This window comes from Roseinatronobacter domitianus, from assembly GCF_023336755.1.
GTDB lineage: Bacteria > Pseudomonadota > Alphaproteobacteria > Rhodobacterales > Rhodobacteraceae > Roseinatronobacter > Roseinatronobacter domitianus.
On record NZ_JALZWP010000004.1, the window covers coordinates 111,191 to 215,052 of the forward strand.

Below are 103,862 nucleotides of genomic sequence, written 5' to 3' on the forward strand. Positions count from 1 at the left end.
CAAGAAATCGCAATGCTTTAGGACGTTTTTGTTTATTATGTCTTGAGGTCGCCCGCCTAAATCAGGTGCAGAATGTGTCTCCCACCCAACTGGTAGAAAAACAGATTTTGCAGCTTTTGCATTAATATCGTTCCATTCATGGATTGTTTCTCTAATTAGCATTCTTTCCTTGGCAACATCGCTAGGGGATGCGATCATTACTGAAAAAACACTTGCATTATAGGGCATCTTTTATCCAATCAATTTTAGACTTTTCAAACCCTGATTATACGAAACAGAAAATCTTAGGTCTAGCGCGGAATCAAGGGCGTAGCCCGCCGCGCCAGCGTCGTCGCGGCCCAGCGCGGCGGCGCTTTGGTTGGCCTTGGCGCACCGATCCTCTGGGGAGGGGTTTGGCTGCCATAAAGTGCCCACCCCCACCGTCAGCAGCGCCACCGCCCGCGACGGCACTGGCGCTCTGTTATGCAATAAATCACACCCCCGGCACCAGCTTGAACCCGATCCCTTCGCGCTTCAGGCGGTTAAACGCCGGCGACAGGAAGTGGCCGCCGGTGAACAGCGCGCGATCTGCGTAGATCTCTTCCAGCAGGTGCCGGCGGGTGTCGCGCGCGGTGTTCATGTCGATATCAAAGGAAATCGCCACATCCGGGTCCGCCAGTTGCAGCGCCGGGGCGTGGATGATGTCGCCCGCGTGGATCAGCGTCTCGCCGCGCGACTCCAACCGCCAGCCCGCATGCCCCGGCGTGTGGCCCGGCAGGTCCATGAAACTCAGGCCCGGCGCGACTTCGGACCCGTCCCGCGCCATCACAAGCCGGTCGTCATACGCCGCCAGCACCGCCTGCGCCAGTTTCGCCCAATCGGCAATCCCCGACAGCGCGCGCTGGAAATGCGCGTCATCGGACCAGAAGGCGCGGTCGGCATCGGTGACATGAAGCGTCGCATTGGGAAAGACCGCAGCCCCGTCGGCCGTAATCATCCCCGCCACATGGTCGGGGTGCAGGTGCGTGGCGACCAGCGTGTCCACGTCTTCGGGTGCCACGCCCAGTTCCGCCAGCCCTTCGGCCAAATGCCCGCAGGTCGGCCCGAACAGGTCGCGCGGCCCGGCATCGGCCAGAATGGTGCGCCCGTTCATGCGGATGAGGACGGCGTTGAAGTTGGTTTCAATCTGCTCGACCCCCGCTTCGGCCAGAAGCGCGCCGATCTGCGCCGCGTCAGTTTCTGGGAACAGATCGGGTGTGAAGGTCGTGGCGCCATCGGTGATGATGCTGACCTGCGCGTCGCCAATGGTCTGGGTGATGGTGCGGCTCATCGGGTCCTCCGGAATTTATGACTGGCAATGGTAGAATGGCACGCGCCCCGCTGCAATGCTGCCGTTGCGCGGATGGTTTATGGTCCAACAGTGAGTATTTAAGGCAAGATGAAAATATCAGGGCAGCGCGATCCGGTGCGAGAGCGCGCCGGTTGCCCGATCGAAAAGCAGGATTTCATCCTGGGCCAACACCAGCACCCAATCGGGGGCCAGGGTCACGGCGTTTGGGGTGATGCCCGCAGGCAGGTCGATGCTGTCGGGCATGGTCAAAGCTGGGGGCGCTTGGGTAATGCGCAGCACCAAAAGCCCCACGATCAGCACCAGACCCGCGATCATAACCGTCGTCAGAATGACCACCAAGCGCTTGACGAAGCGGACATCGGGAGGCATGGCAGCGTCTTGATCTTCTGGGAGACCCTCTGGGGGCATGGACATGGCGCAGGCACCTTTCACCGAATTGCGGGTTGTGATCGCGGCGGACCCGCCTGCACGGCTTGATAAAGCCTTGGCGCGCGATGTTCCAGAGGAAGCGACGCTGTCACGCTCGCGCCTGATGCGGATGATCGCCGAGGGCTGCGTGTGGCGCGACGGCGCGGTGCTGACGGATCCGCGCGCCAAGGTGGCCGAGGGGGATGTTCTGGTGTTGCGTGTAGAAGCCGCGGCAGAGGTCGAGACCGTCGCGCAGGACATTGCTCTGGATGTCGTGTATGAGGATGACGCGCTGATCGTGGTTAACAAACCGGCGGGCATGGTGGTGCATCCTGCCCCCGGATCGCCGGACCGAACGTTGGTAAACGCACTGCTACATCATTGCGCCGAGAGCCTGTCGGGTATTGGCGGGGAAAAGCGGCCCGGCATTGTGCACCGGATAGACAAGGACACATCCGGCCTGCTGGTGGTGGCAAAGTCGGACCATGCGCATCATCATCTGGCTGCGCAATTCGAGCGCCACAGTGTGATGCGGCGGTACATGGCGCTGGTGCACGGCCTGCCCGATGCGGGCGATCCGCGGTTGCGCGGCGTGCGCGGGGCCAGTTTCGAGGCCGGGAACATCCTGAAGATCACCTCGCAACTGGCGCGGCACCGGACCGACCGACAGCGGCAGGCGGTCGTCTGGTCGAACGGGCGGCACGCGGTAACACGCGCGCGGGTGCTGGAGGCCTATGGCACGCCACCCGCGCTGTCTTTGCTGGAATGCTGGCTGGAAACCGGGCGCACGCATCAGATCAGGGTGCATCTGGCGCATGCGGGGCATGGGCTGGTCGGCGACCCGGTCTATGGCGGACGGCGCAAACTGTCAGAGGCCGCGCTGAGCCCCGCTGCCGTGGCGGCTGTCGGCGGGTTTTCGCGGCAGGCGCTTCATGCCGAAACCTTGGGTTTCGAACACCCCGATACGGGCGACATGCTGGAATTTCACGCGCCTTTGCCAGCAGATATGCAAGACCTGATCGCGACCCTGCCCGACGCCTGAGGTCTTAACGCTTTCGTTACGGTTTGTTGCAATACTTGAAGCTGTAGGCGCCTGCGGTTATCTGCATGCCTGACAGGAGGGTCCGCATGGCCAGTTACGCAAACCTACCGGCACCAAGCCCCGAACAGGGTTTAAACCGTTATTTACAGGAAATCCGGCGCTTCCCGATGCTGGAACCCGAACAGGAATACATGCTGGCGAAACGTTGGGTGGACCATCAGGATACGGATGCGGCTCACCAACTTGTCACCAGCCACCTGCGACTGGCCGCGAAGATCGCCATGGGCTATCGGGGTTATGGCCTGCCCCAGGCAGAGGTGATTTCCGAAGCGAATGTCGGGCTGATGCAGGCGGTCAAACGGTTTGACCCGGAAAAAGGGTTTCGGCTGGCCACCTATGCCATGTGGTGGATTCGCGCCAGTATTCAGGAATATATCCTGCGGTCTTGGTCCTTGGTCAAACTGGGCACGACCAGCGCGCAAAAGAAGCTGTTTTTCAACCTGCGCAAGGCGAAGAACAAGATCGGCGCGTTGGAAGATGGCGATATGCGGCCCGAAAATGTGGCGCGCATCGCAAATGACCTGAACGTGACGGAAGCCGAAGTCATCTCGATGAACCGGCGCCTGTCGGGCGGGGATTCGTCGCTGAACGCGACCGTCGGGTCCGAGGAGGGCACCGCAAGCTGGCAAGACTGGCTGGAAGACGAAAGCGCCAACCAAGCCGAAGATTATGCCGAGCGCGACGAATTGGACCTGCGCCGCGAATTGCTGACGGAAGCGATGGACGCGCTGAACGAACGCGAGCGCGACGTGCTGACCCAACGGCGCCTGAGCGAAGACCCTGTCACACTGGAAGACCTGTCGCAACGCTACGACGTGTCACGCGAGCGTATTCGGCAGATTGAAGTCCGCGCATTTGAAAAGCTGCAAGCGCGGATGCGAACGCTGGCACGCGACAAGGGAATCGTGGTGCCGGTTTCCTGACGTTGGAAGGGCATTTAGGCTGGCTTCACGAAACCGCGCTGCGGAGACCAATGACCGCTTGGACTACAGCGAGCCTATGACGGGAAGAGTGGCGCCGCGGCATCGCCGTTGACTGGCGCAAGCAGACCACCCGCCTGCGTAAGAGGGCTGCAAACCTGAAACGCCGCATGCAAGGGTGCGGTGACGTCGTGGATATGGCGCGAAGCGGTGCTGGGGCTGTCGGCCAAGGTTCGGACATACGCCGCATCTGGGCAGCGGGCAGATTGCACCGCAAACCACCCCGCTACATCGCAATATCCAACACGATCAGCCCATCGCGCCCCGCAATGGCGCTACCCACAAGACGCGCCCCCAAAGCCCGGTGGGCCGGGTCTTTGGCATAGGCTTCAAGCGCCGCCCAATCATCGAAATCAATCGTGAACCCATGATGATAGCCCTGCTCCATCTGTTCCGGGCTGGCCGAGCGCCCCGATATGAAGCCGCGCGCGCCGGGGTGCTTTGCGATTACGGCCGACAGTTCGGCATAAAGAGCGGTGATCTCTGCCTCTGACACGTCTGGTTTGAACCGGGTCAGGACGATGTGCCGGATCATATCATTCCCCCAGCATCCATCGCCCCTCCGGGTGGAACGCATGAAAGGCAAATGCAAAGGGAATGTCATGCACCGCTGGGCGGCCTTGCGTATCGGTTACGCGGACATTGCCAACCTCGCGCCCCGCGCCAATTTCGCGGCTGTCCAGCGCCGAGGCTTGGCCAGCGCGCCAGGTCAGCACCACGCCCCCTTCGCGCAACGCGCCGGCTTCGCGCAAGCGGTCCAGTGGCCACGCGCGGTCGCCGACGCGGACCACGCGTGCAAGCGGATGAATACCATGCGGCGGGTCTTCGCCGCGATAGAGAAAGGGACGGTCCGACGTGTCATAGGCCGCATACGGGTTCGAGCCATAGCGACGTGGCGCGTCGGGCTCATCCATCACCAGACCGTCCGGGTGTTCGGCGCGAAAACGCTCCCAGCTTTCCATCCATGCCGGAAGCTGGGTCAGTTGCATGCCCATCATCTGCCCCACAATTGCAGTTGCCGTCGCCTGTTGCCACCAGCTTTCGGTCGCGCGGTCATACATAATCATATCGGAATGGCGCAGCTTGCCCGACACGCCAAAGCTGTGGGCCACCCCGTTAATGGTCGCGTCAAACACCATGCCAGTGTTGCACAAGGGGCAGAAGGTCACGGCAATGGGGCGCCCCGCGACAACATCATTCACGATTTCGTGCCACATCAGGTATCGGACGGGATAGGCACGGGCCGGGGCACCTTCGGGCGCATAGGTCAGCACGGGTTCCCGCGCAGACAGACGGGTTTCGTCTGCGGCGGGCAGAAATTCGGGCGCGTCAATGGCTGGTATGCCGTCCTTGGGCGGACCACCTGACAGGATCTCGGCAAACTCCACGCTGGAGCGATTGAAATCGGTGCGTGACCATTCTGCCTGCCAGCGCGACGGGTCAGCTTGGGCGCTACCACCCAAAGCAAGAACAGTGGCACATGTCACAATCAGGCGGTGCAAGGGCGTCATGTCGGCGGCTCCGGTTGCTGTCTGTTGCCTTGGTATACGCCAAACCACCCGCAAATGTTACACCGCGCTTAGAAATCTATTGCGATGCCCTTCTTTTCCCAGTCGCCATAGCGCACAGGTTCGGGGCCTTTGCGCCCGCCCAATTCGCGCGGCATCTCAACCGCCGTTTCCGCGGCGCGGCGCGCGTCGGCTTCCGCCAAGGCGCGGCGGGCGGCTTCGGGTAGCCGGGCGCGGCGGGTGGCTTCGTCTTCGGGGGTTTCTGGTTGGTCAGTCATGGTCGCTCTGCTTGTCATGGCGTCTTGCCTGATATACCGCAGCCGCACAAAAGGACAAGAAAACATGAGCGATACCCTGCCCTCGCATGCCCCCCGCGCCGCTGCCCATGCGCTTGTCATGGCGGTTGTGACCGAAGCGCGCAGCTTGGCAGAGGTGCAGCCGCGCCCTTTCACCGCCCTGCCACCAGAGGGCCAAGCCCGCGCGGCACGGTTGGCCATGGCCTGTTTTCGCCACCATGGCCGCGCCGATCACCTGTTGCGCGCGCCCTTGCGCAAAACCCCGCCCGACATTGTGCTTTGGGCCTTGCGCTTGGCGGTGGTCGAGATGGGAGCAATGGACGCGCCAGCGCATGGGGTCATAAATGACACGGTCGGGCTGCTGAACCGGGTCGCGCCAAAATTTGCAGGCCTTGGCAATGCGGTGTTGCGCCGCGTGGCTGACGGGCTGCCCGACACTTGGGCCAACGCCCCCGCGCCCCGCCTGCCCGGTTGGTTGCGCGGCGCTTTGCAGAACGCTTACGGCAATGGCGTGACCGTCGCGATAGAGGCCGCGCATGAGATTACGCCGCCCTTGGATATCAGCCTGCATGGCCCCTGCCCAGACGGATTGGACGGCCAAACCTTGCCCACCGGCACGCGACGTCTGCCCGCCGGGCAACAGGTCAGTGCGCTACCGGGTTACGCGGAGGGCGCGTTCTGGGTGCAGGATGCCGCCAGCGCCCTGCCCGCGCGGTGGCTGTCGGGGCATCACCGCGTGCTGGACCTGTGCGCCGCCCCCGGCGGCAAGACCATGCAACTGGCGGCGATGGGCGCGGATGTGACCGCGCTGGACCTGTCGGGGCCAAGGCTGTCGCGCCTGCGCGCGAATCTTGCCCGCACGCGGCTGGACGCAGAGATCATCTGCGCCGATGCGCTGACATGGACGCCTGACACCCCCTTTGATGCGGTGCTTCTGGATGCGCCATGTTCGGCCACCGGCACCATCCGCCGGCACCCCGAATTGCCGCTGTTGAAAACCCGTGACGGGCTGCGCGCGTTGCGCGACCAGCAAGCGCGATTGCTCGACCGGGTTCTGGACCCGGCAAGCGGCATGGTCAAACCCGGCGGAGAGGTGGTCTATTGCACCTGCTCGCTGCTCCCGTCCGAAGGCGAGGACCAGATCGCGGCCGCACTTCAACGCCATCCCGGCGTGCGACTTGTCGCCCGGCCCATGGATGGCGTGCCGACCGACTGGCAAAGCCCCGACGGCCCAATCCGCACCCGGCCCGATTACTGGCCAGAGCAAGGCGGGATCGACGGGTTCTACATGGCGCTGCTGGCGACGCCAACATGAGCGGACGTGCGCCAATACCGGTGACAGCGCCCGCCGCAGCCTGTATGTTACCGGCAAGGGCCGTCGAAAACGCCCGATCACGACAAAGGGCATGGCACAGGTGAGCAGGCCAGCGTCATCAGGAACAGAGCGCGTCAGCGCCATGGACGGTCTGACTGCGCGCTGGCTGGCGCGGGTGCGCGCGCCTGTGGCGATCACCTCGCAGCCAGAACCGCGCAGCTTGGGCCTTTATGCTCGCGGCCAACAAATGCTGGCGGGGAATTTTCTTGTCGCCGGTGAACTGCTGACCGGCCAAGGGACCGTTCCTTTCGACGCAAACACACCCGAAGCCGTGGACGATCTGCAAGGCTTCGAATGGCTGGACCATCTGGCGGCTGTCGGCGACCGGCCCGCGCGCGCATTAGCGCAAGCGGGCCTGCGCGACTGGTCGCGCCGGTTCGGGCGCGGCCGTGGACCGGGCTGGGCACCGGGGATCGCAGGGCGCCGCCTGATCCGCTTGCTAAGCCATGCCGTGCTTTTGATGCAGGGCATGGATGGAAGCGAACAGGCGGGGTTTTTGCGCCTGCTGGCGCATCACGCCGCTTTCTTGCGCAAACGCGCCGGCCATGCTGCCCCCGGTCTGCCCCGGATAGAAGCGCGCACCGGGCTGCTGTATGCCGCGCTTGCGCTCGAAGGCTGGCAGGATCGCGCGCCGGGCATCGTGACCGCGCTGACCCGCGATTGCGCCGCACAGATCGGGCCAGATGGCGCAATAGCCACGCGCAACCCCGAGGAATTGCTGAATGTCTTCGAATGCCTTGGCTGGGCGGGGCAATTGCTGGCCGAAAACGAGCAACCCATCCCCGATGCATTGGGGGATGTGATGGCATGCATGGCTGGGGCGTTGCGCGCGCTGCGCCATGCCGATGGTGGGTTGGCGCGCTTTCATGGTGGCGGGCGCGGGCGTGACGGCGTGTTGGCCGCAGCCCTCGCCGCGCATGACGCGCTGTCAAACCTGCCTCCGACCCCGCCCCCTGACAAAGTGATGGGCTATATCCGGCTGGCCGCCGGGCGTAGCAGCGTCATCGTCGATGCCGCACCACCGCCGTTGCAAAGCGCACCCGGCCGCGCCCATGCCGCGACCCTGGCCTTCGAGCTGACCTCGAACCGTCGCCCGCTGATCGTGTCTTGCGGGGATGGGCGCAGTTTTGGCCCTGAATGGCACCGTGCCAGCCGCGCAACCGCCAGCCATTCCACGCTGGCGCTGGACGGGTATTCCTCGTCGCGGTTCAGCACGCCGGGCGGACACCGACTGGACCTGACGGACGGGCCGCGCCATGTCGGGCTGGAATTTCGCCACACGCCCTATGCACGCGCCGCCGCGCTGTCGCATGATGGATACGGCGAAAGCCACGGTCTGGAACATCTGCGCTATCTGGACCTGTCGAAAGACGGGCGCGTGTTGTCGGGCGAGGATATGCTGATCGCCACGGGCCGCGCCGCCCAGAAACGCTTTGACGAGGTGCGCGGGCGTCTGGGTGGAACAATCCCCTACGCGCTGCGCTTTCATCTGCACCCAGAGGTCGACGCCTCGCTGGACATGAACGGGACTGCCGTCTCTTTGACCCTGCGCTCTGGCGAGATATGGGTCTTGCGCGCCGAGGGCGCCGCGCTGTCTTTGGCCCCGTCGGTTTATCTGGAAAAAGGCCGCATCAAGCCGCGTGCGGCGCAACAGATCGTGTTGTCCTTGGCCGCAACAAGCTATACCAGCCAGACCAACTGGACATTGGCCAAGGCGCATGACACGCCGACCGCCTTGCGCGACCATGCGCAGGACGACATCTTGGCCGTGCCGGACCTGTGATGTTGTATAAGGACTGCCCCGATGACCGACCTTGTTCCGCTGAAACGCGCGCTGATTTCCGTCTCTGACAAGACCGGGCTGATCGACCTTGCCAAGGCGCTTGCTGCGCGCAAGGTGGAACTTGTCTCCACCGGTGGCACGGCGCGGGCATTGCGCGAAGCGGGTCTGGCGGTGCAGGACGTGTCGGACCTGACCGGCTTTCCCGAAATGATGGATGGTCGCGTGAAAACCCTGCACCCGATGGTGCATGGCGGGCTTCTGGCGCTGCGTGACAACGAAGAACATCTGGGGTCGATGACCGCGCATGGCATCAAGGCGATCGACCTGTTGGTGGTGAACCTTTACCCGTTTGAAGACACCGTTGCGCGCGGTGCGGATTATGCCGAAGCGGTCGAGAATATCGACATCGGCGGCCCTGCGATGATTCGCGCCGCGGCCAAGAACCACGGGTTTGTCAGCGTTGTGACCGACCCCGAAGACTATATTCCGCTGCTGTCGGAACTGGACGCGCAAGAAGGCCGCACACGCCTGAGCTTCCGCCAGACGCTGGCGCAGCGTGCCTATGCCCGCACCGCAGCCTATGATGCGGCAGTGTCCACATGGATGGCGGGCGCAATCAATGACCCCGCCCCGCGCCGCCGCGCCTTTGCTGGCACTTTGGCCCAAACCCTGCGTTATGGGGAAAACCCCCACCAGTCGGCGGCGTTTTACCGCGATGGCAGCGACCGTCCCGGCGTTGCCACGGCAACCCAGCATCAAGGCAAGGACCTGAGCTACAACAACATCAACGACACCGATGCCGCGTTCGAACTGGTCTCGGAATTCCTGCCCGCCGATGGCCCGGCCTGCGCGATCATCAAGCACGCCAACCCCTGCGGCGTGGCCCGTGGGGCCACGTTGGCCGAAGCGTATAACCGCGCCTATGATTGCGACCGCATATCGGCCTTTGGCGGGATCATCGCGCTGAATACGCGGCTGGATCTGGACACCGCCAAGGCCATCACCGGCATTTTCACCGAGGTCGTCATTGCGCCCGGCGCCGATGACGATGCGATTGCCCATTTCGCCACCAAGAAAAACCTGCGCCTGCTGACCACCAAGGGGCTGGCCAACACCGCGGCGGCTGGTCTGACCTTCAAGCAGGTGTCGGGCGGGTTTCTGGTGCAGGACCGCGACAATGGCATGATCGAGCCGGACGATCTGCGCGTCGTCACCAAACGCGCGCCGTCGGCTGCCGAACTCGCCGATATGCTGTTCGCATGGCGCATCGCCAAGCATGTCAAATCGAACGCGATCATTTACGTCAAGGACCAAGCCACCGTGGGCGTGGGTGCGGGCCAGATGAGCCGGGTCGATTCGACCCGCATCGCCGCGCGCAAATCGCAGGACATGGCCGAAGTGCTGGGGCTGGACGCGCCCCTGACCCAAGGTTCTGTCGTGGCGTCCGACGCGTTCTTTCCCTTCGCCGATGGGCTGCTGACCGCCGCAGAGGCCGGCGCGACCGCACTCATACAACCCGGCGGGTCCATGCGCGATGACGAAGTGATCGCCGCCGCTGATGCTGCCGGGCTGGCCATGGTCTTTACCGGCCAGCGCCATTTCCGGCACTAGGGGGGCGCTATGAAACCCATGATCGGCACCGGCACGCTCATTCTGGCCGCAGATCAGGCGAGCAAATGGTATGTGCTGGGACCGCTGGCGCTGGACCAGCGCCTTTTCGTGCCGGTTCTGGACCCGTATGTCAGCTTTGTGATGGCATGGAATACCGGCATTAATTTTGGCCTCTTCGGCTCTGACGCGCGCTGGATGCCCTGGGTTCTGGTTGCCGTGGCGCTTGGCATCTGTGCCTTTGTCGTTATCTGGCTGATCCGCGAAGGCGCGCCACGCGGCATGCAAATCGCTGCCGGCCTTTTGGTCGGCGGGGCCATCGGCAATGTGATCGACCGCATCCGCTTTGGCGCAGTCGCGGATTTCCTGAACGTCACTTGTTGCGGGTTCAGAAATCCGTATGCTTTCAATGTTGCGGATATCTCGATTTTTCTGGGCGCGGCGCTGTTGATCCTGCTGTCAGGACCGCAGAAGGACGCCGCAGACAAATAGCGAAACGCAGGGGCGTGACGTCAGCGCAACGATGCGCTAAACATGTTGAAGATAGGGCGTTTGGGGAAATGACGATGGCACTCCGGCAAGGGATATTCGCGATTGCGGGCTGCGCGATTCTGGCGCTTGGGGCCTGCTCCGACACGGATCAACCCATGCTGATGCATGCCGCAGCGCAAGACAATGAGCCCGACGAATTCGGCATTCTGCCCACCAAGCCGTTGGAAATGCCCGACAGCCTGAGCGAATTGCCTGCCCCGAACCCCAACGGCACGAACCGGGTAGATCCGCAGCCACGCGCAGACATTGCCCGCGCTTTGGGTGGCAACCCCGCGCGCGCCGTGTCCGGCGGCGGTGTCGATGGCGGCATCGTGAATTACGCGGGCCGCTTTGGGCGCAATGACGGGATTCGCGCCCAACTTGCTGCCGAAGACCTGCAATTCCGCCGTGACAATAACGGGCGATTCTTGGAACGGCTCTTCTCGGTGAATGTCTACCACAACGCCTATGAACGCATGTGGCTGGATAAATACACCGAACTGCAACGCTGGCGCCGTGCTGGCGTGCAGACCCCCAGTGCTCCGCCCGAGGGGCAGCAGGCCGAATAAACCCGCTCTCACGTTCGCGTATCCGGGCTTGAATGCGGATAAATCCGCAGTAGCTTTGACGCAGACACAAGAGGAGCGGAAATGCGCAGTTTCATTGCAGCGATTGGTGTTGTTCTGACGGCTTTCGCCGCGCAGGCCAGCACTGTCACACAAGGCACGCTTGAAAACGGCATGGATGTTGTCGTGATAGAGGATCGCCGCGCCCCGGTTGTGGTGCATATGGTCTGGTATCGCGTCGGTGCGGCGGATGAACCCGCCCTGAAATCCGGCATCGCGCATTTTCTGGAACACCTGATGTTCAAGGGTACGGATGATCTGGCACCGGGCGAGTTTTCGGCCGTCGTAGAAGCCAATGGTGGGCGTGATAACGCTTTTACATCATGGGATTATACCGGATACTTCCAGCGTGTCGCCTCTGATCGGCTGGGTCTGATGATGCAGATGGAAGCAGACCGCATGACAGACCTTCTGCTATCAGAAGAGGAATGGCGGCCCGAGCGCGATGTCATCCTGAACGAACGCGGGCAGGTGGTCGAAAGTCAGCCGGGTCGTGTGTTCAACGAAGCGATGCTCGCCGCGCTTTACAAAGCCCACCCCTACGGCACCCCGATCATTGGGTGGCGGCACGAGATGGAAACGCTGAATGGCGATGATGCCAAAGCGTTCTATCGTCAGCATTACGCGCCGAATAACGCAATTCTGGTTGTCGCGGGGGATGTCGATTTCGCAGAGGCAATGGAGCTTGCCCGCACCCATTACGGTCCGATCCCGGAAAACCCCGATGTGACAACCCGCGCCCGCCCGATGGAGCCGCCGCATGTCGCCGAACGCCGTTTAACCATGAAAGATGCCCGCGTCGGCACGCCCTATGTCAGCCGGATGTATCTGGCACCCACCCGCCACGAGAGCGAACAGGCCGCCGCGCTGCAGATGCTTGCGGCCCTGCTGGGTGGTAGCGCGACCACCTCGGTTCTGGAACGAAAGTTGAATTTTGAACAGGGCGTGGCGCTGTCGGCTTGGGCCAATTATAGCGGGATGGCCCGCGATTATGGCATGTTCAGCCTTGGTATTGCTCCTGTAGAGGGTGTATCTCTGGAAGATGCAGAAGCCGCCCTCGATGCCGCGATTGTTGAATTTGTGCAAGAGGGTGTGGATCCCGAGCAGTTCGACCGCGTGCGTCGTCAGATCCGGGCCTCGGAAATCTACGCGCTCGACAACGTGCAGGGCCGCGCGCGCCAATACGGCGTTGGCCTGTCAATCGGCTTGGCTATCGAAGATATCGACGGTTGGATTGACGCTCTCGACGCAGTGACACCCGAGCAAGTCATGGAAGCGGCCAACATTTTATTGGACCGCAGCAGCGCCGTGACAGGCTACCTGACCCAACCGGACACAGAGGCGGTGAACTGATGCGGCTTATCCTTGCTTTCCTGCTGCTGTTCGCAACGCCCTTGCGCGCAGAAATAGACATTACACCCGTCACCAGCCCCGGCGGTCTAGAGGCCTGGCTGGTCGAGGAACGGTCGATTCCCTTCGTTGCGATTGACTTGATCTTCGAAGGCGGTGCGACGCTGGATGCGGATGAGAGCCTTGGCGCAGTCGCATTCATGACCGCGCTGCTGAATGAGGGCGCGGGCGCGTTGGATGCGCAGGGCTTTGCCATCCGCGCCGAGGAATTGGCCGCGCGTATCAGCTTCGACTCCGGGCGCGACACGGTCAGCGTCTCGGTCCAGTTCTTGACCGAAACGGCCGAGGAAACCATCGCGCTGTTGAACAGCGCCTTGACCCAGCCGCGCTTCGACGAGGATGCAGTGGAACGGGTGCGCGCCCAACTGATCGCCAGTTTGCGCCGCGACGCGCTGGACCCGAACACGATCGCCAGTCGCGCCTTTGCCGAGGCCGCGTATCCTGGTCATCCCTATGCCCGCCCGTCAGAGGGCACGCCCGAAAGCATCGCCGCGATAACCCGCGACGACCTGCGGAGCGCGCACCGGGCCGCCATTGCCCGCGACCGCGTGCATATAGGGGTGGCGGGCGACATTGACGCCGCAACGCTTGGACCTTTGCTGGACGCCCTGTTTGAAGACGTCCCGGAAAACACCGCAACCCTGCCCGAACGCGCCAGCTTTGCCGCCGAATCGGGCGTCACTCAGGTGCCATTTGACGGCCCGCAATCGGTCATTGCATTCGGTCATCGCGGCATACCGCGCGACGACCCCGACTTCCTGACCGCCTTCGTGGTCAATGAAATCGTCGGGGGGGGACGGTTTGGAACGCGGTTAATGCGTGAATTGCGCGAGAAGCGCGGGCTGACCTATGGGGTTGGCGCGTTCCTTGCCTCCGGGCTTCTTGGCGAAAGCTATCAGGGGCGGCTATCTGCCAGCAATGCCGATGCGGCCGAGGTAATCGCGTTGATCCGCGCCGAGTGGGAAAAGCTGGTTGCCGGGGGCGTGACCACAGACGAACTGAACCGCATCCAGACTTACTTGACCGGTGCCTACCCGCTGCGCTTTGACGGAAATGGCGCGATTGCGGGCATCATGGCGTCGATGCAGTTTCAGGGGTTTGGCATTGATTATGTCAATATTCGCAACGACAAAATTGAGGCCGTAACGCTGGAAGAGGCCAATGAAATTGCCCGGCGCCTCTACCGCCCCGATAGCCTGCGTTTCATTATCGTCGGGCAACCCGAGGGCATAAACTAGGCTTGGCAGCGCTTCCGATGGCGTGCTATATGCTGTGGGATGAACCGTCCTGACCGCAATATACGGCCTGAAATCCGCCAGTTGGATGAAGCCTCCGTGAATCGTATCGCGGCGGGCGAGGTGGTCGAGCGCCCGGCCTCTGCCGTAAAAGAGCTGGTAGAAAACGCGCTGGATGCCGGGGCAACGCGGGTTGATGTGGCCTATGCCGAGGGCGGCAAGACCTTGATCCGAGTGCGCGACGATGGCTGCGGCATGGCAGGCGATGACCTGCCACTTGCACTTTCACGACATGCGACCAGTAAAATAGACGGGTCTGACCTTCTGAACATACACTCTTTCGGCTTTCGGGGCGAAGCTCTGCCCTCTTTGGGGGCCGTGGGCCGCTTGCGGATTGTCAGCCGCATGGCCGGGGCCGAGGGGATGGCAATCATGGTCGACGGGGGGCGCATGACCGCGCCCCGGCCCGAAGCCGCACAATTCGGGACATTGGTGGAACTGCGTGACCTGTTCCATGCCACCCCTGCCCGGCTGAAATTCATGCGCTCTGACAGGGCCGAAGCGCAAGCCATTGCCGACACGGTCAAACGGTTGGCCATGGCCGAGCCTTATGTCAGCTTTACCCTGTCGGATATCTCGCAAGGCGATACGCGAGAGATCTTGCGTCTGGATGCAGCCCAAGGTGCGCTGTTCGATGCGTTGGAAGAGCGTCTTGCCGCCATTCTGGGCCGGGACTTTACCGAGAACGCCCTGCGCGTAGAGGCCGAGCGCGAAGGGCTGCGCCTGACGGGGTTTGCCGCCCTGCCAACCTATTCGCGCGGTGCCGCCGTGGCGCAATACATGTTCGTCAATGGCCGCCCGGTGCGCGACAAGATGCTGTTGGGCGCATTGCGCGCAGCATATATGGATGTGCTGTCACGCGACCGCCACCCGGTGGCGGCGCTCTTCATCGGCTGCACCCCCGAACTGGTGGATGTCAATGTCCACCCGGCGAAATCCGAAGTGCGGTTCCGCGATCCGGGCCTGGCGCGGGGGCTGGTCGTCAGTGGGTTGCGTCATGCACTGGCCGGCGCGGGGCATAGGGCCAGCAGCACCAATACCGGGGCGATGTTGGGCGCGTTTCAGCCCACGCCCCCGGCCCGGTCCTACCAGATGGACCGCCCCTCCGGCGCGGCACGCGTCGCCGCATACCAGTTGCAAGCGCCACAGGGCATGTCCGAAAGCGCCGGGTTCTGGGATGCAGGCGCGACCATGGCCGCGCGCAGCGACACCGCACCGGAAGCGCCGGTCGATGCACCGCTTGGTGCAGCCCGCGCGCAACTGCATGAAAACTACATCGTGGCTCAGACCGAACGCGGCATTGTCATTGTCGATCAGCATGCGGCGCATGAACGGCTTGTCTATGAAAAGCTGAAACGCCTGAGGGCGGAAAACGGCGTGCCATCACAGGCGCTTCTGATCCCCGAAATTGTGGAATTATCTGCCGGAGAGGCCGCCGCGGTGCTGGACATCGCGCCGCAACTGGCAGCCCTTGGGCTGGTGCTGGAACCCTTTGGCGGCGGCGCAATCGTGCTGCGCGAAACGCCTGCCCTGCTGGGCAATGTCGATGCCCGTGCCCTGATCCGCGACATTCTGGATGAATTGGCCGATCAAGGCGCGTCTGCCGGGTTGGAGGCACGCATCGACGCGGTGCTGTCGCGCATGGCTTGCCACGGATCGGTGCGGTCCGGTCGCCAGATGCGCCCCGAGGAGATGAACGCGCTGCTGCGTGAGATGGAAGCGACGCCGCTTTCGGGCCAGTGCAACCACGGTCGGCCCACCTATGTGGAGCTGTCATTGGCCGATATCGAAAAGCTGTTCGGGCGGCGATGAGCTTTGACCCACAGACTTGGCCGGTCGACCCGTGGCTGGCGGCGCTTGCGCTGCTGGGCGTTCTCGTGCTGTGGCGTGTGGCCCGCGTGATGGGCGATCTGACCGCGCGCCTTTCGGCGCTGGATACGCGGCTGACACATTTGGCGGATACGCAAAATCAGCTTTCCGGCGGGCTAAGCCAAGTTGCACAGGGGCAAGCGCAGACTGTCGGTCTGGTCGAATCGCGGCTGGCCGACCTTGGGCGCTATATGGGGCAATCGCTGGCCGGGTCCGCCGAGAGCACGGCTGCCAGCGTGGGCGCGCTGCGCGAACGGTTGCAGGTGATCGACGCAGCACAGGCCAAGATAGAGGCGCTGTCGTCAAACGTGCTGGGCTTGCAGGATATCCTGTCGAACAAGCAAGCGCGCGGCGCATTCGGCGAGGTTCAGCTTGAAGCGCTGTTGTCGGACGCATTGCCGCCAGATGCGTTCAGCCTGCAAGCGACTTTGTCGAACGGACGGCGGGTCGATGCACTGATCCGGATGCCGCAGCCCATCGGGGTGGATGCGAAATTCCCGCTCGAAGCCTATCGCATGCTGATCGCGGCACCGGATGACTCGGCGCGCACGGCCGCGCGGCGCGCGCTGGCGCAGGCTTTGCGAGCGCATATTCGCGCGATTTCCGAACGCTACATCCTGCCCGGCGAAACCGCCGAAGGGGCGCTGATGTTCCTGCCTTCGGAAGCGGTCTATGCCGAGATGCACGCCTCTTTGCCCGAAGTGGTCCGCGAGGCTTTCGCTGCCCGTGTCTGGATCGTGTCGCCCACCACGCTTATGGCCACACTCATCACCCTGCGCGCCACGCTGAAAGACACCCGGTTGCGCGCCGAAGCGCAGGCCGTGCGCCGCGAAATTGCGCTGATGGCCACCGATGCAGAACGGTTGGGCGCGCGCGTGGCCAAGCTGGAACAGCATATCCAGCAGGTGCAGGGCGACCTGGGCGATATTCGCATTTCCGCCGATAAAATCACCCGGCGCGGGGCGCGGCTGGACAGTTTCGATTTCGCGCAAGGCGGTTAGCGCGCCCCCTCGAATTGCGCCAGTGTCACGCCCGCCTCTTGCAGGGAGTCGCGCAGTTTACGCGCGGCGATCACGGCTGATGGGCCATCGCCATGCAGGCAGATCGTGTCAATGCGCGCAGGCAGATGGATGCCCTGTGCGGTGATGATCGCTTCCGCCTGCAACATGGCCAGGATGCGCGCCGCCATCTCATCGGCGTCATGCAAAAGCGCGCCGGGCAAGCGGCGGTCCATCAGCAGCCCGTCCTCGGTATAGGCGCGGTCGGCAAAGATTTCGCGGGCGATGCGCGCATCAAGCTCGCGCGCCGCGCGCTCTTGCGCCGTACCGACAAGGACCACGATGATGATGTCTGGGTCAACCATCAGCGCGCCTTGGTAGCAGGCCCGCGCCAGTGCTTCATCCTCGGCCGCCATATTGGCCAACGCGCCATGCAGTTTCAGGTGCCGGACATGTCCGCCTGCCGCACGCGCCATGGCTTGGGCCGCCCCAAACTGGTAAATGGTCAGGTTGCGCGCGGCATCCTGCGATATCTCCATGCGCCGCCGCCCGAAGCCTTGCAGGTCCGAGAAGCCCGGATGCGCCCCGATACCCACGCCGTTCTTGACCGCCAGCGCCATTGCGCCCGCCATTACATCCGGGTCCCCCGCGTGAAGGCCACAGGCAATATTGGCAGAGGTAATGATGTCCAGAAGCGCGCTATCTGCACCCATTGGCCATGGTCCAAAGCTCTCGCCCATATCGGCATTCAAATCGACACGCATCATGCGCTCTCCCTTTCCAGTTCGTCGCCTGCGGTGACACCGCTGACAAGTTGATAGCTTAGCAGATCTGGCATGTCTCGCGGGTCGCGCAGCAGCGCTTGCAGATTGCGCGACAGCCCGGCACGGCGCGCGACCTCTGCGCGTTCCAGCGCGGCCCCGTCTTCGAGCGTGACAAACCGCAGTTGAAACAGGCTGCCCGGCCCCGCGCGCAGCAGCTTGGGCAGATCACAGGGCAGAACCGTCCCGATCCGTGGATAACCGCCCGTGGTCTGACACTCGGAGAGCAGCACATAGGGCATACCATCGCCAGTGATCTGAATATCGCCCGGCACGATGGTTTCCGACAAGATGCTCAGGCCCTCGGCGGTGGCGAAACCTTCGCCATCGGGGACCAGCCGTTGCCCCATGCGGTTGCCGCGCGCGTCCTTGGTGAAGCGCGTTGCTTCCAGCCGGTCAAGCGCGTCCTGCCCAAACAGCGCGGTTTGCAGGCTTGGGACAAGACGCAGGGTCGTATCCATGACCGCGTTTGGCAGGCACATGCCGGTGCGGTGGCCACGGTCGCCGCCAACCGCGATCGTGTCACCCGCCTGCACCGCGCGGCCAATGCCGGCGGCCAGATGGGCACTGGCCGCGCCCAGGCGTTCGGCCGGTTCCAAGCCGCCGCCGAGGTGCAGGTAGCCAAAGCCCCCGCGCAAGGGGCTTATCTCCAGCCGGGCACCTTGGGGCAGCGCATGGCTTGCGCCCCAAACCAGCGGCGTGCCGTCCAGCGTAGCGCGCATATCTGCACCGGTCAGAGCCACGCGCATATCCTGCGATGCACTCAGCGCGACCGCGCCACCCGCCAGTTCCAGCACCGCGCAAGTGTCGGGCTGGCCCAGCAGCGCGGCACCTTCGGCGAGGGCCAACAAATCCACCGCCCCCCCCCGCGATAAGCCCTGTGCCAAGAACCCCGTGCGGCCCTTGTCTTGCACCGTTACGCCGGGTGATGCGGTGTGGATGTTCAAGGCGCGGGTCATGTCAGCGCCTCTGCGAAAGCACCGCCATCAGGGGCCGCGCGAAGGCGGTCCAGATCTTCGGCGGGATGGAACAAGACTTCGTCGCCGGGTCGCAGCAAGAACGGGTCCGCCGCATCTGGTCGAAACAGGCGCAAACCGGTTTGCCCGATATGCCGCCAGCCGGTCGGTGTGCCCACCGAAAACACGATAAGCTGCCGGATCGCAACCACCAGCGCGCCTTGCGGCACCAAGGGCGTAAGCCCGGTTTGCCGGGGAATATTCCAGTTTTCGGGCAGTTGGCCCAGATACGGCTGGCCGGGTGCAAAGCCAATGGTCTGCACCCGCACCGGGGATGCGCAAAGCGTGGCGATCGCGTCGCGCTTGGATTGTCCGGCCAGCTTTGCCGCCTCTGCCAGTTGCGGGCCGTTATCGCCGCCGAACACAACAGGCACGCGCCACAGCCGCCGTCCGTCCGGCAAGGGTGCGTCATACCAGTCGCGGCTGGCCAGCAGGGTCGTCAGCCGCGCACGCAAGCTGTCATGGTCGCAAGCCGCCAGATCAAACCGCAAAAACGCCGAGACAAGCGAGGTGGCGCATTCGGCAACGCCGGGCCAGCTTTCACGCTCCAATGCCGCGCGAAAGGCCAGAGCCGCCCGATTCGCCCGCTCGTCGAGCCCGTCTGCAAAGCTGACCAGAAACCCATCCACACCCACGGTGCGGATGGCTGGGAAGCTTGCCTTTGCAGGGCTGTCAGTCTGGGTCATGGCCGTCATGGCATCGTCCTTATGCCTGATTTCTTGGCAATTTCGAAGCAATTGCTCATCTCATATCAAAAACGTTGACAAAATGTCGATGTATTGTCAACGTTATATCACGCAGTCATCCAGAACTGTCACCATCCATAACAGGGGGTCCATTATGACCATTCGTTTCACCACCGCCGCCGCGTTTTTCGCATTGGCCACCGCACCCGCACTTGCCCAATCCGCGTGGGACATGCCGACACCTTATGGCGATAGCGTCTTCCACACGCAAAATATCATGACCTTTGCCGATGATGTGCGCGAGAGCACGGGCGGCAGCGTCGATATTACCGTTCATTCCGCAGGCTCGCTATTTGCGCATGGCCAGATCAAGGATTCTGTGCGCCGCGGGCTGGCGCCGATTGGCGAAATCCTGATGTCGCAGCTTGTGAATGAAAACCCGGTTTTCGGGGCCGACAGTATTCCGTTTCTGGCCGCCAGCTATGATGATGCAAGCGCGCTTTGGGATGCCTCACGCGAGGATGTCGCAGAGGCTTTGGCCGACCAAGGTCTGACGCTTCTGTTTGCTGTGCCCTGGCCCGGCCAGTCGCTTTACCTGCGCGAGGCTGTGACCGACCCCGCGCAACTGCAAGGCGTCAGCTTCCGCGCCTATAACAACGCTACCGAACGCATGGCGCAACTGCTGGACATGGTGCCGACGCAGGTCGAAGCGGGCGACATTCCGACCGCCTTCAGCACCGGGCGGATTGCGGGCATGATTACTTCGCCCTCGACCGGGGTGTCGTCGCAGGCATGGGATTATACGACCCATTACATCGACACGCAGGCTTGGTTGCCCAAGAACATGGTCTTCGTGAACAGCAGCGCCCTTGAAGCCCTGTCCGACGAAGAGCAGGCCGCCATCCTTGCCGCCGCCGAGGCAGCAGAGGCGCGCGGCTGGGACATGTCCGCCGCAGAGACCGCAGACAAGATCGCCGCACTGGAAGCGGGCGGCATGACGGTGATGCAGCCGTCCGATGCGCTGTCGGAAAAACTGGCCGAAGTTGGCGAGGTGATGGTGTCGGAATGGCTGGAAACGGCAGGCGATGCCGGGGCTGCGATCCTGACACGCTACCAAGGCGAATAAGCCAATACGGGCAGGGCCACACGCCCTGCCCTTTTTCATGGGGGCTGCGATGTTGCGCCGAGTGCTTGACCATATCTACAACGCGGCCCTTGGGGCTGCGTGTCTGGCCATGATCGCCATCGCGGTGCTGGTCTTTGTGCAAATCATCGGTCGCATCATCGACCGCGCGCTGATCCTGTCGGGCGTGGACCCGCTGGGGCTGGCCATCCCATCATTGTCAGACTTCGGCGGATTCCTGTTCGTGGCTGCGGCTACGCTTGCTTTGCCCGCGACCTTGCGCGCGGCAGGGCATGTGCGGGTCACATTGGCGCTGGCCCTATTCGGCCCGCGCGCCGGTCGGGTGCTGACCCTTGCGGTCCTGGTCATTGCCTTGGGGCTGGCCGGATTCGCCGCATGGCATTCGGGCGTGCAGATGTGGGATTCGCTCAGCTTTAACACCGTCTCTTTCGGGATGGTGAAGGTGCCTTTGTGGATACCACAAGCGGTGATGACGACCGGCTTTGCCCTGCTGGCATTGGCGGTGCTGGACGAATTGATGATCGCACTGCAAGGCCAGTCCCCCGCCTTCCGACTGGCGGAAACCAAGCGCAGCGAAGGGGGGCACTGACATGGACATCCTGACGCTGTCGATCATCCTTGTGGTCGTGCTGTTCGGATTGCTTCTGTCGGGCCTGTGGGTTGGGTTCTCGCTTATGGCCGTGGCGCTTGTGGCGATGGAACTGACCCGCCCCGGCCTTGCAGGCGCGGTATTCGCCACCAAAGTCTGGGGGTCACTGAACATCTGGGATCTGACAGCACTTCCGATGTTCATCTGGATGGGCGAAATCCTCTTCCGCTCGCGCCTGTCTTCGGACTTGTTTCGCGGCTTGGCACCCTTCACGCGCCGCCTGCCCGGCGGGTTGCTGCACGCCAATATCCTGGGCTGCGCGCTGTTTGCCGCCGTTTCCGGGTCATCCGCCGCGACCACCGCCACGGTGGGCCGCATGTCGCTGCCGGAACTGAAAGCGCGCGGCTATGATGCGAATATCGCCATTGGCACGCTGGCGGGTGCGGGGACGTTCGGCTTTTTGATCCCGCCATCGATTATCCTGATCGTCTATGGCGCGGCAACGGAACAATCCATTGCGCGGCTGTTTCTGGCGGGTGTGCTGCCGGGGCTGATGCTGGCCGCGCTATTCGCGGGTTATGTCATGATCTGGGCGCTGATGAACCGTGACCGGATGCCCGCCCCCGACCCCGCGCCCACATGGGCCGAACGCTGGGACGCGATCCGCGCTTTAGGACCGACTGTGGCGCTGATCGTCGCCGTGATCGGGTCGATCTATGCGGGGCTAGCCAGCCCCACAGAGGCGGCGGTGATCGGAGTTGTCGGCGCGCTGCTGATTTCCGGCCTGTCGGGCGGCTTGGACATGGCCAGCGCGAAAGCCAGCATAACCGGGGCCGCGATTACCACCTGCATGATCGCCTTCATCCTTGCGGGCGCGTCGTTCCTGACAGTGGCCATGGGCTACACGGGCATTCCGCGCCAATTGGCGGCATGGATCGGCGAACAAGGCTATTCCCAATTCGCGCTGCTGGCGGCGCTTTTGGTGTTCTTCATCGTGCTGGGGTTCTTCCTTGACGGCATTTCCATTGTCGTGCTGACCACATCCGTGATCCTGCCCATGGTCATGGCCGCTGGGATTGACCCGATCTGGTTCGGCGTATTCCTTGTGCTGGTGGTGGAAATGAGCCAGATCACCCCGCCCGTGGGCTTCAACCTGTTCGTGTTGCAATCCATCACCGGGCGCGGCATCTTTCAGATCGCCCGCATGGCACTGCCATTTTTCCTGATACTGGTGCTTGCGACTGCCATTTTGTCCATATTTCCGGAGATTGCCCTGTGGCTGCCGAACACGATGCTAAACCGATAAACCGCGTTGAGATTCCAGATATTGGCCCGGTGGTCAGTTCCGCGCATCTGGCTAATTCGTCGCTGCCGGCGCTGTCAGAGGTGGAATTTGCCCTGACAATGGCGAATAACGCCTATCACCGCTGGATGATGCGTTGCATGACCGCTGCGGGGTTGCCGGGGCTGTCACCGCTGGAAATATTGATCGTGCATCTGGTCAACCACCGCGACCGCGCGAAAACGCTGGCCGATATCTGCCTTGTGCTGAATGTGGAAGATACGCATCTGGCCAATTACGCCATCAAGAAACTGGACGGGCACGGGCTGGTGCAGGTGGGGCGCAACGGCAAGGAAAAGACCATTGCCATCACCGAAAAAGGTGCTGCACTGTGCACACGCTACGGCGAAATCCGCGAGGCACTGGTGGTGCGCGCGGCACGCCAGTTGGGCCATGACCCGGCCGATATAAGCCGCGTCGCAGCGCTGTTGCGCACGCTGTCGGGGGCCTATGACCAAGCGGCGCGGGCAGCAGCCGCGTTATAGCGCATAATGGCTTGAACCTGCGCGCGGGCTTCCCATTTATGAAGGGTCATTCATGAAAAGGGCTTGCCGATGTTCGATGCAAAACGACTTCTTGATCAAGTGATGGGGGCAGCCCAAAGCGGCAATCTCGGCCAACTTGGCGCGCAGCTTGGGGGCGGTCAGCCGCAAACCGGAACACAGACCGGCGCACAGGGCCAGGGCGGCATGAATGCCGGTCAACTAGCCACGGGTGCTTTGGCAGGCGGTGTTCTGGGGCTTCTGGTCGGCAACAAGAAAACCCGCAAGATGCTGGGCAAAGGTGCTGGCACCGCGCTGAAAGTGGGCGGCTTGGCGGCTATCGCCGCTGTCGCTTACACCGCCTATCAGCGCCGCAATCCGGCAGCACACGCCCCGGCGGCACCACAGCAACCTATGCAACTTGCACCAGAGCAAAGCAGTTTTGCCCCCGCGCAGGTCGCAGGCGGGGAAGGCAACCTGGCAGAGGGTGTTTTGGTCGCGATGATACAGGGTGCCAAGGCCGATGGGCACATTGACGGTCATGAGCACCAGCGCATTTTCGCGCAGCTTGGCCAAATGGGTCTGGACCCGGACGGCAAAGCCTTCGTCATCGACGAATTGGCGCATCCCGTCGACATGGCGCGGGTGACACGTTACGCGACCAGCCCCGAGGTTGCCGCCGAGCTTTATGCGGCCTCGTTGATGGCAATGGACCCCGATTTGCCCTCCGAGCGGGAGTATCTGGACAATCTGGCCCGCGCATTGGGGATAGATGCCGGATTGGCAAGGGAACTGGAAAACGCGGTCGCTGAAGCGCGGTAAACCAAGTTAAGCGTGGCCCGGCCATGCCTATGCCAACCCATTAGAGGATGTCGGGTAAAAGCGGTTCCCGATTTTGCCCGACATGCGACCCTAAAAGGCTAGAGTGCGTCGTGTGAATTCCAAGGCACGCGACACGCTCTAGCGGGTGCTGAAGGGAATTTTCAGACCAAGCGTGGCAATATTGCTGTCCAACCCGTTGCCGCGCACGGCCCGCATCTTGCCAAGGCCAAGCGACAGAGCAACGCGGTCTGTTATGCTGTAGTCGATCTCTGCACGCAGGCTGCCGACAATACCGCCCGCGACATTGACGCCACCGCCCCCGGCGGCCCCGATATGCCCTTCGAGAGAGACAGCCCAGCGCGGGCTGATATCGACCTGGTAGCCCAGCCCCAACAGCCCCACCGCATAGCCCGCGATCCCGCCATGTAGCGCCGTCTGGCCATTGCCCGAAACATACAGGTTCTCGCCAAGGAAATAGTCGAAAGAGCTTTCCTGCATGACAACGAAACTGGCGGTATTGGCGTTGAGGAAATAGTTGCCGCCAGTCTGCTGCACCGAAATGCCGCCACTAAAGGCCCAGCGATTGGGTCGTTCGCCCAAACCGGCATCGCCGCGCGTGCGGGCGAAATTGCGCAGGATGGACAGAGACACGCCCGCCGCGCGGAAATCACCCGTGGGCGCGATCAGCCCGCCGACCGCGAGTTGCGCGTCAAGTTCGCGAGTGACAGGCAGGCTGACCCCTGCCACCGCCTCTAGCAATGGTCCGGCGCCCGTGTCGACCTCTCCGCCGCCACCAAATCCGACACCGCCTTCAACGAACAGTGTGGCTGGCCCAAGTGCGAAATTGCGGCGCAGCCCGGCCATGACCTGCATATATCCCTGCGCCCCAGAGGCCGCCCCCGCCGCGCCCAAGCTGAGTTGCGTGTTCCGGCCAAGCCCGAACAGCGCGCGCGCGCCCACAAGCGCCACGCGGTCTTGCGGCTGGCCTGCGCGGTTCAGAACGCCACTTGGCGCGACCATACCCGTAATCGTGCCACCGGCGGCATCAAGCTGGGCATCCCAGCCACCCGGTGCCTGTTTGCCGATCTGACGGCGCAGGCCGACCCCAAAGGCCGGGCCGTCAATCGGCGCACCGTCAATGCTTATCCAAGACCCGGTCAACTGCACCGCCCAAGAATCGGCAATCTGGTAATCCAACGCCAGACCGGCCCGGATCATGGTGCCATCGCCAATAACCTGCGCCGCGCCGCCGCCGCCGCCAATAAACCCGGAGGCCGAGAGCGACAGACCCTTGGACAAGGGCATGCGCGCCACACCCTCGAACCCCCAGAAGAACGCGCCGCCCGCATCGCCCTGAACCGCCGAGTAAAAACTTTGCCCAAAACTCAGATTGTCGGTGAATTGATACCCGACATAGATGCGGTTCAACCCTTCGATCAGGGTTTGCGGCGAAGACAACTGCTCGAACCCGGTCTCAAAACTCAGGGTCTGTGCCGCAACAGGCTGCGTGGCGATACCAGCGCAAAAGGCTGTTGCCAGCGCCAAGATCCGGCCTTGGCGTTTTCCAATGGCGCGCTTCGGGAATTGGGACGTCATGAGCGTTCCTCAAGTTACGGTAATGACGAGTCGGCGGTAATGCAGCAGCCGAACACCAACGTGCATAAAGCACCATTGCGCTTTGGCCTAGCCCTGCACCGCCGGTTTCTGGAAACTGCGCTCAGATTCCACGGCTACGGGCGAAATTCACGCAAAAGCCCCGCGCGACCGGCTGGCCACGCGGGGCGTGTTTCGGCCAACGGGGGGCTTAGTCCTCGAACTCTATCAGCAGGTCCTTGGCTTCGATCTGCGCTCCGGGCTGGACATGGACGGCCTTTACCACCGCGTCACGGTCGGCATGCAAGCCGGTTTCCATCTTCATGGCCTCGATCGTCAGCAGCAGGTCGCCTGCCTTGACCGTCGCGCCGGCCTTGGCGGCCACAGTGGCAACAGCACCCGGCATGGGCGCACCGATATGGGCCGGGTTAGACGCATCAGCCTTAAGCCGTTGCGCGGTCTTGGCGGCAACTTCGCGGTTGGCGATACGCACCGAACGGGGCTGACCGTTCAACTCGAAGAACACTTTCACCTCGCCATCATCACCGGTTTCGCCAACAGTGATAAGCCGGATTTCCAGCGTCTTGCCGGGGTCGATCTCTGCCGAGATTTCCTCGCCCGGTTCCATCCCGTAGAAGAAGGTCCGCGTTGGCAAGGTCCGCACCGGACCATAGATGCGGTGGCGCCCCATGTAATCCAGGAACACCTTGGGATACATCAGGTAGCCGTTCAGATCTTCATCATCGATCTTGAAGCCATCAAGGTCTTCGATCAGCTTGGCGCGCACCGCTTCCAGATCAACCGGGTCCAGATGTTTGCCGGGACGGTCGGTGAACGGCGTGTCGTCTTTCAGCACCTTGCGTTGCAGCGCCGCTGGCCAGCCGCCGGGCGGTTGGCCAAGATTGCCCTTCATCATGTCCACAACGGAATCCGGGAAGCTGACATCCTTGGACGGGCTTTCGACGTCGTCGCGCTTCAGACCCTGCGACACCATCATCAGCGCCATGTCGCCCACCACTTTCGACGAGGGCGTGACCTTGACGATATCGCCAAACATCTTGTTCACATCGGCATAGGTCTGGGCGACCTCGGGCCAGCGTTCTTCCAGCCCAAGGCTGCGCGCTTGCGCTTTCAGGTTGGTAAACTGACCACCGGGCATTTCGTGCAAATACACCTCGGAGGACGGCGCCTGCTGTGCGCTCTCGAATGCGGCATATTGCAGGCGAACCTGCTCCCAGTAATCCGAAATCTGCCGGATCGCGCCCATGTCAAGGCCCGTGTCGCGCTCGGTAAAGCGCAGAGCTTCGACGATGGACCCAAGTGTCGGCTGGCTGGTATTGCCCGAAAACGCATCCATCGCGGCATCTGCGGCATCGACCCCGGCTTCAGCGGCGGCCAGAATGGTTGCGCCCGCAATGCCCCCGGTGTCATGCGTGTGGAAATGGATGGGCAGGCCCACCTCTTCCTTCAGCGCCTTGATAAGAATGCGCGCACTGGCGGGTTTCAACAGCCCGGCCATGTCCTTTACGCCCAGCACATGCGCGCCTGCGTCGCGCAACTCCTTGCCCATCTGGACATAGTATTTCAGGTCGTATTTGGCACGGTCAGGGTTCAGGATGTCGCCGGTATAGCAGACGGTGCCTTCGCAGACCTTGTTTGCCTCTATCACGGCATCCATGGCAACGCGCATGTTTTCAACCCAGTTCAGGCTGTCGAACACGCGGAACACATCGACCCCGCTGGTTGCGGCTTGCTTGACGAACGCCTGCACCACGTTGTCGGGGTAATTGGTATAACCCACCCCGTTCGAGGCGCGCAGCAACATCTGTGTCATCAGATTGGGCATTGCCGCGCGCAGGTCGCGCAGGCGCTGCCACGGGCATTCCTGCAAGAAGCGATAGGCCACATCGAACGTCGCGCCGCCCCAGCATTCCATGCTGAACAGACCCGGCATCATCTGGGCATAAGAGGGGGCCACGCGGATCATGTCGATAGAGCGCATGCGCGTGGCCAGCAGCGACTGGTGCCCGTCGCGCATGGTGGTGTCGGTCAGCAGCAGTTTCTTCTGCGCCGCCATCCAGTCGGCCACGGCCTGCGGGCCTTGCTCGTCCAGAATCTGGCGGGTGCCGCGCGGCGGCGCTTCCGTCGAAACCTTGGGCGCGACCGGGTCTTTCAGCCCGGCAGGTGGCCGCGCACGACCAGCCGTTTCGGGGTGCCCGTTGACAGTGATATCCGCAACATAGGTCAAGATTTTGGTTGCCCGGTCACGGCGCTTGCGGAAGTTGAACAGCTCATCCGTGGTGTCGATGAACTTGGTCGTGTAAGTGTCATCCAGAAAGGTCGGGTGTTTCAGCAGGTTCTCGACAAAGGCGATATTGGTGCTGACGCCACGAATACGGAATTCGCGCAAGGCCCGGTCCATCCGCGCGATCGATTCCTTCGGCGTTGGCGCCCAAGCCGTGATCTTGACCAAAAGCGAGTCGTAATAGCGCGTAATCACGCCCCCCGCATAGGCGGTGCCGCCGTCCAGACGAATGCCCATGCCCGTGGCAGAGCGGTAGGCGGTCAGGCGGCCATAATCGGGGATGAAGTTGTTCAGCGGGTCTTCGGTCGTGACGCGGCATTGCAGCGCGTGGCCCGACAGCGTCACGTCACCTTGGCTGGGGGTGCCGGTGGCGTCGGACAGATGCGCCCCTTCGGCAATGCGGATCTGCGCTTTCACAATGTCGATGCCGGTCACTTCTTCGGTGACGGTATGTTCAACCTGAACGCGGGGATTCACTTCGATGAAATAGAATTTCTCATCATCCATATCCATCAGGAACTCGACGGTGCCTGCGTTCTGATAGCCCACGGCGCGGCCAATCTTCAGGCCCAGCTCGCAGACTTCGGCGCGTTGGGCTTCGGTCAGATACGGCGCTGGCGCGCGTTCAACGACCTTCTGGTTGCGGCGCTGCACGGTGCAGTCACGTTCATACAGATGATACAGGTTGCCATGCGTATCGCCCAGCAACTGCACTTCGACGTGGCGCGCGCGCTGGATCATCTTTTCCAGGTAGCCTTCGCCATTTCCGAATGCGGCCTCTGCCTCGCGGCGACCTTCACGGACCTTGGTCTCGACCTCATCCTCGGACAGGATGGGACGCATCCCGCGCCCGCCGCCGCCATGGCTGGCTTTCAGCATCAGCGGAAAGCCCACCTCGCGTGCCATGCGGCGCACCTTGTCCATATCGTCATCCAGCACTTCGGTGGCGGGAATGACCGGCACACCGGCCTTTATGGCAACATGGCGGGCGCTGGCCTTGTCACCGAGCGCGCGCATGGTTTCCGCTTTCGGCCCGATAAAGGTGATCCCGTTGGCCACGCAAGCATCTATCAGGTTGGGGTTTTCCGACAGCAGACCATAGCCCGGATGCACCGCATCGGCGCCGCTGGCCTTGGCAACCCGAATGATCTCTTCAATTGACAGATACGCCGCGACCGGCCCCATCCCCTCGCCAATGCGGTAGGCTTCGTCCGCCTTGAAGCGGTGCAGCCCCAATTTGTCTTCTTCAGCATAAACCGCGACGGTGCGTTTGCCCAACTCGTTGGCAGCACGCATGATGCGAATTGCGATTTCACCACGGTTGGCGACGAGGATTTTCTTGAAGTCGGCCATTTCGGTCCTTTCCGGAGAGGTATGGCTAATTTTATTGCGTGTATTAGACAGATTATTGCGCGCAGGTAAAGCGGCTGTGAGGTTCCGTTACATTTCGTCGCGCCTGTTATTGCTTTGTGCAAGCTGGCTTGCGACCTGTTCGGGACGGGTCGCGCCCATCTGCACCATATTGGCGATCAGATCGTCATGCAGGATCGTTGCCAAATGATCGGCTCCCCGCTCTCCAAGCGCGCCTAGTGCATAATGCCAGCCGCGCCCCAGCATGGTGAAACTCGCGCCACAGGCCAGCGCGCGCAGCACATCAAGGCCAGATTCCACGCCGCCATCGTAGATCAGCGGCATATCCGGCCCAAGCGCCGCGCGTATGTCGCGCAGCGCATCCAGCGATGCAGGCGCCCCGTCGAATTGCCGCCCGCCATGGTTCGACACCCAGATCGCATCGGCACCCGCATTGCGCAGGCGCTGCGCATCGGCCGGGTCCATCACGCCCTTAATGACCAACGGCCCCTCCCACAGGTCGCGCACCGCGCGGACATACTCCCAATCTGGGGCGGCGCGCAGCAAATAGCCCGGATGCGCTGTGGACGGTGCATTGCCGTCCAGCTTAAGATACTCTTCCATCAACCGCAGACGTGGCGTGCCTGCGCGCAAGGTTCCCAGCGCCCAAGCCGGACGCTGCGCTACCTGCAACAGCATGGACGGCGTCAGCTTGGGGGGAATAGCCAGTTGCGCGCGCAACTGGCGTTCGCGCCGCGAGGGGCCGGGCAGATCGACCGTCAGCACCAGCACCCGAAAGCCCGCGTTTCGCGCGCGGGTCAGAATATCGGCGCGGATGCCTGGGTCTTTCGGCGGGTAAAGCTGGAACCACCCCATATCGCCTGCAACAGGCCCGATGGTTTCGGGCGTTTGCGTGGCAACCGTGCTAAGCGTGTAGGGAATGCGCCGCGCTTGCGCCATGCGCGCCAAGGCAGCTTCGGCCCCCGGCCAGATCAACCCCGACATGCCAACCGGGGCCACGCCTACGGGCATAGCGTAGTCAATTCCAAGAAGATGGGTGGTCAGGTCCGGCGCGATCGGACCGCGCAGGATGGCGGGGCGGAACAGCACCCGCTCCAATGCCGCACGGTTTCGAGGCTTCACAGACTCGCTGCCCGTCGCGCTGTCCAGATACTCCCACACAAACCACGGCACGCGCGCTTTGCAGGCCGCTTTGAGGTCGGACAGTGCCGGGAATCTTAGGGTCGGGTCCATGGGGCGCATAAAACGCGGGGAACGGCGAATTGTAAACCGGGACAGTTGCGGCCTGTCGCGGCACAGCGCATGCAGCGCCGTTAACACGCCCTGATGTCGCGCGATTATCCGCTCTGCCTCATACGACGTGCTAACCATGTGTCCCGGCTTTTCTTGATCCCGGCAACAGCACGCGTTAACCTTTTGTTAACCTTTGTTAACGAAAGCGACCCGATGGGCGAAGTCGAACTTGCCGCGCTGCTCTGCGCCTTCCTTGGCGGCAGCGAAGCCGAAACACGCCAGTATTTCGATACATATGAGATGAAACGTCATGTCCGGGTGGATTGCGAAACCGACCGACATGTGATCGAGATCGCGCTTGATGGCACATCTTCTGCACGTGACAGCGTGCATCAGGCACTTTTCGCGGCGCATCTGACTGGCAAAGACCCCGCTGTCATCATGATTGACCGTGACGGATTTGTCGGCCGTTTCGAATATGAGATGCGCCCGGTCACGCAGGCCGCCGGTGTGGCCTATATCCGTTGCGCCCAAAATGTGATCCTGCGTTGGGCGGCAACGTCTGGCTTGCGTGACACGCCACGCGATCTGCGGATGGATGACATCCCAACGGCCGGAAACAGTGCAGCCCTTTGCGATCTGCGGGCACTTGGTGCAGAGAGCAGCGCGACACTGTTCTAGGATCATGCGAATTCTCTGGAACAATCCTTGAACATTGGGTTTAATTCCAGTCGCCACCGCGCTAGAGTTTCCGCCATGTCAGATTTCAACACCGACCTGCCCCTCTCTGCCCGCGCCATGGCTGCGCGCCCCGCGCCCTATCTGGACGGGCTGAACCCCGCGCAGCGCGAGGCCGTGGAAACGCTGGATGGCCCGGTGCTGATGCTGGCGGGGGCTGGCACCGGCAAGACCAAAGCGCTGACCGCGCGCATTGCGCATCTGCTGAACACCGGGCGCGCGTTCCCGTCACAAATTCTGGCTGTGACCTTCACCAATAAAGCCGCGCGAGAGATGAAATTGCGCGTCGGCGGCTATCTGGGCGACGCCGTCGAGGGGATGGCGTGGATGGGCACGTTCCATTCCATCAGCGCCAAGCTGCTGCGGCGCCATGCCGAATTGGTCGGGCTGAAATCCAGCTTCACGATTCTGGACATGGACGACCAGTTGCGGCTGATAAAGCAAATCCTGTCCGCCGCGAATATAGACGAAAAACGCTGGCCCCCGCGCCTGCTGGCCAACATCATCGACCAGTGGAAGAACCGGGCATGGACGCCGGAACAGGTGCCGTCATCCGAGGCGAACGCCTTCGACAATCGCGGGACAGAGTTTTACGCCGCCTATCAAGACCGGTTGAAAACCCTGAACGCCTGCGATTTTGGCGATTTGCTGCTGCATTGCGTCACGATCTTTCAGGCGCACCCGGATGTGCTGCAAGACTACCAGCGCCGCTTCAAATACGTTCTGGTGGACGAATATCAGGACACCAATGTCGCCCAATATCTTTGGCTGCGGCTGCTGGCGGCGGGGCACAAGAATATCTGCTGCGTGGGCGATGATGACCAGTCCATCTATGGCTGGCGCGGGGCCGAAGTGGGCAATATCCTGCGGTTCGAGCGGGATTTTCCCGGTGCCAAGGTGGTGCGGCTGGAACAGAATTACCGCTCTACCCCGCATATTCTGGCCGCCGCCGGGCAGGTCATTTCCGGCAATCAGGACCGCTTGGGCAAAACACTCTGGACCGAAGCGCAATCGGGCGAAAAACTCCGCCTGATCGGCCATTGGGATGGCGAGGAAGAAGCGCGCTGGGTGGGTGAGCAGATCGAGGATCTGCAACGCGGCACGCGCGGGCTGCAACCGTTCAATCTGGAACAAATGGCAATCTTGGTGCGGGCCAGCCACCAGATGCGCGCCTTCGAGGATCGTTTTCTGACCATCGGCCTGCCCTACCGCGTGATCGGCGGCCCACGCTTTTATGAACGCATGGAAATTCGCGATGCGATGGCCTATTTCCGGTTGGCCGTCAGCCCCGGCGACGACCTTGCGTTCGAGCGGGTGGTGAACACCCCCAAGCGTGGCTTGGGCGACAAGGCGCAGCAGGTCATTCAACGGTATGCTCGCGCGGCAGATGTGCCATTGGTGCAAGGGGCCGCATTGGCCATAGAGGCAGGCGAGATCAAGGGCCGGGGTGCCGGACAATTGCGCGCGTTTCTGGAAGGGGTCGCGCGGTGGCACCGTGCCGTTCTGGGCCTTGGGGCTGTGCCAGATGATGATGCGCTGATCGAGACGGTCACAGAGCCTTCGACATCGGGGAACCATATAGAACTGGCCGAGCAGATCCTTGAGGAATCCGGCTATACCGAAATGTGGCTGAACGACAAGACACCCGAAGCGCCGGGGCGTTTGGACAACCTGAAAGAACTGGTCAAGGCTCTGGAATCTTTTGAGAATCTTCAAGGGTTCCTGGAACATGTCGCGCTGGTCATGGACAATGACAGCGACGGGGCAGAGGACAAGGTCAGCATCATGACGCTGCACGCGGCCAAGGGGCTGGAGTTTCCCGCAATTTTTCTGCCGGGCTGGGAAGAGGGGTTGTTCCCGTCGCAGCGCTCGATGGACGAGTCGGGCCAGAAGGGCTTGGAAGAAGAGCGCCGCCTTGCCTATGTCGGCATAACTCGCGCCGAGCAGCTTTGCACCATCAGTTTTGCCGCGAACCGGCGGGTCTATGGGCAATGGCAGTCGCAACTGCCCTCGCGCTTTGTCGATGAATTGCCCGGCGACCATGTCGAGGTGCTGACGCCGCCGGGGCTATATGGCGGGATCGGCGCTGGCTTTGGCGGCACAGGGTTTGGCAGCGCGGTCGAGGAACGCGCGTCGAAAGCCGATGTGTATAATTCGCCCGGCTGGCGGCGGTTGCAAACCGCCGAACGCAGCCAGCCCAAACTTGTGCATGGCACGGTTGTGCCCGAATTCGAGGAAGGCGCGCGGGTGTTCCATCAGAAATTCGGCTATGGGCGCGTGGCGTCCGTGGATGGTGACAAGTTGTTTGTCGAGTTCGAGAAGTCATCCGCCCGGCATGTCATGGCCGCCTATGTCCAAGAGGCCGATGCATCGGCGGGGGATGTGCCGTTTTGAAGAGCGGTTCACGTCCCGATCGCAATCGGCTGGCCGGGGACTGCCGATCTGACGCCTGAGTAATAGCACATTATGCCAGCCAAATCCGAAAGACGGGTGCGCTTTGCGGTTTGCCTGGCCAAATCGGCAGGCCATGGGACGGCCAGCCGATTGCGCGGCGGGCGACGCCCTTGTTCCGCGCAAGATTACGCCTTCTTAGCCTCTCGCCGCAGGTGCAGCCGATATAGGATCGGCGCGGCCAGCCTGTCATAAACCAGCCCGACTGCATGGCGCAGACCCGGCAGCGCGACCAGCTTGGCAAGCCAGCGCCAGCGCGGCAAGGCTTGCCAGATCAGCAGGAACGCCGGAAAGCCCGACACGATCTGCCCGTCTTGGCGCGCATGCAGCCGGCGGATGGCTTGGTCGGCGCTAATGCCCCAATCTTGCAATGGTGCCGTATTCAGGTCGGTAAACTGCAAATCTGCCCCTGTCGCGGCGGCGCGCGCGCTGTAATGCGCAATCTCGGCGGAGCAAATCGGGCAACGCCCGTTATAAAGTATCTCTGTCATAGCCGATAAATAGCGCCCTGCCCGGCCCGCTCAAGCCGCGCCCTTGGGCCACGGTGTCGCATGGCGATCGTAAGGCGACCAATCCTCGATGTCTGGGTAGAACTGCCGCCGCCACGCACGCACTTTCGGGTCCATGAAGCGACGCCACAGGGGCGGAACCATCGCCAGCGTGGTCAGCGCCGGGTAGCCATAGGGCAGTTGCGGGGCATCTTCCCGCGCGTAGGTTTGCAGCAGCGGAAAGCGGCGGTCGGGCTTGAAATGGTGGTCGGAATGGCGTTGCAGGTTTATCATCAACCAGTTCGACGCCTTGTGCGACGCGTTCCAACTGTGATGCGGGCGGACAGGTTCGTATTTGCCATCGCCCAAGTAACGGCGCGTTAACCCATAGTGTTCGATATAGTTGGTCAATTCCAACTGCCAGATCGCGATCAGCGCTTGCCATGCAAACAGGACCACACCCCACCAACCCGCGATACTGAATGCTAGCGCCAGCATCCCGCCTTGCAACGCCGCATAGCGCCAGAACGGGTTTGACCAGTGCCATGCCGAAACCCCTTTACGCGCCAGCATCGCGGCTTCGGCCCGCAGCGCCGATCCGGGGCAATCGCGCAGCACGCGCCAGAAATACGCCTGAAACCCTTCGCCCATGCGCGCTGTCACAGGGTCGCGCGGCGTGCCGACATAACGGTGGTGAACTTGCAGATGCTCTGACCGGAAATGGCTGTAAAGCACGGACGCCAACAGCAAATCGCCAAGCCAGCGTTCCAGCTTTGGTTTCTGGTGCATCAATTCATGGCTATAGACGATCCCGATCACCCCGGACATGACACCCACGCCGAACATCAGCGACAGTTCCTCGAACCAATGCAGATGGTCGGTCGCCGCGATCCACCACAAAGCGCCGAAGATGACCGCGAATTGCACCGGGAACCAGACAAGCGTGATCGCGCGATACCAGAACAGGTCTTTCAGCGGGGTTTGCGTGTCGGGGTTATCAAGGTTCAGCCCGGTGACAAAATCCATCGCCGTGAAGACGCCCCAACCGTAAAGCGGCATCAGCAGCAACCACCAGCCACCATAGGCAGCCGCGATCACGATCAGCGGCACAAAGCCCATGCTTGCCCAAAACGGCATCGCGGCGGAAAAACGGCGGAACTGGTCTGGTGTCACACTGGGAACCCTTTGGCTATGGGCAAGAAATAGCGCAAATCGCGCGCGCTGACAGCCCCCGACGGGTGCGGCATCACGCGCCCAGTTCCGACGCGGCCAAGGCATGGGCCTTGCGCATAAGCGTGGGCAGATCGCGCGGGTTAAATTGGGCATCGGGGACGAAATGACCCGGCGCGTCTATCGGCAAGAGAGCCACCCGCAGCGACAGGCGTAGATGGAAATGGGTGAAAGTGTGGCGGACCTCTTCTTCCAACGCACGCCAATTGGCCGGAAGGGGTGGGGTTTCAACCAACCCACTCTCGGCCCAAACCGTCCCCGGCCAGCCCAATGTGCCGCCCAGCAAGCCCTTGGGTGGGCGGCGCTCCAGCAACCACGCACCATCTGAACGCCGCCCGATATAGGCAATCCCAAAGCGTATGGGCTTGGCGGCTTTCGGTGTTTTGCGCGGCAAACTCGGCGCTGTGCCACTCGCGCGCGCGGCGCATGGCCCGCGCCACGGGCAGATGCCGCAAGCCGGGTTGCGCGGTGTGCAAATGGTCGCGCCAAGGTCCATCACGGCTTGCGCGTAGTCGCCGGGACGCTGCACAGGCGTCAGCCGCGCAGCATAGTCGGTCAGCACCGGCTTGGCGGCGGGTAAGGGCGTGTGGTCGTCGAATATACGCGCCATAACGCGCTCTACATTGCCGTCGAGCACGGTTTCCGGGCGGTCAAACGCAATCGCTGCAATTGCAGCAGAGGTATAGGGACCAATGCCGGGCAATTCTTGCAATTTCGCCCGCGTCTTTGGAAAACCACCCTGCGCCGCAACGGCGCGTGCGCATTTCAGCAGGTTGCGCGCGCGGGCGTAATATCCAAGCCCCGCCCACTCGGCCATAACATCGGCGTCATCCGCAGCCGCAAGCGCCTCGACATTAGGCCAGCGCGTTGTAAAGCGGTGGAAATACTCTTTCACGGCGGCCACCGTGGTTTGTTGCAACATCACCTCTGACAGCCAGACACGATACGGGTCAGCCTTGCCCCCATCAGGTGGCACACGCCAAGGCAACACACGCGCATGACGGTCATACCAAGCCAACAGCTCCGCTGCCATCTGCGAATAAGCGCTCTCGTCACGCATGTTTGACGATCCATCCCCAAGAAAAACCGCGCGCCCCTCTGGCCACGCGCGCCCATAAGGATAAACTGCGCCGCACAGGAGACAAACGCAATGCCACCCAAAACCGAGCGCCGCATGCGCGGGTTTCAGCCCGCCGCCAGCTTGCTTGGCCCACAAATTCGCAAAGTGGGCGAAGCGCGCGGCTTTGCCGTGTCGCGCCTGCTGACGCATTGGGCCGAAATCGCGGGGCCGGACATTGCCGCCTGCGCGCGGCCCGTCAAGATTGGCTATACCAAGGGCGGGTTCGGGGCCACGCTGACATTGCTGACCACCGGCCCTGCCGCGCCCATGGTGCAGATGCAACTTCCCCGCCTGCGCGACAAGGTCAATGCCTGCTACGGTTACAACGCAATTTCCCGCATTACAATCACCCAGACCGCCCCCACCGGCTTTGCAGAAGGGCAAGCGCAATTCACCCCAGCGCCGAAAGTGCCACCCAAAGCGCCTGATGCCCGCGTTGTGGCGACCGCGCAGGCTGTCACCGGCGGCGTGACCGACGAAAGCTTGCGCGCCGCGCTTGAACGTCTGGCCACGAATGTCTTAAGCAAACACGAGCGAACACAAGGAAAGACCCGATGAACAAATTCATCCTGCCCGCCATTGCCGTCGTCGCAGCCCTTGGCGCGGGCGGTTGGTGGTATTCCAGCCAATCCACGCCGACCCCGACAGCCAGCGGCGTCGAAAGCGCAAGCCCCGTGCAATCGCATGAGCTGGATTTCCCGCTGGGCAACCCGAATGCACCGGTCACGGTGGTGGAATATTCGTCCTTCACCTGCCCGCATTGCGCGACCTTCAACCAAGGCCCGTATGAGCAGTTGAAAGCGGATTTCATCGATACAGGGCGCATTCAATATATCAAGCGCGAGGTCTATTTCGACCGCTATGGCCTGTGGGCCGGGATGGTTGCGCGCTGCGGTGGGGGCGAGCGCTATCATGGCATTGTAGAGATGCTGTATGACCAGCAGCGCGAATGGGCAGGCGCGAATGATCCCGCGCAAGTGGCCGCGAACCTGCGCCGCTTGGGCCGTCAGGCCGGCATGAATGACGCAGAACTGAACGCCTGCCTGGAAGATGCGGACACCGCTCTGGCACTGACCGAATTTTACCAGGCCAATGCAGAGGCTGACAATATCCGCGCCACGCCCACATTCATCATTAACGGGCAGAGCTATCAGAACATGCCCTATGACGAATTCGCCCGCGTTCTGACCGAAAAGCTGGGCGGCTAAGCCTTATGCCGGGACCGTTGCAAGGGCTGCGCGTAATAGAATTGGCGCGCATCCTGGCCGGGCCATGGGCGGGACAGACGCTGGCCGATCTGGGGGCAGAGGTCATCAAGGTCGAAGCGCCCGAGGGCGACGACACCCGCCGCTGGGGACCGCCCTTCGTAACCCGACAGGACGGCACCCAAGAGGCCGCTTATTTCCACGCGGCGAACCGGGGCAAGGCGTCGGTCACAGCCGATTTCCGCACGGAAGACGGGCGTGACAAGGTGCGCGCGTTGGTGGCGGATGCCGATATCCTGATAGAGAACTTCAAAGTCGGCGGCTTGGCCAAGTTCGGACTGGACTACGCAAGCCTTGCGGCACTGAACCCGCGGCTGATCTATTGCTCGATCACCGGCTTTGGACAGACCGGGCCTTATGCCCACCGCGCAGGGTATGATTACATCATTCAGGGCATGTCGGGGCTTATGTCCATCACCGGCCCAGAGGATGGCGCGCCGCATAAAGTGGGCGTGGCCGTGACCGATATTATCACCGGCATATATGCCAGCACCGCCATTCTCGCCGCTGTGCAAGACCGCCACCGCACGGGGCGCGGCCAACATATCGACATGGCGCTGATGGATTGCGCAGTGTCGATCATGGCCAATCAGGCCATGAACTATCTGGCAACCGACACCGCGCCGCGACGGTTGGGCAACTTTCACCCCAATCTGGCGCCCTATCAGGTCGTGCCCTGCTCTGATGGCCATATCATCATCGCCACCGGGAATGACGGGCAATATCAGCGGCTTTGCGCGCTGCTGTCACGTCCCGATCTGGCACAAAACGCAGATTACGCCACCAATGCCGACCGCGTGGCCCGCCGCACAGCCCTGTCAGACGCCCTCTGCACGGAGACCTCCGGTTGGACCAAATCAGCGCTTCTGGCCGCTTGCGAAGCACAGGGCGTTCCCGCCGGGCCGATCAATGACATGGCAGAGGTGTTCGCCGACCCTCAAGTGCAGGCGCGGGGGCTGGCGCTTGATATGGACGGGTTGAAGGGCGTGCGCTCGCCCTTTCATTTCGCAGATGCCCCTGCCGCGCGCGCCGCACCAATGCTGGGGCAGGACGACTAGAGCATGTCGGGCAAAAGTGGTTTCCGGTTTTGCGCAAAAAGACATGCGGCCTCAGAAGGTTAGAGCATGTCGCATGCATGCGAATGAACGCGACATGCTCTCGGGCTACATCCCCTCGCCGAACTTGTCAGCGACAAGGGCTGCAAGAGCGTCCATGACCTCTGCCTCTTCCGCGCCGGAGATTTTCACCTTGATGGACGTGCCGCGCGATGCCGCCAGCATCAAGAGCCCCATGATGGAATCGCCCGGCACGCTCATGCCGTCCTTCATCACCTCGACATCTGCGCCGAACCGCTCCACCACTTCCACGAATTTCGCAGATGCGCGCGCGTGAAGCCCTTTTTCATTCACGATCTCAAGCTCTTGTTCAATCATGCGGCCTGTCGTCCATGTCTTGTTAATTGCCCAACTCTATGGAATTTATGTATTTACGCCCCGACTCCAATGCCGCGGCCGTGGCCTCTGGCAAAGGCAGCTCACGCGATTTCGCCAGCTTGATAAGCATCGGCAGATTTGCCCCATACAATATCCGACGGTTTGGCGACGCACAGGCCGGCAAGGACAGGTTAGAGGGCGACCCACCGAACATGTCCGTTACCACCACGGTGCCTGCCCCGGTATCGACGGCTTCCGCAGCGGCGGTAATTTCGTTTTGTTTGGTGCCGCGATCATGATCATACTCTATCGACACCGCCACCATACCGGATTGTTTGCCGATCACATGCTCGATCGCTGCCAGATATTCGCGCGCCAAGCCGCCATGTGCGACGATCACGATCCCGATCACGCCCTAACCCTACCCATTCGCCGAGGCTTCGACCCCGGCCTTGCGTTCCAGTTCCCTGTGTCGTTTAGACACGCGCCATGGCCCCCGTGCAAGTGCATTCGCCAGTTTTTCCGCCATTGCAACAGAGCGATGTTGCCCGCCAGTGCAACCAAGCGCCACCATAATGAGCGGTTTTCCCTGTTCGGCGAATTCCGGCAGAAGGCTTTCTACCAAAGCGTGTATCTTGTCGAAAAACGGAAGCGCGCGCGCATCCTGCATGATAAATGCGGCAACGGCCGGGTCGCGCCCGTCGAAGCTGCGCAACTCTGGCTGCCAATGCGGATTGTTCAGAAAGCGGCAATCGAACACCATGTCCACCCCGCGCGGGATGCCGCGCTTGTAGGAAAAGGACTGCACCTGAACCCCCATTGCCACACGGCCTTGCGGGGCAAAAAGCTGAACGATCTCTGCACGCAGATCATGCGGGCTGAGGGCCGAGGTGTCGATCAGCATGTCGGCGCGGCTACGGACCGTCTTTAACAACCGGGTTTCCAGCCCAACCCCATCGGCAGGCGGTAAATCCGGGCGCAGAGGGTGACGGCGGCGGGTTTCCGCGAAGCGCCGGATCAAGGCATCCTCCGAGCAATCCAGATAGAGCAGGTCAAAACTTGTGTCAGGCAGGCTTGCAAGCGCTTCGACCAACGTCAGCAGCGCATCGACAGAGAAATCACGATTGCGCGTATCAAGCCCAAGGGCCAATGGGCGTTCCAGCCGGGCACGGACAAGGCGCGGCACCAGCGAAGACGGCATGTTGTCAATCGCCTCGAAACCGATATCTTCCAAAGCCTTGAGCGCCGTGCTGCGCCCTGACCCGGACGGCCCCGTTACCAACACCAGCCGCGGCGGAATGTGGGAAAGGTTGCCTTGGTCGCTCATGTCGCGCGCTCGTTCTGTGCCATCCACGCTTGTCCCAACATGTATTGCCGAAGTCCAGCCGCCACGGCCCCATGGCCGGGAAGATGCAGGCACGGCAGGCGCACGCCAAGCACATAGTGGCACCGCGGCGCAGGCAGACGGTCTTGTGCGGAACTATCCATGTCGACCCATGCGACGACCGGCGCTTGCTCCAGATATGCCACCGGCAACAGACCAACGCCGCGCCACTCTATCAACCCGGCAATTGCCGGAGGGGCTGTGGCGATCAACTGACCGCTTTCGGCATGTAGCACGGTCTGATCGTCACTGACCAAGCGTGCGCCTATGGCCAATAATTCCAGCGCCAGCGCAGATTTTCCACGGCCAGACCGCCCGGAAAGCACCAAGGCACGCGGGCCAACAGGTAGATCGAACGCTACGGTGCTGGCATGAACCGTCACCCGCTCCATGATCAGAGCGGCAGGCCCACGACAAAGCGCGCGCCAAGTGGTGGGCTGTCGGGGTCGGCGTCGGGCAGGCGGATATTCTCTGCCCAGATAACGCCCTGATGCGCCTCGACGATCTGCTTCGAGATCGCAAGACCCAGCCCCGAATGATTGCCGAATTGCTGAACCGGACGTTCCGAATAGAACCGCTTGAACACTTTTTTCAAAGCGTTGTCGGGGATGCCTGGCCCCGTGTCCTCTACAACGACAAGCACCCTGTCAGCACGTTTGCGCGCCCAGACGCGGACCGCATCACTATCCTCGCAAAACGAGATCGCATTCGTAATGAGGTTGACAAAAACCTGTGCCAAGCGGGATTCCAAACCCGTCACGATGATCGGTTCACCTGGCAAAAGCTTGACAAATTCGACGCCCTTTTCACCGGCCTCGACAGAGAGATGTTCGCATAAATTGTCCAGCAACTTTGTGAGGTCGAATTCCTCTTCTTCTTCCTTCACCAGTTCCGCATCCAGCCGGGATGCATTTGACGTGTCGGAAACAAGCCGGTCCAACCGGCGAACATCATGCTCCACCACGTCGAGCAGACGTTGCACCTGGTCTTCGCGCTTGGCCATGCGCAAGCTGCCCACGGCAGAGCGCAGGCTGGCCAAAGGGTTCTTGATTTCATGCGAGACATCGGCGGCGAATTGTTCATTCGCCTCTACCCTGTCATAAAGCGCGCCGACCATACCACGCATGGCGCGAGACAGATCACCGATTTCATCGGGCCGCCCGGACAGATCAGGAATGCGCACCCGGCCCGGCCGCGACTTGCGCGCGTCACGGTTCTTGCCAAGTTCAGCGGCAACGGCAAGGTCAGCCAGTGGATTTGCGATTGTCGAGGCCAGCACAAAGCTGAGCCCGATAGACACGACCAGCGCGATCAGGAAGAATTGCAGAACCTGTTCCCGGTCATAGCGCATCAGTCTGGCAGTGTCTGCCGCGTCGCGCCACATCACAACCGCGCCCTGCACCTGCCCCCCGACCGTGACCGGCGCGCTGGCAGTAATCCACATCACGTCATCAGCGCGGTGGGTGTGGGCCGCCGGTTCGCCTGCAAGATTGCGCGCAACAATATCGCCCAGCAATTCGTCAAGCGTTTCGGGTTTCTGGTCGATCCCGGTTGCGCGCGACAGGAACGCCACACTGTTCCAAATCCCTCCAAGAATGTCGCTGATCGCGGTGGACCGGTCAGGCACCTCTGATACAGGTGGCGGCAAGGACCCACGCGTGCGCGCCCGAAGCTGCCCTGTCTCATCGAAGAACAACAACTCGAACCGGGCATCTAGTGCCAGGCGCTGTGCGACGGCCTGTGCCGATTGTTCTACCCCACCGGCGGCCCCCACAATATCGGCCACGATCCGGACGCTGGTGCCCAGCATCTCTTCTTGTTGGCGCAACAAAGAGTCGCGGAACGGATTGGTAAAGAGAATGCCTGCGACAAGAATAATAAGTGCCAGCAGGTTGAACAGCGTGATCTTGCGGGCCAGCGGAGAACTGGAAATGCTCAACAAGCCGCGGCGCGCGCGGGTTGCGCGCACTTCGGATTCGACTGCATCGCCGGGCCCTACCCAGTCATCGCCCAGAACAACGTCGTTCGGCGCTGTTACAACATCCATTTTCACGACGTCACCTGCTCAATAACGAGCGTCGCAATCGCTGCGTCACGCTTCGTTGTACTTGTAACCGATACCATAGAGCGTTTCGATTGACGAAAACTCAGGATCAACCGAGCGCATTTTCTTGCGCAAACGCTTGATGTGGCTGTCGATCGTGCGGTCATCCACATAGACCTGATCGTCATAGGCCACATCCATCAACTGGTCGCGCGATTTTACGACGCCGGGACGTTGCGCCAGCGCCTGAAGAAGCAGGAATTCCGTGACTGTCAGGGTCACATCCTCTGCCTTCCATTTCACCTGGTGGCGCAACGGGTCCATCTCCAGATTGCCCCGCACAAGTATCTTGGCTTCCTCGCCGGCCTCGATCACGCCTTCATTGGCTTGCTTGCGGCGCAGCAGCGCGCGGATGCGTTCGACCAGCAGGCGCTGCGAGAACGGCTTTTTGACATAATCATCCGCCCCCATGCGCAGGCCCAAAACTTCGTCAATCTCATCGTCTTTCGATGTCAGGAAAATGATCGGCATCTGAGTTTTCTGGCGCAGGCGCTGCAACAATTCCATGCCATCCATGCGGGGCATTTTCATGTCCAGAACGGCCATGTCGGGCAATTTGCGGTTGAATGCATCCAACGCCGCCTGACCATCATTATATGTCTCGACCTCGAACCCTTCGGATTCCAGACAAATCGAAACAGATGTCAGAATATTGCGGTCGTCATCGACCAATGCGATTTTCGACATTTGCCTGTCCTTTTATACTGCTCTGGCCCGGCGTAATCGCCTTATTTTTGACACGACTATGCCCAAATTGCCGTTTCGTGCAACAAAAATAGTGCAATGCCCCTCTTTACAGACTGATTCGCCTCGGCAGACATGCCGATCTGCAACATGATCGTGCACTGCAAACCTTGATATTGCGCTAACTTGGGATTGGTTGCGCTAACGGCAACAATGGTGCCTATGAATTGCCCTAATCGTGGTGTTAAAGCCTTAGCGTGGACAGTCGCAGTCGTTGTGGCGCTGCAAACCGACCCCACGCGCCCCGCGCGCTATTTTATTACGCCAGATGGAGCAGGCACCCATGTCAAACCCCCGCGTAAACCCGAAACAACGCTTGGAAGATCAAGGCATCACAGGTGTTGCTCGGGCCTATTACAACCTGCTGGAACCTGCGCTGATGAACGAAGCCATCGCACGTGGCGAGGGCAAGCTGGGTCTGGGCGGAGCGTTTTTGGCAACAACCGGCGCCCATACGGGCCGGTCACCGAAAGACAAGTTCGTCGTGCGCTGCCCAAGCGTTGAAAACAGCATCTGGTGGGAGAACAACGCCCCGATGACGCCTGAGGCGTTCGAAAGCCTGTATCAGGACATGCTGACCCATATCAAAGGCCGCGATATGTTCGTGCAGGATTTGTATGGCGGCGCTGACCCCGCGCATCGTCTGGATGTGCGCGTTGTGACGGAACTGGCGTGGCATGGCCTGTTCATCCGCAATCTGATGCGCCGTCCGGCAGCCGAAGAATTGGCGACATTCATTCCCGAATTCACCATCATCAACTGCCCCAGCTTCAAGGCCGACCCTGCCCGCCACGGCTGCCGGTCAGAAACCGTGATCGCGCTGGATTTCGAGCGCAAGCTGATCCTGATTGCGAACACCGCCTATGCCGGTGAGAACAAGAAATCGGTCTTCACACTGCTGAATTACCTGCTGCCGGCAAAGGGCATCATGCCGATGCATTGTTCCGCCAACCATGCCATTGACGACACCGAAGATACCGCCGTGTTCTTTGGCCTGTCGGGCACCGGCAAGACCACGCTCTCGGCCGACCCGTCGCGCGTTCTGATCGGGGATGATGAACATGGCTGGTCCAACACGGGCATCTTCAATTTTGAAGGCGGCTGCTACGCCAAGACCATCAACCTGAACGCCGAGGCCGAACCCGAAATCTATGCCACAACGCATCGTTTCGGGTCCGTCGTGGAGAACATGGTCCATGACCCCGACACGCTGGAGCTGGATTTTGAGGATGACAGCCTGACCGCCAACACCCGTGTGGCCTATCCGCTGGATGCGATTTCGAACGCGTCGGAAACCTCGCTGGGCGGTGTGCCGAGAAATGTTGTCATGCTGACCTGCGATGCGTTCGGCGTGCTGCCGCCAATCGCGCGCCTGTCCTCTGCGCAGGCGATGTATCATTTTCTGTCGGGCTTCACGTCCAAGGTCGCCGGCACCGAGCAAGGCGTGACAGAACCGCAGCCCACCTTCTCGACCTGCTTTGGCGCCCCCTTCATGCCGCGCCGCCCGGAAGTCTATGGCAAGCTGCTGCAAGACAAGATCGCCGAATTCGGCGCGGAATGCTGGCTGGTCAATACCGGCTGGACCGGCGGCGCCTATGGCACTGGCTCTCGGATGCCAATTCGGGCCACCCGCGCGCTGCTGACGGCGGCGCTGGACGGATCGCTGAAAGATGTGGAATTCCGCCGCGACGAGAATTTCGGTTTCATGGTGCCCGTCTCGGTGCCGGGTGTGGCAGATGTTCTGCTGGACCCGCGCCGCACATGGGATGACCCGGATGCCTATGACGCGCAGGCACAAAAGCTGGTAGAGATGTTCGCCGAGAATTTTGCGCAATATGTGCCATTTATCGATGACACGGTGAAGCAAGCCGCAATCGGCTGACTGCACGATCCTGACTGAAAAAACCCGGCACGCCAAAAGCGTGCCGGGTTTTGCATAGGTGCCGCCCAGGGCTTGGGCCGCTGAAGCTGGTCAGGAATTGACGCGGGTGATCTGCGCGCCCAGACCGGTCATCAAGGGCTCGAATACCGGGAAAGACGTGGCAATGGGGCTGGCGTCATCGACCGTGATGGGCTTGGCACTGACCATGCCCAGACACAGGAACGCCATGGCGATGCGGTGGTCCAGATGGCTCGCCACCGTCGCCCCGCCCGGCACTTTGGCCATGCCGTAAACGGTCAGGCTGTCCTCGGTTTCCTCCACGCGCACGCCGCAGGCTTCCAGCCCCCGCGCCATAGCGTCGATGCGGTCGGATTCCTTGACCCGTAATTCCTTGATGCCGGTCATGACTGTCACCCCTTCGGCGGTCGCCGCCAAAGCAGCAAGGACCGGGTATTCGTCAATCATGCTGGCCGCGCGCTCTGGTGGCACATGGATACCCTTTAGCGCCCCGAACCGCACGCGCAGATCGGCAACAGGCTCGCCCCCTTCCTCGCGCGGGTTTTCCATGACCAGGTCTGCGCCCATATCCTGCAATGTCAGGAAAATGCCATTTCGGGTGGGGTTTTGACTGACTCCGGGCACCAGAATGTTCGAATCCTGCACCATGAGGGCTGCGCAAACCGGAAAGGCGGCAGAGCTTGGGTCACGCGGCACAGCCACATCCTGCCCGTTCAATTCGGGCTGGCCGGTCAGTGTGATAACACGGCCTTCATCCGTATCCTCAACCGTCAGCTCTGCCCCGAACCCGCGCAACATCCGCTCGGTATGGTCGCGGGTTGGCTCACCCTCGATGACCAGAGTCTGGCCCGGCGCGTTCAAACCCGCCAGCAGAACCGCCGATTTCACTTGCGCCGAGGGCATCGGCACGCGGTAGCGCACCGGCACAGGCTGCGCCGCGCCGACAACCGTCATGGGTAAGCGTCCGCCCTCACGGCCCACCGCCTGCGTGCCAAACAGCGCCAGCGGGTCGGTCACGCGGCCCATCGGGCGTTTGACCAGACTTGCATCGCCCGTGAAACTGGCCGTGATCCCGGTCGTGGCCATCGCCCCCATAATCAACCGCACCCCGGTGCCGGAATTGCCGCAATCAATGACCCGGTCGGGTTCGGCAAAACCGCCAATGCCTACGCCATGCACCGTCCACTCTCCGGGGCCGTGTTGCGTAACCTCTGCCCCGAAAGCGCGCATGGCGCTGGCAGTATCCAGCACATCCTGCCCTTCCAGAAGCCCGGAAATGCGGGTTTCCCCAACCGAGAGCGCCCCCAAAATCAGCGCACGGTGGGAAATAGACTTGTCGCCCGGCACCTCTGCCACGCCCTGCAAGGGGCCAGATTTGCGGGCGGTCATGGGAATAGCAGGGCCGTGGCCAGACATTGGGGCTACCTTTCGCGCGAATGATCGCCCCGCTGATAGCGCAGCCAAGATGCAGCGTCCATAACCCAAGCGCCCCTATACCTTGCCCTGCAGATGCGGTATGAGCCGCCGAACCTGTCAATAGGAGACCGACATGGGCTACAAGATCGTCGTCGTTGGTGCCACGGGCAATGTGGGCCACGAAATGCTGAACATCCTCGCAGAGCGCGAGTTCCCGGTCGATGAGATCGCGGCGCTGGCCTCGCGCCGGTCGATGGGGACCGAGGTCAGCTTTGGCGACCGCACGTTGAAATGTCAGGATCTGGACCAGTTCGATTTCACCGGCTGGGATATGGCGCTGTTTGCCGTGGGGTCGGACGCGACAAAGAAATACGCCCCCATCGCCGCCAAGGCGGGCTGCGTGGTGATCGACAATTCATCGCTCTATCGCTACGATCCGGACGTGCCGCTGGTGGTGCCCGAAGTGAACGCCGCCGCCGTGGACGACTACGCCAAGAAGAACATCATCGCGAACCCGAATTGTTCGACCGCGCAGATGGTTGTCGCGCTCAAGCCCTTGCATGACCGCGCACGCATCAAGCGCGTTGTCGTCAGCACCTATCAATCGGTCTCTGGCAGCGGTAAAGAGGCGATGGATGAGCTGTGGAACCAGACCAAGGGCATGTTCGTGCCCGGTCAGGAAGTCGCACCCAGCGTCTACCCCAAGCAGATCGCCTTTAACGTGATCCCGCATATCGACGTTTTCCTTGACGATGGCTCGACCAAGGAAGAATGGAAGATGGTCGCGGAAACCAAGAAAATCATGGACCCCAAGATCAAACTGACCGCGACCTGCGTGCGCGTTCCGGTTTTCGTGGGCCACTCGGAAGCGATCAATATCGAGTTCGAGGATTTTCTGGACGAGGACGAAGCCCGCGACATCCTGCGCGAAGCTCCGGGTATCCTTGTGGTCGATAAGCGCGAGGACGGCGGCTACATTACACCCGTGGAAAGCGTTGGCGAATACGCGACCTATATCAGCCGCATCCGTCAGGACAGCACCATCGACAACGGCCTGAACATATGGTGCGTCAGCGACAACCTGCGCAAAGGTGCCGCGCTGAACGCTGTTCAGATTGCCGAAGTTCTGGGCCAGCGCTGCCTGAAAAAAGGCTAAGCCAGCCCAACTCACGAAACGCGGGGGTGTGCCAACACCCTCGCGTTTTTTTGTGGCCAACCGCATACCGAAACAGAGCCACGGCGGAACTGACGGCAAAACTGTCGCAATCGCCCCTGTTCGACCAACACCGCCCGGATATAGCCGTTGGAGAACGCGACACCATACCGCAGGGGGGACACATGAGCTTCAAGACCGATATCCAAATAGCCCGCGAGGCGAAAAAGCTGCCAATTCAAGAGATTGGCGCGAAATTGAACATCCCGACAGAGCATCTTCTGCCCTTCGGGCATGACAAGGCAAAGGTCAGCCAAGATTTTGTCGCCAGTGCGCGTGCAGCCAAGCGCGGAAAACTGATCCTTGTGACGGCGATAAACCCGACACCCGCAGGCGAAGGCAAGACCACCACCACAGTGGGCTTGGGCGACGGTTTGTGCGCGATCGGGAAACGTGCGGCGATCTGCATCCGCGAAGCGTCACTTGGGCCAAATTTCGGGATGAAGGGGGGTGCCGCGGGGGGCGGTATGGCCCAGGTTGTCCCGATGGAAGACATGAACCTGCATTTCACCGGCGACTTCCACGCGATCACATCGGCGCATAACCTGCTATCGGCGATGATCGACAACCATATTTACTGGGGCAACGCGCTGGAAATCGACGAACGCCGGATTGTCTGGCGGCGCGTGATGGACATGAACGACCGCGCGCTGCGCGACACCGTGGTCAGCTTGGGCGGCGTGTCGAACGGCTTTCCGCGCCAGACCGGGTTCGACATTACCGTGGCCTCCGAGGTCATGGCGATCCTGTGCCTTGCCGCCGATCTGGACGACCTGCAAAACCGCTTGGGCGATATTGTCGTGGCCTATACCCGCGAGAAGAAGGCCATCACCTGCCGCGATATCGGGGCCGAGGGCGCGATGACTGTGTTGCTGAAAGACGCGATGCAGCCCAACCTTGTGCAGACACTGGAAAACAACCCTGCCTTTGTGCATGGCGGACCTTTCGCTAATATCGCGCATGGCTGCAACTCGGTCGTGGCCACGCAAACCGCGTTGGGCTTGGCGGATTACGTCGTGACCGAAGCGGGCTTTGGGGCCGACCTTGGGGCAGAGAAGTTCTTCGACATCAAATGTCGCAAGGCGGGGTTGGCACCGTCGGTTGCGGTCATCGTGGCCACTGTGCGCGCGATGAAGATGAACGGCGGCGTGGCGAAAGCGGACCTTGGTTCGGAAAATGTAAGTGCTGTGCAAAAAGGCTGCCCAAATTTGGGTCGCCATATTGAGAATGTGAAAGGATTTGGCGTACCTGTGGTGGTCGCCATCAACCATTTCCACAGCGATACCGATGCCGAGGTCGCGGCGGTAAAAGCCTATGTCGCGGAACAAGGCGCCGAAGCGATCCTGTGTCGCCACTGGGCCGAAGGCTCGAAAGGGGTGACGGCACTGGCCACGCGCGTGGCGGAACTGGCTGATGCCGATCAAGCACAATTCGCCCCGCTTTACCCCGATGACATGCCACTATTCGAGAAGATGCAGACCATCGCGCGGCGCATCTACCGTGCCGATGATGTTCTGGCCGATGACAAGATCCGGGCGCAACTGAAGGAATGGGAAGCGGCGGGCTACGGCAACCTGCCGATCTGCATGGCCAAGACACAATATTCCTTTACAACCGACCCGACCCGACGCGGTGCGCCCACCGGCCACTCGGTGCCGGTGCGCGAGGTGCGTCTATCGGCAGGTGCTGGCTTCATCGTGGCAATCTGCGGCGAGATCATGACCATGCCGGGTCTGCCGCGCAAACCGGCGGCGGAAAGCATCCGCTTCAACGAAGAAGGGCTGATCGAAGGGCTGTTCTGAGGGGATGAAGGGATGCCGCTCGCCGGGCCGCCTGCGGCCCGGCGTCGCCCCACCCTCCATCCCGTCTTCTGGCGTTTGCAGTTGCAGTATGACCGGTCTAGGACACAGGGGCATGATCTGTTCATAAAGGCCATCTGCAATGCCCGATCCAACTACTTGCACCAACATGGCGCAACTGCGCGTCCAGATTGACCAGATAGACCGCGAGCTTGTCGCGCTGCTTGCCCTGCGTGCCGCGCATATTGACCGGGCTATTGAATTGAAACCGGGCGAAGGATTGCCCGCGCGGATAGAGGATCGGGTTAGCGATGTTCTGGACAAGGTCGCGTCGGAAGCGAGCAAGCAGGGTCTGGACCCCGCGCTTGCACGCGCACTTTGGTCTGAATTGATTGATTGGTCCATCACCCGTGAGGAACGGGTTTTGGGAAGCACAGGAAAGAACACGACATGACGGCCACATTGATTGACGGCAAATCCATCGCACAGGCCATGCGCGACGAGGTTGCGCGCGATGTGGCAGAGCTGGACCGGACCGGATGGGCGCCGAAACTTGTGTCGATCACGGTGGGGGATGGTGCGGCATCTGCGCTCTATGTTCGCAACCAGCAAAAACAGGCCGAAGCCACCGGCGTGGAATTCGAACAACGCACCTACCCGGCGGAGATTTCGCTTGAGCAACTGACCGGCGTTTTGACTGGCCTGAACAGCGACCCGCGCGTGCATGGCATTATCATTCAGCGCCCGCTGCCCGCCCATATCCCGGTCAAGGCGCTGCAAAAGGCCGTCCATCCGTTCAAGGATGTGGAAGGCATGCACCCGGCCTCTATCGGGAATATCGTCTATAACGATCTGGCACTTGGCCCCTGCACCGCGGTCGCAGCGGTCGAGATGCTGAAAACCCTTCCCTTGCAGGTCGAAGGGTTGGACGTGGTGGTGATCGGGCATTCCGAGATCGTGGGCAAACCCATTGCCTTTCTTATGATGGGTCTGGGCGCAACCGTCACGGTTTGCCACCACATGACACGGCAAGTGGCGGTCCATTCGCGCCGCGCCGATGCGGTTTTCGTGGCCGTGGGCCGTCCCGGACTTGTGACCGGAGAAATGCTGAAACCCGGCGCGGCGCTGATTGATATCGGAATCAATCGGGTTGATGGCCGCACCGTGGGTGATGCTGATTTCGACAGTTGCGCCGAAGTCGCGGGCTGGATCACGCCTGTCCCCGGCGGTGTCGGCCCTGTAACCGTCGCCACCCTGCTGAAGAACGCCGTTCTGGCAGCCCGCATGCAAAGAGATCATTACGCGGCAAATTACGCCGCCAGTTAAGAGCGAGGAGAGCACGATGCCTGCCACCCTGATTGACGGAAAAGCCTTTGCCGCACGCGTGCGGGCGAAGGTCGCGGATCATGTCACACGGCTGCGCGAAGAACATGGGCTGGTGCCGGGTCTGGCCGTCGTCCTTGTGGGTGAAGACCCAGCCAGCCAGGTCTATGTCCGGTCCAAAGGGAAGCAGACGGCCGAGGCCGGAATGGCATCTTTTGAACATAAGCTGGATGTAAAGACATCCGAGAGTGATCTGCTGGCGCTGATCGCGAAGCTGAATGCCGATCCCGAAGTTCATGGAATTTTGGTGCAGTTACCGCTGCCTGCTCATCTGGATTCGGACCTTGTCATCAACAGCATCGACCCGGCCAAGGATGTGGATGGCTTTCACATTTCCAATGTTGGGCTATTGGGCACCGGCCAAAAGAGCATGGTGCCTTGCACGCCCCTTGGCTGTCTGATGATGCTGCGCGACCATCACGGCAGCCTGTCAGGGATGAATGCGGTGGTTGTGGGCCGGTCAAACATTGTCGGCAAGCCCATGGCGCAGCTTTTGCTGGGTGACAGCTGCACCGTGACGATTGCCCATTCGCGTACGCGCAATCTGGCAGAAGTATGCCGTGGCGCGGATATTCTGGTCGCCGCCGTCGGCCGACCAGAGATGATCCCCGGCGATTGGGTGAAACCCGGCGCGACAGTGATCGATGTCGGCATCAACCGCGTGGAGGGTGCCGAAGGCAAGACACGTCTGGTCGGCGATGTGGATTTCGCAAGCTGCGCCGAAGTGGCGGGCGCGATCACACCTGTCCCCGGTGGTGTTGGCCCGATGACAATTGCCTGCTTGCTGGCCAATACCGTCACCGCCTGCTGCCGGGCGAACGGTTTGACCGAACCCGAGGGACTGACGGCCTGAACGCTATTTCAGCTTTGAAAACAAGACCCGGCCCATCAGCCGGGTCAGGGTTTGCGGGGCCAACCGCCCCAGAACAGCCGCCAGCTTCGGCCCGGCACCGGGAATGATGGTAAAGCTGCGGGCGTTCAAAATTGCCTGTGCCGCGCGGTCAGGCGCAAGACGCCCCTTGGTGCTGGCCCCGTCGGGCGCGTATCGCGTGGCATGGGGCGTGTCCATCGGGCCGGGACACGCTAGTTGCACCGTGATCCCACGTTTGCGCATCGGCCTGCGCAAACTGCGCGCGAATCCTGCCAGCCCATCCTTGCTGGCGGCATAACTGGCGGCCCCCGGATACCCTGTAAAACAAGAGAGCGAGGCGATGCAAATCAGCCGCCCGCCGGCGCGCAACAGGTGTCCACTCTCTAACAGATGCACAAGCCGGATCGGCCCGGCAAGGTTGACCGCCGTCACGTTCTGATGCTGGGCCAAGGGGATTGTTTCAAATCGGCCAGTCGCGCTGATGCCCGCCGACAGGATCACCAGATCGAACGGACCCTGCGTGGCCAGCCAGTCCGCAAGCGCGGCCCATGCGGCAGGATCGGTGTTGCCAAGGTCATGCGCCCAACTGCGCTCGGCCGGGTCCAGGTCTATGGCACAGACCTCATCGCCGCGCGCGCGACAGGCCGCGACCAATGCTGCCCCCAGCCCGCTGGCCCCTCCGGTGACAAGAACCTTCATGCCGCTCCCTTAAGCACGCGATGCAAGCCCACGCGCAAGAAAGACACGGTCTGCCTGTCTGCCCCGCTTTCTGCATTTAGCGCGGCCAACAACGCGGCGGCGGTTTGGCGCGGCGGCAAGAACACACGGTCAGCGAAATCGGGGGTGCGACCGGCGCGGGTTGCCATGCCGGTTGCCACAGGGCCGGGGTGCAGCACACGCAGTTTGACCGTTCCGCGCCATTCTTCGGCCAAGGCCCGCCCAAACCCGTCCAGTGCGGATTTGCTTGCTGCATAGACCGGCATTCCGGCAGCGCCCTTATGCGCCACAGAACCGATCAGGCCCAATCGCCCCCCGGACAAGACCGGGCACAGCCGATGCGCCAGTGCTATATTGGCATCGAGGTTGATGGCCAGAACACGGGCGATGGCGTCAGGGGTTTCCTGCGCCAAGGGGCGAAAGAACCCCGCACCCGCATTCAGCACCACCGCGCGAAGCGGCCCCTGCCCCATGGCCCAGTCGGCCAATTTCGTGACCGCCATAGGATCAGCCAAGTCGCAGGCGTGATAGGGGATATTTGGAAAATCATCCGGTAGATCACCCGGTCCACGTCGGCCAGAGGCGCAAACAGGCACCCCGCGCGCGGCCAGAAGGCGCACCATTTCCAACCCCAGCCCAGAGGACGCCCCGGTTATGAACCACATTCCAACTGCCCCCGCATAATCATCCGATTGGCTATGCGCAAAGGCCCGCGCCGGCAAGGGCGGGCCGGTTCACAGGCGCGTCACGGAAGCAGCTTGGCAACGATCATATCCGCCGCGTCCTCGGCGCTCATCTGCGTTGTGTCAATGCGGATTTGCGGCGATTCGGGCGGCTCATAGGGCGAATCGATGCCGGTGAAGTTCTTCAACTGACCCGCGCGGGCCTTCGCATAAAGCCCCTTCACATCGCGTTTCTCGGCCTCTTCCAGCGGTGTATCGATGAAGATTTCGACAAACTCACCCGGCTGCATCATCCCACGCACCATGTCGCGTTCCGACCGGAAGGGAGAGATAAAGGCTGTAATCACGATCAGCCCCGCATCGGTCATCAGGCGCGCGACTTCGCCCACGCGGCGGATATTTTCCACGCGATCGGCATCGGTAAAGCCCAGATCCTTGTTGAGCCCGTGGCGCACATTGTCACCATCCAGAAGGTAAGTGTGCCGGTTCATCCGCGCCAGTTTCTTTTCCACAAGGTTGGCGATGGTGGATTTGCCAGAGCCAGAGAGGCCCGTCATCCAGAGCACCATCGGGGTCTGGTTCTTCATACCCGCATGATGCTCGCGGCTGATGTCGGTCGCCTGCCGGTGAATGTTCTGCGCCCGCCGCAACGAGAAATGGATAAGCCCCGCCGCCACCGTGCGATTCGTCATCTTGTCGATCAGGATGAACCCGCCCAGATCACGGCTATCAGAATAGGACGCAAAGGGAATGTCGCGGTCTACGGTAATATTGGCCACACCGATGGCGTTCAGGTCCAGCGCCTTGGCGGCCAGATGTTCCATCGTGTTGACATTGACCTGATATTTCGGCTGCGCGACGGTGGCGCCCACGGTCTGCGGCCCCAGTTTCAGCCAATAGGCACGACCGGGGGTCAGTTCGACCTCGTCCATCCAGATAACGGTTGCTTCGAACTGATCGGCCACTTCCACAGGGTTTTGCGCCGCGCACAGAATTTGCCCGCGCGAGCAGTCGATCTCATCGGCAAGGCAGAGCGTGACCGCCTGCCCGGCAACAGCTTGCGGAAGGTCGCCATCCATCGTCACGATCCGTGAGATGGTCGATGTCTTGCCCGAGGGCAGCACGCGCACGCTATCGCCCACGGCAACCGCACCGGTGGCGATGGTGCCGGCAAAACCACGAAAATCAAGGTTCGGGCGGTTCACCCATTGCACCGCCATGCGGAAGGGTTTGTCCTGCTCGACCGATTGGTTCAGCTCGACCGTTTCCAAGTGCTCCAGCAGCACCGGCCCATCATGCCATGGCGTGTTGTCGCTACGACTTGTGATGTTGTCGCCCGCAAGGCCTGAAAGCGGGATTGCGGTAAACTCGGTAATCCCGATGCTTTCGGCAAAGGCACGGTAATCGGCGACGATTTCCTCATATTTCGCGCGATCATAGCCGATCAGGTCCATCTTGTTCACGGCCAGCACGATGTTGCGAATGCCGATCAGATGCGCAAGGTAGCTGTGCCGCCGGGTCTGGGTCAGCACGCCTTTGCGCGCGTCGATAAGGATGACGGCCAGATCAGCGGTGGACGCGCCCGTGACCATGTTGCGGGTATATTGTTCATGCCCCGGCGTATCGGCCACGATGAATTTGCGCTTGTCGGTGGCAAAGAAGCGGTAAGCCACGTCAATGGTGATGCCTTGCTCGCGTTCGGCGGCCAGACCATCGACCAGCAGCGCAAAGTCAATGCCTTCGCCTTGGGTGCCGACACGCTTGGAATCCGCTTCCAAGGTCGCAAGCTGGTCCTCGAAGATCATCTTGCTGTCATACAGCAAACGGCCAATCAGGGTTGATTTACCATCATCCACCGACCCGCAGGTGATGAACCGCAGCATGGTTTTGTGCTGGTGAATTTCCAGATATTTATCAATATCTTCCGCAATCAGGGCATCGGTTTTGTAAATCTCGGACATCAGAAATACCCTTCCTGCTTCTTCTTCTCCATGGACGCGGCTTGGTCGTGGTCAATTGCGCGGCCCTGGCGCTCGGATGTGGTGGTCAGAAGCATTTCCTGAATGATCTGCGGCAAGGTCGTTGCCGTCGATTCCACCGCACCGGTCAGCGGGTAGCAGCCCAGCGTGCGGAACCGGACAGAGCGCATGACGGGTTCTTCACCGTTCAGCGGGAAACGGTCGTCATCGACCATCAGCAGCATCCCGTCGCGGATGACCGTGGGGCGTTCAGCGGCGTAATAGAGCGGCACAATGTCAATATTTTCCAGGTGGATATACTGCCAGATATCCAGCTCGGTCCAGTTGGACAACGGAAACACACGCATGGATTCGCCCTTGGCCTTGCGCGCGTTAAAGGTGCGCCACAGCTCCGGGCGCTGGCTTTTAGGATCCCAACGATGCGCCGCGGTGCGGAAGCTGAAAATGCGTTCCTTGGCGCGGCTCTTTTCTTCGTCGCGGCGCGCGCCACCGAAGGCCGCGTCAAACCCGTGCAGGTCCAGCGCCTGTTTCAGCCCTTCGGTCTTCCACATATCGGTATGCAATCCGCCATGGTCGAACGGGTTGATGCCCTGTCGCAGCGCATCGGGGTTCTGGTGAACAATCAGCTGCATTCCGGCCTTGCGCGCGGCGGCTTCGCGCATGGCATACATGGCCTTGAATTTCCACGTTGTATCGACATGCAACAGCGGGAACGGCGGTGGAGATGGGTAGAACGCCTTTTTCGCCACATGCAGCATGCAAGCGCTGTCCTTACCAACGCTATACAGCATGACCGGGTTTTCCGCCTCTGCGACGACCTCGCGCATGATGTGGATGGCTTCGGCTTCCAGTCGCTGCAAATGGGTCAGGTTGGTCTGTGTCATATCCGCTCCGCAATTTTGCTGGGAATGCTGTAACTTGCCGCAAGATTGACCACACCCCCCAAATGGGGGTAATATGCCAAGATGATCGCGCGTGATGATGCTGACTTACTGCTGGCCTTGGGGGACGTCGCGGGCGGTCGGATCGCCCGGGGAGCGGTGTTGCAGGTATTGGCCACACAAATGCAGGCAAGCCACGCGACGCTCTATGCGCAAGACGACGTCTGGGGCGAAGCACCACCGCCCCGCCCCGCCTGCTTCGACAGCTTGCGCGCCGATCGCGTCTATTCTGCCGAGGAACTGGTCGATCGCGCCGGGCCGTTCGACCCCGATTTCGGTTCAGGCGACCACCGTGTGATCGCAGCCAAAGGGCCACCACTTTGGCTTTGGATACACAAAACACGCGGCAGTTTTCGCGCCGCAGATAGCGCAAGGCTCTCCGGTCTGATGCCGCATATCGCGCAAAGCCATGTTTTGGGGCAAGAGCGCGCCGGGTTGGCGCAAGCATTGGGTCAGGCACAGGCGATGCTGTGGCACGCGGGGCTGGGACGAACCGGGCCGAACGGGCCGGACGCAACCGCCGCGCGGCTGTTGGCAGAGGCTGGTATTTCCGCACCCGATGTCGCGCCCGGCGCGTTGCACGCCCTCCCCGACGGAATCACGGCCTATGGGCTGTCAGATGATGACATTCTGCTGCGCGCGGCGCGCGATCTGCCCGCCCCCGCACGGCTTGCGCAAGCGCTTGGCCTGACCCTGTCGGAAGCGCGGCTTGCCCGTGCGCTGGGACAAGGACAAAGCCTGCCACACGCCAGCGCCGCGTTGGGCCTGACCCGAGAGACCGGGCGCAGCTATGCCAAGCAGATTTACGCAAAAACCGGGGTATCTGGTCAAAGCGGGCTGGTGCGGCTGCTTTGGTGCAGCGCGCTGGCCTTTGGGTAGCGCGCCAGATCGCAGATCACGCGGCCCGCAATGCCGCGAGTGCCCCGAGCCACGCAGGATCATACCCCAACTTCCGGCCCCGGACAGATCAGCGGGCGCGGGCTTTGCTGCACCTCATAAAGCTCGGTTCCCCCCTCCCCCATGAAGCGGGCATTCAGGCCGTTATCCTCTTGCCAGAATATCCAGCAATGCTCTTCCGAAGGGCGGTCATCATAGACAAAACAAATCTGCTCGCCTCTCGGAAACCAGCTTCCCTCGCGGCATTCTTCCTGCATGAAAGCCCATGTGGTGCGGCGGCCTTCGCGGAATTCTTCCACCCCATAGGCCTGCCCCTCAAAGCCAAAGGTCAGGGTGCGGCCGGTGACATAGGCCTCGAACTCGGCTGCGGTCATGGGGGTTTGCGCCTGCACAGGCAGCGACAGCACCATAAGCGCAATCAAAAGACGGATCATACACCCTCCATCCGGGCCAGAACCCTGTCGACCCGCTTATCCATCAGTTTGAACCACAAGGGCGGCACAAGCGCAATGACCCCCATGGCGGGCAGCGAATAGGGCAACACCGGCATCTCGTCGGGCAAGCGCAACGCCGGGTAAACCCGGCCCGGATTGCCGTGGTGGTCGGAATGGCGCGAGGCATTGACCATCATATGCGACGAAAACCAATGCGGGCTGTTCCAGCTATGGTGGATGGTTTGCGGCGCATAAGACCCATCTGCCCGCTTGCGACGCGCCAGACCGTAATGTTGCAGGTAATCCACCATCGCCAGTTGCGATTGCGCGTAAAAGCACAGGCCCAGATAGGCCAGCACGCCAGCCAGCCCAAAGATCAGGTAGGCCGCGATCAGGAAAACCAGCGCGCCGCCGACATACTCGATATAGGGGTTCATCCGCCCCGTGCGCGCGGCACGTTCGCGTTCCACAGCAAAGCCATGGGTAAAGCTACGCACCCAGCCGCGCGGGAAATAGCTGTAAAAACTGCGGCCCTTGGGGGGGAAGTTCGGGTCCAGCGGTGTCGCCACATGGGCATGATGCAACAGTCGGTGCGCCGTGGTGTGGTGCCCGTAAAGCATCGATATATAGACCCATTTTCCAAGGCCAAACAGGCCCGCGCTGCTGCGATGGATCAGCTCATGCGCGTTGGAATTACTCACCTGACCGAAAAACAGCCCAAAGCCGAAAAAGGCCAGAACGCGCTCCAGCGTGGTCAGGTCGGTCACGCCCGCAACTGCCGCCACGCCCAACGGGATGAACGCCAAATGCGCAACGGCCAGCACGACCGACAGACGGTTTGCTGCGCGCTCAATGCTGTCCTCCGCGCCCTCGCGGCTGGCCATGCCCAAGGCCTCGTCCAACCCGAACGCAAAAAAAGAGGTGTAAAGCGCCGCCGCCCAAAGCCACAGCCCACCCTCGAACGTGCCGACCGTCAGCAGCAGAACCGGCGGAAGGCTGGCGAGGGCAAAGGGCAGGACCGGGTGTTTCATGGCGCGACAACCTAATAAGTTGCACTCAAGATAGCACGGTTGCGCCTGACTGCCATGCGACCTGTTGCAATGCCCCGGCATCTTTCCCTTCGGCGCGCAATACGTTAGCTCTGTCTGGGAACAATCAGGGCGCGGATCGCATGTCGTTTTTCAAGAAGCTCAAGGATCGTATGTTCAAATCTTCCTCCAAGCTGGAGGAAGGGCTGGATGCGCTGGTCGAGGACAGCACCGCAGAGGAAAGCCGCAAGCCGGAACCGGGCCTTCTGGGCCGGGTCATGGGCAGCGCCCCGCGGCGCGTGTTGGATGATGACATGCTGGAGCAGTTGGAAGACCTGCTTATTTCTGCCGATATGGGGGTCGAAACCGCTGGCCGCGTCACTGCCAATCTGGCCGAAGGACGGTTCGGGCGCAAGATGTCGGTGCCAGAGATTAAATCGGCACTGGCCGAAGAAATCGCCCGCATCATGGAGCCGGTCGCCAAACCGCTGCCGCTCTACTCTGCGCGCCCGCAAGTTGTGCTGGTGGTGGGCGTGAATGGCGCGGGCAAGACCACGACCATCGGCAAGCTGGCAAGTCAGTTCCGAACGGCTGGAAAATCGGTGATGATTGCGGCAGGTGACACCTTCCGCGCCGCCGCCGTAGAGCAATTGCAGGTCTGGGGAGAGCGCGCGGGCGTGCCGGTGATGACCGCGCCCGAAGGGTCAGACCCTGCCAGCCTTGCGCATGACGCGCTGAACCGCGCACGGGCAGAAGGTATTGACCTGCTGATGATCGACACTGCCGGGCGTTTGCAAAACCGCGCCGACCTGATGGAAGAGCTGGCAAAAATATTGCGTGTGCTGCGCAAGGTGGAACCCGACGCCCCCCATAACACGCTTTTGGTGCTGGATGCGACGACAGGGCAAAACGCCCTGAACCAAGTCGAAATTTTCCGCAAGCTGGCGGATGTGTCCGGGCTGGTCATGACCAAGCTGGATGGCACGGCACGCGGCGGGGTTCTGGTGGCCTTGGCGGACCGTTTCGGCTTGCCGATCCACGCCATCGGCGTGGGCGAACAGATCGACGATCTGCAAGCCTTCGACCCCGAAGAATTCGCCCAAGCTCTGGTCGGCGGCGAGTTGACAGCCATACCCGAGGACTGACCGCGCTATCGCAGTTGGCGGCGTCGCGTCCGCTCAGTAATCGACGATCATCGTGTCGGCGATCAACTCGTCCAGCCGCAACTGTGCACGTTCGCCAAGGCGTGCATTGAACAATGAGTTCTCGATCTGAAGGCTCGTCGGGCGCGGGTCTTGTTCCAATTCGCGCGCGCACAGCATCAGAACGACCATATTCCCGCCTTCAACCGTGTTGGCCGACATCTCGAACCGGTCCAGCCGCGCCAGTTCCACAGCATCGCTTTGCGGGATGGACTGCATCAACGCCTCGTGATCCGTGATGTAGCCATCGGGCAAGCCAGCCGCATACGGGTCCAACCCGTTGCAATGCTGCACGCGCGCGCGGATGTCAGCATAGCTGGCAAGGGTTTCAGGGCTGCGGCCACCGGGCAAAAGCAAGCGTTTATAGGTCAGTTTGACCTGGGCTGCCGGAATGTTGCGGGTGCTGTCGACCGCGCGCAGTTGGAAAAACGCAATCGCGCCGCTCAACTCGACAGGGCCGATGATCTGGCCCGGCACGGCTGATCCGATCAGCCCGCCAATCTGGCCCGGCAGTTGTTCCAGTGGCACCCAGTCCAATCGGCCGCCACTGTCCCGGCTGCCTGCAAGAGAGTATTCACGCGCGATTGCCGCAAATTCCTCTATGCTGCTTGCATTTTCGATCAGCCCGATGATCTGCGCCACCGGCTCTGCGAATTGCGGGTCAGCAGGCAGGAAGATTTCAGAAATCAACACCAGCTTGGTGCCGCGAATGGCCGCCACATCGCGGGCGCGCGCAATATCGGTGGCGGTAACGTTCACGGTCGGGCCAAGTTCCGGCCCCACGATCTTGCGCCACAACAACCCGGCCTCGACAAAGCTCTGGAATGTTTCTCGCGCAATGCCGGCCTCTTCAAGCTCTGCCACGAAAGCATCGGTTTCCAGTTGGGCGCGGCTGGCGAATTCGGCCATCCCTTCGGCCAGTTCATCCGGCGTGATCCGAACACCAAGCCGGCGCGCATGCTCTCGTTGCACGGCCTCTTCGGTCAACCGCCCGATTGCCTCGGCGCGAATATCCGCCGCCCCTGCATTCAGCACTTCCAGAAAGGTGATGCGCTGTGCGACATCATATTCCGTGATGACCCGGTCGCCGACCTTGCGCACCGCAGAAAACGGGCTTTGGGCCAGGGCCGGGCCTGCTGCAATCTGGAACGTGGCCAGCACGACAAGGGCAAAGCCGATCAGGCTGGCGCGGAAAGACAAGGTGTCAGGCATCTGAGTTTGGTCCGTTTTGCTGCGAGGCGGACCGATCCAAGAAGAACCGGCACAACCGCTTTGCTTGGGCATACACCACAGTGTTCGTCATGTCATGCCCCGCGAGCCTGCTTCTACAAGCCATCAGAGCATCTTTTTCGGGCACGAGACGGATTTCCGCCGATGCCCAGAATATCGACCGCCAGTCCGAACCGCGTGGAATTGGAGTTTGTCGTCGCAGAATATTCGCGTTCGATCTGCATGGCCATGCGCAGGCATTCATTTTCATAGTCCAGCCCGACAATCGCGCGCGCGGCGCGTTTTTGGGCCACGTCATATCGCCAGCCAACGCGCGCGGTCCAGTTCTCGTCCAGGACACGCGCGCCGTCAAAGCTCCATTCAGAGGCGGTGACGTTCCGGTTTTCGAACATGTCCGCCTCAATCCGCATATAGCTGGTCGAAATGCTGAATGTGTCGGTCGTCCAATCCAGTTCGATTGCCGCGCGCGTCAGGTCGAAATCATCTGAAAACAGCGACCGGCTCGACAGGGTCAGCCCCGCTGCTGTGTCGACACTGGCCGCCAGCAGCCAGTCAGATTCGCTGCCCGACAGCGGCGATGCGGCCGAAAACTGGTTGAGGTCTTTGTCGCGCAGGATACGTCCCAGCGTGATGGTGCTGGACCAGCCATCAGGGTCATAGCGTGTCCAGCTCAGTCCCAGATTGGCGCGCAATCCGGCTTCGCGGGCATCGCCGCCGGGAAAACGGTCGAAGCTGAACAGATTGCCTTCATCCAGTTCGGGCATAAGGCTGGTCGCGTTGGGCAGACCATGCAGGCGATCATTACTCCAGATCACCTGCGCGACAGGCTCTATCACATGGCTTGCGCCGCCCGTGCCAGCGCGCACCAAGGGCCAGCGTAATTCGGCCATCAGCGACGGACGAAACCGGGTGGTCGTGGGCGCAAACGCACTTGCGGCAGGGGCAACGCGGAAATGGTCAAGACCCAGATTGGCCCCCACCGCCCCCAGCACACCGCCGGGCAAAACGGCATCACGTCGCCAATTCAGATCCGCCGACAAACGGGCCACACGCTTGGGGTCGGGACCGGGCGCCACAGCCAAGGGCTGCCGTCGAGCATAGCCCTCACCCTCCAGCCGGATGCGCCCGACACCGCCCAGAACGGGCATGTCAAAGCGGCGATCATACAGCCCCTGCCCCACGCTATTGGGCAGATTGGCGTTCACATCGGCCACCCGCAAAGAGCGAAACTGCAACGCTTGCAGCCGGATGCGTTCGTCGCGGCGCACCCGTTCCAGCGTGATGTCACTGGTCAGGCGCGGCTCGCCCTGGTCATAATCTTCCAGCAAGCTGCGATCGGAGGGCTGGATAAGATTGAAGCTAAGGCTATACCCGCGCGGCACCGCGAAATCACCCTTGGCATATACCATGCCGCGCGATTCGCCATTGCGGATGGAATCGCGCGCGACCAGCCCGCCCAGTTCCAACAGACCGCTGGAAAAGGCCTGCCGGTAGCGCGCCTCAAGGGCATATGTGCCCTTGGTGCCCAGAAACGGCGTCAGCGTCAGATCCTTGTCGCTGGACAGCGCAATGAAATACGGCGCGCGCAGGCCGAAGCCATGCTCAGTATCGAGCGAGAAACGCGGGCTGAGAAACCCGGTCGCCCGCTCAAGGCTGGGGTCGGGCACGCGCAACCGCGGGATATAGGCAACCGGCAAGCCGAACATCCGGAACTGCGCGCCCTCGAAATACAACTGACGCTCTTCGGCGTCATGGACCACGCGGTCGGCGCGCACTTCCCAAAGCGGCGTTTCGGTGTCGGGGCAAATTTCGCAGGCCGACGCGATCACGTTGTTCATTTCGGTAAACCGCTCGGACCGCCGCTCGACCGTGTTTGCGGCGATCTGCAACTGCTGCTCCATCACCACACGGGCGGAACGGATCAACCCAAGTCGCAGCCCCTCGCGCAATTCTGCGCTATCGGCCAGCAGGACAGTCGATGCCCCTTCGGTCAAAACCAACGGCCCGGTGATCTGCATTGCCCCGGTGGAACGGTCATAAACAACACGCGCCGCAGTCAGCCGCGTTTCTGCAAAGAACGCCTCGACATTGCCTTCGGCGATAAGACGATTTGGACCATCAAGGAACAACCGGTCCGCCAGAAGCGTTGCAAAACCCGCTTGATCTTGCGCCAATACGGGCGTGACCATGACAGGAAGCGCAGCACCGGAGATCGTCAGCCCCAGCACACAGGCCAGAACCCGGCCAAGACCGCGGCGCTGTGGGTTGGGCGACGGGGCACCCATCAATGTTCCTCCTGGTTCAGCATCACACCCATTGCAAGCAGCATCGTGGCAACTGGCAAACCCCAAGCGGCAAGCACCACGGGAATCTGCCCGGTCTCCCCCAAGACCTGTGCGAAGTTACGCAAAAAGAACAGGGTAAATCCAGAGAGAATCGTGATCATGGCCCGAATTCCGACCCCTCCGGCCCGCGCATGGTGTATGCTGAGCGCCAGCGCCAACAACATCATGCCTGTCAGCAGCACTGGAAGCGCAAGCTCCATGTGCAATCGCATCCGGTGTTCCAGCGCCGAAAATCCGGCGCGCTCCAACGTCTCGATAAAGCCAGGAAGCTGGAACAGCGGTATCGTGCGGGCTTGAGCGAAGCTGTCGCGGATCTTCTCGGGCGTCAGGTCCGTGGGAATGGCAAGACTGGACAGGCTTGCCGCCTGCGCTTCGGGGTTAAGGTCGGACATGCGCCACCGCTTCACGCCGGACAGATGCCATGATCCGGGGCGCAAATCGGCACGGTCGGCTTGCAGCCGCACCGACAGCCCCCGCTCGGCGTGAAACACGAAAAAGCTGGCATCGAACAAGACCGTCCCGGTCTCTTCGGCGCGCGGCGCATGGATCACGGTCTGTCCCAGCCTGTCGGCCTGCCGCAGCCAAATTTCATCGCCTGCCAACGCGACCACCGCGCCCCCGCCACCCTGAAGTGACGTCAGGCTGCGCTGGTATTCGCGCACGGAACTGGCCACCAGAGGGTTCATCACCGCCACAAACCCGGCCGCAGCCACCAACAACACAAGGCCCGGCATAACCAGCAAATGCGGCACCGACCTGCCAGCCGCCCGGATAACCACGAATTCTGAACTGCGCGACCACGACAATCCCAGCCAGAGTGCCGCCAGCATCATCACCAGTGGCGCAATTTCGTAGAACGCTTCAGGCGTATTCAACAAAGATAAGCGCAAAGCCGCGCCAAACCCGGCATCAAGATCGGACAAGCGGCGCAATTGTTCGACCATGTCCAAAAGCAGGATCATGCCAAGGAACACGCCCGAAACCATCGCCGCCGCGCCCAACAGGCGGCGCAGGACATAACGCGCAAGGATCATGCCCGCCCCTTTCGCCGCGTCACCCACCATAGCATCGCACCGACCACCACCAAACCGGCCAGAACCGGCGCAAAGGCAAGCGGCGCCAGATCTGCTTGGCGCAGGGCGAAGCCAGCCGTCGCATTGGCCAGAAGCTGGATCACAATCAGCACCAGAATGGCAGAAAGCACCTGCCTCCACGCGCCAAGGCGGCTGAATTGCCCCAAGAACAGCGCCGTAAACCCGACCAATGCGGTGATGACGGCCAGCAAGGGTTGTGCCACGCGCGACGCCAGTTCGAAGCGCACCTCTGCCAGCGTGACCCCAAGTGCAGCACGCGCGGGCGCATCAACGGCCAGCAGCGTTGCGGTTGGCAATTCCACCACATCAACCCTGCGCCCACCCGGCGCGATCAACGCCCCGATATCGTAGGTCAGTTCATCGAAACTAAGTGTGGTCAGGCGACTGTCGGCAGTTTCATGCGCCAAAGCCACGCCGTCAAGCATGACAAGAACCGCATTTCCACCGTTCGTAACAAGCAAGGCCTGCTTTGCATTATAGTCCACCCTCCGCCCGCTGGACCGCGAATCTGACAGGAAGACATCGTTCAGCGTTCCATCCTCTGCAATATCGCGGATGAATACGACAATCCCGTCGGTGGGTTGCAAAAACTCGCCCGCACGCAGCAGCCGCGCGCTGATATTGCCCGCAATTGCGACTTGCCGTTCGGCCAATTGCGCGCGCGACATCGGGCTGAGCACATGCATCAGCGCCCCCAGCATCAGGGCCACGATCAGACCAAAGACGACAACCGGGCGCAGCAACCGCGCATAGGACATACCGGTGCCTTGCAACACGACCATTTCATTGTCGCGCGTCATGCGGATTGCCACGTACACCGCCGCCGCGAAGGCCGAAAGCGGCAGCACGACACGGAACACATTGGGCAGCGTCAGCGCCGATAACTCCAGAAACACCCAGAAGCTTTGTCCGTCACCGACCACGGCATCGAAAAGACGCGCGGCGCGATTGACCCAATAGACAGCGACCAGAACCAGCGTGAAAAACGCGAAGACAGACAGAAGCTGTGACAGCAGGTATCGGTCGATGCGGCTCACGCGGGGTTGGTCCTTCGAAATCTGTTGCCAGACCTTAACGCGCCGGGCGCGTGATTGCCACGGTCAACAGACCAGCGGGGCTTGTGGCGCTGGCAAAACTTGCGCAGTCTGCCCCAGAGGGAGGACGACAATGCCGGATGTGACCGATTTTGACCTAGCCAAGCCGCCGCCGGGCTTTCTGGACAACCCCTTCCCGACTTATGCGACGTTGTTGCAAGAGGCCCCCGTGTTGCGGCTGCGTGATGGCTCTGTGCTGCTGTCGCGCCACGCCGATCTGGACAGGGTTTATCGCGACACGGCGCGGTTTTCGTCCGACAAGCGCGACATGTTCGCGCCGGTCTTCGGGCGGGGTGCAGCGCTTTACACGCATCACACCAATTCACTGGTGTTCAATGACCCGCCCCTGCACACGCGGGTGCGCAAGATCATGGCCTCTGCCCTGACCCCGCGCGCCATTGCCCGGATGGAGCCGGGGTTGATGGCGACGGTGGATCGGCTGCTGGACCGCATGGGGCCGCGCGTCGACCTGATCGAAGAGTTCGCGAGCGCCATCCCGGTCGAGATTATCGGCAACCTGCTGGACGTGCCGTTGTCCGAGCGCGGGCCGCTGCGCGATTGGTCTTTGGCGATCCTCGGCGCGCTGGAACCCGCGCCGGGGCCAGAGGTTCTGGCGCAGGGCAACCGGGCGGTGGAGGACTTCACCGCCTATCTGGAAGGGCTTGTCGCGCGGCGGCGCGCAACCCCCGGCGACCCGGAGGTGGATGTGCTGACCCGGCTTATCATGGGCACGCGCGAGGGTGAGACGCTGTCGGAAACCGAGCTTTTGCAGAACTGCATTTTCATCCTGAACGCGGGGCATGAGACGACGACCAACCTGATCGGTAACACTCTGGCCTTGCTGGACGATTTCCCGGATCAGCGCGCGCGGCTGTTGGCGGACCCCGACCTGATCGGCCCGGCGATAGAGGAAAGCCTGCGCTATCTCTCGCCCAACCAGTTCGGCAACCGGCAGGCGGTGGAGGATGTGGAGATCGGGGGCATCGAGATCGCGGCGGGCACGGTGCTGCACCTGTGCATCGGCGCGGCGAACCGCGACCCTTTGGTGTTCGACGCGCCCGAGAGTTTCGACATCACCCGAAAACCGAACCGGCACCTCGCCTTCGCGGGCGGGCCGCATGTCTGCGTGGGGCTGACACTGGCGCGACTGGAAGGGAAAGTGGCGGTGAGCCGCTTTCTGGCGCGCTATCCGGGCTACCGGCTGGAGGGCGCACGGGTGCCCGGCGGGCGGATACGGTTTCGGGGGTATACGCGGTTGGAGGGGGTGTTGGGGTGAGGGGTTGTTGGCTATAAACTACCGCGAACACAAGGGGGCGGCGTAAGGGTTATCCTTCTTCAAACGCCTGAACAAATGACTTGATAACATATTGCCCTACCCTGTGCGCTTGATATACATCATTAAATGTTGCTGGTGTTGTTCTTTCATGAGCATACGAATTTCTCCACGTAAAGATACTCGTGTAGCTAACGATCAAATCCGCTCTAAACCGACGTTCTACAACTTTTCTGCGATCATCAAGAATTTTATGAAAAGTGGTCGAATTCTTCTTCACCTTGTGACCAGTCCACACAGGCAAGCCAAAGCGACGTGAATACGATTTGAGATCCTCAATCTTTATTCTCGCATTTAAATTTTCAAAGTCTTTCTCAACGTGCTGTCTATATTTAGGATGAAACTTACCAGCATAACCAACTAAGGTCTCTCTGACGATACCTTCATACGAGGCAGCAACTGTGACAGCAAACATCCCAGCTATCTCATTCCGAAGCCGTTGATCTGCGCTCGATGTCCCGTCAAGTTTGTGATTTATATCACGCGCAATGGCTCGTATGTGTTGGAAATTTTCAGAAACAATATCATTCATGTCCAAACAAGATTCTATCAGCAGCATCTTTCCTTGACTGCACGCTGTCCAAGCTAGAAGTGTTTGAGGTAATCGCAACTCGGAAGTTTGGGTCGAGAAGCAACGCGTCATATCGGTCTGTTGAAAACTCGACCGATCTATCTTGCTCCATCAAGGATACCATAACTGCCTCTAGCGTCGCAGCATTCAACAGGCCGCGTGGCCTAAAGGGCTTTTCCAAAGTCCGATTTATAAGCTCAACAGCTCTAACAAAAGCTGAACTGAATTCCCTGTTTTTCTCAGAGTTGTAGTGCCTATTTTTTGCCATTGAACGAGATAAAAAGTCTTTCATAGGAGGCGTATAGTCATGATAATTGCGGAAAAATGCGAGAAGCCTCAGTATTAACTCAATATCTCTCTGCTTAGGATCGGGATCGGGCTTACCATAAATTTTACGCCAATCGGGGTTTTTATTTAGTCTTTCAAGCTCTTCCAACAACGCACCACGATATACGGCGTTCCGAATTTCCTGCGCATTGAGAGGCAAACCTCCAGTATTAAGTCGTTCAAAAATGTGGTAGACGCTCTCTGGCTGTTCTTCCTCGGGGGTAAGCTGCTTAACAGTCACCCCTCGCAGTGTTGCATTTTTAATCCGCCTTTTTGTCCGCTCATCTAGTTCTTCAAACGTCTTTTCCTCTAAGTCCTTGCGCTGCTCTAAACCTCTTAATTTGAAAACCTTCCTATTTCCTTGCACATCTTCTTTTCCAAAAAGTCCCTCAAAAAAATATGCGATTGATGTAATTCTTTGCTGACCATCAATGACTTCCAGTTGCCCTTCATTATTCTCATAAAAAAATACTTGAGGAACTGGCAATCCGATCGCAAATGATTCGATGAGAGTCGATGCCCTCCTAATATCCCAAACAAATTTTCTCTGATAATCAGGTATTATAATATCACCAGACTGGAATTTACTCGCTAGAAGCTCTAACGTCCAATCACTTGAGGTGACTACAATGTTGAACTCGACAGTAGAAGTTTCTGTATTCTCATCTGTCAAATACTCAATTTCGACTTCTTTACCTTCGCTCACGCTTGACCCACCTTGAATAAAATTGAACTTCGATTGGACGTGACTTGATTTAAAATCGGATCACTCCCCATCCCGGACCGTCATCACCCCGTCTTCCCAGTCGCCCGACAGCACTTCGCCGGTGGCGTAGCGCAGCACCCCGGTGCCAGAGCGTTGGCCACCCACGAATTCGCCTTCATAGACATCGCCCGTCGCATAGGTCGCAACCCCCTGCCCGGTGATCTCTCCCGCCAGCCAGTCGCCTTCATAGACAAACCCATCTGCCAGTTCGATCCGGCCCTGCCCGTCGCGCAGCCCTTCGACGAATTGGCCGGTATAGACGGACCCGTCAGGATAGGTCATGACCCCGTCCCCGTGCAATTCACCACCCTTGAAGGCGCCGGTATAGATGCGCCCGTCAGCGAAGGTCATGGTGCCCTGCCCTTCGGCCAGACCTTGCACATGGTCGCCCTCGTAGCTGGACCCATCCGCGAATGTCGCGCGGCCTTGTCCGTGGAATTGCCCATCCAGCCAGGCGCCCTCATAGGTCGCGCCATCGGCATAGGTGATGCGCCCCTGCCCATCCGGCAGACCCGCGCGGAACTGGCCGACATATTCCGAGCCATCGGGCTGCACCAACCGCCCGTCACCTGCGATCTGGCCCGCGACCCATGTGCCTTCATAGAGGTAGCCATCCGGCCCCGACAGTTTGCCCGGCCCCTCGCGCTGGTCGCCCGCGAACTGCCCCTCAAAGAGCAGCCCATCGGCTTGCTGCACTGTCGCCGCGCCCTGACGCAGCCCGTTTTCAAACCCGCCCGTGTAGATATCGCCATTGGCCTCGGTCAGCACGCCTTGGCCGTGCAGCGCGCCATCTTGCCAGTCACCCTCGTAGCGCAGGCCATCGGGGCGGGTCAGCGTGCCGGTGCCGTGGCGCAGGTCGGCCAGCATCTGGCCTTCATACACTGCGCCATCGGGATAGGTGATGCGCCCCTGCCCTTCGCGCGCGCCGGCAACCCAAGCGCCGGTATAGGCATAGCCGTCCTCGCGGGTCAGCGTGCCATCGCCTTCGGGCTGACCATTGACCATGTCGCCTTCATAGACCGCGCCATTGGCAAAGACCCGGCGGCCTTGCCCGGTAATCGCCCCCGCCATCCATGCCCCTTCATAGGTGGAGCCGTCGGCGAAGGTCATCATGCCTTGCCCTTCGGGACGACCGGCGACAAAGCTGCCTTCATAGACTGCGCCGGACGGATAGCGCGCAACACCTTGCCCGGTGATCTGTCCATCCACCCAGTCACCGGTGTATTCGAACCCGTTGGGCAACCGGTAGTTGCCTTGACCATGTTGCAGCCCGTCTCGGAACTCGCCTTCATAAACACCGCCATCTTCGTATTGGCGTGTCAGGACACCGTCAGTCTGGGCGGCAACGGGCGGCACCATGACGGGCGCGGCAAGTAAGAACGCGGCGGCAAGCGCACACGAAAGGTCAGTGCTGGAAGCCATGACGCGAAATCCCCCTAGGTTACGGAGCAAGCCTAGTCGGGGGGAGGTTTTCGTGCAAGGGGGAGGGACGCCCCGCAGGTCGCAATGCGGGCACGTGGGCCGGGTGCCTTGACCATTGATCACAAAGGGGCCGTCGGACCAGGACACAGACTTTGGCTTTTGTCACCTGACAGAGCAGGATACGCTTGCGGACTACAGCGCGCACAGCGTGGCACAGATGGAACAGTTGTTCTTCTTGGAAGGTCGCGCCTGACGGGCAGTCTGCCCCTTTCCTTGACGGGTCAGCGTGATATGTGAACGCATCTTTGCAGCCACCCAAGGCCCGACCGCATGTCCGACCGCTTTCGCCTGACTCTCGCGCAGCTTAACCCGACCTTGGGCGACCTTTCGGGCAATGCTGCCAAGGCGCGCGCGGCTTGGGAACGGGCCAAGGCAGACGGCGCGGATATGGTTGCGCTGCCGGAGATGTTCCTGTCGGGCTACCAGACCCAGGACCTTGTGCAACGCCCGGCCTTTCTGGCCGATCTGCGCGCCACGCTGGATGATCTGGCACGCGACTGTGCAGATGGTCCGATGATGGGCATAGGGCTGCCCATGGCAGAGCGCGGAGCGATCTATAATTGCTGGGTGGTATTGGGCGGCGGCGCAATGCGCGCGACAATCCGCAAGCATCATTTGCCCAATGAACAGGTTTTTGACGAGCAGCGTGTTTTCACCTCGGGCGACATCTCCGGGCCATTCGTGGCGGGGCCGTTGCGCATCGGCACGCCCATTTGCGAAGATGCGTGGCACGAAGATGTCGCGGAAGCGCAGGCCGAATCCGGCGCGGAACTGTTGCTGGTGCCCAATGGCTCCCCCTATGCGCGGGGGCGTTTCGACACCCGCATGACCCATATGGTCGCGCGCGTTATCGAAACCGAATTGCCGCTGGTCTACCTGAACCTTGTCGGCGGACAGGACGATCAGGTGTTCGACGGGGCCAGCTTCGTGCTGAACCCCGGCGGCAAGCTGGCGGTGCAACTGCCGGCGCATGAGGAAGCGATTGTCACAGTCGATTTCACCCGGCACGCAGACGGCTGGCAGGCTGATACCGGGCCGCGCGCAGCGCTTCCTGACGATCTGGCGCAGGATTACCGCACTATGTGCATGGGCCTCGGCGACTATTTGCGCAAATCGGGCTTCTCCAAAGTGGTGCTGGGCCTGTCCGGCGGAATCGATTCCGCATTGGTGGCGACCATTGCAGCCGACACGCTTGGGCCAGAAAACGTGCAGTGCGTCATGCTGCCCTCGGAATACACCTCGGCCAGCAGCCTGTCGGATGCCGCCGATCAGGCCCGCCGTTTGGGCTGCAAGCTGGACGAAGTCAGCATCGAAGGCCCACGCCGCGCCATGACCGACGCGCTTGCGCCGATCTTCGCGGGGCTGGCAGAAGACGTGACCGAAGAAAACCTGCAATCGCGCCTGCGCGGCACGATTCTGATGGCGATCTCTAACAAGACCGGCGCGATGCTGTTGACCACCGGCAACAAATCCGAGGTCGCTGTGGGATATGCCACCATCTATGGTGACATGAATGGCGGCTATAACCCCATCAAGGATTTATATAAAACCCGTGTTTTCGACATCTGCCGCTGGCGCAATGCCAACCACGCGCCTTGGATGCAGGCACCGGCGGGTGCGGTGATCGTGCCCGGCATCATCGACAAACCGCCCTCGGCGGAACTGCGCGCCGATCAGCGCGATGATGACAGCCTGCCGCCCTATGACGTGCTGGACCCAATTCTAGAGGGGTTGGTCGATCATGACCTGTCGGTTGCCGATCTGGTCGCGCGCGGCTTTCCCCGCGACACGGTCGAGCGCATCGCGCATCTGATCCACATCGCAGAATGGAAGCGGTTCCAGTCCGCACCGGGGCCGCGCCTAAGCCTGCGGGCCTTCTGGCTTGACCGGCGCTATCCGATGGTCAATCGCTGGCGCGACCGGTCCGGTGCCTGAAGCGCGCGCGATCTATGGCTCAAATGAATCACAAGACAGTTTATCACGGTTGGCAGGGCTGTTCTTGCGATGGATTTGGCGTATAAAACGCGCGATGGCGCAACTTGCCGCCCAACCCGCCGGCAGAGCGGGAGCGTGACGCGAGAGAGAGGCAGAATGTTCAGTTTCAGAGTAGCCGGTGTTTCGCTTGTCCTATGCATTGCCCTGTCGGGCTGTTTGCAAGGAACAGGCACCAATCAAACCACAGCCGCCGCACCACGTGGCGGCGATGTTGTTGAACGTGATGTCGAAGCGCCAGACGTCTTTTCCAAACGCGACAATGCGCTTTGGGATGGTCGCCCGTCGCTGGGTGGCGTCTGGGTAGCGCATCCGGATGTGAAAGCGCCCGAGCGTGTCATCATCCGCAACACCGAAACCGGGCGCGAAACCGTTGGAGCACTGTTCAAGCGCGAGCGGATGAATCCCGGCCCGGTGTTCCAGGTCTCTGCCGAAACGGCCGAAGCCGTTGGGATGCTGGCAGGCGCCCCGACCGCGCTGGAAGTGGTCGCCCTGCGCACGGAAGAAGTTCGAACAGCGCCAGAAGCTGAGCCAGAACCCGCGCCACAACCTGAACCGGAACTCGGCCCAGAGACAGAGCCCGAAACTGCGTCCGCACCGCAAGCTGCCCCGCAAAACGCATCCGCACCAGAGGATGCCGCATCCGCGACAGGCGCCCCAGAGGAAACGATGATCGCTCTGCCCGATGTGGAAGAGCCGCGCAAACGCGGGTTGTTCGCGCGGATATTCGGCCGCGACGCACCGGAACAAAGCGAAATCACCTCTGCGCCGCTGGATGCAACCACGCCGCTGCCCGATGCCGCTGCCCCCCCCGCCAGACCCGGCGCGCCCATGCCCATGCCATCGCCGATAGCCGGAACCACACCTGCCGCACCGGCAGCCAGTTCTCTGGATCGGCCTTTCGTGCAAATTGGCATTTTCAGCGTTGAAGCGAACGCAAACGGCGCGGCCAAGTCCATGCGCGATGCGGGCTTGTCAGCCAGTATCAAGCCCGGCCGCACTCAGGGCAACGCATTCTGGCGCGTCGTGGTTGGCCCTGCGGCATCCGAGGCCGAGCGCCGCCAGTTCCTTGCTCAGGTCAAAAGGCTCGGCTTTGCCGACGCTTATGCCGTCCGTCGATGAAGGAGGTCTTATGCAGAACCGACTGTTAGCCAGCATCCTTGCCGGGGTGTTCGGGTTTGGCGCCCCATTCGCCCTGCAAGCACAGGACGGGCCAGGCGGCTTTACCACCCGCGCAACATCGGCCTATGTGCTGGATTTGGGCACAGGCACGGTGCTGCTGGAAAAGAACGCAGACGAACCTTTGCCGCCCGCATCCATGTCCAAGCTGATGACGCTGGAAATGCTGTTCGAGGCGATCAAGGAAGAACGTTTGGCGCTTGATACACCGTTTTCCGTGTCGCAGCGGGCCTACCAGATGGGCGGCTCGCGGATGTTTCTGGAAATGCGGGACCGCCCAACCGCCGAGGATTTAATTCGTGGCATTGCCATTCTGTCGGGCAATGATGCCGCGGTGGTGGTGGCCGAGGGGCTGGCTGGCACCGAAGACGCTTATGCCCGTTTGGCCACACAGCGGGCGCGCGAATTGGGGATGGAAAATACGACCATCACCAACGCGTCCGGCTGGCCGGACCCGCTCCACCTTATGTCCAAGCGCGACCTTGTGACCTTGGCCGCTTACATGATCGATGAACACCCCGAATTCTACCCGTATCTGTCGGAACGCGAATTCACCTGGAACGGGATCACGCAGGAAAACCGCGTGCCGCTGCTGCAGGCGGGTGTGGGTTTGGATGGGTTGAAAACCGGGTTCACCTCGGAAGCGGGCTATTCGCTGACCGGCTCTGCACAGCAAGGAAATCGGCGGATTGTGTTTGCCTATGGCGGACTGAACAGCACCGCAGAGCGCGTGCAGGAAGCGGAATCGATCATAAACTGGGCGTTCCGCCAGTTTGCCGAAGTCAGCGTTGTCCAGCCCGGCACGGTTCTGGCCGAAGCGCCGGTCTGGCTGGGCGAGGTCGAAAGCGTGCCGCTTGTCGTGGCAGAGGAGGCGCGCGCGCTGGTTCCGACCATTGGCAGCGCGACCTTGAATGCCCGCGTGGAATATGACAGCCCGCTGCCCGCCCCGATTGCCGCCGGTGACGTGTTGGGCAAACTGGTGGTGGACCTGCCAGAGATGGACAGCGTCAGCTTCGAGCTTGTTGCGGGCGCAGACGTGGCCGAGGGCGGCTTTATGGTGCGCGCGCAAGCGGCCGCGCTGCGCCTGATCGCATTGGCGCGGGGGCAGGCTTTGGGCGACCCATCTGACACGGCGCTGAACTAGGCATGACAGCACCCGGCCTGTTCATCAGCTTCGAAGGGATTGACGGCAGCGGTAAATCCACCCAAGCGCGGCTTTTGGCCGATCTTTTGCGCGATCAAGGCCGCGACGTGGTCGCCACCCGCGAACCCGGCGGCGCGCCGGGGGCCGAAGCCATCCGCCGCCTGTTGGTCGAGGGCGATCCGGCGCGATGGTCGGCGGAAACCGAGATCCTTTTGTTCAACGCGGCACGCCGCGATCATCTGGAACGCACGATCCGCCCTGCGCTGGAGCGTGGCGCGGTGGTGGTCAGCGATCGTTTTGCGGATTCGACCCGCGTCTATCAGGGTGTGGCGCGCGCCAGCCTGCGCCCGCTGGTGGACCGGCTGCATGATCTGGTCATTGGGGTCGAACCTGACCTGACCTTTGTCATCGACATGGACGCGCGCGCAGCCTTGGCGCGCGGCCTTGCCCGCCGTTCGGGCGAGGACCGGTTCGAGGAACTGGGCCTTGGGTTTCAGGAATCCCTGCGCGCCGGGTTTCTGGCGCTGGCCCGCGAATACCCGGACCGGGTGCAAATTATTGATGGCGCGCGCGCGCCGGACGACATTGCACAAGACGTGGCCGGGCGCGTAGCGGCGCATCTGGCATGAGCGATCTGCCCGATCTTCCCGACCAACGCGAGGGCGCGCCGCATCCTTGCGCAACGCCACTGCTGTTCGGCCAACAAGCGGCAGAGGCCGCGTTCCTGCAAGCCTTTGGCTCTGGCCGGATGCATCACGCGTGGTTGCTTAGCGGCCCGATGGGTGTTGGCAAAGCCACGCTGGCATGGCGGATTGCGCGCTTTCTGCTGGCAGGCGATAGGGGCGGCATGTTCGGCCCGCCAGACACGCTGGATGTGCCCGAAGATCACCCCACCGTGCGACGGTTGCGCGCGGGTGCCGATGGCGGATTGCTGGTCATTCGTCGGGGCTTGGATGACAAGGGCAATCTGCGCCGCGACATCACGGTTGATGTCATGCGCCGCCTTCACGGGTTTTTCGGGCTGTCTGCTGCCGATGGCGGGCAACGCGTGGTGATCGTAGATGCCGCCGACGAAATGAACACCAACGCCGCCAATGCATTGTTGAAAGCGCTGGAAGAACCGCCCGCCAATGCAACGCTGCTGCTGGTCGCGCACCAGCCCTCGCGGCTTTTGCCCACGATCCGCTCGCGTTGCCGGGATTTGCGGCTATCCGCGCTGGACACGCAGGATTTCGCCCAAGCGCTGACCCAAGCCGGGGTCGAAGGCGATCCGGACACGCTGGCGGAACTCTCTGGCGGGTCTGTTGGGCAGGCGGTCGAACTGGCGCTTGGCGGCGGAGCAGAGATTTACGCAGACCTTGTGGCACTCTTCGCCACCCTGCCCCGCATGGACCGCGCCCGCGCCTTGCGCTTGGCCGAATCGATGGCAGGGAAGGGAAACGAGACGCGCTTTTCGCTGTTCCTGCGCCTGTTCGATCTGTTCATGGCGCGCGCCGCGCGTGCGGGCGTGCTGGGACCGGGGCCAGAGGCGGTGACGGGCGAAGCGGCACTTCTGGCGCGCATCGCGCCCCACGCCCATGCCGCGCAAATACTGGCAGAACTTGCGCCCAGCCTGTCGGCCCGCGCCCGTCACGGGCGCGCGGTCAACCTTGACCCTGCGGCTCTGGTGCTTGATATGGTCCTGAAAACCGAAGAGGGCCTTCGCCCCGTATTGGGACAGACCGCATGACCCAGCCACAGCTTGTTGACAGCCATTGCCACCTCGATTTCCCCGATTTCGACAAGGAGCGTGACGAGGTTATCGCCCGCGCCCATGCGGCAGGGGTCACGCGGATGGTCACGATCTGCACCAAGCTGTCGGCGCTGCCCAAGGTGCAGGCGATTGCTGACGCGCACCCCAGCGTGTTCTTTGCCGCCGGCACACACCCGATGAGTGTGGCGAATGAACCCATGGTCACGGTAGAGGAGTTGGTCGCGCTGGCAGACCACCCCAAGATGGTCGGCATTGGCGAGACGGGGCTGGACTACCATTACACCGCCGAAAGCGCGGATGCGCAGCAAGCCAGCCTGCGCATTCATATAGAGTCCGCGCGTCAGACCGGGCTGCCGCTGATTATCCACGCCCGCGATGCCGATGACGACATGGCGCGCATCCTGACAGAGGAACACGCCAAGGGCGCTTACTCTTGTGTGATGCATTGCTTTTCATCGAGTGCAGTATTGGCGCAAGCCGCGCTTGGGCTTGGGTTTTACCTGTCCATGTCGGGGATTGCGGCTTTCCCGCGCAGCAAAGACCTGCGCGATATTTTCGCCGCCGCGCCGGTGGATCGTATTCTGGTGGAAACCGACGCACCCTATCTGGCCCCGCCGCCGCATAGGGGCCGCCGCAATGAACCCGCCTATACCGCCCATACAGCCCGCGTGGGCGCAGAGGTGTTCGGGATGAGCGAAGCGGAATTCGCCGTCCAGACCAGCGCCAATTTTGACCGCCTGTTTACAAAGGCGGTGGGCTGATGACGGTATTGCGCACCACGATCCTTGGTTGCGGGTCCTCTGGAGGGGTGCCGCGTTTGGGCGGGCATTGGGGCGACTGTGATCCGGACAATCCGCGCAACCGCCGCCGCCGTTGCTCGCTACTGCTGGAGCGGGTTGGCCCGGATGGCGCGACACAAGTGCTGATCGACAGCGGACCCGACATGCGCGACCAATTGCTGGATGCGGGTATTGGGCGGCTGGACGCGGTGGTCTACACCCATGCCCATGCCGATCATGTCCACGGGTTGGACGACCTGCGCCAGATCGTCTTCAACATGCGCGAAAAGCTACCGGTCTGGGCCGATGGCCCGACACAGGACGCGCTGTTGTCACGGTTCGGCTACGCGTTCACACAGCCGCCCAATTCGCCCTACCCGCCCATTCTGGGCATGAACAGCATCGACGGCGCGTTCACCATACACGGCGCGGGCGGCCCGCTGACCCTGCACCCGATCCGGCTGAACCATGGCGGCATTGACGCGCTTGGATTTCGCGTGGGCGGGCTGGCCTACTGCCCCGACGTGGTCGAGATTTACCCGGAAAGCTGGCCCATGCTGGAGGGGCTGGACGTCTGGATCATTGACGCGCTGCGCCGCACGCCGCATCCGACCCATGCCCATCTGGACCTGACGCTGGACTGGATCGCGCGGGCGCGCCCTACCCGCGCGGTGCTGACCAATATGCATCTGGACCTTGACTATGCGACCGTTGCAGCAGAGACGCCCGACCACGTCACCCCCGCGTTTGACGGCATGACCGTCACCATGGCCCTTTGACATGCAGGCTTTGGCCGATGTCATCCTGCCTGTCTTCCTTGTTATCGGCTTTGGCTATGTCGCCCGCTGGCGCAACCTGATTTCCGATGCGCAGGTCGATGGCGTGGTTTGGTTTACCCAGACCTTTGCCATTCCATGCCTGCTGTTTACCGCTATTTCCCGGCTGGACCTTGGGCAGGAATTCGACTGGCGCTTGCTGGTCAGCTTTTATACGGGCGCGGTCATCAGCTTCGGTCTTGGCTTTGCGGGGGCGCGGGTGCTGTTCAAACGTGACTGGGAAGATTGCGTTGCAATCGGGTTTGTGGCGCTGTTTTCCAACACTGTGTTATTGGGATTGCCGATCTCGGAACGCGCCTATGGGCCAGAGGCTTTGGCCGCGAATTATGCCATCATCGCGCTGCATTCACCGGTTTGCTACGCCATTGGTATCACCACGATGGAGTTGATGCGCAACCGTGGTGGACGGCTGCGCGATACCGGGCAACGCGTGCTGCGGGCCATGTTCCACAATGCGCTGGTGATTGCCATCGCGCTTGGCTTCGCGGTCAACCTGTCGGGCCTGGCCCTGCCGCGCGTGATGGATGACGCGCTGGACATGATGGTGCGTGCTGCCCTTCCTGCGGCGCTGTTCAGCTTGGGCGGGGTGCTCTATCGCTACCGGCCCGAAGGGGATTTGCGCACGATTGCCTATGTCGTGGCCTTGTCTTTGGTGGTGCATCCGGCGATCACCTATGGGCTGGCCAAGGCGTTCGGGCTGAGCACCGAGGCGTTGCGCTCTGCCGTGGTCACGGCGGCGATGGCACCGGGCGTCAATGTGTATGTCTTTGCCAATATGTATGGGCGCGCGAAGCGGGTTGCCGCGTCTTCGGCGCTGATCGGAACCGGCATGGTCATGCTGACAGGCTGGGTCTGGTTGCAAATCCTGCCCTAAGCGGGCAGCGGGTTATCGCCCACGCCGCAGGCTGGCGCGGATGCTGCGCGCGTCATAGGCCCCGATCATCTGGCCCAAACCAAGGTAGACCAAGCCGCCCAACGCAATCAGAGCGAAAAGCGCAAGATAACGCCAGCCCGCCAAGGCCAGGCAAGGTGTCATCACCTGCCCCGCCGCATAAAGCGCGCCCCCCATCGCCGCAGATGCCAGAGCAATGCGAACCGCGCGCCTGCGCAATTGTGCATCGATCTGCGCGGCCGGGCCCATCGCCCGTGCGCCGCGCCATAACTGCCAAACCATTACCCAAGCGGCGAATGTGGTGGCCCATGCGGCCGCGACAAACCCGATAAACGGCATTAAACCAATGGCAACAGCGGCATTTACCACCATCGACGTGACGGCAAATTTGAACGGGCGCTTGGTATCCTCGCGCGCGTAGTAAAGCGGTTGCAATACCTTTTGCATTACGAAGGCCGGCAGGCCCAGCGCATAGACCGCAAGCGCCAAGGAAGTCGCCTGCGTGTCGGCATCCGTCCACGCGCCGCGCCCGAACAACACGGCCACAATGGGCGCACCGATCACGGCCAAGGCCACGGCCGAAGGCACCGTCAGGAACAGCGAAAACTCCATCCCGCGATTAAAGCTGTGTTGTCCCCCCGCCGCATCCCCGGCGGCCAATCGGCGCGACAATTCGGGCAACAGCACCACGCCGACCGCGATACCCACAACGCCCAAAGGCAATTGATACAAGCGGTCCGCGAAGTTCAGCCATGAGATCGCATTCTCGGTAAAGCTGGCGACCTGCCGGCCTACCAGAAGGTTGATCTGCACCACGCCCCCCGCCAGCACGGCAGGGGCCGCGATGATGGCAAGCCGCTTCAGTTCCGGGGTCAGGGTCGGGCGCCGAAAGCGCATGGCAAAGCCCGCACGCCGCACCGCTATCCACAACAATGTCAGTTGTGCCACCCCTGCAATCGGCACGCACCACGCCAGCGTAGGGCCAATCGGCCAGCCCAAGGCCCCCGCAATCAACAGACCGGTCACGAACACCACATTCAACAAAACCGGTGCGGCCGCGGCGGCGGTAAAACGGCCCACCGCATTCAGCATCCCCGACAGCAAAGCCGTCAGAGAGATGAACAGGATATACGGAAACGCCACCCGTCCGAAATCCACCGCCATGTCGAACCGCGCGTCTTGCGCAAAGCCGGCAGCCATCGCGAAAACCAGAAGCGGCATGGCGATCACGGCAAGGATCGAGAACACCAAAAGCAGCGCCGCCATGCCCCAGAACGCGTCGCGCGCGAAGCTTTCGGCCCCTTCGCCCGACTGGTATTTCTTGGAAAACAGCGGCACGAAGGCAAAGTTGAACGCCCCTTCGGCAAAGAAGCGACGGAACATGTTGGGCAGGGAAAACGCCACGAAAAACGCATCCGCCACGGCACCTGGGCCAAGATAGGCGGCAATCATAATGTCACGCGCAAAGCCAAAGACGCGGCTGAGCAACGTCCACAACCCAACGGTCAGAAAGCCCTTGACCAGCCGCACAGGCGCTTTCATCGGGGCCATGTCAGGCGACCGAGCGGTCAGCGCCCGCCTTGATCGCCGCGCGCAGCTTGCGCTCCAGCGCCTCTTGCTTGGATTTGGCGTGCAGTTTCAGCCCGAACATGTCTTTCACATAGAAGGTATCAACAACCTGCACGCCGTAAGTGGCGATCACCGCGCTGGCAATGGAAATGTTGCTATCCGCCAGCGTGCGCGCAAGATCAAACAGCAGGCCGGGCCGGTCGCGGGTGTCGACTTCGATAATGGTATAAATTTCAGAGCCTTCATTGTCGAAGCTGATCGACGTTGGCACGCGGAATTCGCGCTCGCGCTTCTTTACCTTGTCGCGGCCTTGCAACGCCTCTGACGCGACAACCTCGCCTGCAAAAGTGCGTTCGATCATCTTGCGCAGGCGCGGCAGGCGGGTTTCTTCGAACGGGTGGCCATCGGCATCCTGTATCCAGAAGGCCGCCGTGGCGTAGCCATCCTTGGTCGTATACGTCCGCGCATCGACAATATTGGCGCCCACAAGCGCCAAGGCACCGGCAAACCGGGCAAAAATACCGGGATGGTCCGACAGCACGAAACAGGCGCGCGTTGCATCGCGGTCGGGCTCTGGGTGCAGGTCCACCCGGATGGTGGCGGGGGTCACATCGCGCAACAACTCTGCGAAAACGGCATGGGTCGAGGTGGGCAAACCTTGCCAATAAGGCGCATAATGGCGGGCCAATTCGGTGCGACGGTCGCCCGAGGGCCAGTCGGCCAGCGCCGTGCGCAAGGCGCGTTTGGCTTCATCCGAGCGGTTCTCGCGATTGAGGTCTTCCAACCCGTTTTCCAGCGCATTCGCGGTTTCGCGGTAAAGCTGGCGCAGCAGTTGTGCTTTCCAGTTATTCCAGGTGCCCGGCCCGACGCCGCGAATGTCGCACACGGTCAGCACGGTCAGTAGGTCCAGCCTTTCGCGGGTTTTGACCAGCTTGGCAAAGTCGCGCACCGTGCGTGGGTCTGAAATGTCGCGTTTCTGCGCCGTGTCGGACATCAGCAGATGATAGCGCACCAACCATTCGACGGTATCGCACTCTGCCCGCTTCAGCCCCAGCGCCGGGGCCACGCGCCGTGCGATCTGTGCGCCCAGAACGGCATGATCTTCGGGCCGCCCCTTGCCAATATCATGCAACAGCAGCGCAATGAACAAGACCCTCCGGTTCACCCCGTTGCGCAAGATGCGCGAGGCGATGGGCAGTTCCTCGACCAGTTCTTCGCGCTCGATCTGGGCCAATGTGCTGACGCATTGGATCGTATGCTCGTCCACCGTGTAATGGTGGTAGACGTTGAACTGCATCATTGCCACGATTGGCTCGAATTCGGGGATGAAGGCTGCCAAGGCCCCCAGCTCGTTCATCCGACGCAGCGCGCGTTCAGGGTTGCCGTGCTTCAGCAGCAGGCGCATGAAAATCTTGCGCGCCTCTGGCTCGGCGCGCAATTTCGCGTCGATCAGGTGCAGATTGGCCGCGACCAGCCGCATCGCATTGGGGTGCATCAGGTAGCCCGTAACCAGTGCCTCTTCGAAGATGCGCAGCATGTTCAAAGGGTCCGACAGAAACGCGGCCTCGTCCTCTATATCCAGCCGGTTTTGCACCACGCGCAGGCTGTGGCGCATTTTCTTGCGGCGGTTCAGGAAGTTGCGCAGCAACGGCTCGCGTTTGACATGGCGCGCCTCCAGTTCGGTCAGGAAAATGCGGGTCAGTTCACCGACGCGGGTGGCGTTGCGGAAATAGTCCTGCATGAAATGCTCGACCCCGCGCCGCCCACCGTGGTCAGTATAGCCCATGCGATCCGCCACGCCGACTTGAATGTCGAAAGTCAGTTGCTCGACCGGGCGCCCGGCAATATGATGCATATGACAGCGCACAGCCCAGAGGAATGTCTCTGCTTCCCGGAAAGCCTCGTATTCCTCCAGCCGAAAGAAGCCCAGCGCGACCAGTTCGCGGGCTTGGTCCACCTCATGGATATACTTGGCGATCCAATACAGGGTTTGCAGGTCACGCAAACCTCCTTTGCCTTCCTTGACATTCGGTTCCAGCAAATAGCGTTGATTGCCGATCTTGCTTAGTCGGCCGTCGCGTTCGGCCAACTTCGCTTCGACGAAATCGGCATGCGTCTTGGCGAACAATTCCGACCATAGCCGCGTGCGCAGGGTTTGCGCCAAGGCCGCATTTCCATGCAGGAAACGATGCTCCAACAGCGCCGTTCGAATGGTGATGTCCCCCTTCCCAAGGCGCAGGCATTCATCGACGCTGCGGCTGGCATGACCGACCTTCAGCTTCAGATCCCACAACACATACAAGGTGGATTCGATCACCTGTTCGACCCAGCCCGTGACCTTCCACGGCACAAGGAACAACAGGTCGATGTCGGATTGCGGGGCCATCTCGGCCCGGCCATAGCCGCCGACGGCCAGCGTTGCGATCCGTTCGCCATCCGACGGGTTGGGGTTAGGGTGCAAGCGGGCCTGCACGGCTTGCAGCGCGGTGGTCACAATACAATCCGTCAGCCACGAATTTGCAGCGGTGAAATCACGCGCGTCGCGTGGATGCGCGCGATACAGCGCTTCCAGCCGCGCTTGCCCATCGGTCAGGGCCGCTTTCAGAAGGGTAACAAGCTCTGCACGCATGGCGCGAGAATCCTGTGCTGCAGACAATGCAGACGCAACGCGGCCATTCAACGCCGCAAGGTCCAGTATATCCGCACAGGCAAATGGCCCGAACGCAAGCGGTCCGGGTCCATCATCGGGACGCTCGGCCAAGGCCACGATCAGAACCCACCCCCGCCAAAGCTGCGCGGCGCCGGGCTGATGACAACGCTCTGGCCGTCCCGGATTTCTGCAATCGCCAGACCACGCTCATTGGTGCCGTCCGGGCGGAAGCGGAACACGCCCGTCACCCCGGCAAACCCCGACCCTTGCGTAATGCGCTGCGCCGTCAGCGCATCGGACCCGCCCGCGCGCAGCAGCGCCCCGACTGCGGCCACCGCGTCATAACCCAGCGACGCGACGGGATGCGGTGCCTCGCCATAACTGCCCATGTAGCGCGCATCAAACTGGCGCGTAAGACCGGGATCGGGCAAGGCGAACCAACCACCCTGAAGGCCCAAAAGCGACATGGTGCTGGCCGGAATATCCCACCGTGTCAGCCCGGCATATTGAAAGCTCTGCGGCGACAGCCCGTTCTGCGGCAAAAGCTCTGCCAACAAGGGCAAGGCACCTTCGGACCCGGCGGTGAACATCAGCGTTTGCGCGTTGCTGGAGCGCGCCTTGGACGCGATATTCGGCAGCGCCTGCACCACGCCTTGTTGCGAGAACGGATAGCTTTCCAGCGCAACAAGCTCTGCCGAACTCCGGCTGGCGGCCCGCTGCACAGCAGAGGTTGCAACATCTCCGGCCTGGTTCTGCTCGGCCACCAGCATGACCCGGCCCTTGCCTTGGCTGGCGGCAAAATCCATCAGGCGGGTCGCAGTATTGTCAAACATCGGCCCCAGCAAGAAGACATTGCGCGATGCCGCCGAGGGGTTGTTCGAAAAGCTGAGCACATTCACGCCAGAAGCGGCAACCGCCTGCCCAACCGCCCGCGCGGAATCTGCAAAGAGCGGGCCAAGGATGATCTTGGCACCGTCACCCAGCGCCTGCTGGGCCACGCTGGCCGCGCGCCCGGCATCGCCCGCGGTCTGGTACACCCGCAGATCAATCTGGACACCCTGCAAATCGGCGATGGCCAGCCTTGCCGCATTCTCAAGGCTCGTGGCTAGCACATCGCGGCCTTCGTCGCCCGACCCTCCGGGCACCAGAAGCGCCACTGTCACGGGCCGATCGGTATTCACGCCGATGCCAGCCACGGGGCCAATACCCCCCTCACACCCGGCCAGCAACACGGCCGACACAAGGCCAGCGACAACACCGCGACGCCCAATCAATTTCCGAAACATTTTTGCACCTTCCCGAACACGCTTACTTAGCCGGAGATTACGCAAGGCCCGCCTTGAAGTAAACGCCCCAAGACCGACGGAACGGCCGGCGCGCTTGCGGTTCGGACCTGCTTCGGGGCACAAGGGCAGATGTCGACCTGACACGAAAGTAACGTCATCATGCCTTCCATTGACCCCGGCCTGCACCTGATCGCCACGCCCATCGGTGCGGCTCGCGACATTACCTTGCGCGCGCTCGACTTGCTGGAGGGCTGCGATCTGCTTGTCGCAGAAGACACACGCAGCCTGCGCCGATTGATGGAATTGCACGGTGTCAGCCTGAACGGACGCCGGGTGCTGCCGTATCACGATCATAACGGCGCACAGATGCGCCCAAAGCTGCTAACAGCGCTGCAAGACGGGAAATCCGTGCTTTACGCGTCCGAGGCCGGAACGCCGCTGGTGTCGGACCCCGGCTTTGGACTGGCGCGCGCAGCCATCGACGCAGGGCTGCCGGTGCTGTCGGCCCCCGGCGCCTCTGCCGTGATGGCTGCGCTTTGTGTCGCTGGCCTGCCCAGCGACCGGTTCTGCTTCATGGGCTTTCCACCCGCACAAGCCGGGGCACGCAAACAAATGCTGCAAGAGGCCGCCATCATTCCGGCCACGCTGCTCTTTTACGAATCGCCGAAACGTATTCACCGATTATTAGGGGAACTCTGCGACACTCTGGGAGCAGATCGCCAGGCCGCGCTCTGCCGCGAATTAACCAAACGCCACGAAGAGGTATTGCGCATGCCCTTGGGGGAGATGACACTGTCCATACAGGATCGCACGCTGAAGGGCGAAATCGTGCTGGTCGTGGATCGTGCGCCGCCACGGGTCGCGGACGCGGCCACGCTGGATGCGGCCCTGGATACTGCGCTGCGCAAGATGTCGGTGAAGGAAGCAGCGGCACATGTGGCCCGCGACCTTGGGCTGCCACGGCGCGACGTATATCAGGCCGCGCTGCAAAAGGGGAAAGATGAATGAAACAAGCCCGCAACCATCTTGCAGGCCTCGCCGCCGAAGACAGCGTTCTGCGTGACTATACGGCAAAAGGATACAGGCTGCTTGATCGGCGCTATCGCGGTCAGGGCGGAGAGATTGATCTTGTCCTTGGCCGGGGCGATGACGTCATCTTTGTCGAGGTCAAGAAAAGCAAAAGCTTCGACGCGGCGCGAGCACGGCTTGGAGAGCGCCAAATCCTGCGTATCTTTTCAGCCGCGGCCGAATTTTTGGGTGGGCAACCCAAGGGACAACTGACCGAAACCCGCTTCGATCTGGCACTCGTCAATGCTCGGGGAGAGGTCGCTATCATGGAAAATGCACTCTGGCCCTGACCGCATGCCATTGTAACACGCCCGTTCCTGGTCCATCTAAAGCATAAATGCAGCTAGGCACAGGACAGACGACATGGCGCTACGCGTGGCCTTTCAGATGGACCCGATCGAAGCCGTTGATATCGACGGCGACAGCAGTTTTCGCATAGCGCTGGAAGCGCAACTGCGCGGGCATGAGGTTTTCGTCTACACGCCAGACCGGCTCAGCTACCGCGAAGGCCGGGTCATGGCGCAGGCACAGGCCGCAACATTGCGGCGCACGCATGGCGATCATGTCACGCTGGGGCCGGTTGTGGATCTGGATCTGGCAACGCTCGATGTCGTGTGGCTCAGACAAGACCCACCTTTCGACATGGGCTACATCACCACGACGCACCTTCTGGACATGATCCATCCGGACACGCTTGTGGTGAATGACCCGTTCTGGGTGCGCAACTATCCCGAAAAATTGCTCGTCCTGCGCTTCCCCGATCTGACACCACCCACCATGATCGCCCGTGACCTTGCCACGATCCGCGCCTTCAAGGCCGAGCATGGCGATGTGATCTTGAAACCGCTCTACGGCAATGGCGGCGCGGGCGTGTTCCGGCTGGACCCGAATGACCGAAATCTTGCATCGCTGCACGAACTGTTCAGCGGCATCAACCGAGAGCCATTGATCGTGCAGAAATACCTGCCGGCCGTCAGCAAGGGCGACAAGCGCATCATCTTGGTCAATGGCGACCCGGTTGGCGCCATCAACCGCGTGCCAGCGGCGGGCGAGACGCGGTCGAACATGCATGTTGGCGGCCGCGCCGAAAAGGTGGAACTGACCGAACGCGACCGCGAAATCTGCGCGGCGATTGGCCCGCTGTTGCGTGAAAAGGGACAGATATTTGTCGGCATCGATGTGATCGGCGACTGGCTGACAGAGATCAACCTGACCTCGCCCACCGGGTTGCAGGAACTGGAACGCTTTGACGGCACCAACAGCGCCGCCCTGATATGGGAGGCGATCGAGGCCAAGCGCAGCGGGCCCAAGAACACAGGCGCATGAGTTGGCAACTGAAGATCCTGCGGGTGTTCCTGCGCCAGGTCGCCCGCCGGTCGCTTGCGCGCCAGCCAGATAGTGTTTCCGCCCGCAAATGGTTCGAGCGCGGCGCATGGCTGAACGCGCGCGGACGACCACATACCAATTTCAGCCCCGACAGTTTGGGCACTGTGCCCGCCCTCTGGACTGCCCTGCCAAACTCAGGCGCTCCGGTGATCCTGTTTTTTCATGGCGGCGGTTATGTCATGGGCAACCCGCGCACCCATGCAGCCCTTGCGGCTTACCTGAAGCGCAAGACGGGGCTGGAGGTTTGCTTGCCCGATTACCGGCTTGCCCCCGAGCATCCGTTCCCCGCCGCTTTTGATGATGCGTTGACCGCGTGGCGCGCCCTGATCGCCAAGGGGCACGCCCCCGAACGGATCATACTCGGTGGCGACTCGGCGGGTGGCGGGTTGGCCTTGGCGTTGCTTGGCCACCTTTGCACTACAGGCCAGCCGCGCCCGGCTTGCGGCTTCGCCTTCTCGCCCTTCACCGATCTGGCGCTGGAGGGGCCATCGATCACGCTTAACGCCAACAGCGAAATCCTGCTGCCCATCTCGCGGCTGGAGCGGCTGCGCGAACGTGTTCTCCAAGGGGCGGACCCACGCGACCCGCGCATTTCGCCGCTTTACGGCGCTTTCGCAGGCGCGCCACCGGTGCTGATACAGGTCGCGCGCACGGAAATCCTGCATTCGGATTCGACCCGCATGGTGCAGCATCTGCGCGCGCAAGGCGTAGATGTAACCCTGCAAGAGCGCGGGAACCTGCCGCATGTCTGGCAATATTTCCACGGCTGGCTGCCAGAGGCGCGAAAATCGCTGGCAGAGGCAGCACAGTTCATACGCGCGCAGGCTGGTCCGCCCCCATCAGTCGAAAACTGATCGCTTCGGCCATATGCGGTGCACGCACCGAATCGCACCCGTCCAGATCGGCAATCGTGCGCGCGACGCGCAGCAACCGGTGATACCCCCGCGCGCTCAGGCCCAGACGGTCGGCGGCGCGGGTCAGCAGCGCCCGGCCTTCGGCATCCGGGGCCGCGACCTCTTCCAGCAGCGCGCCCTCGGCATCGGCATTCACCCGCACCGCCCCGCGCCCCGCATAGCGCGCGGCCTGAGCGCCCCGCGCAAGCGCCACGCGCGCAGCCACATCGCGCGAGGCTTCGCCCGTTGCGGGCAGATCCAGGTCGGCCAGCCCCACCGGCGGCACTTCCACCCGCAGATCGAACCGGTCCAGAAGAGGACCGGAAATGCGGCCCATATAATCCTCGCCACAGGAAGGAGCGCGCGCGCAGGCGCGGTTCGGGTCAGCAAGGTAGCCGCATTTGCAAGGGTTCGCAGCAGCGACCAGCAAAAAGCGGCAAGGGTAGCGCACATGCGCATTCGCGCGGGCGACGACAACTTCGCCGGTTTCAATGGGTTGACGCAGGGTTTCCAGCACCGCGCGCGGAAATTCGGGAAATTCATCCAGAAACAACACGCCGTTATGCGCCAGCGAAATTTCGCCCGGCTTCGCGCCCTTGCCGCCCCCCACAATGGCCGCGACCGACGCCGTGTGATGCGGTTCGCGGTAGGGTCGCGCGCGCGAAATGCCGCCTTCATCCAGCAGGCCCGAGATCGAATGGATCATCGAGGTTTCCAATGCCTCGGCGGGGGAGAGCGGCGGCAAGATGCCTGCAAGCCGCGCCGCCAGCATGGATTTGCCCGATCCCGGCGGGCCGACCATCAGCATGTGGTGGCGTCCTGCGGCGGCGATTTCCAAGGCGCGTTTGGCCCGCTCCTGCCCTTTCACGTCGAACAGGTCGCGCGCGCCGGTGTTGGCGGTCACTTCGCCCGGTCTGGCGGGGGACAGCGGGGCTTGCCCGGTGAAATGGCGGATCAGTTGCGACAAAGAGTCGGGCGCGATGACGCGGGCAGCATCGACCCAAGCGGCCTCTGGCCCGCAAGGTGCCGGGCAAACCAGCGCAAAGCCCGCTTCGGCGGCGGCCATGGCGGCGGGCAATGCGCCGACCACAGGCACGAAAGCGCCATCCAGCGACAATTCGCCAAGGGCGACGGTGTGCGCCACGTCTTCTGATGGTAAAATATCCAGCGCAGCCAACAGGGCCATGGCGATGGGCAGATCGAAATGCGACCCTTCTTTGACAATGTCGGCGGGCGAGAGGTTAACCGTAATCCGCTTCGAGGGCAGCGCAATCGACAACGCGCCCAAAGCTGCCCGCACCCGCTCGCGCGCTTCAGACACCGCTTTGTCAGGCAGGCCGACGATCTGAAAGGATGGCAGGCCGGGCGACAGCGCGCATTGCACCTCGATAAGGCGAGCCTCAATCCCCTCGAATGCGACTGTGAAAGCGCGTGCGACCATGATCCACCCCAGTTGATCGCTGAAATATTAACGCGAAACTGGTTTCCAACTGGTTAACGCTTTCAGCGCACGCCTCGGTCACACAAGCGTGTAGCCCCCTGCGGCGGGCTGCCACAGGTAAAAAGTGAACCGGCAAAGCATCTGCCGCGTAAACACTTCAAAGAAAGCACACAGCCGGGGGAAACAATGGCACTCGATTTCAGTGACGACCGCAAGTTTTCGCGTCAGGCCATGAAGGCCGAATTGCTGGATGCGGAAACCGAATTGCGACTGGCCTATGCATGGCGCGACCACCGGGACGAGGCTGCGCTGCACCGGCTGATTACGGCCTATATGCGCTTGGCGATTTCGATGGCGGGCAAATTCCGCCGCTACGGCGCGCCGATGAATGACCTCATTCAAGAAGCCGGGCTGGGCCTGATGAAAGCCGCCGACAAGTTCGATCCTGATCGCGGCGTGCGCTTTTCGACCTATGCCGTGTGGTGGATCAAGGCCAGCATTCAGGATTACGTCATGCGCAACTGGTCGATGGTGCGCACCGGGTCCACCAGCAGCCAGAAATCGTTGTTCTTCAACTTGCGCCGCGTGCAGGCCAAATTCGAGCGCGAAGCCATGGCGCGCGGCGAAACGCTTGACCCGCACCAGCTACGAGAGATGGTCGCGCGCGAAGTGGGTGTGCCCTTGCATGATGTCGAGATGATGGAAGGTCGTTTGTCCGGCTCTGACTATTCGCTGAATGCCATGCAATCGAGCGATGAAGATGGGCGCGAATGGATCGACGTTCTGGAAGACGACAGCGAGCAAGCCTCTGTTGGCGTGGAACATGCCCATGACACGGCGCAACTGCGCGAATGGCTGCTATCGGCTTTGCAGGGGCTAAGCGATCGGGAACGTTTCATCGTGCGCGAACGCAAGCTGCGGGCCGATCCCCGCACGCTGGAATCCTTGGGCGACGAATTGGGGCTGTCGAAAGAGCGGGTGCGCCAGTTGGAAGCCGCCGCATTCCAGAAAATGCGCAAGAGCCTTGAGAACCAGTCCAAGGAAGTGTTGAACTTCCTCGCATGAAATGGGCCTTGCTTAGCCTTGCGTTCGCCCTGCCTGCGCAAGCCACGGAAATCACACCGGATGGGCTGGACAGCCTGTCCGGTTTTGATGTGGCCTTCTTGGGAGAGGTGCATGACCATCCCGGACACCACCTGAACCAAGCCCGTGCCATTCGCGCGATTGAGCCTTTAGCACTGGTATTCGAGATGCTGACAGAGGCACAGGCGGCACGCGCACCTTCAACTTGGGACAACGCAGAAAGTTTGGCGAGCGCCTTGGAATGGGACGGGTCTGGCTGGCCGGATTTCGCAATCTATTACCCAATCTTTCAGGCCGCACCAGAGGCGCGCATTTACGGCGCCGCCGTGCCACGAGACCAAGCGCGCGCCCTGTTTGGCCAAGCCTTGCCAGATGTGTTCGAAGGCGATGCCGAGCGTTTTGGGTTGGATCAACCCTTGTCGGCGCCGGAACAAGCCGCGCGCGAAACGCTTCAGGCAGAGGCGCATTGCAACGCGCTTCCCGTCGATCTGCTGCCGGGCATGGTCGCGGTGCAACGTCTGCGCGATGCAGAACTGGCCCGCGTGGCAGAATTGGCGCTGCATGAGACTGGCGGGCCTGTCGTGGTGATTACCGGCACCGGGCATGTGCGCCGCGACTGGGGTGCGCCCGCGGCACTGGCACTGGCCGCGCCACAGATAACAACCGTAACGCTGGGCCAATATGAAATGGCCGCTCCAGACCCCGCGTTGACCGATTTCTGGATCGTCACCGATGCCGTAGCACGCGACGATCCGTGCGCGGCGTTTCAATAGGGCTTTTGCCGACGCGCCTGTCGCGGTATCCCCGTGGCCAAAGCTCTAGGAGAGGCGCCAATGCTGACGGGTAAACGTATTCTGGTCACATCCGGCCCCACGCATGAACCGATAGACCCGGTGCGCTACATCGCCAACCGATCTTCAGGCGCACAGGGCACGGCAATTGCAGCGGCCTTGCGCGATCTGGGGGCGCGGGTCGTGTTTGTGACAGGCCCCGCGTCGGTGCCACCGCCCGAAGATGTAGAGGTTCTGCGCGTCGAAACCGCGCTTCAAATGCTTGCGGCCGTAGAGAGTGCCTTGCCGGTCGATGCCGCTGTGATGGCCGCTGCCGTTGCCGATTGGAGAGTGGCCAATGCCGCCCAGCAGAAGATGAAGAAAACCGCGCAAGGGCTTCCAATGCTTGAATTTATCGAGAACCCCGACATTCTGCACACGTTGTCGCAGCATGCGCAGCGGCCCAAGCTGGTTGTGGGGTTCGCCGCCGAAACCGAGAACGTGGTCGCCCATGCGTCGGCCAAGCGCGCGCGCAAAGGTTGCGATTGGATTCTGGCGAATGATGTGTCGCCCGCGACCGGCATCATGGGCGGCCCGGAAAACGCGGTTCACCTGATAACAGAAAACAAGGTCGAGGACTGGCCGCGCATGGCAAAGGCCGATGTTGCAGCCCGTTTGGCCGCGCGGATTGCAAAGGCGCTGTCATGACAGAAGTTCTATTTCGCTACCTGCCGGGTGCCGACACAGAAATCCCCTTGCCTGCCTATGCCACGGCAGGTGCCGCAGGGGCGGATATTCGCGCCAATCTTGCGGCAGAGGACCGCGACACAGGGCTAAAACTGGCCCCGATGGCGCGGGTTCTGGTGCCGACGGGGCTGGCTTGCGCCATTCCGCACGGGTTCGAGATGCAGATCCGCGCGCGCTCTGGCCTTGCGCTGAAACACGGACTGATCCTGCCCAATGCGCCCGCGACCATCGACAGCGATTATCGTGGGCCGTTGGGCGTAATCTTGCAAAACCTTGGAGACGCACCCTTTACGGTGGAACATGGCATGCGGATCGCGCAAATCGTGATCGCACCGGTTGTGCAAGCGCAGTTCCGGCAAGGGGACAACCTGCCAGAGACCACGCGCGGCGCAGGCGGCTACGGCCATACGGGGACGCACTGATGGGGTTGGTTCTGTTCCTGATGGCCGGGCTGTGGGTGTTGGGCTGGGTGATGAAAACACCGGTCCGGGCAAGGCTGGTCATGATCGGGCTGGTCTATCTGGTCGTTGTGATCGCGCAACTTGTCTTGCCCGAGGGCACCCCAATTCGCGTGGCGACCGGGGGCGATGTGCGCCCTTGGCTGGTGCTTGGCGGGGTCACGGGGCTTGTTGCTCTGTATATCTGGGGTTTGCGGCGGCTGGGCCGCCGTTCGGCCGCCCAGACAGACGCACCCGCAGCGCCTTCAGGCCCTTTCAGAGAGGTGGAACTGAACCGTTACGCCCGCCACATCGTTCTGCGCGAATTGGGCGGCGGGGGTCAGCGTAAACTGAAAGAGGCGAAGGTGCTGGTCATCGGCGCTGGTGGCCTTGGATCGCCCGCGCTGTTGTATCTTGCCGCAGCAGGCGTTGGCACGATTGGTGTGATCGACGACGACAGTGTCGACGGGTCCAACCTGCAACGCCAGATTATCCACCGCGATCAGGATATCGGCACACCCAAGGTCTTTTCGGCGCAAGCGGCAATGCAGGCCCTTAACCCGTTCGTTACGGTCAAACCGTATCATCGGCGGCTGACAGCGGATCTGGCCGCCAAACTGTTTGCCGAATATGATCTGATCTTGGATGGCAGTGATAATTTCGACACGCGCTATCTGGCCAATCGTGCCGCGGTTGCAACGGGCAAGCCCTTGATGTCCGGTGCCATAACGCAATGGGAAGGGCAGATAAGCCTGTATCATCCGGCCAGTGGCGCGCCCTGCTTCGAATGCCTGTTTCCGTCGCGACCCGCCGAAGGGCTGGCGCCAAGCTGCGCAGAGGCAGGGGTGATCGCCCCCCTGCCCGGCATAATTGGCAGCCAGATGGCGCTTGAAACGATCAAGGAAATCACCGGCGCGGGTCAATCCTTACGCGGTCGGATCATGCTGCATGATGCGCTTTACGGCGAAAACCGCACGATCACGATCAACCGGCGGCCCGATTGTGCCTGTTGCGGATCAACTCAGACTTAGGCGCAGGCGCAAAAAGCCCTTCTTGTCCGCGCCCATAACTTCGGGCGCAAAGCCGGAAATCTGGCGCAGATGGTCCAGTGCCGCCGGTGCAGTGCGCAAGACAACGCTGGCGCCTGACACCGCGAGGAACCGGAAGGGAGGAGTGGAGTCGATTTTCAACACTTCTTGCCGCTCGACATGTTCGCGCAGCACGTCGCGCACGATGGCAGGATGTTCAAAACAAATTGTGCTCGGCTCTGCGCCCGGAAAACCGCCCGCGCCCTGCGCACGGAAATTATTGGTGCACAGAACAAATTCGGCATCCATGTCCAAGGGCGCACCGGCATGACACAGGTTGCGGATGCGGGTATGGCCGGGGTCTATTTCGGTCCCGTCATGGCTAAAACGCGCGGGTTGCGTCAGGTCTATGTCATAGGTCAGTCCATAGATGATCTCGAAATTATAGCCCGCGAAAGCCGGGTTCATCAGCGTCTGGTCTTCTAGGTCTGGCCGGATTTGGTTGAAGGCAGAGGCCGAGCGTTCCAGCCACAGCGCGACCTGTGCCCCGGTCAAACGCGAGGCGGCCACTTTGTTGGGATAAACATACAAATCCGCCATGCTGCGCAAGGTCAACTGCCCGGCGGCAATATTGGTGAAGTTGCGTGCGCCGCCCAAGCCCCCGGCCTTCGACGGAGAGACCGCCGACAGCACCGGAAGCCCAGCAATCTTTGGGTCCATGCGTTCAATGACAAAGGCTTTTTGCGCCTGCGCCACAAGCGCCGTCGCGGCACTTGTGCCAAGATAGACGAAGAAGCTGTTGATCGGCACATCACTGCGCCCGATAGGCTGGCGAATGCTGGCCAAAACGGCGTCATGCGCGCGCTCGACAATCTTGCGCACTTTCGGGCTGCGCATGGGTTGGCTGCGATTGGCGGCCACCTGCGGAAAGTTCATGGCCGCGTCACGCAAGGCGCGCGTCTCGACATGGTGGTTGACCACGCGCCAAACCCCACCCTCGCGTTGCAAAGAGAGGTCAATCACCCCCAAATGCGACCCGAAAAATCCGCTCATAACGGCTGGTTTTCCAGCGATCATGCCGCGCTCCACATCCACCGAAGGAATGTCCGCGAAGGCACGCGAGGGGAAGACCTGGTGCGTATGCCCCGACAGAACCACATCGACACCTTCGATCCGGGCAAGCGGAATGACGGCATTTTCCATGCCATGCGTGTAGCGCAACGGCCCGATTCCGGTATGTGCCAACAGCACGATCAGATCAGCACCCGCAGCACGCATTTCCGGCACCCAGGCGCTGACCGCTTCGACCATGTCACGCACCTCCAGCTTGCCCTGAAGCTGCTGGCGTTCCCATGTCATGATCTGCGGCGGGGCCACCCCCAGAACACCGATGCATAGCTCGTGCATCAGCCCGATCCGGTCCGGCACCTGCCTGCGCAACAGGCTGTAGGGCTTGACCAACATATGATCTTCGCGCGGGGCGCGGCCCATTGTCTTGACGATATTGGCCGACACCACCGGAAACTCTGCCCGCGCCAGCGACTTTTCCAGAAACTCCAGCCCGTAGTTGAATTCGTGGTTTCCGATGGTGATCGCATCGTAGCGCATGGCGTTCATCGCCGCCATCACCGGGTGCAGGTCGCCATCGCGCAGCCCCATATCATAGGCGAAGAAGTCACCAACCGGAGTGCCTTGCAAAAAGTCACCATTGTCGAACAGCAAGGTCGAACCGACCTCAGCCCGCGCACGGTCCACCAGTTCAGCCAGCCGCGACAGGCCGAAATCCGGGTTCGGACAATCGGCATAGTAGTCATAAGGGTGTAGGTGAACATGCAGATCCGTCGTCTCCAGAATACGGAGATCGACGGTCTGCCTTACGTCTGCAACCGGCATGAAGTGCAGCTTTTCCTGTCCCATGACATACTTTTTCTGTTACGAGCTTTAACCAAGTTGCACAGGAGATAAGAGAGAATTTTGACCGTGATCGTGCAAGAATGTGACATTCAAGCCATTGATGCCGTATTTGCAACGATCGGCGACATACTGGAACAACCCTTAATTGAGCACCAATTACGCGACGTGACAAGGCTTTATGGGAAACGATCAACGCTCGGAACAGGAAAACACCATGAAATGCCTTGAAATGGCCTTTGTCGGACGCTGGGATAACCGCGCCGCAGACGAACGGGCCACATCACACACTCTGCGCATAGGGTCGCAGGTCTTGCCGTTATGGCGCGGCAAACCGCAAATGAGCGATTACGGTCTGGCCTGGGTGAATGCCGATGACACAGCGTTGCGCCATGCCGGGGAAACCTGGCTTTATCTGGGCCGACAGGACGGGCAGCCGCGCTTTGCTGCCGACATCTCGACATGGGAACCCGATGGGCTGGATAGCGCCGCACTGGCCATGTTTGCGGACCCGACGGAACAATATTATCCGGGCGCGGAAGAGGGCACACGCTTTGCAGAATTGCGCCTTGCGATGACGCAGCTTGACCCGGCAGAGGCCGCGCTTGCCGCGACCGCCCGCGGCGTGTTCAACTGGCACCGGTCGCATCGCTTCTGCGCCGCCTGCGGGCAGGAAAGCACGCTGGCAATGGGCGGCTGGGAGCGTCACTGCCACGCCTGCGGTGCCAAGCATTTCCCCCGCACGGACCCGGTTGTCATCATGCTGGTCGCGCATGGCAACCGATTGCTGCTTGGCCGGTCGCATGGCTGGCCCGAAGGCATGTATTCCGCACTTGCCGGTTTTGTCGAACCCGGCGAAACACCAGAGGCGGCCGTCGCCCGCGAGGTTCTGGAAGAGACCGGGATCACGATTTCAAACGCGCGATACCTCGGCGCACAGCCGTGGCCTTTCCCCAATTCGCTGATGCTGGGCTATCTGGCACAGGCGCGCGACGACCGCATCACGCTTGATGATGAATTGGAAGATGCACTCTGGATCAGCCGCGAAGAGCTGCTGGCCGTCATGGCAGGCGAACGCACCCACCCCAGCCCGGCCCGGCCCGGTTCTATTGCACATGCGATGATCCGCCACTGGCTTGCAGGCCATGTCTAGGGCGCTCTTGCCTTTCGCGCGCGAAATAAGCAGGTTAAGGACATGACCGAGACCCCCCTTACAAAGCCACGCGCCATGCTCTGGAACCTGCCAAATATCCTGACCATCCTGCGCCTGCTGGCGGCGCCGGGTGTGGCGATATTATTCCTGTATTTCCACCGGCCCTTTGCCGATTGGTTCGCGCTCGTGTTGTTCGGACTTGCGGCTCTCACCGATTTCTTCGACGGCTACCTGGCCCGCGCCTGGAAACAGGAAACCCGGCTCGGCGCCATGCTCGACCCGATTGCCGACAAGGCCATGGTCGTAATCGCGCTTCTGGTTATCACCGGGTATTCAGGGATGGACCCGTGGCTTATCCTGCCGGCGACGGCCATCCTGTTTCGCGAGGTCTTCGTGTCTGGCCTGCGTGAATATCTGGGCGACACGGCAGGTCTTCTGAAAGTGACCAACCTTGCCAAATGGAAGACCACCGCGCAGATGACCGCCATCGCCGTGCTGTTTCTGGCACTTGGGCTGGACTACACGCGCGAAGCCAGCAGCGCGCGCCTCGATATCGACCTGCTCGATGCACTGGACCAGATCGGAACCTCCGACCTCTCCGTGATCGACCTCGCCACCTATGATGGCGGCGTCGTGTGGATCATCGGACTGGCCCTGATCTGGGTCGCCGCCCTGCTCACACTGCTCACCGGCTGGGATTATTTCCGCAAGGCCCTCCCCCATCTTGGAGCGAAACCATGAAACGCGAGATCCTTTATTTCGCATGGCTGCGCGAACGCGTCGGCCTGCCGCGCGAAACTGTCGACACAGAGGCCCGCACCGTCGCCGAACTTGTGGCCGAACTCGTCGCGCGCGAAGACCGTTACGCGCTCGCCTTTTCGGACCCAAGCACCTTGCGCGTCGCGCTCGACCAGGAACTGGGCGAATTCGCCACACCCTTGGGGGATACGCGGGAAATCGCGTTCTTTCCTCCCATGACCGGCGGCTGACACCCATGATGATCCGCGTGCAAAACGCCCCGTTTGATTTCGGGCAGGAATGCAACGCCTTCGCGCAAGCCCAAGGCAATATCGGCGCGATCGTCAGCTTTTGCGGCATCGTGCGCAATAACGACACCGGCACGCTGCACCGGATGGAGATCGAGCACTATCCCGGCATGACAGAACGCGCCCTCGACAAAATCGCTCAACAGGCGCGGGCGCGCTGGAGCCTCTCCGATTGCATGATTATCCATCGCTACGGGACCTTGGCGCCCGAAGAGCTCATCATGATGGTCGCGACCGCGAGCGCCCACCGCGCCAGCGCTTTCGCCGCTGCCGATTTCTTGATGGATTATCTCAAATCCCGCGCGCCGTTCTGGAAAAAGGAAATTACCGAGCAGGGCGCGGAATGGGTTGCCGCAAAAGACAGCGACGAAGACGCTCTCTCCCGCTGGTAACCGTTCATCCTTGCACAAATATCCTGGGGTGAATGGTCCCGCAGGGACCAGAGGGGCAAAGCCCCTGATCCCCAGCATCACGCAAAAAGGCGGCCCTTGGGCCGCCTTTTTCAATTTGGTCAAGTCTTGCTCAACCTTGCGTGGCACTGTCCACGCTGATCGACACGCCCGGGCCCATGGTGGAGCTCAGGAAAAGCTGCTTCATGTAAGCACCCTTCGCGCCCGTGGGCTTCGCCTTGGCCACCGCATCCACGAAAGCGCGGATATTCTCGGCCAGTTTCGCATCGTCAAACGACGCCTTGCCAACACCGGCATGGACGACGCCTGCTTTTTCAGCCTTGAACTGAACCTGGCCACCCTTTGCCGCCTCAACAGCCGCTTTCACGTCCATTGTCACCGTGCCAACCTTGGGGTTCGGCATCAGATTGCGCGGGCCCAGGATTTTGCCCAAGCGGCCTACGATGGGCATCATGTCAGGCGTTGCGATGCAGCGGTCGAACTCGATCTTGCCGGACTGGATGGTTTCCATCAGGTCTTCGGCACCAACGATATCGGCACCAGCGGCGGTCGCTTCATCGGCCTTCGGGCCACGGGCGAACACCGCCACGCGGACGGTTTTGCCGGTGCCGTTCGGCAGCGACACAACGCCACGCACCATCTGGTCGGCATGGCGCGGGTCAACGCCCAAGTTCATCGCGATCTCAACGGTTTCGTCGAATTTCGCGGTGGCGTTCGCCTTGATCAGGCTCACGGCATCTTCCACGCTCAGGTTTGCTTTACCGGCAAAGGCTTCGCGGGCGGCTTTCACGCGTTTTGCAATTTTAGCCATTGGATTACCCTTTCACCTCAATACCGATCGACCGGGCGGACCCGGCGATGATCTGCATGGCGCCCTCGATCGTGGTCGCGTTCAGATCCTTCATCTTCGCTTCAGCAATTTCCCGGATCTGCTTGGTGGTCACGCTGCCTTGCACGGTGCGGCCCGGCATGGGCGAGCCTTGTGCGCGGTTGCGCTTGCCCACGGGCTTCAGGCCTGCGGCACGCTTCAGATACCAGGACGCCGGCGGCGTTTTCAGGTCCATCGTGAAGGACTTGTCCTGGTAATAGGTAATCACGGTAGGAATTGGCGCGCCCGGCTCCAGCTCTGCGGTGCGGGCGTTGAATTCCTTGGTGAACATCATGATATTGATGCCGCGCTGACCCAATGCGGGGCCAACGGGCGGCGACGGGTTTGCTTTACCCGCCGGAATTTGCAGCTTCAGCTGCCCAACGACTTTCTTGGCCATCTGGCCTCTCCTTCTTGTCACCTCGCCCCCGGTCGCGACCGGTGGGCTGCTTGCGGTTTAGTGGTCCGGCCTGACCGGGCGCGCCCGGCTGCCTCCCACAAGTTTCATGTCAGCCGTCTTTCGACACCTGCATGAATTCCAGATCGACCGGGGTGGCCCGGCCAAAGATCGACACCATCACCTTCAGGCGGTTGTTGTCGGCATCCACTTCTTCGACCATGCCCGAGAAGCCCTCGAACGGGCCATCGTTGACCTTGACCTGCTCGCCCACTTCAAAATGAATGAGCGTGCGCGGCGCGTCTTCGGTTTCCTGCACACGGTTGAGGATGGCGTTCACCTCTTCATCGCGCATCGGCATGGGTTTGCCTTGCGAACCCAGGAACCCGGTCACACGGTTAATAGAGTTGATAAGGTGATAGCCCTTAGGTGTCATTTCCATGCGCACCAGCACATAGCCAGGCATGAAGCGGCGCTCGGTCGTCACCTTCTTGCCGCGGCGCACCTCGATCACTTCCTCGGTCGGCACCAGAACTTCTTCGATCATCTCTTCCATGCCGGCCTCTGCGGCAGCCGTGCGAATGGCTTCTGCGATCTTCTTTTCGAAGTTCGACAAAACGCTCACCGAATACCAGCGTTGGGCCATGATGCTCTTTCCTGTCTCGGGCCAGAAGACCACGCCCTGTGCGCGCCATCCGGATGAAATAAAACAGCGCACCGAGTCGGTGCGCCTTTTGTCGCTCTGTTACAGCCGCCAAGCGCGGGTTTCAAGCCCTACGCGCATTGCACCTTAGCCGAACATTCCCAAAAGCCCGCCAAGGCCCGTGCGGATCAACAGATCGACCAGAAAAAAGAACACGGCGGTCAGCGCGGCCAAGGCCAGCACCATCAGCGTGGTGATGACCACCTCGCGCCGGGTGGGCCATGTGACCTTTGCGGTCTCGGCACGCACCTGCTGCATGAACTGGAAAGGATTTGTCTTGGCCATGGGTCCGCCTGTCTCTTGCTTGGCCATCACATACGCAGGCAGAAGGCCGGTTTCAAGCGTGTTTCTAAGTGTCGGGGGTCGCATCCGCTTCGGAGAGGCGCAACAGCGTCACCTTGGGCATCGCATCAAGCTCTTTGCAATCCGCCTCATAGCGGGCCATGTCGTCTTGCAGACGCGCCGCCTCGAAGGGTGCGGGACCGGGAAATTCATCGGATTTCGGGTAAAGCCCACGCGCCTCGCGGATCACTTCTGTAACATTGCGGGCCGGGTCATAGGCCAGCGCCGCGCGCGCGTGCTCCAAAGCCCGGACAGATGTGCCGACAAGTCGTTTGCGGGCTGGCAGATCGAACCTGCGCCCACGCCCCAACATCGTATCAAGCACAAGCGGCACGATATCGGGGTAATCCTCGTATCGCCAGACCACAACCCGCGTCACACCGGGGACATAGGCCAGACGCTGCACCAGTTCTGACCAGCGCAAACGGTCCGGCTGCACCTGCGAAAGGTAGCTTTCTATCGGGTCGAATCGTCCCGCATTCTGTTGCTGACCATGCGCCGAGGTCAGGAAGGACAAGGGCGCGCGGATAGACAGGTAAAGCGTGGCGTCCTCGCAGCCCAAAGCCTGTAGCAACCGCGACAAACGCGGTGCCGCCTCTGGGTAAAAGCGCGCGCCCCTGGCCACCAGATCGGCGCGGGTTGTGCCCAGAATATTCTCTTCAGACAGAACAAGGCGGCACATGCGATTGCGTTCGAACGCGGCCAACAGGTCTGCAGGCGGGTTCGCGGCCTTGCCTGCAAGCGATGGCAGGCGCAATTTGCCGCGCAGCAGTTCGGGGCCGAAATACGCGACGCTCTTTTTTCGCAGAATGCCGCGCGCCTTGCTGAACCCGTGCTGAAGATGCGAGGTCGCTGTTTTATGCGCGCCGATATGTATGGAAAGCGTCAGGCGCGACGCACCCGTCCGTTCCAGACTGGCAGGGGCGGAGGGACTCGAACCCACGACCCTCGGTTTTGGAGACCGATGCTCTACCAACTGAGCTACACCCCTAAGTCTGTGTCGCGTTGGGTATGCCAGCCCCTTGCCAAGATCAAGAGGGAAATGTGCCCGACGCGGTGTCGATTTCTGCTTTTGCCGCTTCCAGCCGCGCAAGATTTGCCCCGCAAATGGCGACCTCGTGGCGCTCGATCATCTCTATCGGCCAATCCCACCAAGCGATTGCCCGCAATCTTGCGGCCACATCCGCCGCAAAACGCTGGCTGATTGCCCGCGCCGGGTTGCCTGCCACGATGGTATAGGGCGCAATTGCGCCACCAACCACGGCCCCTACCCCCACGATAACCCCGTCGCCTATTTGCGCACCGGGCAGAATGCGCGCGTCCTGCCCGATCCAGACGTCATGGCCAATGACGGTATCCGGACCCTGCCCCGGCAGCGACGGCGCGTTTTCAGAGCCGCCCTGCAAGAGTGCGAAAGGATAGGTCAAGGAGCCTTGGCCCGGATGCTTGGCCGAAGATGTGATAAACTGCACCCCATCCGCGATCTGGCAGAATTTGCCAATGACCAGTTTTTCGGGCGAGAATTCCAAAAGATAGGGCGCCAGATGCGCGGCCCAATCCTTGGGTGCCAGATGCGCGCTGGCATAGCTATAAGCCCCGATGCGCCAGCGTGGATGGTCAATAACTGCGCACAGGAAAACCGATTCCCGCTGCGCAGTTCCATCAGGCTGTGTCACCGGATAAACCGTGTCGGGAAGTGGAAAACCCATAACGTCCTGCAAAATCTGTTGGCGTTATGGTTAACCGCTTAGGGTGTGGCGGGCAAGCACACAGGCTTACACGTCAAGAAACCCGCCCGATTGACGCGCCCAAAGCCGGGCATAAAGCCCATCTTTCGCCAGCAATTCGGCATGTGTGCCAGTCTCTATCACGCGGCCTGCCTCCATCACGACAAGCCGGTCCATAGCGGCGATGGTAGACAGACGATGCGCGATGGCGATCACGGTCTTGCCCTGCATCAGCCGCTCCAACTGGGTCTGGATCGCCGCCTCGACCTCAGAGTCCAGCGCCGAGGTCGCCTCATCCAGCACCAGAATCGGCGCGTCTTTCAGCGCCGCGCGGGCAATGGCGATCCGCTGGCGCTGCCCGCCCGACAGCTTCACACCACGCTCACCGACATGCGCGTCCAACCCCCGACGACCCTTGGCATCCGCCAACCCTTCGATGAAGGCGCGCGCTTCGGCCAGATCGGCGGCGGCCCAGATTTCGGCATCCGTGGCATTCGGGCGGCCATAGGCGATATTGTCGCGCACCGAGCGGTGCAGTAGCGCGGTATCTTGCGTGACCACACCAATCGCGGCGCGCAAGGATTCCTGCGTGACGCCGGCGGTATCCTGCCCGTCAATCAGAATGCGCCCCCCGCTGACATCGTAAAACCGCAACAACAGGTTCACGAGTGTGGATTTCCCCGCACCCGACCGCCCCACCAGCCCCAGTTTTTCGCCGGGGCGCAGGTGCAAATCCAAACCGTCCAAAACGGCGGGGGCAGGGTCGCTGGTCGCGTCATATTCGAAATGCAAGGCATCGAACCGTATCTCGCCGCGCATCAGCGCCAACGGCTTCGCGCCCGGTGCATCGCCCACGTCGCGCGGCTGCGACAGCGTTGACAACCCGTCGCGCACGGTGCCGATATTCTCGAACAACGCCGCGAATTCCCACATCACCCAATGCGACATGTTCCCCAGCCGCAGCGCCAGTGGGATGGCGACCGCCAAGGCGCCCAGCGCCAGATTGCCGCCCAGCCACAGCCACAGCCCAATTGCCGTGACCGCCCCGGTCAAAAGCGCGTTCAGCGTGTTTACGGTCATGTCCTGCACCGCAACCAGACGCATCTGGCTATAGACGGTCTGCAAGAACCCATCCATGCCGTTGCGGGCAAAGGCCTCTTCTCGGGCGGAATGGCTGAACAGCTTGACGGTGGCAATGTTGGTGTAGCTGTCAACAATGCGGCCCGTCATCTCGGCCCGCGCATCAGCCTGTGCCTGTGCAACACGGCCCAAGCGTGGCACGATAATGGCCAGCATTCCGCCATAGGCCAGCGCCCAAAGCGCAAAGGGCAAGGCCAACCGCCAGTCCAGCGTGGCCGCCAATGCCAGGGTGCCGATGAAATAGGCGAGGATATAAACTGCCACATCCATCAGCTTCATCACTGTTTCGCGCACAGCCAGAGAGGTCTGCATCAGCCGCGTCGCGATCCGGCCCGCGAATTCATCCTGAAAATAGCGCATGGATTGGCCGATCAGCCAGCGGTGCCCCATCCAGCGCACCCGCTGCGGAAAGTTACCCATCAGCGCCTGATACATGATGAAAGCGCCGATCACGGCCAGCGCGGGCAGAACCAACAACAGCAACACACCCATAAAGGCCAGCCGACTGCCTTCCAACGCAAGAAACTGATCTGGCCCCAGCTCTGCCATGCGGTCAATCAACGTGCCCAGATACCCCAGAAGGACAATCTCCAGCCCCGCGAAGACGGCAGAAACCACAGACATCGCCAGCAGCCAAGGGGCCAGCGGGCGCGCGTAATGCCACAAGAACGCCCAGAACCCACCAGGCGGTTGGCCGGGCGGGTCGGCCGGATAGGCCGGAATGCGAGACTCGAAATAGGAAAACAGGCGCATGGGTCAGCCTATATCACAAGACAAGGGCGCGCGGTCCCCCGCACGCCCCCGTAAGTCCAATCGCGACTGCGCGATTATTCGATGATTTTCGACACACCAACCGTGGCGCGTCGCAACATCATCACTCGATGATTTTCGACACGACGCCTGCGCCGACGGTGCGGCCACCTTCACGGATGGCGAAGCGCAGCTTCTCTTCCATGGCGATGGGCGCGATCAGCTCGACCTCGAATTTCAGGTTGTCGCCGGGCATGACCATTTCCGTGCCTTCGGGCAGCGCGACCGTGCCGGTCA

Annotated in this window: 98 protein-coding genes, 1 tRNA gene and 1 pseudogene (1 of these 100 cut by a window edge); 51 read left to right on the top strand and 49 right to left on the bottom strand. The window is 61.6% G+C overall.

The features are described 5' to 3' along the window. The 3 genes from M3N55_RS05975 to M3N55_RS05985 form a co-directional block, all read right to left on the bottom strand. Positions 1-228: the 5' portion of a DUF4062 domain-containing protein gene (locus M3N55_RS05975; RefSeq protein ID WP_249057379.1), read on the bottom strand. Its footprint begins 126 nt before the window's first position; 228 of the gene's 354 nt are visible here — the first part of the coding sequence; its start codon is at positions 226-228; its stop codon lies beyond the left edge, outside the window. A 244-nt stretch (positions 229-472) separates the two neighbouring features. After that, positions 473-1,309 carry an MBL fold metallo-hydrolase gene (locus M3N55_RS05980; RefSeq protein ID WP_249057381.1) on the bottom strand — a complete coding sequence of 279 codons (837 nt, stop codon included), beginning with the start codon at positions 1,307-1,309 and terminating at the stop codon, positions 473-475. Between the two features lie 117 nt (positions 1,310-1,426). Further along, complete coding sequence (locus tag M3N55_RS05985; RefSeq protein WP_249057383.1) at positions 1,427-1,744, bottom strand: DUF6476 family protein; 318 nt, start codon at positions 1,742-1,744, stop codon at positions 1,427-1,429. Here M3N55_RS05985 and M3N55_RS05990 point away from each other — a divergent pair. Both M3N55_RS05990 and rpoH read left to right on the top strand, forming a co-directional pair. Next, positions 1,743-2,780 (top strand): RluA family pseudouridine synthase, encoded by a 1,038-nt coding sequence (locus M3N55_RS05990; protein ID WP_249057385.1) that lies wholly within the window; start codon positions 1,743-1,745, stop codon positions 2,778-2,780. The two genes, M3N55_RS05985 and M3N55_RS05990, sit on opposite strands and share 2 nt — an antisense overlap. Positions 2,781-2,866: 86 nt before the next feature. Then, positions 2,867-3,763: an RNA polymerase sigma factor RpoH gene (gene rpoH / locus M3N55_RS05995; protein WP_249057387.1), complete on the top strand. Its 897-nt coding sequence runs from the start codon at positions 2,867-2,869 to the stop codon at positions 3,761-3,763. Between the two features lie 283 nt (positions 3,764-4,046). Here the strand turns inward: rpoH and M3N55_RS06000 are convergent, their stop codons facing one another. The 3 genes from M3N55_RS06000 to M3N55_RS06010 all read right to left on the bottom strand — a co-directional run bounded on the left by M3N55_RS06000 (position 4,047) and on the right by M3N55_RS06010 (position 5,606). Next, the gene (locus M3N55_RS06000; RefSeq protein WP_249057393.1) at positions 4,047-4,355 is read right to left on the bottom strand and encodes a Dabb family protein; all 309 of its coding nucleotides are present in this window, start codon (positions 4,353-4,355) and stop codon (positions 4,047-4,049) included. A 1-nt stretch (position 4,356) separates the two neighbouring features. Then, positions 4,357-5,331 (bottom strand): DUF3179 domain-containing protein, encoded by a 975-nt coding sequence (locus M3N55_RS06005; RefSeq protein WP_249057397.1) that lies wholly within the window; start codon positions 5,329-5,331, stop codon positions 4,357-4,359. Between the two features lie 68 nt (positions 5,332-5,399). Further along, positions 5,400-5,606, bottom strand: a complete 207-nt coding sequence (locus M3N55_RS06010; RefSeq protein ID WP_249057399.1) for a DUF1674 domain-containing protein — start codon at positions 5,604-5,606, stop codon at positions 5,400-5,402. Between the two features lie 64 nt (positions 5,607-5,670). Between M3N55_RS06010 and M3N55_RS06015 the strand changes: the two genes are divergently transcribed. The 9 genes from M3N55_RS06015 (at position 5,671) to M3N55_RS06055 (ending at position 17,122) form a co-directional block, all read left to right on the top strand. Further along, positions 5,671-6,939 (top strand): RsmB/NOP family class I SAM-dependent RNA methyltransferase, encoded by a 1,269-nt coding sequence (locus tag M3N55_RS06015; protein WP_249057401.1) that lies wholly within the window; start codon positions 5,671-5,673, stop codon positions 6,937-6,939. Between the two features lie 142 nt (positions 6,940-7,081). Then, entirely contained in the window at positions 7,082-8,782 is a 1,701-nt protein-coding gene (locus M3N55_RS06020; protein WP_249057404.1) for a heparinase II/III family protein, read from the top strand. A gap of 21 nt (positions 8,783-8,803) precedes the next feature. Then, entirely contained in the window at positions 8,804-10,393 is a 1,590-nt protein-coding gene (purH, locus tag M3N55_RS06025; protein ID WP_249057406.1) for a bifunctional phosphoribosylaminoimidazolecarboxamide formyltransferase/IMP cyclohydrolase, read from the top strand. Between the two features lie 9 nt (positions 10,394-10,402). Then, positions 10,403-10,882 (top strand): signal peptidase II, encoded by a 480-nt coding sequence (gene lspA / locus M3N55_RS06030; RefSeq protein ID WP_249057408.1) that lies wholly within the window; start codon positions 10,403-10,405, stop codon positions 10,880-10,882. Between the two features lie 74 nt (positions 10,883-10,956). Further along, on the top strand, positions 10,957-11,490 hold the full coding sequence (locus M3N55_RS06035) for a DUF3035 domain-containing protein (RefSeq protein WP_249057410.1): 534 nt from the start codon (positions 10,957-10,959) through the stop codon (positions 11,488-11,490). Between the two features lie 81 nt (positions 11,491-11,571). Then, positions 11,572-12,900 carry a M16 family metallopeptidase gene (locus M3N55_RS06040; RefSeq protein WP_249057412.1) on the top strand — a complete coding sequence of 443 codons (1,329 nt, stop codon included), beginning with the start codon at positions 11,572-11,574 and terminating at the stop codon, positions 12,898-12,900. Then, complete coding sequence (locus M3N55_RS06045; protein WP_249057582.1) at positions 12,897-14,195, top strand: M16 family metallopeptidase; 1,299 nt, start codon at positions 12,897-12,899, stop codon at positions 14,193-14,195. Before M3N55_RS06040 ends, M3N55_RS06045 begins: the two co-directional genes overlap by 4 nt. Positions 14,196-14,234: 39 nt before the next feature. Then, entirely contained in the window at positions 14,235-16,064 is a 1,830-nt protein-coding gene (gene mutL / locus M3N55_RS06050; RefSeq protein WP_249057414.1) for a DNA mismatch repair endonuclease MutL, read from the top strand. Beyond that, entirely contained in the window at positions 16,061-17,122 is a 1,062-nt protein-coding gene (locus M3N55_RS06055) for a DNA recombination protein RmuC (protein ID WP_249057419.1), read from the top strand. Before mutL ends, M3N55_RS06055 begins: the two co-directional genes overlap by 4 nt. Here M3N55_RS06055 and M3N55_RS06060 read toward each other — a convergent pair. The 3 genes from M3N55_RS06060 to M3N55_RS06070 are packed head-to-tail and all read right to left on the bottom strand — an operon-like array spanning position 17,119 to position 19,651. Beyond that, positions 17,119-17,886 (bottom strand): LamB/YcsF family protein, encoded by a 768-nt coding sequence (locus M3N55_RS06060; protein ID WP_249057421.1) that lies wholly within the window; start codon positions 17,884-17,886, stop codon positions 17,119-17,121. The two genes, M3N55_RS06055 and M3N55_RS06060, sit on opposite strands and share 4 nt — an antisense overlap. Continuing rightward, positions 17,883-18,899 carry a 5-oxoprolinase subunit C family protein gene (locus M3N55_RS06065; protein ID WP_249057423.1) on the bottom strand — a complete coding sequence of 339 codons (1,017 nt, stop codon included), beginning with the start codon at positions 18,897-18,899 and terminating at the stop codon, positions 17,883-17,885. The genes M3N55_RS06060 and M3N55_RS06065 overlap by 4 nt, the downstream gene beginning before the upstream one ends. Further along, on the bottom strand, positions 18,896-19,651 hold the full coding sequence (locus M3N55_RS06070; protein WP_249057424.1) for a 5-oxoprolinase subunit B family protein: 756 nt from the start codon (positions 19,649-19,651) through the stop codon (positions 18,896-18,898). The genes M3N55_RS06065 and M3N55_RS06070 overlap by 4 nt, the downstream gene beginning before the upstream one ends. Before the next feature lie 145 nt (positions 19,652-19,796). Here M3N55_RS06070 and M3N55_RS06075 point away from each other — a divergent pair, with 145 nt between their 5' ends. The 5 genes from M3N55_RS06075 (at position 19,797) to M3N55_RS06095 (ending at position 24,021) form a co-directional block, all read left to right on the top strand. Further along, entirely contained in the window at positions 19,797-20,768 is a 972-nt protein-coding gene (locus tag M3N55_RS06075) for a TRAP transporter substrate-binding protein (RefSeq protein WP_249057426.1), read from the top strand. Between the two features lie 49 nt (positions 20,769-20,817). After that, a complete protein-coding gene (locus tag M3N55_RS06080; RefSeq protein WP_249057428.1) occupies positions 20,818-21,375 on the top strand; it encodes a TRAP transporter small permease in 558 nt (185 codons plus the stop codon). A 1-nt stretch (position 21,376) separates the two neighbouring features. Next, complete coding sequence (locus M3N55_RS06085) at positions 21,377-22,681, top strand: TRAP transporter large permease (RefSeq protein ID WP_249057430.1); 1,305 nt, start codon at positions 21,377-21,379, stop codon at positions 22,679-22,681. Then, positions 22,651-23,202, top strand: a complete 552-nt coding sequence (locus tag M3N55_RS06090; RefSeq protein WP_249057432.1) for a winged helix DNA-binding protein — start codon at positions 22,651-22,653, stop codon at positions 23,200-23,202. The genes M3N55_RS06085 and M3N55_RS06090 overlap by 31 nt, the downstream gene beginning before the upstream one ends. 69 nt (positions 23,203-23,271) lie before the next feature. Then, a complete protein-coding gene (locus M3N55_RS06095; protein ID WP_249057434.1) occupies positions 23,272-24,021 on the top strand; it encodes a tellurite resistance TerB family protein in 750 nt (249 codons plus the stop codon). 138 nt (positions 24,022-24,159) lie between these two features. On the opposite strand, the gene M3N55_RS06100 is transcribed toward M3N55_RS06095, so the two are convergent. The 3 genes from M3N55_RS06100 to M3N55_RS06110 form a co-directional block, all read right to left on the bottom strand. After that, positions 24,160-25,617, bottom strand: a complete 1,458-nt coding sequence (locus tag M3N55_RS06100; RefSeq protein WP_249057436.1) for a hypothetical protein — start codon at positions 25,615-25,617, stop codon at positions 24,160-24,162. A 208-nt stretch (positions 25,618-25,825) separates the two neighbouring features. Continuing rightward, positions 25,826-29,272 carry a pyruvate carboxylase gene (locus M3N55_RS06105; RefSeq protein ID WP_249057438.1) on the bottom strand — a complete coding sequence of 1,149 codons (3,447 nt, stop codon included), beginning with the start codon at positions 29,270-29,272 and terminating at the stop codon, positions 25,826-25,828. An 87-nt stretch (positions 29,273-29,359) separates the two neighbouring features. After that, positions 29,360-30,532 (bottom strand): alpha-hydroxy acid oxidase, encoded by a 1,173-nt coding sequence (locus tag M3N55_RS06110; RefSeq protein ID WP_428982618.1) that lies wholly within the window; start codon positions 30,530-30,532, stop codon positions 29,360-29,362. Between the two features lie 204 nt (positions 30,533-30,736). Here M3N55_RS06110 and M3N55_RS06115 point away from each other — a divergent pair, with 204 nt between their 5' ends. Next, positions 30,737-31,204 carry a hypothetical protein gene (locus M3N55_RS06115; protein WP_249057440.1) on the top strand — a complete coding sequence of 156 codons (468 nt, stop codon included), beginning with the start codon at positions 30,737-30,739 and terminating at the stop codon, positions 31,202-31,204. A gap of 75 nt (positions 31,205-31,279) precedes the next feature. Continuing rightward, positions 31,280-33,655 carry an ATP-dependent helicase gene (locus tag M3N55_RS06120; RefSeq protein ID WP_249057442.1) on the top strand — a complete coding sequence of 792 codons (2,376 nt, stop codon included), beginning with the start codon at positions 31,280-31,282 and terminating at the stop codon, positions 33,653-33,655. A 185-nt stretch (positions 33,656-33,840) separates the two neighbouring features. Here M3N55_RS06120 and M3N55_RS06125 read toward each other — a convergent pair whose 3' ends face one another. From M3N55_RS06125 to M3N55_RS06135, 3 genes are all read right to left on the bottom strand, one after another. Then, positions 33,841-34,203, bottom strand: coding sequence for a thiol-disulfide oxidoreductase DCC family protein (locus M3N55_RS06125; RefSeq protein WP_249057444.1), 363 nt, complete (start codon positions 34,201-34,203; stop codon positions 33,841-33,843). A 30-nt stretch (positions 34,204-34,233) separates the two neighbouring features. Further along, the gene (locus M3N55_RS06130; protein WP_249057585.1) at positions 34,234-35,337 is read right to left on the bottom strand and encodes an alkane 1-monooxygenase; all 1,104 of its coding nucleotides are present in this window, start codon (positions 35,335-35,337) and stop codon (positions 34,234-34,236) included. Positions 35,338-35,446: 109 nt separating this feature from the next. Then, complete coding sequence (locus tag M3N55_RS06135; protein WP_249057446.1) at positions 35,447-36,490, bottom strand: A/G-specific adenine glycosylase; 1,044 nt, start codon at positions 36,488-36,490, stop codon at positions 35,447-35,449. 90 nt (positions 36,491-36,580) lie between these two features. Between M3N55_RS06135 and M3N55_RS06140 the strand changes: the two genes are divergently transcribed. From M3N55_RS06140 to M3N55_RS06150, 3 genes are read left to right on the top strand one after another with little or no spacing between them, the layout of a single operon-like run. Then, entirely contained in the window at positions 36,581-37,108 is a 528-nt protein-coding gene (locus M3N55_RS06140) for a DUF721 domain-containing protein (protein WP_249057448.1), read from the top strand. Further along, complete coding sequence (locus tag M3N55_RS06145; RefSeq protein WP_249057450.1) at positions 37,105-37,758, top strand: DsbA family protein; 654 nt, start codon at positions 37,105-37,107, stop codon at positions 37,756-37,758. Before M3N55_RS06140 ends, M3N55_RS06145 begins: the two co-directional genes overlap by 4 nt. A 5-nt stretch (positions 37,759-37,763) precedes the next feature. Further along, entirely contained in the window at positions 37,764-38,873 is a 1,110-nt protein-coding gene (locus M3N55_RS06150; RefSeq protein ID WP_249057452.1) for a CaiB/BaiF CoA transferase family protein, read from the top strand. 105 nt (positions 38,874-38,978) lie between these two features. On the opposite strand, the gene M3N55_RS06155 is transcribed toward M3N55_RS06150, so the two are convergent. Genes M3N55_RS06155 through M3N55_RS06180 form a run of 6 tightly spaced genes read right to left on the bottom strand, consistent with a single transcriptional unit; the run spans position 38,979 to position 43,423 of the window. Next, on the bottom strand, positions 38,979-39,248 hold the full coding sequence (locus M3N55_RS06155) for an HPr family phosphocarrier protein (RefSeq protein ID WP_249057454.1): 270 nt from the start codon (positions 39,246-39,248) through the stop codon (positions 38,979-38,981). 22 nt (positions 39,249-39,270) lie between these two features. Continuing rightward, a complete protein-coding gene (locus M3N55_RS06160) occupies positions 39,271-39,660 on the bottom strand; it encodes a PTS sugar transporter subunit IIA (RefSeq protein WP_249057455.1) in 390 nt (129 codons plus the stop codon). 9 nt (positions 39,661-39,669) lie between these two features. Continuing rightward, positions 39,670-40,575, bottom strand: a complete 906-nt coding sequence (gene rapZ, locus M3N55_RS06165; protein ID WP_249057462.1) for an RNase adapter RapZ — start codon at positions 40,573-40,575, stop codon at positions 39,670-39,672. Continuing rightward, entirely contained in the window at positions 40,572-41,024 is a 453-nt protein-coding gene (locus tag M3N55_RS06170; RefSeq protein WP_249057468.1) for an HPr kinase/phosphorylase, read from the bottom strand. The genes rapZ and M3N55_RS06170 overlap by 4 nt, the downstream gene beginning before the upstream one ends. A 2-nt stretch (positions 41,025-41,026) precedes the next feature. Then, positions 41,027-42,679, bottom strand: a complete 1,653-nt coding sequence (locus M3N55_RS06175; protein ID WP_249057588.1) for a sensor histidine kinase — start codon at positions 42,677-42,679, stop codon at positions 41,027-41,029. 45 nt (positions 42,680-42,724) lie between these two features. Next, positions 42,725-43,423: a response regulator transcription factor gene (locus M3N55_RS06180; RefSeq protein ID WP_249057470.1), complete on the bottom strand. Its 699-nt coding sequence runs from the start codon at positions 43,421-43,423 to the stop codon at positions 42,725-42,727. A gap of 340 nt (positions 43,424-43,763) precedes the next feature. Between M3N55_RS06180 and M3N55_RS06185 the strand changes: the two genes are divergently transcribed. After that, positions 43,764-45,362: a phosphoenolpyruvate carboxykinase gene (locus M3N55_RS06185; RefSeq protein ID WP_249057475.1), complete on the top strand. Its 1,599-nt coding sequence runs from the start codon at positions 43,764-43,766 to the stop codon at positions 45,360-45,362. Between the two features lie 90 nt (positions 45,363-45,452). Here the strand turns inward: M3N55_RS06185 and aroA are convergent, their stop codons facing one another. Then, complete coding sequence (aroA, locus tag M3N55_RS06190; RefSeq protein ID WP_249057477.1) at positions 45,453-46,796, bottom strand: 3-phosphoshikimate 1-carboxyvinyltransferase; 1,344 nt, start codon at positions 46,794-46,796, stop codon at positions 45,453-45,455. 133 nt (positions 46,797-46,929) lie between these two features. On the opposite strand from aroA, the gene M3N55_RS06195 reads away from it, so the two are divergent. The 5 genes from M3N55_RS06195 (at position 46,930) to folD (ending at position 52,044) form a co-directional block, all read left to right on the top strand. Continuing rightward, positions 46,930-47,952 (top strand): aspartate-semialdehyde dehydrogenase, encoded by a 1,023-nt coding sequence (locus tag M3N55_RS06195; RefSeq protein WP_249057479.1) that lies wholly within the window; start codon positions 46,930-46,932, stop codon positions 47,950-47,952. 182 nt (positions 47,953-48,134) lie between these two features. After that, positions 48,135-49,811, top strand: a complete 1,677-nt coding sequence (locus M3N55_RS06200) for a formate--tetrahydrofolate ligase (RefSeq protein WP_249057480.1) — start codon at positions 48,135-48,137, stop codon at positions 49,809-49,811. 139 nt (positions 49,812-49,950) lie between these two features. Then, the gene (locus M3N55_RS06205) at positions 49,951-50,262 is read left to right on the top strand and encodes a chorismate mutase (protein ID WP_249057482.1); all 312 of its coding nucleotides are present in this window, start codon (positions 49,951-49,953) and stop codon (positions 50,260-50,262) included. Next, a complete protein-coding gene (locus M3N55_RS06210) occupies positions 50,259-51,134 on the top strand; it encodes a bifunctional 5,10-methylenetetrahydrofolate dehydrogenase/5,10-methenyltetrahydrofolate cyclohydrolase (RefSeq protein WP_249057484.1) in 876 nt (291 codons plus the stop codon). The genes M3N55_RS06205 and M3N55_RS06210 overlap by 4 nt, the downstream gene beginning before the upstream one ends. Positions 51,135-51,150: 16 nt before the next feature. Beyond that, positions 51,151-52,044 (top strand): bifunctional methylenetetrahydrofolate dehydrogenase/methenyltetrahydrofolate cyclohydrolase FolD, encoded by an 894-nt coding sequence (gene folD, locus M3N55_RS06215; protein ID WP_249057486.1) that lies wholly within the window; start codon positions 51,151-51,153, stop codon positions 52,042-52,044. A 3-nt stretch (positions 52,045-52,047) separates the two neighbouring features. Here the strand turns inward: folD and M3N55_RS06220 are convergent, their stop codons facing one another. The 4 genes from M3N55_RS06220 to cysD form a co-directional block, all read right to left on the bottom strand. Further along, positions 52,048-52,761, bottom strand: a complete 714-nt coding sequence (locus tag M3N55_RS06220) for an SDR family NAD(P)-dependent oxidoreductase (RefSeq protein WP_249057488.1) — start codon at positions 52,759-52,761, stop codon at positions 52,048-52,050. Beyond that, positions 52,758-53,444 carry an SDR family NAD(P)-dependent oxidoreductase gene (locus M3N55_RS06225; protein ID WP_249057490.1) on the bottom strand — a complete coding sequence of 229 codons (687 nt, stop codon included), beginning with the start codon at positions 53,442-53,444 and terminating at the stop codon, positions 52,758-52,760. Before M3N55_RS06225 ends, M3N55_RS06220 begins: the two co-directional genes overlap by 4 nt. 80 nt (positions 53,445-53,524) lie before the next feature. Then, positions 53,525-55,423 carry a sulfate adenylyltransferase subunit CysN gene (gene cysN / locus M3N55_RS06230; RefSeq protein WP_249057491.1) on the bottom strand — a complete coding sequence of 633 codons (1,899 nt, stop codon included), beginning with the start codon at positions 55,421-55,423 and terminating at the stop codon, positions 53,525-53,527. After that, positions 55,423-56,424 (bottom strand): sulfate adenylyltransferase subunit CysD, encoded by a 1,002-nt coding sequence (gene cysD, locus M3N55_RS06235; RefSeq protein ID WP_346429257.1) that lies wholly within the window; start codon positions 56,422-56,424, stop codon positions 55,423-55,425. Before cysD ends, cysN begins: the two co-directional genes overlap by 1 nt. Here cysD and M3N55_RS06240 point away from each other — a divergent pair. Then, positions 56,407-57,261: a helix-turn-helix transcriptional regulator gene (locus tag M3N55_RS06240; protein ID WP_249057495.1), complete on the top strand. Its 855-nt coding sequence runs from the start codon at positions 56,407-56,409 to the stop codon at positions 57,259-57,261. The genes cysD and M3N55_RS06240 overlap by 18 nt on opposite strands. Before the next feature lie 59 nt (positions 57,262-57,320). Here the strand turns inward: M3N55_RS06240 and M3N55_RS06245 are convergent, their stop codons facing one another. Beyond that, positions 57,321-57,713 carry a hypothetical protein gene (locus M3N55_RS06245; protein ID WP_249057497.1) on the bottom strand — a complete coding sequence of 131 codons (393 nt, stop codon included), beginning with the start codon at positions 57,711-57,713 and terminating at the stop codon, positions 57,321-57,323. Then, on the bottom strand, positions 57,710-58,744 hold the full coding sequence (locus M3N55_RS06250) for an alkane 1-monooxygenase (protein WP_249057499.1): 1,035 nt from the start codon (positions 58,742-58,744) through the stop codon (positions 57,710-57,712). The genes M3N55_RS06245 and M3N55_RS06250 overlap by 4 nt, the downstream gene beginning before the upstream one ends. A 140-nt stretch (positions 58,745-58,884) precedes the next feature. Between M3N55_RS06250 and ftsY the strand changes: the two genes are divergently transcribed. Continuing rightward, the gene (gene ftsY, locus M3N55_RS06255; RefSeq protein WP_249057500.1) at positions 58,885-59,886 is read left to right on the top strand and encodes a signal recognition particle-docking protein FtsY; all 1,002 of its coding nucleotides are present in this window, start codon (positions 58,885-58,887) and stop codon (positions 59,884-59,886) included. A 33-nt stretch (positions 59,887-59,919) separates the two neighbouring features. Here ftsY and M3N55_RS06260 read toward each other — a convergent pair whose 3' ends face one another. The 4 genes from M3N55_RS06260 to lptF form a co-directional block, all read right to left on the bottom strand. After that, positions 59,920-61,155: a peptidylprolyl isomerase gene (locus M3N55_RS06260; RefSeq protein ID WP_249057503.1), complete on the bottom strand. Its 1,236-nt coding sequence runs from the start codon at positions 61,153-61,155 to the stop codon at positions 59,920-59,922. 113 nt (positions 61,156-61,268) lie between these two features. Next, entirely contained in the window at positions 61,269-63,458 is a 2,190-nt protein-coding gene (locus tag M3N55_RS06265; RefSeq protein WP_249057504.1) for an LPS-assembly protein LptD, read from the bottom strand. Continuing rightward, positions 63,458-64,552, bottom strand: a complete 1,095-nt coding sequence (gene lptG, locus M3N55_RS06270; RefSeq protein ID WP_249057506.1) for an LPS export ABC transporter permease LptG — start codon at positions 64,550-64,552, stop codon at positions 63,458-63,460. Before lptG ends, M3N55_RS06265 begins: the two co-directional genes overlap by 1 nt. Further along, the gene (gene lptF, locus M3N55_RS06275; protein WP_249057507.1) at positions 64,549-65,649 is read right to left on the bottom strand and encodes an LPS export ABC transporter permease LptF; all 1,101 of its coding nucleotides are present in this window, start codon (positions 65,647-65,649) and stop codon (positions 64,549-64,551) included. The genes lptG and lptF overlap by 4 nt, the downstream gene beginning before the upstream one ends. A 130-nt stretch (positions 65,650-65,779) precedes the next feature. On the opposite strand from lptF, the gene M3N55_RS06280 reads away from it, so the two are divergent. Then, positions 65,780-66,982, top strand: a complete 1,203-nt coding sequence (locus tag M3N55_RS06280; protein WP_249057509.1) for a cytochrome P450 — start codon at positions 65,780-65,782, stop codon at positions 66,980-66,982. A gap of 49 nt (positions 66,983-67,031) precedes the next feature. Here M3N55_RS06280 and M3N55_RS06285 read toward each other — a convergent pair whose 3' ends face one another. The 3 genes from M3N55_RS06285 to M3N55_RS06295 are packed head-to-tail and all read right to left on the bottom strand — an operon-like array spanning position 67,032 to position 70,125. Then, on the bottom strand, positions 67,032-67,571 hold the full coding sequence (locus tag M3N55_RS06285) for a HEPN domain-containing protein (RefSeq protein WP_249057511.1): 540 nt from the start codon (positions 67,569-67,571) through the stop codon (positions 67,032-67,034). After that, on the bottom strand, positions 67,564-68,643 hold the full coding sequence (locus M3N55_RS06290) for a GmrSD restriction endonuclease domain-containing protein (RefSeq protein ID WP_249057513.1): 1,080 nt from the start codon (positions 68,641-68,643) through the stop codon (positions 67,564-67,566). Before M3N55_RS06290 ends, M3N55_RS06285 begins: the two co-directional genes overlap by 8 nt. Before the next feature lie 60 nt (positions 68,644-68,703). Continuing rightward, positions 68,704-70,125 (bottom strand): MORN repeat-containing protein, encoded by a 1,422-nt coding sequence (locus tag M3N55_RS06295; protein WP_249057515.1) that lies wholly within the window; start codon positions 70,123-70,125, stop codon positions 68,704-68,706. A gap of 330 nt (positions 70,126-70,455) precedes the next feature. On the opposite strand from M3N55_RS06295, the gene M3N55_RS06300 reads away from it, so the two are divergent. From M3N55_RS06300 to M3N55_RS06335, 8 genes are all read left to right on the top strand, one after another. Further along, a complete protein-coding gene (locus tag M3N55_RS06300; RefSeq protein ID WP_249057516.1) occupies positions 70,456-72,120 on the top strand; it encodes an NAD+ synthase in 1,665 nt (554 codons plus the stop codon). Between the two features lie 156 nt (positions 72,121-72,276). Continuing rightward, positions 72,277-73,299: an SPOR domain-containing protein gene (locus M3N55_RS06305; protein ID WP_249057518.1), complete on the top strand. Its 1,023-nt coding sequence runs from the start codon at positions 72,277-72,279 to the stop codon at positions 73,297-73,299. A gap of 10 nt (positions 73,300-73,309) precedes the next feature. Continuing rightward, on the top strand, positions 73,310-74,500 hold the full coding sequence (locus M3N55_RS06310; protein WP_249057520.1) for a D-alanyl-D-alanine carboxypeptidase family protein: 1,191 nt from the start codon (positions 73,310-73,312) through the stop codon (positions 74,498-74,500). A gap of 2 nt (positions 74,501-74,502) precedes the next feature. Then, positions 74,503-75,129: a dTMP kinase gene (gene tmk / locus M3N55_RS06315; protein ID WP_249057522.1), complete on the top strand. Its 627-nt coding sequence runs from the start codon at positions 74,503-74,505 to the stop codon at positions 75,127-75,129. After that, on the top strand, positions 75,126-76,229 hold the full coding sequence (locus M3N55_RS06320) for a DNA polymerase III subunit delta' (RefSeq protein ID WP_249057524.1): 1,104 nt from the start codon (positions 75,126-75,128) through the stop codon (positions 76,227-76,229). Before tmk ends, M3N55_RS06320 begins: the two co-directional genes overlap by 4 nt. Beyond that, positions 76,226-77,014: a TatD family hydrolase gene (locus tag M3N55_RS06325; protein ID WP_249057525.1), complete on the top strand. Its 789-nt coding sequence runs from the start codon at positions 76,226-76,228 to the stop codon at positions 77,012-77,014. Before M3N55_RS06320 ends, M3N55_RS06325 begins: the two co-directional genes overlap by 4 nt. Further along, entirely contained in the window at positions 77,014-77,811 is a 798-nt protein-coding gene (locus tag M3N55_RS06330; RefSeq protein ID WP_249057527.1) for an MBL fold metallo-hydrolase, read from the top strand. The genes M3N55_RS06325 and M3N55_RS06330 overlap by 1 nt, the downstream gene beginning before the upstream one ends. Position 77,812: 1 nt before the next feature. Next, positions 77,813-78,742, top strand: coding sequence for an AEC family transporter (locus M3N55_RS06335; RefSeq protein WP_249057529.1), 930 nt, complete (start codon positions 77,813-77,815; stop codon positions 78,740-78,742). A gap of 12 nt (positions 78,743-78,754) precedes the next feature. Here the strand turns inward: M3N55_RS06335 and murJ are convergent, their stop codons facing one another. The 3 genes from murJ to M3N55_RS06350 all read right to left on the bottom strand — a co-directional run bounded on the left by murJ (position 78,755) and on the right by M3N55_RS06350 (position 84,265). Then, complete coding sequence (gene murJ, locus M3N55_RS06340; protein ID WP_428982613.1) at positions 78,755-80,311, bottom strand: murein biosynthesis integral membrane protein MurJ; 1,557 nt, start codon at positions 80,309-80,311, stop codon at positions 78,755-78,757. Position 80,312: 1 nt separating this feature from the next. After that, the gene (locus M3N55_RS06345) at positions 80,313-83,027 is read right to left on the bottom strand and encodes a [protein-PII] uridylyltransferase (protein ID WP_249057592.1); all 2,715 of its coding nucleotides are present in this window, start codon (positions 83,025-83,027) and stop codon (positions 80,313-80,315) included. A 71-nt stretch (positions 83,028-83,098) separates the two neighbouring features. Continuing rightward, the gene (locus M3N55_RS06350) at positions 83,099-84,265 is read right to left on the bottom strand and encodes a penicillin-binding protein activator (RefSeq protein WP_249057530.1); all 1,167 of its coding nucleotides are present in this window, start codon (positions 84,263-84,265) and stop codon (positions 83,099-83,101) included. Between the two features lie 159 nt (positions 84,266-84,424). On the opposite strand from M3N55_RS06350, the gene rsmI reads away from it, so the two are divergent. The 4 genes from rsmI to M3N55_RS06370 all read left to right on the top strand — a co-directional run bounded on the left by rsmI (position 84,425) and on the right by M3N55_RS06370 (position 87,573). Continuing rightward, a complete protein-coding gene (gene rsmI / locus M3N55_RS06355; protein ID WP_249057532.1) occupies positions 84,425-85,273 on the top strand; it encodes a 16S rRNA (cytidine(1402)-2'-O)-methyltransferase in 849 nt (282 codons plus the stop codon). Beyond that, positions 85,270-85,623, top strand: coding sequence for a YraN family protein (locus M3N55_RS06360; RefSeq protein WP_249057533.1), 354 nt, complete (start codon positions 85,270-85,272; stop codon positions 85,621-85,623). Before rsmI ends, M3N55_RS06360 begins: the two co-directional genes overlap by 4 nt. Positions 85,624-85,696: 73 nt before the next feature. Then, positions 85,697-86,659, top strand: coding sequence for a glutathione synthase (gene gshB / locus M3N55_RS06365; RefSeq protein ID WP_249057535.1), 963 nt, complete (start codon positions 85,697-85,699; stop codon positions 86,657-86,659). Continuing rightward, the gene (locus M3N55_RS06370) at positions 86,656-87,573 is read left to right on the top strand and encodes an alpha/beta hydrolase (protein WP_249057537.1); all 918 of its coding nucleotides are present in this window, start codon (positions 86,656-86,658) and stop codon (positions 87,571-87,573) included. Before gshB ends, M3N55_RS06370 begins: the two co-directional genes overlap by 4 nt. Here M3N55_RS06370 and M3N55_RS06375 read toward each other — a convergent pair. Then, on the bottom strand, positions 87,530-89,053 hold the full coding sequence (locus tag M3N55_RS06375; protein WP_249057539.1) for a YifB family Mg chelatase-like AAA ATPase: 1,524 nt from the start codon (positions 89,051-89,053) through the stop codon (positions 87,530-87,532). The two genes, M3N55_RS06370 and M3N55_RS06375, sit on opposite strands and share 44 nt — an antisense overlap. A 186-nt stretch (positions 89,054-89,239) precedes the next feature. Here M3N55_RS06375 and M3N55_RS06380 point away from each other — a divergent pair, with 186 nt between their 5' ends. The 5 genes and pseudogenes from M3N55_RS06380 (at position 89,240) to M3N55_RS06400 (ending at position 93,121) form a co-directional block, all read left to right on the top strand. Further along, positions 89,240-90,118 (top strand): RNA polymerase factor sigma-32, encoded by an 879-nt coding sequence (locus tag M3N55_RS06380; RefSeq protein WP_249057541.1) that lies wholly within the window; start codon positions 89,240-89,242, stop codon positions 90,116-90,118. Further along, positions 90,115-90,909, top strand: coding sequence for a ChaN family lipoprotein (locus M3N55_RS06385; RefSeq protein ID WP_249057543.1), 795 nt, complete (start codon positions 90,115-90,117; stop codon positions 90,907-90,909). Before M3N55_RS06380 ends, M3N55_RS06385 begins: the two co-directional genes overlap by 4 nt. 33 nt (positions 90,910-90,942) lie before the next feature. Then, a pseudogene (locus M3N55_RS06390) lies at positions 90,943-91,614 on the top strand (phosphopantothenoylcysteine decarboxylase domain-containing protein); the annotation flags it as partial. After that, positions 91,611-92,075 (top strand): dUTP diphosphatase, encoded by a 465-nt coding sequence (dut, locus tag M3N55_RS06395; protein ID WP_249057545.1) that lies wholly within the window; start codon positions 91,611-91,613, stop codon positions 92,073-92,075. The pseudogene M3N55_RS06390 and the gene dut, both read left to right, overlap by 4 nt. Continuing rightward, complete coding sequence (locus M3N55_RS06400) at positions 92,075-93,121, top strand: HesA/MoeB/ThiF family protein (RefSeq protein ID WP_249057548.1); 1,047 nt, start codon at positions 92,075-92,077, stop codon at positions 93,119-93,121. The genes dut and M3N55_RS06400 overlap by 1 nt, the downstream gene beginning before the upstream one ends. On the opposite strand, the gene M3N55_RS06405 is transcribed toward M3N55_RS06400, so the two are convergent. Next, positions 93,107-95,035: a bifunctional 2',3'-cyclic-nucleotide 2'-phosphodiesterase/3'-nucleotidase gene (locus M3N55_RS06405; RefSeq protein ID WP_249057550.1), complete on the bottom strand. Its 1,929-nt coding sequence runs from the start codon at positions 95,033-95,035 to the stop codon at positions 93,107-93,109. The two genes, M3N55_RS06400 and M3N55_RS06405, sit on opposite strands and share 15 nt — an antisense overlap. 211 nt (positions 95,036-95,246) lie before the next feature. Between M3N55_RS06405 and nudC the strand changes: the two genes are divergently transcribed. The 4 genes from nudC to M3N55_RS06425 all read left to right on the top strand — a co-directional run bounded on the left by nudC (position 95,247) and on the right by M3N55_RS06425 (position 97,620). Further along, entirely contained in the window at positions 95,247-96,182 is a 936-nt protein-coding gene (gene nudC / locus M3N55_RS06410; RefSeq protein WP_249057552.1) for an NAD(+) diphosphatase, read from the top strand. 75 nt (positions 96,183-96,257) lie between these two features. Further along, positions 96,258-96,923 carry a CDP-diacylglycerol--glycerol-3-phosphate 3-phosphatidyltransferase gene (pgsA, locus tag M3N55_RS06415; RefSeq protein WP_249057594.1) on the top strand — a complete coding sequence of 222 codons (666 nt, stop codon included), beginning with the start codon at positions 96,258-96,260 and terminating at the stop codon, positions 96,921-96,923. Then, positions 96,920-97,171: a molybdopterin converting factor subunit 1 gene (gene moaD, locus M3N55_RS06420; RefSeq protein ID WP_249057553.1), complete on the top strand. Its 252-nt coding sequence runs from the start codon at positions 96,920-96,922 to the stop codon at positions 97,169-97,171. Before pgsA ends, moaD begins: the two co-directional genes overlap by 4 nt. Before the next feature lie 5 nt (positions 97,172-97,176). After that, a complete protein-coding gene (locus M3N55_RS06425) occupies positions 97,177-97,620 on the top strand; it encodes a molybdenum cofactor biosynthesis protein MoaE (RefSeq protein WP_249057555.1) in 444 nt (147 codons plus the stop codon). A 130-nt stretch (positions 97,621-97,750) separates the two neighbouring features. Here the strand turns inward: M3N55_RS06425 and rplA are convergent, their stop codons facing one another. From rplA to M3N55_RS06470, 9 genes are all read right to left on the bottom strand, one after another. Next, on the bottom strand, positions 97,751-98,449 hold the full coding sequence (gene rplA / locus M3N55_RS06430; RefSeq protein WP_249057557.1) for a 50S ribosomal protein L1: 699 nt from the start codon (positions 98,447-98,449) through the stop codon (positions 97,751-97,753). Between the two features lie 4 nt (positions 98,450-98,453). Further along, positions 98,454-98,906 (bottom strand): 50S ribosomal protein L11, encoded by a 453-nt coding sequence (rplK, locus tag M3N55_RS06435; RefSeq protein ID WP_249057559.1) that lies wholly within the window; start codon positions 98,904-98,906, stop codon positions 98,454-98,456. A gap of 109 nt (positions 98,907-99,015) precedes the next feature. After that, positions 99,016-99,549 carry a transcription termination/antitermination protein NusG gene (gene nusG / locus M3N55_RS06440; RefSeq protein ID WP_249057560.1) on the bottom strand — a complete coding sequence of 178 codons (534 nt, stop codon included), beginning with the start codon at positions 99,547-99,549 and terminating at the stop codon, positions 99,016-99,018. 144 nt (positions 99,550-99,693) lie between these two features. Then, entirely contained in the window at positions 99,694-99,891 is a 198-nt protein-coding gene (gene secE, locus M3N55_RS06445) for a preprotein translocase subunit SecE (protein ID WP_227427561.1), read from the bottom strand. A 64-nt stretch (positions 99,892-99,955) separates the two neighbouring features. Further along, positions 99,956-100,891, bottom strand: a complete 936-nt coding sequence (locus M3N55_RS06450; protein ID WP_249057563.1) for a hypothetical protein — start codon at positions 100,889-100,891, stop codon at positions 99,956-99,958. Further along, positions 100,864-100,939 (bottom strand) — tRNA-Trp (locus M3N55_RS06455). Before M3N55_RS06455 ends, M3N55_RS06450 begins: the two co-directional genes overlap by 28 nt. 40 nt (positions 100,940-100,979) lie before the next feature. After that, a complete protein-coding gene (locus tag M3N55_RS06460; protein WP_249057566.1) occupies positions 100,980-101,657 on the bottom strand; it encodes an LbetaH domain-containing protein in 678 nt (225 codons plus the stop codon). 66 nt (positions 101,658-101,723) lie between these two features. Beyond that, the gene (locus M3N55_RS06465) at positions 101,724-103,568 is read right to left on the bottom strand and encodes an ABC transporter ATP-binding protein (RefSeq protein WP_249057568.1); all 1,845 of its coding nucleotides are present in this window, start codon (positions 103,566-103,568) and stop codon (positions 101,724-101,726) included. Positions 103,569-103,689: 121 nt separating this feature from the next. Continuing rightward, positions 103,690-103,862, bottom strand: a 173-nt coding sequence (locus tag M3N55_RS06470; protein WP_487392689.1) for an EF-Tu C-terminal domain-related protein, incomplete at its 5' end; no start/stop codon positions are given.

What these genes read in the sequence shown, in the direction of transcription:
- M3N55_RS05980 (WP_249057381.1), bottom strand. Translation starts at nt 1,309, where the DNA reads ATGAGCCGCACCATCACCCAGACCATTGGCGACGCGCAGGTCAGCATC.
- M3N55_RS05990 (WP_249057385.1), top strand. Translation starts at nt 1,743, where the DNA reads ATGGCGCAGGCACCTTTCACCGAATTGCGGGTTGTGATCGCGGCGGAC.
- M3N55_RS05985 (WP_249057383.1), bottom strand. Translation starts at nt 1,744, where the DNA reads ATGTCCATGCCCCCAGAGGGTCTCCCAGAAGATCAAGACGCTGCCATG.
- rpoH (WP_249057387.1), top strand. Translation starts at nt 2,867, where the DNA reads ATGGCCAGTTACGCAAACCTACCGGCACCAAGCCCCGAACAGGGTTTA.
- M3N55_RS06000 (WP_249057393.1), bottom strand. Translation starts at nt 4,355, where the DNA reads ATGATCCGGCACATCGTCCTGACCCGGTTCAAACCAGACGTGTCAGAG.
- M3N55_RS06005 (WP_249057397.1), bottom strand. Translation starts at nt 5,331, where the DNA reads ATGACGCCCTTGCACCGCCTGATTGTGACATGTGCCACTGTTCTTGCT.
- M3N55_RS06010 (WP_249057399.1), bottom strand. Translation starts at nt 5,606, where the DNA reads ATGACTGACCAACCAGAAACCCCCGAAGACGAAGCCACCCGCCGCGCC.
- M3N55_RS06015 (WP_249057401.1), top strand. Translation starts at nt 5,671, where the DNA reads ATGAGCGATACCCTGCCCTCGCATGCCCCCCGCGCCGCTGCCCATGCG.
- M3N55_RS06020 (WP_249057404.1), top strand. Translation starts at nt 7,082, where the DNA reads ATGGACGGTCTGACTGCGCGCTGGCTGGCGCGGGTGCGCGCGCCTGTG.
- purH (WP_249057406.1), top strand. Translation starts at nt 8,804, where the DNA reads ATGACCGACCTTGTTCCGCTGAAACGCGCGCTGATTTCCGTCTCTGAC.
- lspA (WP_249057408.1), top strand. Translation starts at nt 10,403, where the DNA reads ATGAAACCCATGATCGGCACCGGCACGCTCATTCTGGCCGCAGATCAG.
- M3N55_RS06035 (WP_249057410.1), top strand. Translation starts at nt 10,957, where the DNA reads ATGGCACTCCGGCAAGGGATATTCGCGATTGCGGGCTGCGCGATTCTG.
- M3N55_RS06040 (WP_249057412.1), top strand. Translation starts at nt 11,572, where the DNA reads ATGCGCAGTTTCATTGCAGCGATTGGTGTTGTTCTGACGGCTTTCGCC.
- mutL (WP_249057414.1), top strand. Translation starts at nt 14,235, where the DNA reads ATGAACCGTCCTGACCGCAATATACGGCCTGAAATCCGCCAGTTGGAT.
- M3N55_RS06055 (WP_249057419.1), top strand. Translation starts at nt 16,061, where the DNA reads ATGAGCTTTGACCCACAGACTTGGCCGGTCGACCCGTGGCTGGCGGCG.
- M3N55_RS06060 (WP_249057421.1), bottom strand. Translation starts at nt 17,886, where the DNA reads ATGATGCGTGTCGATTTGAATGCCGATATGGGCGAGAGCTTTGGACCA.
- M3N55_RS06065 (WP_249057423.1), bottom strand. Translation starts at nt 18,899, where the DNA reads ATGACCCGCGCCTTGAACATCCACACCGCATCACCCGGCGTAACGGTG.
- M3N55_RS06070 (WP_249057424.1), bottom strand. Translation starts at nt 19,651, where the DNA reads ATGACGGCCATGACCCAGACTGACAGCCCTGCAAAGGCAAGCTTCCCA.
- M3N55_RS06075 (WP_249057426.1), top strand. Translation starts at nt 19,797, where the DNA reads ATGACCATTCGTTTCACCACCGCCGCCGCGTTTTTCGCATTGGCCACC.
- M3N55_RS06080 (WP_249057428.1), top strand. Translation starts at nt 20,818, where the DNA reads ATGTTGCGCCGAGTGCTTGACCATATCTACAACGCGGCCCTTGGGGCT.
- M3N55_RS06085 (WP_249057430.1), top strand. Translation starts at nt 21,377, where the DNA reads ATGGACATCCTGACGCTGTCGATCATCCTTGTGGTCGTGCTGTTCGGA.
- M3N55_RS06095 (WP_249057434.1), top strand. Translation starts at nt 23,272, where the DNA reads ATGTTCGATGCAAAACGACTTCTTGATCAAGTGATGGGGGCAGCCCAA.
- M3N55_RS06100 (WP_249057436.1), bottom strand. Translation starts at nt 25,617, where the DNA reads ATGACGTCCCAATTCCCGAAGCGCGCCATTGGAAAACGCCAAGGCCGG.
- M3N55_RS06105 (WP_249057438.1), bottom strand. Translation starts at nt 29,272, where the DNA reads ATGGCCGACTTCAAGAAAATCCTCGTCGCCAACCGTGGTGAAATCGCA.
- M3N55_RS06110 (WP_428982618.1), bottom strand. Translation starts at nt 30,532, where the DNA reads ATGCGCCCCATGGACCCGACCCTAAGATTCCCGGCACTGTCCGACCTC.
- M3N55_RS06115 (WP_249057440.1), top strand. Translation starts at nt 30,737, where the DNA reads ATGGGCGAAGTCGAACTTGCCGCGCTGCTCTGCGCCTTCCTTGGCGGC.
- M3N55_RS06120 (WP_249057442.1), top strand. Translation starts at nt 31,280, where the DNA reads ATGTCAGATTTCAACACCGACCTGCCCCTCTCTGCCCGCGCCATGGCT.
- M3N55_RS06125 (WP_249057444.1), bottom strand. Translation starts at nt 34,203, where the DNA reads ATGACAGAGATACTTTATAACGGGCGTTGCCCGATTTGCTCCGCCGAG.
- M3N55_RS06130 (WP_249057585.1), bottom strand. Translation starts at nt 35,337, where the DNA reads ATGCCGTTTTGGGCAAGCATGGGCTTTGTGCCGCTGATCGTGATCGCG.
- M3N55_RS06135 (WP_249057446.1), bottom strand. Translation starts at nt 36,490, where the DNA reads ATGCGTGACGAGAGCGCTTATTCGCAGATGGCAGCGGAGCTGTTGGCT.
- M3N55_RS06140 (WP_249057448.1), top strand. Translation starts at nt 36,581, where the DNA reads ATGCCACCCAAAACCGAGCGCCGCATGCGCGGGTTTCAGCCCGCCGCC.
- M3N55_RS06145 (WP_249057450.1), top strand. Translation starts at nt 37,105, where the DNA reads ATGAACAAATTCATCCTGCCCGCCATTGCCGTCGTCGCAGCCCTTGGC.
- M3N55_RS06150 (WP_249057452.1), top strand. Translation starts at nt 37,764, where the DNA reads ATGCCGGGACCGTTGCAAGGGCTGCGCGTAATAGAATTGGCGCGCATC.
- M3N55_RS06155 (WP_249057454.1), bottom strand. Translation starts at nt 39,248, where the DNA reads ATGATTGAACAAGAGCTTGAGATCGTGAATGAAAAAGGGCTTCACGCG.
- rapZ (WP_249057462.1), bottom strand. Translation starts at nt 40,575, where the DNA reads ATGAGCGACCAAGGCAACCTTTCCCACATTCCGCCGCGGCTGGTGTTG.
- M3N55_RS06170 (WP_249057468.1), bottom strand. Translation starts at nt 41,024, where the DNA reads ATGGAGCGGGTGACGGTTCATGCCAGCACCGTAGCGTTCGATCTACCT.
- M3N55_RS06175 (WP_249057588.1), bottom strand. Translation starts at nt 42,679, where the DNA reads ATGGATGTTGTAACAGCGCCGAACGACGTTGTTCTGGGCGATGACTGG.
- M3N55_RS06180 (WP_249057470.1), bottom strand. Translation starts at nt 43,423, where the DNA reads ATGTCGAAAATCGCATTGGTCGATGACGACCGCAATATTCTGACATCT.
- M3N55_RS06185 (WP_249057475.1), top strand. Translation starts at nt 43,764, where the DNA reads ATGTCAAACCCCCGCGTAAACCCGAAACAACGCTTGGAAGATCAAGGC.
- aroA (WP_249057477.1), bottom strand. Translation starts at nt 46,796, where the DNA reads ATGTCTGGCCACGGCCCTGCTATTCCCATGACCGCCCGCAAATCTGGC.
- M3N55_RS06195 (WP_249057479.1), top strand. Translation starts at nt 46,930, where the DNA reads ATGGGCTACAAGATCGTCGTCGTTGGTGCCACGGGCAATGTGGGCCAC.
- M3N55_RS06200 (WP_249057480.1), top strand. Translation starts at nt 48,135, where the DNA reads ATGAGCTTCAAGACCGATATCCAAATAGCCCGCGAGGCGAAAAAGCTG.
- M3N55_RS06205 (WP_249057482.1), top strand. Translation starts at nt 49,951, where the DNA reads ATGCCCGATCCAACTACTTGCACCAACATGGCGCAACTGCGCGTCCAG.
- M3N55_RS06210 (WP_249057484.1), top strand. Translation starts at nt 50,259, where the DNA reads ATGACGGCCACATTGATTGACGGCAAATCCATCGCACAGGCCATGCGC.
- folD (WP_249057486.1), top strand. Translation starts at nt 51,151, where the DNA reads ATGCCTGCCACCCTGATTGACGGAAAAGCCTTTGCCGCACGCGTGCGG.
- M3N55_RS06220 (WP_249057488.1), bottom strand. Translation starts at nt 52,761, where the DNA reads ATGAAGGTTCTTGTCACCGGAGGGGCCAGCGGGCTGGGGGCAGCATTG.
- M3N55_RS06225 (WP_249057490.1), bottom strand. Translation starts at nt 53,444, where the DNA reads ATGTGGTTCATAACCGGGGCGTCCTCTGGGCTGGGGTTGGAAATGGTG.
- cysN (WP_249057491.1), bottom strand. Translation starts at nt 55,423, where the DNA reads ATGTCCGAGATTTACAAAACCGATGCCCTGATTGCGGAAGATATTGAT.
- M3N55_RS06240 (WP_249057495.1), top strand. Translation starts at nt 56,407, where the DNA reads ATGATCGCGCGTGATGATGCTGACTTACTGCTGGCCTTGGGGGACGTC.
- M3N55_RS06245 (WP_249057497.1), bottom strand. Translation starts at nt 57,713, where the DNA reads ATGATCCGTCTTTTGATTGCGCTTATGGTGCTGTCGCTGCCTGTGCAG.
- M3N55_RS06250 (WP_249057499.1), bottom strand. Translation starts at nt 58,744, where the DNA reads ATGAAACACCCGGTCCTGCCCTTTGCCCTCGCCAGCCTTCCGCCGGTT.
- ftsY (WP_249057500.1), top strand. Translation starts at nt 58,885, where the DNA reads ATGTCGTTTTTCAAGAAGCTCAAGGATCGTATGTTCAAATCTTCCTCC.
- M3N55_RS06260 (WP_249057503.1), bottom strand. Translation starts at nt 61,155, where the DNA reads ATGCCTGACACCTTGTCTTTCCGCGCCAGCCTGATCGGCTTTGCCCTT.
- M3N55_RS06265 (WP_249057504.1), bottom strand. Translation starts at nt 63,458, where the DNA reads ATGGGTGCCCCGTCGCCCAACCCACAGCGCCGCGGTCTTGGCCGGGTT.
- lptG (WP_249057506.1), bottom strand. Translation starts at nt 64,552, where the DNA reads ATGATCCTTGCGCGTTATGTCCTGCGCCGCCTGTTGGGCGCGGCGGCG.
- M3N55_RS06280 (WP_249057509.1), top strand. Translation starts at nt 65,780, where the DNA reads ATGCCGGATGTGACCGATTTTGACCTAGCCAAGCCGCCGCCGGGCTTT.
- M3N55_RS06285 (WP_249057511.1), bottom strand. Translation starts at nt 67,571, where the DNA reads ATGAATGATATTGTTTCTGAAAATTTCCAACACATACGAGCCATTGCG.
- M3N55_RS06295 (WP_249057515.1), bottom strand. Translation starts at nt 70,125, where the DNA reads ATGGCTTCCAGCACTGACCTTTCGTGTGCGCTTGCCGCCGCGTTCTTA.
- M3N55_RS06300 (WP_249057516.1), top strand. Translation starts at nt 70,456, where the DNA reads ATGTCCGACCGCTTTCGCCTGACTCTCGCGCAGCTTAACCCGACCTTG.
- M3N55_RS06305 (WP_249057518.1), top strand. Translation starts at nt 72,277, where the DNA reads ATGTTCAGTTTCAGAGTAGCCGGTGTTTCGCTTGTCCTATGCATTGCC.
- M3N55_RS06310 (WP_249057520.1), top strand. Translation starts at nt 73,310, where the DNA reads ATGCAGAACCGACTGTTAGCCAGCATCCTTGCCGGGGTGTTCGGGTTT.
- tmk (WP_249057522.1), top strand. Translation starts at nt 74,503, where the DNA reads ATGACAGCACCCGGCCTGTTCATCAGCTTCGAAGGGATTGACGGCAGC.
- M3N55_RS06320 (WP_249057524.1), top strand. Translation starts at nt 75,126, where the DNA reads ATGAGCGATCTGCCCGATCTTCCCGACCAACGCGAGGGCGCGCCGCAT.
- M3N55_RS06325 (WP_249057525.1), top strand. Translation starts at nt 76,226, where the DNA reads ATGACCCAGCCACAGCTTGTTGACAGCCATTGCCACCTCGATTTCCCC.
- M3N55_RS06330 (WP_249057527.1), top strand. Translation starts at nt 77,014, where the DNA reads ATGACGGTATTGCGCACCACGATCCTTGGTTGCGGGTCCTCTGGAGGG.
- M3N55_RS06335 (WP_249057529.1), top strand. Translation starts at nt 77,813, where the DNA reads ATGCAGGCTTTGGCCGATGTCATCCTGCCTGTCTTCCTTGTTATCGGC.
- murJ (WP_428982613.1), bottom strand. Translation starts at nt 80,311, where the DNA reads ATGGCCCCGATGAAAGCGCCTGTGCGGCTGGTCAAGGGCTTTCTGACC.
- M3N55_RS06350 (WP_249057530.1), bottom strand. Translation starts at nt 84,265, where the DNA reads ATGTTTCGGAAATTGATTGGGCGTCGCGGTGTTGTCGCTGGCCTTGTG.
- rsmI (WP_249057532.1), top strand. Translation starts at nt 84,425, where the DNA reads ATGCCTTCCATTGACCCCGGCCTGCACCTGATCGCCACGCCCATCGGT.
- M3N55_RS06360 (WP_249057533.1), top strand. Translation starts at nt 85,270, where the DNA reads ATGAAACAAGCCCGCAACCATCTTGCAGGCCTCGCCGCCGAAGACAGC.
- gshB (WP_249057535.1), top strand. Translation starts at nt 85,697, where the DNA reads ATGGCGCTACGCGTGGCCTTTCAGATGGACCCGATCGAAGCCGTTGAT.
- M3N55_RS06370 (WP_249057537.1), top strand. Translation starts at nt 86,656, where the DNA reads ATGAGTTGGCAACTGAAGATCCTGCGGGTGTTCCTGCGCCAGGTCGCC.
- M3N55_RS06375 (WP_249057539.1), bottom strand. Translation starts at nt 89,053, where the DNA reads ATGGTCGCACGCGCTTTCACAGTCGCATTCGAGGGGATTGAGGCTCGC.
- M3N55_RS06380 (WP_249057541.1), top strand. Translation starts at nt 89,240, where the DNA reads ATGGCACTCGATTTCAGTGACGACCGCAAGTTTTCGCGTCAGGCCATG.
- M3N55_RS06385 (WP_249057543.1), top strand. Translation starts at nt 90,115, where the DNA reads ATGAAATGGGCCTTGCTTAGCCTTGCGTTCGCCCTGCCTGCGCAAGCC.
- dut (WP_249057545.1), top strand. Translation starts at nt 91,611, where the DNA reads ATGACAGAAGTTCTATTTCGCTACCTGCCGGGTGCCGACACAGAAATC.
- M3N55_RS06400 (WP_249057548.1), top strand. Translation starts at nt 92,075, where the DNA reads ATGGGGTTGGTTCTGTTCCTGATGGCCGGGCTGTGGGTGTTGGGCTGG.
- M3N55_RS06405 (WP_249057550.1), bottom strand. Translation starts at nt 95,035, where the DNA reads ATGGGACAGGAAAAGCTGCACTTCATGCCGGTTGCAGACGTAAGGCAG.
- nudC (WP_249057552.1), top strand. Translation starts at nt 95,247, where the DNA reads ATGAAATGCCTTGAAATGGCCTTTGTCGGACGCTGGGATAACCGCGCC.
- pgsA (WP_249057594.1), top strand. Translation starts at nt 96,258, where the DNA reads ATGCTCTGGAACCTGCCAAATATCCTGACCATCCTGCGCCTGCTGGCG.
- moaD (WP_249057553.1), top strand. Translation starts at nt 96,920, where the DNA reads ATGAAACGCGAGATCCTTTATTTCGCATGGCTGCGCGAACGCGTCGGC.
- M3N55_RS06425 (WP_249057555.1), top strand. Translation starts at nt 97,177, where the DNA reads ATGATGATCCGCGTGCAAAACGCCCCGTTTGATTTCGGGCAGGAATGC.
- rplA (WP_249057557.1), bottom strand. Translation starts at nt 98,449, where the DNA reads ATGGCTAAAATTGCAAAACGCGTGAAAGCCGCCCGCGAAGCCTTTGCC.
- rplK (WP_249057559.1), bottom strand. Translation starts at nt 98,906, where the DNA reads ATGGCCAAGAAAGTCGTTGGGCAGCTGAAGCTGCAAATTCCGGCGGGT.
- nusG (WP_249057560.1), bottom strand. Translation starts at nt 99,549, where the DNA reads ATGGCCCAACGCTGGTATTCGGTGAGCGTTTTGTCGAACTTCGAAAAG.
- secE (WP_227427561.1), bottom strand. Translation starts at nt 99,891, where the DNA reads ATGGCCAAGACAAATCCTTTCCAGTTCATGCAGCAGGTGCGTGCCGAG.
- M3N55_RS06460 (WP_249057566.1), bottom strand. Translation starts at nt 101,657, where the DNA reads ATGGGTTTTCCACTTCCCGACACGGTTTATCCGGTGACACAGCCTGAT.
- M3N55_RS06465 (WP_249057568.1), bottom strand. Translation starts at nt 103,568, where the DNA reads ATGCGCCTGTTTTCCTATTTCGAGTCTCGCATTCCGGCCTATCCGGCC.